Here is a 112,878-nt window from a genome sequence, read left to right on the forward strand (position 1 = left end):
CTGGCGCAGGCATTCGGCACGCTGGACAGAGTGCGCCGCGCGCCCGAACCGCTGCTGGCCTGCCTGCCCGACATCGGCAGTGTGGTGGCGCAGTCTGTGGCCGGTTTTTTTGCCCAAAGCGCGCAGCAGGAGATGATAGACGGCCTGCTCGCCGCCGGTGTGGTGCCGCAGGAGCAGCCCGTTACCCTGCCGCTTGCCCGCTATGCCGAACCCGCCAAATGGCTGGCCCGCCTGCCGGATTTCAAAATCAGCGAAAAGCGCGCGGCCGCCTTGTGGGAATTGGCCGGACAGAGCATCGCCGGATTGTTGGCAGATAACGCGCTGGCGGCCGAATGGCAGCAGTGGCGCAGCCTGCCGCACAACCGCCGCCTGCTGCTGGATATAGAGGCCTTTTTACGGGAAATGCCGTCTGAAAACGCCGCCCTGCCCGAAAATACCGGCATGTGTGCCGCTGCGGGCAAAACCTTTGTGCTGACCGGCACGCTGCCCACGCTCAAACGCGATGAAGCGCAGGCCATGATTGAAGCGGCGGGCGGCAGGGTGTCCGGCAGCGTATCGAAAAAAACCGACTATGTCGTGGCGGGCGAAGCGGCGGGGAGCAAGCTGGAAAAAGCGCAGGCTTTGGGCGTGGCCGTGCTGGACGAGGCGCAGCTGAAAATACTGCTGGCAGAGGCCGTCTGAAAAGACCGTTTCCCCGAGTAAACACAATTGAGAATATTTTTCTTTTTATCCCCCAGGCGGATACAATACAGGATTTCCAAAGGAGCCGTCCGATATGATCAAACCGATTCAAAAAGCCGTTTTTCCCGTTGCCGGTATGGGTACGCGCTTTCTGCCCGCCACCAAAGCCAGCCCGAAAGAGATGCTGCCGGTGGTCGATAAACCGCTGATTCAGTATGCTGTAGAGGAAGCTGTGGCCGCGGGCTGCACCGAAATGGTGTTCGTTACCGGGCGCAACAAGCGCAGCATCGAAGACCATTTCGACAAAGCCTACGAGCTGGAAACCGAGCTGGAACAGCGCAATAAAGAGAAATTATTGGCGCATGTGCGCGATATTCTGCCTGCGGGCATTACCTGCCTGTATATCCGCCAGGCCGAAGCCTTGGGCTTGGGTCATGCCGTTTTGTGCGCCCGTGCCGCCGTGGGCGACAATCCGTTTGCCGTCATTCTGGCCGACGATTTAATCGATGCCCCGCAGGGCGCGCTCAAACAGATGGTGGATATTTACCACCAAACGGGCAACAGCATTTTGGGCGTGGAAACCGTCGATCCGTCGCAAACCGGCTCCTACGGCATCGTGGAAGTCGAAAACCTGAAAAGCTACCGGCGCATCATCAATATTGTCGAGAAACCCAAGCCCGAAGAAGCCCCGTCGAATCTGGCCGTAGTCGGCCGCTATATTCTCACGCCGCGCATTTTCGACCTGCTGAAAGACCTGCCGCGCGGTGCGGGCAACGAAATCCAGCTGACCGACGGCATCGCCCGCCTGCTCGACCACGAATTTGTACTGGCACACGCCTTCGACGGCACACGCTACGACTGCGGCAGCAAACTGGGCTATCTCGAAGCCACCGTGGCCTACGGCCTGAAACACCCCGAAACCGGCGCGGCTTTCCGCGAACTGTTGCAGCAATATATCCGCTGAACCGCTTTGGGCTGAAAAACATTCCGGCATTTCGGCCCGTCATATATCAGGCCGTCTGAAAACACCGCGCAGGCCGTTTTCAGACGGCCTTTTTTGCCGCAGGCAGGTTTACAGCGCGGCGGAAATTTGGTAATAAATCGGTAACTTACCCGTCATAAAATCAACCGCAGGTCAATTGAAGCAGGAAAGAGAGGCAAAAAATGAACCATATTTACCGAACCGTATTCAACCGGGCAACGCAAACTTGGACGGCTGTGGCCGAATACGCCCGCGCGGGCGGCAAGGGCGGCATCGCCCCCCCCCCCCGGCTGAAACTGACGGCTCTGCTGCTGATGCTGGCCGGTTCGGGCAGTGTGTTTGCCGATGAGACGGTACCGCCTGATGCGGCGGTGGTGCATACCGTAGACAGCGTTCAAATCAAGCACACCGATCCTGCCAAAAGCATCACTTTATCGGCAGACGGCCTGGATAATGCCGATAACCGCATCAGACGGCTTGCCGCAGGCGAGCAGGCAACCGATGCCGTCAACCTCGCCCAGCTCCAAGCGGTAGAAGCCAAAGCCGACCGTACCGGTTATGTCCATGTCAATACCGGCGATGCCAATCAGGCAGAGGGCAACGAACAGACCAACGAAGGCACCATCGATGCCAAAGGCGGCGCACGCGCATTGGGCGCAGTCGCGGCCGGAAGCGGCGAAGGCCTACGGCAAATACGGTATTTCTATCGGCGAGGCAAGCGTGGTGGCGACAGGGGCAGAGGAAGTGCTGCTGCTGCGGCAGATCTGGCAAACACGCCATTGCCATCGGCTATAAGGCCAATGCGTATAACGTATCCAACTCGTCGCCCGACCTGCCCAATGCCGCAGCGGGTATTGCCATCGGTGCGAATGCGGTTGCCTCGCAAAATGCCGTACATATCGGCAATGTAACCAATACACGGGCAATCCAGCTCAGGAAATGGCAGTACAACAACCGGCGCGGTTCGACCACTGTCGGAGCCGAATCGATAATGGTGCTGTATCTGGCAAGTATTTCGGCAGCGGCAGCAAAATTACCGCCGGAGAAGCCGAAGTGGGCAGTTTCGAGATCTTCGGCAGAAGAATTCCCGGTGTGCGTACGCAGGGAACGGCCAGCACGGTGGTCGGCGCATACAATACGGTGATTGCTAACAATAAGGATAAAGAGTGGGACGGCGTGGCCAACCATATTTCCGGTGCGGCCAATAAAATTACCGACAGTAACGGCGCGCTGATTGTCGGATCGGGCAACCAGATCAACAATGCCTATCGGGACGAGCAGTTTACGATGGGAGATGCTTCGGCCATCGTGGCGGGTAATCTTGATGTTTTGCGCGGCAAAGAACTGGGCTCGGTCGGCATTATCGGCGGCGGCAATCTGGCCGAAAACGTTATCCGCTCCCAAGTCATCGGTGTGGGCAATACGCTGAGAGGCAGCGATGCGGCCGGCCGCATCGAGCGCAACGCGGTAACCGGCTATAAAAATACCGTTACCGATGTGAACAATACCTTTACCGCAGGCAGTGAAAATACGGTCAACAACACCAATGACCTCGTTTTAATGGGCAACGACAATAAGCTCAATCAGATTACCGGCGCGCAGATTCTGGGCAGCAATACCGCCGTTTCAGACGGCCTGAGCAATATCACGGCCATCGGTAAAGCCGCAGCAGTCAGCCAGAGCAACAGCATCGCCCTCGGTGCGGGTTCAACCGCAACCCGTGAGGCCACAGCCGTCAGCCAAGCTACGGTAAACGGCATTACTTATGGCGGTTTTGCCGGACAGGGCAAGGCGGAGTCGGGCGTGCTGGCCGTCGGTAAAGCGGGCGGCGAGCGGCAGATTATCCATGTGGCCGCCGGCGAAATTTCCAAAACGTCCACCGATGCCGTCAACGGCAGCCAGCTGTATCTGGTGGCGGAAAAACTGGCGGCAGAAATCAAAAAAGGAGCGGGCGGCAGCGGAGGCGGTGCGGCCAGTGTGGTGGCACCGGGTTCGGGCATAGCCGTCAGCTCCGACACGCAAAACGGGACCACAACCTACACTGTATCGGCCAAAACCGACGGCACGACTGTCAAAGTTGATGACAAGGGCAATATTGCAGCTGTTACCGGCGAATTGACTGCCAATTCAGACGGCAAAGTCAACACACCTGTCGCTCCGAATGCCTTGGCAACGGCCGGCGATGTGGCGAAAGCCATCAACAACTCAGGTTGGAACTTGGCAGCGGACGGCAAAGACGGCAAAGAGCTGATTAACCCGTCCGACACCGTAACCTTTAAGGCAGGCGACAACCTGACTGTCAGCCGTACAGGCAGCGAAATCACTTATGCCACCAAGCGTGATGTGAACTTCGACAGCGTAACTTTCGGCAACAACGGCCCGAAAATCAGCAACGACGGCGGTCATATTAAAGTGGGCAGTACTAATGGTCAGCCGGTTAAGATTACCAATGTCCAAGCCGGTACGGCAGACAACGATGCGGTCAATGTCAGCCAGCTGAAAGCGGCTGTTGCGGCAGCCAAAACCGGAGTCAAAGCAGGTAAGAACGTAACCGTCCGAGAAGAGAACGGTGTTTACACCATCAATGCTTGGGATACCACTGCGACAGGTTCCGAAGCGGTTACTGTTACACCTACCATCAATAATGAAGAGAAAACTCGTTCTTATGCAATTGATTTGTCTTCTACAACCAAAGCAGATATCAAAAAAGGCGTGGATGCCAAAGATAAGGTGGATAACCAAGGCATCACATTTGTCGGCGACAGTGGCGGCAATGTAACCCGAAAATTGGGCGAAACCGTCAATGTCAAAGGTAATGCCGCAGATGCCGCCGGCCTGACCGACGGCAATATCGGCGTGGTAGCCAACGGTACCGATACCCTGACCGTGAAACTGAATAAAGATGTGAACCTGACCGATTCAGGATCGTTGGCCGTGGGCGGCAGCAAGCTGACCAATAACCGCTTGACCGTAGGCGGCAACCATCCTGTCAGCATAGACGGCGATAAAGGCACCATCGGCGGTTTGACCAATAAAACCTTTGATCCGAACAATTTCACATCAGGCCAGGCCGCGACCGAAGACCAGTTGAAAGCAGTTTACGATGCGGCCAGCCGGGCAGGCGGAGGCGGTTGGCATATTCAAGCCAACGGTGATGCTGCCGATTTTGTCGCACCGGGCAGTACCGTGCAGTTTTTGGACGGTAAAAACATCGCCATTACCCGTAACGGCAGCCATATTACGGTGGCCACCAAAGACGATGTTTCATTCAACAGTGTTACCGCCAAAAATATCCATGCGGATACGGGCAAAATCGGTTCGGTTACCCTCAATGCAGACGGCATTACTGTCGGCGGCGGTGCCAACCCCGTGAGTTTGACGGGAAGCGGTCTGAACAACGGCGGCAACCGCATCACCAATGTGGCGGCGGGTGTGGCGGATACCGATGCGGTGAATGTCGGCCAGCTCAGACAGCTGGGCGGCGATATAAACCGTGTGGCGAAGAAAGCCTATGCCGGGGTGGCCGGGGCGATGGCGCAAAGTGCCATTCCCCAGGTTACCCGTGCGGGAGCGAACGGTGTGGGCATCGGCGGCGGTTATTACGGCGGCCGCTCTGCGGTGGCTGTCGGTATGTCGTCGATGAGCGACAGCGGCAATTGGATTGTCAAAGGTACGGTATCGGCCAACAGCAGCGGCCGTATCGGTGCCAGCACGGGTGCGCTGTATCAGTGGTAAGCCGTTGCCGGTCAGGCAGAAGCAGGGCGGTTGCCCTGCTTTTATTGTTCTGGGCATGGCTGACGATACGGCAGCATCGGCGGCAAAAAAAGTCCGCGCCGAAGTACTGTCGGCCGAAATGTCCGGTTATTTGGCCGACCTGCGTCCCGCCACCCAAGGCCGTGCCGCTTTTAAAAAATATGCCGATGCACGTTGCCGCATATCGGCGGTTTGGGTTAGTGCACAGTCATATTCAGACGGCTTGCGGAGGCGGGGTTTACAAATCTGATATTTTCTTAATATAATGATAACAATTATCATTTTTTAAGAAAAGTAAATGATCCGTATGGTGAAATTGATTGCATTCGCGCTGATGGCCGTTTTACCGTTTTGCGACCGTTTGTCTGCTGCGCCGCTGCCGCAGGGCAGGGCAGCCCGTCTGCCCGAAGTGGTGGTTTACGGCCGGCCGACGGTTGCGCTCTCTTCGGTCAGAACCGTCGGGAAGGGCGAAATCGGACGGCTGGCGGGGGAGAACGGCAATGTGTCCGATTATCTGCGCGGCCACCCGAATATCCGTTACGAAGAAAGCGACCGCGACGGTTTCAGGCAGGGCGAAATCCGGCCCGAGGCTGTCTTAATCAACGGCGCGCCGTCGGATCAGACGGCCTATCTGGTCGATAATGTCAATGTGAACAATGATTTGACTGTTGATGGCGAGCTGTTTGACGGTTCGGTTCAGGTGGTGCCGGGCATCAGCCACCGGCAGGGCTATTTTTTTGATGCCAATCTGCTGTCGGGCGTGGCGGTGCACGATAAAAATATTTCCGCCGCTTTGGGCGGTTTCGGCGGCGGTGCGGTGGTGGCGAAAACCAAACGTTACGGCGGGCGCGACCGGTGGGATATGCGCTACCGCACTACGCGTTCGGCATGGACGGAATTTTATGCCGACAGTACGGCGGCATCTCTGCTGAAACGTGCCGTACCGGTGGGCAGTGAGGCGGTGTTCCAGCCCGAGTTCCGCAAACAGACATTCGGCATCGGTGTGGAAAAGCGTTTGGGCGAGAACATCGGTTTGGCGGCGGGTTTCAGCCGTCGGACGTCGGATATTGCGCAGCACCGCATCACGGGCAGCAACGGCCGGTCGGATAGGCAGAAACACACCCGCCGGTCGGACAATGCGCTGGTCAATCTCGATTGGGCGGCAGCAGATCGCCACAGGATAGAGCTCGGCCTGCGTTATTCGGATTACCGTGAGGGTAAATTTTACGCCGGGAATCTCAATAACAATCTGACCGATTCGCAGACGGCCTACGGTGCCACGCTGGCTTCGATCTATACTTCTGATTCGGGTGTCCTGACTCATACGCTGGCTTACGATGTGTTCCGCAACGGGCGGCGGTCGAATGCGGCAACGGCGGAAATCGTCAATGTGCTGAATGAAGATGACGATTCGGTTTGGGATTATGAAAAAGGCGGCTACGGCAACAGCCGTCTGAAACAGAAGAATATCCACTACTCTTTCGACTACGCGCCCAATCCGTTCCGCACCGGTGTGTGGGAACATGCCGTTTCGCTGGGCGGGCTGTACCAGCACACGGATTACGCTTTCCGGCGCGATCAAGATGTCTATTCCCTGTACCGCAGCGAATATCTCGACGGTTCGCCGACTTTTGAAATGCCGAAACAGCTTTTTGCCCGACAGGGCAGTGTCAAGACGCATTACGGAAATGCCGCGCTGTATCTGGAAGACTTGATCCGTGCCGGAAAATGGGAGTGGCGGCCGGGATTGCGTCTGGAACGCGATGATTATCTGAAAAACACCAATATCGCCCCCCGCTTTACCGTGCGTTACAGCCCGTTTGAGCAGACCCGTCTGACATTCGGCCGGAACCGTTATTACGGCCGATCGTTTTCGGCTCTGAAACTTTCGGACGAAATCCTCAAATTAAACGGCAGTCCCGACGAACGTTACGGGGGATTGGGCCGTCTGAACAGCCCGTATACCGATGAGACGACTTTCGGCGTGGCACAGGCCGTCGGCGGCTGGCGTGTCGCGGCAAATTATATCCGCCGCCAAAACCGGCAGAGTATCGGTCTGGTCAAAGAGCAGGTCGGCGAGAAACCGAACGGAGATCCGCTGCTGCGTCAATATTATCGGAACCGGCCGTCATACGGCAGCCGGATTTATACGCTGGAAATCAGGCGGGCCGAACCTTGGCGGTGGGGCATGGCGGAGTGGAGCGCCGGCTTGGCCTTGGATTGGCTGGATATGCAGAACATACGCGCCGCCGATGCGGATACGCCGGTTTATTTGGACGGAAAATTGACAACAAAAGGCCGCATGGCGGCCAAAGCCAACAGCGGCAGGGAAAACTGGACGGCGCGTTTGGCTCTGGACATGGCACTTCCCGCCTACGGTCTGACGTGGACAAACCGGCTGTATGCCAAAGCACCGGTCAGACAGTATGAAAAACGGCCTGACGGCATCAACCGGTTGGACGCTTATGACAGCTATGATTACGGACGGCATATGCAGTGGGACAGCAGCCTGCGCTGGCAGCCGGCCTTATCCGGCGGCCACCGGCCGTACATCAAACTGGACTTGGTCAATGTGCTGAACCGCAAGCGTCAAATCCGTACCTACCGTGCCGTTGCGGGCGAATACGGTATTTATACCCCGGGCAGACAGTTCTGGCTCGAATTGGGCTACGCATTTTAATGCAGGCGGGAGGCCGTCTGAAAACCGCATGGCGGCCGTATCATGCAGCCGCCGTGTTTGGCAGGCGGCATTCCGGTGGTAAAAAAAGCAAAACCCTCTTGCAGTCAAGAGGGTTAATCCGTATGGTGGTGCCCAGGAGAAGACTCGAACTTCCACACCCGTGAGGATACTAGCACCTGAAGCTAGCGCGTCTACCAATTCCGCCACCTGGGCTTTGCGTTAATCTCTGCTTTGCGGTACAGTGTCAGCCGTTGCAGAAGTCGGGTATTATATATCTTAACGAATGAATGTCAATTATTAAAATGCAAAAAAAATCTAAATCATTAAGTTTGCGCGAAAAAGACCCTTTTTTGGCGCGTGAGCGTACCCGTTACGAAACGCCGCTGCCCAGCCGCGAATGGGTTATCGAGCTGTTGGAGCGTGAGGGCGTGCCGGTGGCCGTGTCCGATTTGGCGGAGAAACTGTCCATCGGCAGCGGGGAGTACGAATTTTTCGAACGCCGTCTGAAAGCGATGGCGCGCGACGGACAGATTCTGATTAACCGCCGAGGAGCGGTGTGTGCGGCCGATAAGCTGGAATTGGTCAAATGCCGTGTGGAGGCGCATAAAGACGGCTTCGGTTTTGCCGTGCCGGTAAACAAACAGCCCAAGCAGGGCGATTTTGTACTGTACGAGCGGCAGATGCGCGGCCTGATGCACGGCGATATTGTTACTGTCCGCCCTGCGGGAACCGACCGGCGCGGCCGCCGCGAAGGGCAGGTGTTGGACGTGATCGAACGGGCGCAGACCGATGTGGTCGGCCGTTTCTATGTCGAACGCGGTGTGGCGATTCTGTTGCCGGAAGACAAGCGGCTCACGCAGGCGGTTTTACTCGAACCCGAATCGGTGGCTGCATTCAAGCCGAAAAGCGGGCAGGTGGTTTCGGCACAGATTGAAAGTTACCCGCAGGGGCATCAGCCTGCGGTGGCCAAATTGACCGATGTGTTGGGCGATTATGCCGACAGCGGCATGGAAATCGAAATTGCTGTGCGCAAACACCGTCTGCCGCACGAATTCAGCCCGCCCGCACAAAAAGCGGCGGCGAAAATCCCCGATAAAGTGCGTGCTGCCGACCGCAAGGGGCGCGAGGATTTGCGCGGTTTGCCGCTGGTTACCATCGACGGCGAAACCGCGCGCGATTTTGATGATGCGGTGTATGCCGAAAAAGTGGGGCGTAATTTCCGTCTGGTGGTGGCGATTGCCGATGTCAGCCATTATGTGCGTCCGGGCGAGCCTTTGGATGTGGACGCTTACGAACGCGCCACCAGCGTCTATTTCCCGCGCCGCGTGATTCCGATGCTGCCGGAAAATCTGTCCAACGGCATCTGTTCGCTCAATCCCGATGTCGAACGCCTGTGCATGGTGTGCGATATGACGGTAACTTATGCGGGCAATATCAAGGAATACCGCTTTTATCCCGCCGTGATGCGCTCGCACGCGCGCCTGACCTACAACCAAGTCTGGCAATGGCTCTCCGAAGGCGGCGATTATCCGCATAAAACCCAACTTGAAACGCTCTACCGCCTGTATCAGATTTTGCAGAAAAAACGGACGCAGCGCGGTGCCATGGCATTTGAAAGTACGGAAACCCAAATGCTGTTCGACGATCAGGGCAAAATCGAGCGGATTGTGCCGGTGGTGCGCAATGATGCGCATAAACTGATTGAAGAATGTATGCTGGCGGCCAATGTTTGTGCGGCGGATTTCCTGCTCAAACATAAGCACCCCGCGCTGTTCCGCAACCACATGGGGCCGAACGAAGAAAAACTGGCCACCCTGCGCCAACAGCTCGGCCTGCTGGGTTTGAGCTTGGGCGGCGGCGACAAGCCCGCGCCGAAAGATTACGCGCTTTTGGCCGAACAGGTGGCCGGGCGCAGTGACCGCGCTCTGATTCAGACCATGCTGCTGCGTTCGATGCAGCAGGCCGTGTATGAAAAAGACAATCAGGGGCATTTCGGTTTGGCGTACGGACACTACGCCCATTTTACGTCGCCGATCCGCCGTTATCCCGATTTGATGGTACACCGCGCCATCAAGGCAGTCTTAAACGGTACTGTATACGATCCGCAGCACGGTTGGGCGGAAAGCGGCGTACACGCTTCGTCTGCCGAGCGGCGTGCCGATGAAGCTTCGCGCGATGTGGAAAACTGGCTGAAAACCTACTATATGCAGGACAAAGTCGGCGAGATTTTTGAAGGAACGGTATCGGGCATGGCCAATTTCGGCCTGTTTGTCACGCTCGACAATATCCATATTGAAGGTTTGGTACACATCAGCGGGCTGGGCGAGGACTATTTCAACTACCGTCCCGATACACTGACCATCGAGGGCGAGCGCAGCGGCGTGCGCTTTGCGATGGGCGATAAGGTGGTGGTTCAAGTGGCGCGTGCCGATTTGGATACCAGTAAAATCGATTTGGCACTCGTTACCGGCGGGCAGAAAGGGCGGAAAAACCGCCACGCCGCCAATCAGGGCAGCCCGGGCGGCCGCCGCAGGCCTGCGGCCGCAAGTGCCGTACGGCAGGAAAAAACGGCCGCTGCGGAAACGTTGCCGCCGGTGCAGGTGCCGGCCGCTGTTCAGACGGCCAAAACCAAGGGTAAACAGAAGGCCAAAGACGGCCGCAAATCGTTGAAAATGGTAAACGGCAAAATCATGCTGGTGGCCAAAGACAGCGGAAAAAACGAATCGGACAAGCCTGCCAAGGCGAAGAAAAACAAAGACAAGAAGGCGCGCAAGCGCAAGAAGTAAGCCGCCTGTCCCCGCAACGGAAACGGTGCGGGGATTTTTTTGCCGATATGGATATGGTGTTTTCTGCTGTTTTAACGCGTCTTACTGTGCCGCGCGGCCGCCGTCAGGCCGTCTGAAAACCGCCTACCACAGCAGCGGCTGGCTGCCGGCAGGCGACAGATGGCCGACCCCCAGACCGATCAGGCGGTAGCCGCTGTCGGGCTGCGGCGGGAAACGGCGGCCGAGCAGGTGTGCCGATTGCAGCAGGGCGGCGGCATCGGGCAGGACGGCGGAATAGGTCTGCGAGCGGGTCAGAATCCGAAAGTCGGCGGTTTTCAGTTTCAGGGTAACACTGCGGGCGGCGGTTTGCCGCTTCTGCATCTGCTGCCACAAATCGGCTGCCAAACCGGGCAGGTGGCGCACAATACCGGCCAGCGGCAGATCCTGAGGCAGTGTGATTTCGGTGGAAATCTGTAAGCGTTCGCGTTCGGGCGTTACGGGGCGGTTGTCGGTGCCGCGTGCCAGATCGTAGAGACGGTAGCCCCATTTGCCGAACAGGTTGGCCAATTCGCCACGGCTGTAACGGCGCAAGTCGGCAGCGGTGTGCAGGCCGAGCGCGTGCATTTTTTTCAGCGTTACCCTGCCGACACCGGGGATTTTTTCCAGAGGCAGGGTGTGCAGGAAGGCTTCGATTTTGTGCGGTGCCAGCACGAATTGACCGTCGGGTTTGTGCCAGTCGGAGGCGATTTTGGCGAGAAATTTGTTCGGCGCGACACCGGCTGATGCGGTGAGGCCGGTTTCGGCCAGAATGTCTTGGCGGATCAGGCGGGCAATCTCGCCGGCGTAAGGGAGGTTGCGGTGGTTGCGGGTAACGTCCAGATAGGCTTCGTCCAGCGAGAGCGGTTCAATCAGATCGGTGTGGCGGCGGAAGATGGTGTGGATATGGGCGGAGACTTCGCGGTAGCGGGCGAAGTCGGGCGGAATATAGACTGCCTGCGGGCAGAGGCGTTTGGCGGCAGCGACGGACATGGCAGAACGCAGGCCGAAACGGCGCGCTTCGTAGGAGGCCGCGCAGATAACCGAGCGCGCACCTTCCCAGGCCACCACCACCGGCAGACCTTTGAGCTGCGGCCGGTCGCGCAGTTCTACCGAAGCGTAGAAAGCGTCCATATCGATGTGGATGATTTTGCGCGTGTGCATAGGCCGTCTGAAAAGCGTAACGGACGGATTGTAACATCAGGCACGCCGCCCATCAGGGGCGGTAGAGGCTGCATTGGCGGTCGGTACCGTTTTCGTTGCCGAAAAAAGCGGTCGTTTCATCGCAGGAGCTGGTGCTGCTTTCGCATACGGTGGCGGTTAAATCCTGATTCAGCAGCAGGACGCGCCCTTCTGCGGCCGGATTTTTGGCGACGGCTTTGAGGGTGAAACGGTCGGCCAGCGCGCCGCGCGGGTTGCCTTGCAGGCGGAAGCAGAAATCGGCATTCTCGCCGACGGGCAAAACCGGCCATGTGGTCGAACCGGCTTTGTAGCTCAAATGTTGCAGATAGTGTTCGTTGAGAAAGCGGGCATTGTCCAACAGCACGCCGTGGGCGGCATTCAGGCGCGCATCGCGGGCGTAGCCGCCGTAGGCCGACCAAGCTGCGGCGGCAAACAGGGCGGCCAGCAGCAGGGCAACCATCATCTGCGGCAGGGTGAAACCGGCGGATTTTTCGGGAACGGACATGGCGGCAGACCGGAAATATGATTTCCGCATATTAAAATAAATTCTGCTTTGTGTTCGAATTTATTTGATTCGGCAAAGTAATGGTAAACTGTTTGGCAGACGGCTGCGCTTTGTGTAGCCTTGCAGGCCGTCTGAAAACAGGGCTGCCGGTCAGTTTTCAGACGGCCTTTGCCCGTAATTTTGTGATGCAGTGAACAAGACGATGAAAAAAACAGCAAAATGGCTGCTGGCGGCAGCGGCTTTGGCGGCGGCCTGTGCCGCCGCATGGTATTTTACCCGCGACGACAACCGTGTCAGCTATCTGACCGAAACCGTCAAGCGCACCGACATCAGCCAAACCGTTTCGGCCACGGGCGAACTGACTTCCTCACACTGGGTCGATGTGGGTGCACAGGCTTCCGGCCAGATTAAGCGGCTGTATGTCAAAATCGGCCAGCAGATCAAACGCGGCGACCTGATTGCCGAAATCGATTCGACCACCCAGCTCAATACCCTCAACACCCAAAAAGCCAAACTGGCCACCCATCAGGCGCAGTTGGTTTCGGCGCGGATTGCGCTGTCCAGTGCGGAGAAAAAACTGCGCCGCGAAGAAGCATTGTGGCGGGAAGACGCGACTTCGCGCGCCGAGCTGGAAAGTGCGCAGGACGCGCTGGCTGCCGCCCGTGCATCGGTGGCCGAACTGCAGTCTTCAATCCGTCAGACCAAAATCGCCATCAATACCGCCGAGAGCGATTTGGGCTACACGCGCATTACCGCACCGATGGACGGCACAGTGGTGGCGATTCCGGTGGAAGAAGGGCAGACCGTCAATGCCAACCAAACCGCGCCGACCATTATCCAACTGGCCGATTTGAGCCGTATGCTCAACAGAATGCAGATTGCCGAGGGCGACATTACCAAAGTCGCACCCGGCCAGAAAGTGCGCTTTACCATTCTATCCGAACCCGATACGCCGTTTGAAACCGAACTCGACAGCATAGACCCGGGGCTGACGACGATGTCGCAGGGCAGTTACAGCACCAAAACCGATACCACCGACAGCGCGATATATTATTATGCGCGTGCCTATGTGCCCAATCCCGAGGGCAGGTTCGCCATCGGCATGACGACGCAGAATACCGTAGAAATCAAAAGTGCCAAAGGCGTGCTGGCGGTGCCGACGGTAACGGTCAAGCGGCGCGAAGGCAAAACCTATGTGCGCGTACTGGACGGGCGGGACAAAGCGGTGGAAAAAGAAATTACCACCGGCCTGCGCGACAGCATGAATACCGAAGTCAAGAGCGGTTTGAGTGAAGGCGAGCGCGTGGTGGTTTCGGAAACCGGTGCCGACGAGCGCGACGCACTGCCGCAGGGTGTGATGGGGCCGCCGCCGCGCAGATAAACGGCCTGACGGCCGCCTATTGACCGCTTTGTCCGTACACGCTTTTTCAGACGGCCTGCCTGTGCCGGAGGCCGTCTGAAAACGGGAAAATCCATGAGTCTGATCGAATGCCGTAACCTCAACCGCTATTTCGGCGAAGGCGAAAACCGCGTCCATGTGCTGAAAGATGTGAGCCTGACCATCGAAAAAGGCGAGTTCGTGGCCATTATCGGCCAATCCGGTTCGGGGAAGTCCACCCTGATGAATATTCTGGGCTGTCTGGATACGCCCACTTCCGGTTCCTACCGCATCAACGGTGTCGAAACCCGCGACATGCCGCCCGACGATCTGGCCGCGCTGCGCAGCCGCCGCTTCGGCTTTATTTTCCAGCGTTACAACCTGCTGGGCGCATTGAGCGCACGCGACAATGTCGCCCTGCCTGCGGTATATGCGGGCATGGGACGGCAGGCGCGCGGGGAGCGGGCGGACAAACTGCTGGCCGATTTGGGCTTGGCGGGCAAGGAAAACAACCGGCCGTCCGAACTGTCCGGCGGCCAGCAGCAGCGCGTATCGATTGCGCGCGCGCTGATGAACGGCGGCGAAATCATACTGGCCGACGAACCGACCGGTGCGCTGGATACCGCCAGCGGCCGCAATGTGATGGACATCATTCACCGGCTGCACGGGCAGGGGCACACGGTCATCATGGTTACGCATGATCCGGGCATCGCCGCCCATGCGCAGCGCGTCATCGAAATCCGCGACGGCTGCATCGTTTCGGATACGCGCCAAGCAGAGCGCAGCCCGGTTCGGGATTTGCCCGAAACGGCGGTACGGCCGGTGCGGCTGTTGGATTTCAACCAGTCGGCCGAAGCATTCAAAATGTCGGTACAGGCGGTGGCGGCGCACAAAATGCGTTCGCTGCTCACCATGCTCGGCATCATTATCGGCATCGCGTCGGTGGTGTCCGTCGTGGCTTTGGGGCGGGGGTCGCAGGAAAAAATTCTGGAAGACATCAATGCGATGGGCACCAACACCATCAGCATTTTCCCCGGCAAAGGTTTCGGCGACCGCCACCGAAACCGCATTAAAACGCTGACGATTGCCGATGCCGGCGCGCTGGCCGGGCAGAATTATGTGGACAGTGTGACGCCGCAAACGTCCACAAGCGGCACGCTGACCTACCGCAATACGGTGCTGACTGCCCAGCTTTACGGTGTGGGCGAACAGTATTTCGATGTGCGCGGCTTCAAACTGGCCTCAGGCCGTCTGTTTGACGATGAAGATGTCCGTACAGACGGCCAAGTGGCGGTTATAGACCACCATACCCGCAACAAGCTGTTCGGCAGCAGCGATCCTCTGGGCAAGGTTATTTTGTTCAAAAAACGGCCGCTGACCGTCATCGGTGTGCTGGAAGAAGACCGCAACGCTTTCGGCGGATCGGATACGCTGCAACTGTTCGCGCCGTATACCGCTGTGATGCACCAAATCACCGGCGAGCGTTATACCAGCTCGATTATTGTCAAAGTGAAGGACGGTGCCGATTCGCAGGCGGCGGAAAAAGGGCTGACCGAACTGTTGGCCGCACGCCACGGCACGCAGGATTTCTTTATGCGCAACAGCGACAGCATCAAGCAGACGGTGGAAAGCACGACCGGCACGATGACGCTGCTGATTTCGTCGATTGCCCTGATTTCGCTGGTGGTCGGCGGCATCGGCGTGATGAACATCATGCTGGTGTCGGTAACCGAGCGTACCAGGGAAATCGGTGTGCGTATGGCCATCGGCGCGCGGCGGGGCAATCTGTTGCAGCAGTTTCTGATCGAGGCCGTCTTAATCTGCCTGATCGGCGGCGTGGCAGGCGTTTTGCTGTCGCTCGGTATCGGTGCGGTGTTCAATACGTTTATTACCGACTTCCCGATGCGTTTTTCCGTCTGGTCGATTGCCGGTGCGGTTTTGTGTTCCAGCGCCATCGGCGTGTTGTTCGGCTTTATGCCCGCCAACCGTGCTTCGCGTCTCAATCCGGTCGATGCATTGGCGCGCGACTGAGTCGGGGCCGTCTGAAAACAGGAAAAAATATGTCTGACCGAATTCCTTTTGTGTACCGCGTATTGTCTTTGACGGCTGCCGGCTTGCTGGCGGGCTGTGCCGCCACGGTTTCTCCTCAGCCCGAATGGCGTGCCGAAACCCATCCGCGTCTGACAGGTGTGCAGGCGGCCGCAGAACAGTACGACATCAACGGCCAATGGTGGCAGATTTACCGCGACCCGCAGTTGGACCAACTGTTGGCGCGGGCATTGGCGGACAATATCGATTTGCGCCAGGCGGCCGTTTCGGTAAACCGCGCGCTTTACCAGGCCAATATTTTGGGGGCGAAACTGGTGCCTGCATTCAACGGTTCGGCCGGTGTGTCTGTTTCGCGCAACCTCGACAGCGGCAGCAGCAGCCGGACGTTCAGCAGCCAGCTCGGTTTGAGTTATGAACTGGATTTGTGGCGGAAACTGAGTGCGCAGGCCGATGCGCAGGTGTGGGCATACCGGGCCGGACAGGAAGATTTGGCCAATGTACGGCTGACGCTGATGAATAATGTCAGTGATGCCTATTTCCATCTGGGCTACCTGAATGCGCGCATCGCGCTGGCAGAACAGTCTTTGGCGCATTACCGCGAAATCGGCCGCATCGCGCAGGCACAATACCGCCACGGTAAGGTTTCGTCGGCCGACCCCGCACAGGCCGCCCGTTCGGAACTGGCGGCGCAAAATCAGATTCTGAGCCTGCAGAGCAGCCGCAACGCGGTGGTACAGACTTTGCGCAACCTGCTGAATCTGCCGCCCGATGAACCGCTGCCGCTGGACGAAGCGGCCGTGCGTCTGCCGGAAAGCATACCCGAAGTGGATTTGGACGTACCTCTCAGCGTATTGGCCAACCGCCCCGATGTGCGCGCGGCGGAATACCGTTTGCAGGCGGCATTGAGCAATCAGGAAGCACAATACCGCAGCTGGTTTCCGACGATTACCGTGGGTGCGGGGCTGAGTGCTTCCGCCAACAGTGCGGGTGCTGTATTCGATGTACCGTTTCTGGGCGGCAGTGTGCAGGTCAATCTGCCGTTTCTGGCATGGAATACGCTCAAATGGCAGGATAAAACGGCCGAAGCCGAATTTGAATCGGCACGGCTGAGCTTCGAGCAGACACTGACCGCCGCGTTGAACGAAGTGGACGGCTATTACCGCCAATACCGCATCAACCGAGCCAACGAAACCAATCTGCGCCAAGCCCTCGTATTGGCACAGAAAAACAGCCGCTATTACGAAGCGCGCTACCGTTACGGCAAAAATTCCCTGTCTGATTGGCTGGGCGCGCGCAACGGCGAAGAAGACAGCGCGCAGAACCTGTTGTCGGCACGCTACGAGCGTTTGAAGTATGCCAATATGGTGTACAAAGCCATGGCGGGACGCTATACGCCGAAATAAAGTACCGCCGAAAGCCCAGGCCGTCTGAAAACCGCAAAACCACGCGGCATGTTCAGACGGCCTTATTTGCAGCGGGGCGCGGTTTGCGTAGTATCTCTGTCGGATTCTTGAATCCGACAGAGATACAGAGATAAATTATGCCGGATTGAGGTGTGGGTTGTCGGATATGAATATCCGACCTACAAAAATTCAAAAAGCGTAGGTCGGATTCTTGAATCCGACGCAGGCGGCCGGTCGATATGTGCCGAATATTGAATGTCGGATACGAGTATCCGACCTACGGTGAAGTCTGACAAAAACGGTTTATGCGGAAATAGAACGATTCGTAGGTCGGATTCTTGAATCTGACACGACAGAGATAAATACGTGCCGGATTGAGATATGGGATTGTCGGATACCGGTATCCGCCCTACCGGCTGGCGAAGCGCGGTTCGCGTTTGATTAAACAGAGTATCAGGGGCAGGTTGCCCAAGGCGGTGAGCAGGTAGAGCAGCAGAATGCTGTCGGACACCCACAGCAGCAGTGCGCTGGCCATGGCGGCCGCCACCATAAACAGGCCGTTGACGATGTTGTTGGCCGCTACGGCATGGGCGCGGAAGGCATCGCTGCTGGCGGTTTGCAGCCAAGTGTAGAGCGGCACGGAGAAAAAACCGCCGAAAAAGCCGATGCCCGCAATGCAGAGCATCACCGGATAGGCAAACCCCTGTGCGAGAAAACCGCCCAAGCCGACGGTGTCGGTAAAATGCAGATCGCGCGTCAGCCACACCAGCCACACGCCGAATACCGTCAGGCCGAGTGCGCCGAGGCTGACCAGCGGCAGTTTGACCGTATGGCGGCTGAACCGGCTGCACGAAACCGAGCCGGCCGCAATGCCGACGGAAAACAAAGCCAGCATCAGGTTGAAAACGTGTTCGTTGCCGCCTAAATGGATTTGGGTGAACGTGGGCAGTTGGGTGGTATACACCGCGCCGACCAGCCAAAACCACGAAATGCCGATGATTGCGCTGCCCAGTTCGCGTTGGGCAAAGGTATCGCGCAGCAGGCGGCGGGTGGAACGCACGATATCGGCTTCAATCGGCTGATGCGGGTTTTTCGGCGCAACAGACGGCATCAGCAGGCTGGCGGCCGCGCCGAGCACCGCTACCAGTACCACCAGCGAGCCTACCAGCCATACCGGTGCGCCCGCCATGAGCGTACCCAAAATCTGGCCGGACAAAATAGCAAGAAAGGTTCCCGATTCAATCAGGCTGTTGCCCATCATCAATTCGTTCGGGCGCAAATAATCGGGCAGCACGGCATATTTGAGCGGGCCGAACAGGGTGGATTGCGTGCCCATGCAGAACAGCATGGCCAGCAGTATGAAGGAAGACTGTACGGCAAAGCCGTAGGCCGCTATCAGCATAATCGCGATTTCGAGCATTTTGACCGCTTTGGCGGTTTTCGCTTTGTCAAAACGGGTGCTGATTTGGCCGGAAACCGCAGAAAACAGGAAATAGGGCAGGATAAACAGCAGCGCGCCCAGATTGAGCATTTGGCCGGGCGGCAGAATACTGTCCGCACCCAAGCCGTGATAGCTGATCATGACGAACAGGGCGGTTTTAAACAGATTGTCGTTGAATGCGCCGAGAAACTGGGTGGCAAACAGTGGCGCGAAACGGCGGCTTGTGGCAAAAGCGAGATCAGGAAAGCGCATCGCGGTCTTTCGTTTGCGGCGGCGTTTCGGCGGTAAAAGTGTTGTCGTCGTCCATCAGAATGCGGTGGGCGGGGCCTTCCAAATCGTCGAACTGGCCGTTTTTGCCCGACCACCAGAAGAAATAAATAATCACGGCCGCCAGCACAATGCTGATGGGAATCAGGATAAACAGGCTTTCCATGTCAAAGGCTTCCTGCAAGATCGTTCAGGGTAAAGGTGTGCCCGCCGACCGTCAGCCATTCTTGACGGATGCGGCCGATGGTGTTTCCGCCGTCCGAGAGCACGGTTTCGCCGTTTTCCACCTGCCAGTAGAGCGGCGTTTCCAGCCCTTGATAAGGAGCCAGCGGTGCGGCTTCGGGTGTGTTTTCGAGTTTGAAAGCCAGACGGCCGGATTGCGGCAGGCGGCCGCTTTCGTCGTCGGGCAGCATAATCAGAAAACCCAGATGGCTGCCGTTTTGGCTGTGCAGGCTGAAATAGTGCATGGCGGTTTTGCGAAATATAGAAGTATCGATGCCGGCCATGCTAACAGGTTTGGCCGGTGGCGCAAAGTGTGCCGATCAAATGCCGAGGACGGCGGGTGTCATCGCGGCTTTGAGCTTGGCGTGCAGGCCGTCCGGCGTGTGTTTGACGTTGAACCACCACACGCCGCTTTTTTTCACCGGCCACGATTCGGCCGGAGTGCCGCCGTTCAGCAGACAGGCACACAAAGCGCCGATCCACGGCTGGTGGCCGACGATGACGACGGTGGATTTTTCTGCCGCAGCAGCCAGCAGCAGCATGATATTTTCGGGGTCGGCATCGGGGTTGAGCAGCGGGGAAACCGCATATTCGGGGTTCAGATAGGCGGCGGTCTGCTGGCTGCGCGCCGCTTCGGAAACCCAGATTTCCGCGCTGTCGGGCAGCAGCGGGCGCAGCCAGCGGGCGGTATGTTCGGCCTGGCGGTGGCCGTGGGCGGTCAGCAGGCGGGCGAGGTCGGGTCCGTCGCGGTATTCGGCTTGGGCATGCCGCCAGAGAATCAGGTTCATAAACTACCTTTGTAAAATGTCAAAATGGCCGGTGAGGCCGTCTGAAAAATGGAAATCAAGAAAACGGAAATCAAGGCCACAGCCACGCCCACACTCTGCGCCCTTCGCTTTGCAAAAGCAGCAGTGTGCGGCAGGCGGCGGGGGTACTCATGGCTTCGAGGCCGACGCCTTGGGCGGCCAGTGCGGCCATAGTTTGCGGGTTGGGAAAAAGCTGGCGGCTGCCTGTGCCGAGCAGGATAATTTCGGGTCTGCCGTATCGGGCGAAATAGGGGGCGAACGAGTCGGCAGAGCATTGCAGCGGCGAATCTTCGGCCAGCGCGAAACAGTCGGTTCCGATCAAGCCGACGGGGTGGGTATATTCGCGGCCGCCGATATTCAGACGGCCTTCGCCGCCGTATTCGGCCGACAGCACGCCTTCGGGGCGGGTTTCTGCAAAATCCATATGGGTTTCTTTCGCTCTGCCGTAAATCCAGGTGCAAAATCAGGCCAATTCGGGTAGGATTGTGCCTTTTGGTTAGCAGTTTAACCAATCCGCAACGGCTTAACAAGGAGGCACGATGAAGCCTGTCAATATCGGTATTTTGGGTTTGGGCACAGTAGGCGGCGGCACGGTGGAGGTGTTGCGGCGCAATGCGGCGGAGATCAGCCGCCGCTTGGGGCGCGATGTGAAGGTGGCGGCCGTATCCACCCGCGATGCGCAAAAGGCGCGCGCGCTGTGCGGTGCGGATACGCTGATTACCGATGACCCGTTCGAGGTGGTGCGCCATGAGGGTATCGATATTGTGGCCGAGCTGTTCGGCGGTACGGAAATCGCCAAAGATTTGGTTCTGGAAGCGATTGAAAACGGCAAGCATGTGGTTACGGCCAATAAAAAACTGTTGGCCGAATACGGCAATGAGATTTTTGCCCGCGCCGAAGCCAAAAATGTGATGGTGCAGTTTGAGGCGGCCGTGGCGGGCGGGATTCCGATTATCAAAGCCCTGCGCGAGGGCTTGGCCGCCAACAATATCCGTTCGATTGCCGGCATCATCAACGGCACGAGCAATTTTATTTTGAGCGAAATGCGGGAAAAAGGCAGCGCGTTTGTCGATGTGCTGAAAGAGGCGCAGGCTTTGGGGTATGCCGAAGCGGATCCGACTTTCGATATCGAAGGCCACGATGCGGGGCATAAAATCACCATCATGAGCGCGCTGGCTTTCGGTACGCCGGTCAATTTTTCTGCCTGCTATCTGGAAGGCATCAGCAGGCTGGACAGCCGCGATATCAAGTATGCCGAAGAGTTGGGCTACCGCATCAAGCTGTTGGGCATCACGCGCAAAACCGAAAAAGGCATCGAGTTGCGCGTCCACCCGACGCTGGTGCCCGAATGCCGTCTGATTGCCAATGTCAACGGTGTGATGAACGCTGTGCGGGTGCAGGCCGATATGGTGGGCGAAACCCTGTATTACGGCCCCGGTGCGGGCGCGCTGCCCACGGCCAGCGCGGTGGTGGCCGATATTGTCGACATCTGCCGCCTGATGGACGCCGGTGTGCAAAACCGTGTGCCGTATCTGGCCTTCCACCCGCAGGGCGTGCAGCCGCTCACGATGCTGCCGATGGACGAGATTACCAGCAGCTATTATCTGCGCGTGCAGGCCGAGGACAAACCGGGCGTGCTGGGCAATATCGCTTCCCTGCTGGCCAAGCAGGAAATTTCGATCGAGGCACTGATTCAGAAAGGTGTGATTGACGGCAGTAAGGCCGAAATCGTGATTCTGACCCACAGCACGGTGGAAAAACAGATGAAGGCGGCGATTGCCGAAGTGGAGGCATTGGCCAGTGTGAGCGAACCGGTGGTGATGATCCGCATGGAGGCACTGAATGGCTGATATGCAGAAAAGCGGGGAGCATCAGGCGGCTGCAAAGCGCAGTAAAGCCAAAATCCGCACTGTCCGCATCTGGCTGTGGGTGATTGCGCTGATGTTTGCCGGTTTCTTCTTTTTGTCGCAATGCGCCATGGACAAGCCCAAGGCCAAGGCCGCAGTGGTGGATTCGTGTATCAAAAATGTGCCGCTGTCCGGGAAATGGCAGCAGGAAAGTGCGCGTTTGGGCATCGGCGAACAACAGCAGAGCCGTGCTGTGGCCGATTACTGCGTGTGTATGTGGGATAAACCGTTGGACAGGCTGACCGACGGGCAGATTAAATCCCTGGGCAGCCTGAATCCGCAACAGCAGCTGGATTTGCTCGGCGGTGCGGCGGCTTTTGAAGCGCGCGACCGGCAGTGTATGGCGCAATTGGGCGGGAAGTAGCCGGAAACCGCTGTTTGTTGGATGAGGCCGTCTGAAAACGCGGGTATGCCGTTTTCAGACGGCCTTTTCTGTGGCAGTTTAGTATGCTGCCATGGCTGTCGGCGGTATCGGTTTTCCTGCCCATCTGCCCGGGCCTGGTGCGCGGTATGGCGGTTGCCGCTTGGGTGCCGGATTGAGAATCCGCTCCGGCACTGCGGCCGTCTGAAAATGCAGATGGCGGTTTTCAGACGGCCTTTTGAGGCGTTTGTCCGGCTGATGTGCTTCGGTTATCAGTAAAATTGTCTTTCTGTTTCGGGAAAGACTAGGTTGGTTGGATGATTGAATCCGATTTGAATTCTGAGAGCATGTGGCGGTTGATTCCGTATTTTTCGGATACGGGTATCCGGTTTACGTTCAAAAGCAGGCCGGATTTTTCAATCGGACATCGGCGGATACTGTGGTCAAGGTTTGACGCCCGAATCCGACGGTATCCCGAAAGAAATATAACGGATTTCAGACGGCCTTTTGATGTGCGGGGCTTATATTCAGCGTTTCTGGTTGGCGATGCCCATCAGAAGCGCGAGAATGACCATAATCGACAGGGTGGCTGTACCGCCGTAGCTGACCAGGGGCAGCGGTACGCCGACAACGGGCAGAATGCCGCTGACCATGCCCATATTGACGAAGACGTAGCAGAAAAAAGTCATGGTCAGTGCGCCGGCCAGCGTGCGGCTGTAAAGCGTGGATGCCTGTGCGGCGATGTAGAGGCCGCGGCCGAGAATGACCAGATAAATCGCCAGCAGCAGGATATTGCCGATCAGGCCGAACTCTTCGCCGTAAACGGCGAAAATAAAGTCGGTGGTGGCTTCGGGGATATAGTCCAGATGGGTTTGCGTACCGTTGAGCCAGCCTTTGCCCCAGATGCCGCCCGAGCCGATGGCAATCATGGATTGGATAATGTGGTAGCCCGCGCCGAGCGGGTCTTTGGACGGATCGAGCAGGGTCAGCACGCGGGTTTTCTGGTAGTCGTGCATGCCGTAGTTCCAAATCAGCGGCAGCGCGGCGAGAAAAGCAGCAGCGGCGGCGAAAATCGCTTTCCACGGCAGACCGGCGAAAAAGACGACGAACAGGCCGGAAGCCATAATCAGCGTAGCCGTGCCCAAATCGGGCTGTTTCAGAATCAGTGCGCCGGGAATCAGAATCAGTATGATGGCGCCGAGATAGTGATACCAGCGCAGGTTCAGTTCGTATTTCTGGAAATACCACGCAATCATCATCGGCAGGGCGATTTTCATGATTTCGGAAGGTTGCAGACGGATAATACCCAAGTTGAGCCAGCGTTGCGAACCGTTTACCGTGATGCCCACCAGTTCGACCAATACCAGTAAAACCACGCCGAGCAGATAAACGGGCGGGGCGAAGTTGGCCAGAATCTGCGGACGCACATTGGCGATGATCCACAGCAGGATAAAGCCCAGTACGGTATGCAGGGTTTTGTTTTCCAATTGGCCGACCTGCTGGCCGTCTGCGGAGTAGAGCAGGAACAGGCTCATGATGTAGATGGTGAGCATGGCGTAGAACAGCCATGCGTCCATGCTGTCCCAAACGAAATGCTTGATTTTGCGCAGCAGGGGATAGTCGTTCATCGGGTACTTTCGGAAGCGGCGTTTTCGGCGGCGGCACGGTAGGCGCGGGCAAACGGCGGCTCGGCCGTATTTTTGGCCGTCTGATTTTCCAGCAGCGGGTTGGCGGTGCTGTAACGCACCGGTGCGGCGGGGATATTGCGGTTTTCGCCGCCGGCCAGTTTCAAAAGATAATAGTCGCTCAGATGACGTGCCAGCGGTGCGGCATTGGCTCCCCAGCCGCCGTTTTCCAGAATCACGGCCACGGCAATTTTCGGCTTTTCTACCGGTGCGAATGAGATAAACCAGGCATGGTCGCGGTATTGTTCGGCCAGCGCGGCGGCGTTGTAGGTTTTGCCTTGGGCAATCTGTACCACTTGGGCGGTGCCGGTTTTGCCGCCCATGCCGTATTGCAGGCCGGCGCCGATACGGTAGGCGGTACCGCCCGGCCGCAGAACTTTGACCATCGACTGTTTGATGTATTCGAAATTGCTGCGGCTGTACGGCAGGGTGCGTACGGGTTTGGGGTCAATCAGGGTAATCAGGCGGCTGTTGTGATCCAGCAGTTCTTTGACCAGATGGGGGCGGTAAACCACGCCGTCGTTGGCCAAAGTGGCGGTGGCATGCGCCATCTGCAAAGGCGTGTAGGCATTGTAGCCCTGCCCGATACTGACCGGTACCATTTCGGCCGCATTCCAGCGGCGGCGTGCGGGCGGCAGACGGGCAAACCGTTTTTCCTTCCATTCGGGCGAGGGCAGTACGCCCCGGTATTCGTTGGGCAGGTCGATGCCGGTCTGTTCGCCCAGACCGAAACCGGCCAGATAGGGACGCAGGCGGTTGATGCCGCTTTCATAGCCCAGACGGTAGAAAAACGTATCGGAAGAAACCTGAATGGCTTTGCTCAAATTGGCCGAACCGTGGCCGCTGCGCACCGAATCGCGGAACAGGTGGCGGGTGCCGGGAATGCTCCATGCGCCGGGTGCCGGGTAAACCGTGTTCTGGCCGATGACTCCGCTTTCGAGCAGGGCCATGCCGATAAACGGTTTGAATGTCGAACCGGGCGGGTAGAGGCCTTGGGTAACGCGGTTGATTAACGGGCGCTGCCAGTCTTCGTTGAGGTTTTTCCAACTTTCGCTGTCGATGCCGTCGATAAACAGGTTCGGATTGAAAGACGGATTGGAAATAAAGGCCAGAACGCCGCCGCTTTGCGGATCGATGGCAACTATGGCTCCCCGCTTGCCCGCCATCAGGCGGGCTGCTTCCTGTTGCAGGCGGATATCCATGGCCAGGCGCAGGGTTTGGCCGGTTTTGGCCGGTACGGTTTTCAGGACGCGCACGATGTTGCCGCCGGCATCTTTCTCCACCTCCTGATAGCCGGGCAGGCCGTGCAGTTGGCGTTCGTAGTAATTTTCCAGCCCCGATTTGCCGATGTGGGTGCTGCCCCGGTAAAGCGCGGTCAGCCCCTCCTCGCGCAGTTTTTCCTGATCGCGGTCGCTGATGCGGCCGATGTAGCCGAGAAAATGGGCGGTCAGTTCGCCGTAGGGGTATTCGCGGAACGTACGCGCATTGATTTCCACTCCGGGAAAGCGGTAGAGTTGGGCAGCCAGGCGGGAGGCTTCGTCGGAGGTGAGTTTGAGTTTGAGCGGTACGGTTTCGTGGGCACGGGAATTGGCGCGGAAGCGTTTGAAATTGCGCATATCGGTTTCGCCGATATCGACATAGGATTTGAGCCGGTTGACGGTATCGTCGATTTTGCCTTCAATCCGGCTGGGGACGATTTCCAGCGAATAGGCCGGATAGTTGTGCGCCAGCACCACGCCGTTTATGTCCAATATTTCGCCGCGTATCGGTGCGGTGGGAATCAGGGTGATGCGGTTGGTGGCGGCTTTGGCGGTAAATTCTTCGTGTTTGTAAACTTGCAGAAACGCGAAACGTGCCAGCAATGCGGCGAATAGCAGGAAAATCAGCGCAAACGCCGCAATCAGGCGCAGGCGGAAATCCTGACGGCTGCGGGCTTGGTCGCCCGCCGCGTGGCGGTGTTGGCGCAGTGTTTTCATCGGCGTTGGGAAATCAGGTTGAGGATGAGCAGCATGATTTTGTTGAGCAGCGGCCACAGCAGCGCGCCGGTCAAGGCACCGGTGAAATTCAGCCAACCGCCCAGCCGGTGGCTGTCAAACAGGCGCACCAGCATTAAGACGGCCTGACTGCCCGCCAGAGCCGCCAGTACCGATACGGCCTGAAAGTCATAGCTGTGCAGGCGGATTTGCCGCTGATACTGCTGGGTAACAAAAATCATGGCCATATAGGCCAGCGCGTGCATACCCAAGGGAGCGGCCGTACCCGCATCAATCAGCAGGCCGCAGACAAATGCGGTACCGATACCGATGGTGCGCGGACGGTTGATGGCCCAATAGAGCAGGACCAGTGCGGTCAAGTCGGGCAGCCAGAAAAACAGGTCCTGCGGCAGCGGTATGAAATCCAGCAGCATGGCAAAGGCGAGACTGCCGATTATCAGGCTTTTGGGAATCCGGCCGTAAAAGTCTTCAAAATCAGTCATGGGGTTGCGGCTTCGGGAGCGGGCGGGCCGGTATCGGGCGTTTGGGTTTGCGGGAGAACCAGCAGATATTTGCTGCTGCGGATTCGGGCGGCGGGCGAAACGGCGGCTTGATAGTACGGTGTACCGGAAGCGCGCTGTGCCTGTTGGACGCGGGCAACGGGAATGCCTGCGGGATAAACCGAATCCAAACCCGAAGTAACCAGGAAATCCGAAGGCAGCAGTTCGGCATCGGTAGGGAAATAGGGCAGGCTCAGGCGGTTGCCGCTGCCGTAAACCAGCGTACGCACGCCGGTGCGTGCCACCATTACGGGAATGACGGTCTGCCCGTTGGTCAGCAGGGTAACTTCGGCGCTGAACGGCTGGACGCGCGTTACTTGGCCGTACAGCCCGCTCTGGTCAATGACAGCATCGCCGTTGCGTACGCCGTTGCGGCCGCCCCGGTTGATGATGACTTTGTCCGAAAGCGGATCGCGGCCGTTGGAAATGATTTCGGCGGCGGTACCGGCCTGAATGCCTTGGTTCTGCAAACCCTGCAACATCCGCAATTCGGCCAGTTCTCGGGCCTGGTGTGCCGACTGGCCTGCGGCGGTGCGCAATTGGATATTCTCGTTTTTCAGACGGCCGTTTTCCGCCAAAAGTTCACTTTTTTCCTGCCAGAATCCGGCTGCGGAATCATACAGGCGCACCGGCTGGTTGGCGAGCCACTGCACCGGTTGCAGGGCGGTGGCGACATGGCCTTTGAGCAGGCGCACGGCATCGTAACGGGTATCGAGCATCATCAGTGCCGCACTGACCAGCGACAGTATGATGAATTTGCTGGCCGGGCGGATGCGCTGGTGGGTGAAACTCAGTTCTTCGGGCATGGCATCGGCGCAGGATTACGGGTTTTGTACAAATACGGAATTGAGTTTGCCGATCATATCCAAGGCTTTGCCCGAACCGCGTGCCACGCAGGTGAGCGGATCTTCGGCAATCATCACCGGCAGGCCGGTTTCTTCGGCCAGCAGGCGGTCCAGTCCTTTGAGCAGCGCGCCGCCGCCGGTCAGCACCAGTCCGCGTTCGGCGATGTCTGCGCCCAGTTCGGGCGGGGTTTGTTCCAGTGCGTTTTTCACGGCTTGGACGATTTGGTTTAAAGGTTCGGTCAGGGCTTCCAAAACTTCGTTGGAGCTGATGGTGAACGAGCGCGGAATGCCTTCGGCCAGATTGCGGCCTTTGACTTCGATTTCTTTGACTTCCAACCCGGGGAAGGCCGAGCCGATGGCGGTTTTGATGGTTTCGGCTGTCGCTTCGCCGATCAGCATACCGTAGTTGCGGCGGACATAATTGATGATGCTCTCATCAAACGCATCGCCGCCGACGCGGATGGAGTGGGAATAAACCAAGCCGGAGAGTGAAATCACACCCACTTCGGTGGTACCGCCGCCGATGTCGACCACCATAGATCCGGTGGCATCTTCAATCGGCAGGTCGGCACCAATCGCCGCAGCCATCGGCTCTTCAATCAGATTGACGCTGGACGCGCCTGCTGCCAGCGCGGAATCGCGTATCGCTTTGCGTTCCACCTGTGTCGAGCCGCAGGGTACACAGATGACGATGCGCGGATTGGCGGCAAAACGGCTGTTGGTTACCTTTTTGATAAACTGTTTGAGCATTTTTTCGGTAACGTTGAAGTCGGCAATCACGCCGTCCTTCATCGGGCGGATGGCCTGAATGCTGCCCGGGGTTTTGCCCAGCATTTTTTTGGCTTCGGTGCCCACTGCCAATATGGTGGCTTTGCCGTGTGCCGCATCGTTCTGAATGGCGACGACGGACGGCTCGTCGAGCACGATGCCTTTGCTTTTCGAGTAAATCAGGGTGTTGGCGGTGCCCAAGTCGATGGCCAAATCATTGGAGAAGTAGCGGGTAAGAAAGCGAAACATGAATATTCCTACGATTGATGGAGTCTAACGGGGCGGGCAGAGCGTTTTGCGTCCCACCCGTCCGAATGCCCGAAGCCGCGTTTTCAGACGGCCTTGGGACGGGATACGGCAGAAAAAACGCCATGCCGGAGCATGGGTTTTCGGTTATAATCCGGCGATTAAACGAATAACGTGCAATGATACCCTAAATTGGGGTGCTTGCTAATCCATTTTTAAGGATTTTTTATGGCCTTAACCTTAACCGATGTGGCGAAAGTCGCCCGCCTTTCCCGCCTGAGTTTGAACGGGGCGGAACAGGAAAAGATGTTGGACGAGTTGAACAGCGTATTCGCGCTGGTGGAAAAAATGCAGACGGTGGATACCGACGGCGTCGAGCCGATGGCGCACCCGCACGAAGCCGCCCTGCGCCTGCGCGAAGATCAAGTTACCGAAACCGACCGCACCGCCGAATATCAAGCCGTTGCCCCCGAAGTGCGCAACCGCCTGTATATCGTGCCGCAAGTCATCGAAGAATAATTCCGCCCATAAATATTGCCCGAAACCGATTTTCAGACGGCCCCAATCCGCACAAGGCCGTCTGAAACCATGCAGGAAAACCGATATGACCGCATACACCTTAAAACAGGCCGGCGAGATGCTGCGCAGCAAACAGATTTCCGCCGTCGAGCTGGCGCAGGAATATCTGAACGCCATTGATGCCAAGAATCCCGCCATCAACGCCTACATCACGCTGGACCAAGACAAAACGCTGGCCGAAGCCGAAGCCGCCGATGCGCGTATTGCGGCGGGTCAGGCCACGCTGCTCACCGGCGTACCCATTGCCTATAAAGACATTTTCTGCCACACCGGCTGGCGTACCGCCTGTTCGTCCAAAATGCTCGACAATTTTGTCTCACCCTATACCGCCACCGTGGTGCAAAACCTGCTCGACGAAGGCATGGTTACGCTCGGCCGCGCCAATATGGACGAATTTGCCATGGGCTCCACCAACGAAACTTCGTTTTACGGCGCGACTAAAAACCCGTGGAACATCGAACACGTGCCCGGCGGCTCCTCGGGCGGTTCCGCCGCCGTAGTGGCCGCACGGCTCGCACCCGCCGCGCTCGGTTCCGACACCGGCGGCTCCATCCGCCAGCCCGCTTCGCATTGCGGCATCACCGGCATCAAACCCACTTACGGCACCGTATCCCGCTTCGGCATGGTGGCTTATGCGTCCAGCTTCGACCAGGCCGGCCCGATGGCGCAAACCGCCGAAGACTGTGCCATTCTGCTCAACGCCATGGCCGGTTTCGACGAACGCGACTCCACCAGTCTGGAACGCGAAAAAGAAGACTACACCCGCGAACTGAACACCCCGCTCAAAGGCCTGAAAATCGGTCTGCCCAAAGAATACTTCGGCAGCGGCAACAGCACCGACGTTCAGGCAGCCTTGCAGGCAGCCGTCGACCTGCTCAAAGCCCAAGGCGCGGAAATGGTGGACGTGAGCCTGCCGCAAACCGAACTGTCCATTCCCGCCTATTATGTACTCGCCTCCGCCGAAGCCAGCACCAACCTTTCCCGCTACGACGGCGTGCGCTACGGCCACCGCGCCGCCCAATTCGGCGACCTCGAAGAAATGTACGGCAACACCCGCGCCGAAGGCTTCGGCAGCGAAGTCAAACGCCGCATCATGATCGGCACCTATGTACTGAGCCACGGCTATTACGATGCCTATTACCTCAAAGCGCAAAAACTGCGCCGCCTCGTGGCAAACGATTTTCAGACGGCCTTTGCACAGTGCGACATCATCCTCGCCCCCACCGCCCCTACCACCGCGCCGAAACTGGATACGCTCAACCATGATCCGGTGCAGGCCTATTTGAGCGACATCTACACCATCGCCGTCAACCTCGCCGGCCTGCCCGCCCTGACCCTGCCCGCCGGTTTCGGTTCAGACGGCCTGCCCGTCGGCGTGCAGCTGATCGGCAACCATTTCAGCGAAGCCAAAATTTTGGGCGCGGCGCATCAGATGCAGCTAAACAGCGATTGGCATACCCAATCGCCGGTGTGATAACGTTAAAGCTGCCTGAAACCCGATAAAGGCCGCCTGAAAGGTTTCCGGCGGCTTGAAACCGCATATGGACAAATTAAATCCCGAGCAGCGCAGAAGATGTATGCAGGCCAATAAAAGCAAGGGTACGAAACCCGAACTTTTATTGGCAAAAGCCATGTGGCAGCTCGGTTTGCGCTATCGGAAAAACAGCAAAACCGTATTCGGCAAGCCCGATTTCAGTTTTAAAAAATACAAAGTTGCCGTTTTTGTCGACGGCGAGTTCTGGCACGGAAAAGATTGGGCAATACGCAAAGCCGACATCAAAAGCAACAGAGAATTCTGGATTGCCAAAATAGAGCGGAATATACAGCGTGATGCGGAAGTTACAGGCCGTCTGAAAGCCGAAGGGTGGACAATTTTCCGCTTTTGGGGAAAAGAAGTTGCGAAAAATCCGCAGATATTTGCCGGAAAGATACAGGAAGCAGTTTATGGGAAGTTATCGGACAGAGTGAAAAAATGGACTAAAAAGTCAGGCAGGTTTGAAATCGGCCGATTTGAACGACTTTCTTATAAACAAGAAACTTTTGAAACAGTTTGATAAGATTTTTTAGGCAGCTAAAATATGTTTAAAATGCGCTTGCAGGCTTTCTGTGTCGGCATCGGGTAAAGAAGCACGAGATTACGATTTTATCTTTAACAGGTTAGTTATTGAAAATGCTGAATATATGAAAAAAATCGAGAAGTTGTTGTGAAAGACTTTCTAGCTAACTGAAACTTTGGAAAGCTGAATTTGGAATTAAAAAATGGAGAAAAAAAGAAACTGGACACGAGAAGAAACCCTGATTGCCCTATATCTTTATTACACAATTCCATTTCAAAAAGTCAGCAAGGGGAATAAAACTATTCAAAGTTATGCGGCACTGATTAACAGAACGCCTTCTGCGCTGGGAATGAAAATTGGCAATTTAGGACGTTTTGACCCGACATTGAAAGCACAAAATATTTCGGGACTCAGCAATGGCAGTAAAATGGACGAAATGGTTTGGAGGGAGTTTGAAGGACAGTGGGAAAAATTAGATAAGGAGTTCCAGTCTGCTCTGGCTGAATTTGACGCAAAAAGAAATTTTGATACGGCTGTCTGTGAAAAAATTGATTTTAAAATAAAAAATACAGAACGTTTGGCAATGATATCTGTCCGTGCCAACCAAAATTTTTTTCGCGCCAGCGTGCTGGCTGCTTATAACAATCAATGCTGTATTACAGGCATAGATTTACCTGAATTATTGGTTGCCAGCCATATAAAGCCATGGAAATCTGATGAAGCCAACCGTTTAAATCCTAAGAACGGTTTATGCTTAAATGCCTTACATGATAAAGCATTTGATAGAGGACTACTTACATTGGAAAACGATTTCAGGCTGATATTCTCCCCTAAATTACATCAGGTAAATTCAGACGGCTTTGAGAAAATGTTTAAGCCTTATGAGGGGAAGTCAATAAGGCTGCCTGAAAGGTTAGAACCCGATTTGTCTTTTATCGAATATCATCGTACCCATATTTTTGTTTCCAGGTAAGGCTATATGTCTATTTCGTTTGAACGCTTAAAACAGGTAAACGGAAAAACCGTTCCAATTCTATACAGCCATAACCAGTTTGAAGACTATCTTTTCCTGAACACAAAGTTTGATACACCTAGTTCATCAAAACACGGTTTCGGTGATATTTATCAAGACGGCGGCAAATTTTTCCTCAAACTGAATTTGCAGATCAGGTTTAGTTGAAAATTCAGAGTAAGAGAAGCTGTCTGCAATTTTTCAGACCCCGGCTTGAAAGAGCAACCTCATGCAGGAACGTGAAAAGGCTTTGGAGCAGCAGCGACAAATGCAGATACTGTTTAAAGCGATGATGGACGACAAAAACGCATGGGGTATTTGATCTCGGCGTGGAAACGGCGATTTGATAAAATATCCAAATCAAGAAATCAAAGTAATTGAATAGACCAAATCGTAATCTGGCCGTTTGTATTTCGGACAAACGGTTCAGGCAAATCCGCTTTTTTCAGTCTGCAAAAGGAGTTTTTGCAATTAATTAATCAGACTGTTTTACTTTAAAGAAGCATCCTATAACCCGAGAAACCGCAACCGAATCGGAAATCCGCATCCAATTGAGCACTAAACCCAAAATTTTCAGCGGTGCATCAACCGCTTTCGGTGCCGAGCCGAATGTTTGTGCGGGTGCGGTAGATACGTATTGCCGGTGATGAGCTGCAAGGGGTAAAAGGGCGGTTAAATTGGGTTTGGTGCCAAATGCAGTGGAGCGCGATTGGCATACAGAAACTCCCGCCTAAAAACGTTTTCAGGCAGCCTGAAAGCATTTTCTAACTGATGTGCCGAGTCAAAAAGCCATGAAAAAAATCTACCTGATCCGCCATGCGCAGAGTGCTGCCAATGCCGGCAAAGACAGCGATACCGTGAGCCGCGCCAATGCCGATATTCCCATTACCGGATTGGGACGGGAACAGGCGGTGCAGTTGTCGGCCTGGTTGATTGAACACGTTGACAATGTGCAGGAAATTTTTGTTTCGCCTTATTTGCGTACCCGGCAAACCGCCGAACCTTATGTGCAGGCCATGCACATGCAGCCTACTGTGCTGCCTGATTTGCACGAATTCAATTACCTGTCTTTTGCCCATATCTGCGGCAAAACGTTTCAGGATGTGAAAATGCAGTCGGAACGCTATTGGGCACGAAATGATGTGGATTTCAGAGATGGCGCAGATTGCGACAGTTTTGCGTCATTTTTCAATCAAATCGGCCATATCCGCCGCTGTTTTGCCGCAAAGGGCGACGGCGTGTATGTGGTGTTCGGGCATGGTTTTTGGATTGGCGTATTGCTGTGGCAGTTGCTCGGGCGGTATTCAGGCAGCCTGGATATGCAGAAATTCCGCGAATTTGAATTATTGGTGCGCCCGAAAAATACCGATGTGTATCTGTGGCAAATAGATGATAAAACGGAAAGCATCGCTAAGGTCCGCAATACGGACGATAATCGGGAAACCGCATTTCAGGCAGCCTGAAAGTAGATAAGTAAATGTTGTACAAGCCTTTTTTAAAATGGGCCGGCGGCAAGTCCAAACTTGTGCCGTTTATTGAATACCATCTGCCCAAGCAGCCCCGAAAACGCCTGATCGAGCCGTTCGCGGGTTCTGCTGCCGTGTCGATGGCTTTGGATTTTGAAGCCTATCTGTTGAACGATACCAATCCGGACCTGATTGGCTTGTTCCGTATGATTAAGGAAGAAAAGCAGCAGTTTATTGATTATGCACGTTCGTTTTTTACCGCAGAAAATAATCAGGAAAGCCGCTTTTACGAATTGCGGGAAAGATTTAATTCCTCCCGGGAATTAAGTGAACGCTGCGCTTTATTTGTTTATTTAAACCGGCATGCGTTTAACGGTTTGTGTAGATATAACGGCAAAGGTGCTTTCAATGTGCCTTTCGGGCGGTATAAAACACCTTATTTTCCTGAAATGGAAATGTCGGCATTTACTGAAAAAGCCCATCGTATCGAATTGCTGTGCGGCGATTTTCAGACGGCCTTGGATGTGGCCAATGATGACGATATGGTGTATTGCGACCCGCCTTATGTGCCGTTGAGTGAAACGGCTTCGTTTACGGCGTATGCAAAAGGCGGTTTTGATTTAGACGACCAAAGCCGTTTGGCACTAGCGGCGAAGCAGGCTTCCGAACAGTCGCAAGGTGTGTTGATTTCTAACCACGATACGGCATTTACCCGACAAATTTATAAAGATGCGCGTTTAGAAACGGTTGCTGTTCAAAGAAATATCGCGGCGAAAGGCAGCAGCAGGCAAAAAGTAGGCGAATTATTGGCGATATATGGCGAGTGAATTTAACCGGTTAAAAGAAGAGGCAGCTCTTTACTATGCCGGACTAAAAAAATATGTTTCAGACGGTCTTGTCATTTATAACGAGAATGCTTTGACCGTCATGCGCCGTATTCTGGATAAATATCCAAACGGCTGTTTTGACATGATTTTCGCAGACCCGCCTTATTTTTTATCCAATGATGGTTTTACCTGCCAAAACGGGCAAATGGTTTCGGTAAATAAAGGCCAATGGGATAAATCGCAAGGGTTATCTGCTGATGCAGAGTTTTATGAAGAATGGTTACGCTTGTGTTATGCATTATTGAAACCGAACGGTACAATTTGGGTTTGTGGGACGCATCATAATATTTACTTGACAGGCTACCTGATGCAAATCATCGGTTACCATATTTTGAACAACATTACATGGGAAAAGCCCAATCCTCCGCCAAATTTATCTTGTCGTTTTTTTACGCATTCCACAGAAACACTGCTATGGGCAAAGAAAAACAAAAAAGCCAAACATACTTTTCATTATGATGTGATGAAAGCGCAAAATGGCGATAAACAGATGAAATGTGTCTGGCAAATGACACCGCCAAGTAAAGCGGAAAAAGCATTCGGTAGGCATCCCACGCAAAAACCGTTAGCTTTGGTTGAGCGGTGTATTCAGTCGGCTTCTAATATTGGCGATCTGATTTTTGACCCGTTTATGGGGAGCGGAACGACGGGTATAGCGGCTTTAAAAAATGAACGGAATTTTTGTGGGTGCGAGCGGGAGGCGGATTATTTTGAATTGGCAAAGCAAAGATTAACGGCAGAATAATCTGCCGTTAATATGATTAAACGATTTTATGAACTACCCAAGTGCCAGCCTGAATAGCCTTCATAAATTCCTTTTTGAAATAAAAGGCATGATTTTTATTGGAAACGTAGCGGTTATAGGTGGTTGAAAAAATTGGATTATAAGTGCCGTCTGAACGTTTGGAATCTTTGGAGCGGATTTGAATGAATTCCCCATTTGATGTATGGATGAACCCATCGTCTAATTTCCGTATATGTTGATTTAGCAGTTTACGAATGGTTAGGAAATCGTTTTCGAGTTGCTGATAAACCATAGGGTTATGATCCAAACAAATGTGGTACGCGGAGTGGATAAACCAATTATCAGGATTATCACCAACTTTGCAGATAGGTACATACAGCATATTGCGGATTTTTTGGTAAATCCAGCTGTTTTTAAAGGCCAGATCGTCATTGATTAATTCATCAAATGAGCTGGATATTTGAGAGATAAACATTGTTTCCAAAGGTTTGCCTGAAATATCCGATTTATTGGTTTTTAGTTCGCCATCTGAAAAATCGGTAAGGGAAGAAGTATTTTTCAATCCGATAAGTTTTTCCAGAAACTGACCTACGCCACCTTTGTTGATTTTCATATCAAAAGGTAAATATTCGGGAAAGTGATTTTGATATTCTGTTTTTAAGTCAACCAGCGGACGGCCTTGATTTTCTTGTAAAAATGGATAAGCATCAATTAGCTTCATGATTTTCTTTGTCCGGGAAATTAACAAGTTGGGATAAGGGAATATGCAGGGCTTTGGCCAAACGGATGAGATTGAGCAATGCAGGATTTCTTTCTCCCCGCTCAATCATGCCGATATATGTTCTATGCATACCTGCACGTTCAGCCAGCTCTTCTTGACTTAAGTTTTTGCTTAAACGAAGGGTTTTGACATGAGTGCCAAATAGTTTTAAATCATCTGTTTTCATATTGGATATTTTGATTGTTTAGAAAGTCATTTCTACATACAATAAGTATCAATTTAAGAAGGTGGTTTATTTCAGATTCACCATTATCATTATTTGGAGGAAAACTCCCTATGACCTGGGAAACCATAATCGGACTGGAAATCCACGTCCAATTGAATACCAAATCGAAAATTTTCAGCGGCGCGTCTACCGCTTTCGGTGCCGAGCCGAATGCTCATGCCAGTGTGGTGGAATGTGCGCTGCCGGGCGTGCTGCCGGTGATGAACCGCGAAGTGGTGGAAAAAGCGATTAAATTGGGTTTGGCGCTGAATGCGCAAATCAACCGCAAAAACGTGTTCGACCGCAAAAACTATTTTTATCCCGACCTGCCGAAGGGGTATCAGATCAGCCAGTTGGCCCTGCCGATTATCGAGCACGGCAGGCTGGACATTGTGGTGGGCGGCGAGGTGAAAACCATCAACGTTACCCGTGCACATATGGAAGAGGATGCGGGCAAGTCGGTGCACGAGGGTTTGGACGGTGCGACGGGTATCGACCTGAACCGAGCGGGTACGCCGCTGTTGGAGGTGGTGTCCGAGCCGGAACTGCGTTCTGCCGCCGAAGCGGTGGCTTATGCCAAAGCCCTGCACGGTTTGGTAACCTGGCTGGACATTTGCGACGGCAATATGGCCGAAGGATCGTTCCGCATTGATGCCAATGTGTCGGTGCGGCCGAAAGGGCAGGCCGGGTTCGGTACGCGGCGTGAAATTAAAAATCTGAATTCGTTCCGCTTTTTGGAGCAGGCAATCAACTACGAAGCAGAAAGCCAGATTGAAATTCTGGAAGACGGCGGCAAGGTGCAGCAGGCGACCATGCTGTTTGATCCCGAAAAGGGCGAAACGCGCGTGATGCGCCTGAAAGAAGATGCGCACGACTACCGCTATTTCCCCGACCCCGACCTGCTGCCGGTGATGATTTCAGACGGCCAGCTGCAAAAAGCCAAAGACGGAATGCCCGAATTGCCGTCTGAAATGGCGCAGCGTTTTGTGGCGGAATACGGTGTGAGCGAATACGATGCCCGCCTGCTGACCGCCGGCCGTGTTCAGGCTGCCTATTTTGAAACTGCCGCCCAAGCCTGCGGACAGGGCAAATTGGCGGCAAACTGGATGAACGGCGAGTTGGCCGCTATGCTGAACAAAGAAGGGTTGAGTTTGGCCGAGAGCCCGATTGATGCATTGCGGTTGGCCGCTTTGGTCGGCAAAATCGCCGACGGCACATTGAGCAGCAAGCTGGCGAAAAAAGCCTTTGAAGCCATGTGGGCGGAACCGGAAGCGGGCATCGCCGAAATTATCGAAAAATACGGCCTGCAACAGATGACCGACACCGGCGCGATTGAAGCCATGGTAGACGAAGTCCTGGCGGCCAATGCCAAGGCCGTCGAGCAGTTCAAGGCGGGCAACGACAAAGCCCTGAACGCGATTGTCGGCCAAGTGATGAAGGCTTCCAAAGGCAAAGCCAATCCGGCGCAAGTGCAGGATTTGATTAAGGCCAAAATCGGCTGATGCCGGAGGCCGTCTGAAAATGGGGAAAGGTGGTTGTGCGCGTTTTCAGACGGCCTGAGGGTATCGGCGGGATTGGCGGAGAAAGGGGGTAAAGATGAAAACGATGATAGCGGTGTTGGCGGTGTTGGTGCTGACGGCATGCGGTTTCCATTTGAAAGGCAGCGGCCCGGCGGCGTACCGGCTGCCGTATCTAAATTGGTCTGTCGATGGCGGCCCGTTGCAGCAGGAGCTGGAAAGCGCGCTGCGCCGTGCCGGCGGTGAGCCGGCGGCTGACGGCAGGGCGCAGGCTTCGCTGGCAGTGTCGCGGTTTGCCGTTCGGAAAAATGTGTACACCGTTACGCGTGCCGCGCTGATTAACGAATATCTGCTCGAATTGGAGGCGCAGGTTCAGGTTTACCGCAACGGCGAGCCGCTCGGCGAACCGTTTGATGTCAAGGTGCGCCGTCAGATGGATTATGCCGACGGCGAGGCTTTGGGCAGGCAGGAGGAAGAGGCGCAAATCCGGCAGGAAATGCGCCAAGATGCAGCCGAGCAGATTGTCCGCCGTCTGACTTTTGTGGAACAGCGGTAATGGCCGTTTTGCCGATTGAGCAGCTGGCAGCGCAGACGGCGCGGGGTTTGCAGCCGCTGTATGTGATTCACGGCGAAGAGGATCTGCTGCGGGTGGAGGCTTTGGACAGCCTGCGTGCTGCCGCCCGTGCACAGGGCTATGCCAACCGCGAAAGCCATTCGCCCGAAAAACAGGAAGACTGGCAGGCACTGCTGGCTTCGGCGGGCAGCATCGGGCTGTTTGCCGATTTGAAATTGCTGGAAATCCATATTCCCAACGGCAAACCCGGCAAGGCGGGCGGCGAAGCCTTGCAGACTTTGGCGGAAAACCTGCCGCCCGATACCGTGGTGCTGGTGCTGCTGCCGAAATTGGACGGAACGCAGCTGAAAAGCAAATGGTTTTCGGCATTGGCACAGGCCGGACTGACGGTGGAGGCGCGCGCGGTCGGCACGGCCGCTCTGCCGCAATGGATAGCGGCACGGCTGAAACAGCATGATTTGTCGATTGAGGCGGAAGCCTTGGCCTTGTTTGCCGAGCGGGTAGAAGGCAATCTGTTGGCGGCCAAACAGGAAATCGACAAGCTCGCGCTGCTGTACCCGCCGGGCTATTGCGTGCAGACGGCCGATGCAGAGCAGGCAGTGGCCAATGTGGCGCGTTTTGACGTGTTCCAGCTGGCCGGGGCATGGATGGGCGGCGATGCGGCGCGCACGCTGCGGCTTTTGGACGGCTTGGAAGCGGAAGGCGAAGAACCGGTACTGCTGTTGTGGGCGGTGGCCGAAGATGTGCGTACGCTGATCCGTTTGGCGGCCGCGCTCAAACAGGGGCAGAGTGTGCAGTCGGTGCGCAATACGCTGCGGTTGTGGGGCGACAAGCAGACGCTGGCACCGCAGGCTTTGCGCCGTTTGACGGTAGCGCGCCTGATGGCGGCTTTGCAGGAATGCGCCCGCATCGACCGCATCATCAAAGGCGCGGAAAACGGCGAAGCCTGGCCGGAATTTCGCAGTCTGGTGGGCGGTTTGGCCGTCTGAAAGGCCTGTTTTCAGACGGCGTGGCTGGGCGGTATTCTGTTCAAAGAGAATGAATCGGTTTACAATCCGCTGCTTATCTGCCCGGCAGCGGGCAGTTCGGATTTTTGAAAAAGGAAAGTTATGTTGCGCACCATGCTGGGCGGCAAAATCCACCGTGCGGTGGTTACCGGAGCCGATCTGAATTACGTCGGCAGCATTACCGTCGATTCGGATTTATTGGATGCGGCGGGGATTCTGCCGAATGAAAAAGTGGCGGTTGTGAACAACAACAACGGCCAGCGTTTTGAAACCTACACCATCGCCGGTGCGCGCGGCAGCGGCGTGGTGTGTCTGAACGGCGCGGCGGCGCGTCTGGTGCAGCCGGGCGATATTGTGATTATCATGTCGTATCTGCAATTGGACAAAGCAGAAGCAGCGGCTTACCGGCCGAAGGTGGTGCTGGTCGATGAAGCCAACCGTATCCGCGATATTGTGCACGACGAGCCGCCGAATACCGTTTTGTAACTTCATAAGAAAAGAAAGAAACAGCGTTTATGGAACCCAAAATGTTTGTCAAACCCGCGATCCGCATCGGCATCTTGGCCGCAGTGGTGATCGGTATCCTGATTTTGTTCGGTGTTACCTGGTGGGTGGCACTGCTGAGCGTACTATTGGCGGTTGCCGCAGTCGGTCTGACAGCCTGGTGGTGGATCAAGCGGCAGCGGCGGCAGTTTCTGGAACGGATTAAGGCGTTCAATATCACCCCCGAGAGCGGCAAAATCCACCCTGCCGATTTGCGCCGTATGTACAACAGGGGCGGGCAGGCACGGAAAGATGCGGTGAATATCTACTGCATGGCGAACAATAATTGTCCAGAAGCCGAGGCGCACAAAGCATTTAAAGAAATGTCGGTGTACAACCGCGCAGGCCAGATGAAAGCCATGCACGAAATGCAGGCCGCGCAGCGGAAAGGCAAGGGCAAAGGGCGCGGCGGCATCCGCGGTTGATGTCCGTTCAAAACCGAAAGCCCGTCATAATATTAAGGCCGTCTGAAAACGCACTGATGCCGTTTTCAGACGGCTTTTTGGTAGGTCGGATTCTGGAATCCGACTTGTGTGGCGCGGTGGATGTCGGATTTGGAAATCCGACCTGCATAAGGTGGCAGCCGCTATCCAATGTGATGTCAGTAACAGTGATTAAGGTTTTATGCAGTTTTTTTGGCATCAGATGTGGAGCAAGGGTAGCGGTAGGCGGATTCTTGAATCCGACGAATTTGAATCCGGCGTGTATAGCGGAGGATTGGCGGATTTAAAAATCCGGCCTACATCAGGTGGAAGCTGCTATCCAAGATGATGACAGTAGTATCACGCATCAGATGTGGGGCGACGGTAGGTTGGATTCTCGAATCCGACGCGCCTGAATCCGATATGTGTGGTAGAAATTATCGGATTTGAACATCCGACCGACAAAAGGAAAAAATTGCAACAGGCCGTCTGAAAACGGCTTTTGTGTTTTCAGACGGCCTGCGGATTCGGTTGGTCGGTTTAAAACCGGCAGTTTCCATGTGATGTACGCAATTGCGTTCTGCCCAAATCTGTCAGATCTGCTTCGGTGGCGCGGTCTTGGAAATTCACTTCAAAGTTGTCGGGTGCGTAGTCGGGTGGGGATTTGCCGTCGACAAATGCCGCCCATTGGCCGTCCAGATAGGCTTCGTTTTTGGCACAACGCGGCGCGCAGCCGATGTACATCACATTGCTGTCATACGGGCTGTTGTGTTCTGCTTCTACGGAATGCACCACATCGCAATGCCAGAAAACGCAGTCGCCGGCTTCCATATCGGGAATCGGACATTCCGCGTCCAGCAGCAGTTGGTGCCATTGCGGGTAAATACCTAATGTGCGCATCGGTTGTGCGCCGCATAAGTCGTCGTCCGCCACATCGTCCTGCAAGGCGCGCAGCAGGATATAGCTCATGGCATCGGCAATCGGCACCAGTTTGAGCGTGCCGCCGTTTTTGCGTTGCGGCGAGAGCGAAGTCCAGCCTTGGAAGGTGCGGAAAACCGAGGCGTTGGCAGGCGAGGGGATTTCGCGCACTTCGGTGCGGCCGTCGCCGTCAAACGGGTTGTAGTCGCGCCAATTGCCGTTGAAAATATGGCGGTACACATAGCGGAAATTGTCGTCCAGCCAGCGTTCGATGGTGCCGCTGTCCACGTGCGGCGAGAGTCCCAGCGGTTTGGATTTCGGCGGGCGGCGGCGCACGCGGTCGGCATAGGAAACGATATTGTTCGGATCAAAATGCTGTTTGCCGCCCGATTCCGTCTGCCACAGACCGTTGAGAAAACACTGCACGGCTTTCATGCGTTCATCCTGCCGCGCTTCGACTTGCGGCTTGCTCCAATATACGCCGTAAATCTGCGGCTTGCCTTGCGCCAGTGTGCCGAAATAATGGTCTTCGGCCGCGTGTTTGAGGGCTTCTTCAAAATTGTTGCCGTCCAGATAGGCGCCGATGTCGCGGTTCCACTGCTCCGCCCGTTCGCGGTCGAATACGCCGTGTACCACCAAGCAGCCGCGGCGGCGGATGCGGGCAATCTGTTCGGCGGTAACCGTGCCGTTTACAATATCGTCGGCATGAAGCTGCGGGACGGGATGCTTTCCTGCTGCCAGCTCGGCGCGGATTTCGGCAACTTGGGTACCGATGTGGTCGGCCACTTCGTCGAAAACGCGTTTGTAGTCGGGCAGCTTGGCTTTGATTTGTTGTTTGACCGCTTGAATCGCGGCAGCGGTGTTTTCGGGTAGGGGCATATGTGCCATGGATTGCTCCTTTGTTGTTGTGATGGCGGCGCAGGCCGCTTGGAAGCATGATTATGGCAAAAGTATGACGGCCGCCAAGAGGCCGTCTGAAAAAATAGTCAAAGTTTGATAATGTCAAACCGTATGCTTTTAGGCCGCAGTGTGGTGCAGCAGCAGTTGTTGGGTATGCTGCGCCCATTCGATGAGTTTCGCCGAGGGCAGGCGTTCGGCGGCACCGGCAACCGAAATACCGGCCACGGTCTGCCCGCCCACCCGCAGGGGGACGGCGAAAGCGTGCCAGCCCGCTTCGGCTTCAGCCAAATCCAGCGCGTAGCCGCATTCGGCAATTCGGGCCAATTCGGTTTTCAGACGGCCGGACAGTCTGTCTGCCAACAGCAGGCTGCGCGCCGTTTCGGGAATGGTGGCGAGAAAAACTTTGCCCATCGCCGAAGTGGTCAGCCCTTCGCGGCGGCCGCGCGGACTGGGGCGGCCGTGGCGGGTATCGTGTCCCAAAACGTCCAGATAACGGTATTCGCGTGTGCCGCAGGGTGCGGCCAGATAAACGTTTTCGCCGCAGGTGCGGTGCAGGGTTTCCATCAGCGGGCGGAAACGCCGTCGCAGATGTTCGTCGGCATCGGACAGCGGCAGCGTCAAATCGCGCAGGCGCAGGCCCAAGGTATAGGACTTGCCGTCGCGGCCGATATAGCCCAGCGCGGCCAAGGTATTGAGCAGGCCGTGCAGCGTGGCTTTGTTCAGACCGGTTCGGGCGGCCAAATCATTCAGACGGATATGTCCGCCGGCCAGTGCAATCTGTTCCAGAATATACATGGCACGCTCTACCGACTGGATACGGCGGGTTTCATTAATCATGGCGGTGTGTCGGGTTCGGTATCGGCAAAACGCCCCCGGCAGAGCGCACGGGGGCGGAGGCGAAAATGATTCGGATTAAGCGTCTGCTTTTTTCAGGATTTCAAACAGCTGGTCTTTCAGAGCCAGTTTTTGAACTTTCAGCTTCTCGATTTCGTCATGAGCCGAAACGCTGGTTACCGGATTGTTTTCCAGGCCGGTGATTTTGTCGTCCAAATCGTTGTGTTCGTCAAACAGGCGGGCGAAATGCTTGTCTTCCTGTTTGAGTTTGCTGATCAGGTCACGGTATTCGGGAAACATAACGGACTCCTTTGGTTGGAAAGTGGAAAGAAACAGGCCGCAGCCTGTCTGCCGGACACAGCCATTATAGCAAAGTGCGCCGGTTTGCCATACGGGGCATGGGCGGAGTCTGAATAATTTATGAATGAAATTGTTGGGCGCTGTCGGCTTTTTCATGTGGCGGCCGTCGGGATTTCGGTTACAATAGCCGCAAATCCACGCCCCGGCTGCCGCCGGGTTTGTCCGACCCTCAGCATAGGAAGCGAATCCATGTTTTCAAAAAGCGTTACCATCGAAAAATACGATCCCGAATTGGCCGCAGCGATGGCCGATGAAGTTGCGCGCCAGCAAGACCATATCGAGCTGATTGCCTCTGAAAACTATGTCAGCTGCGCCGTGATGGAAGCGCAGGGCAGCCAATTGACCAACAAATACGCCGAAGGTTATCCGGGCAAACGCTATTACGGCGGCTGCGAATATGTCGATGTTGCCGAGCAGCTGGCCATCGACCGCGTGAAAAAACTGTTCGGTGCCGAATATGCCAATGTCCAGCCGCATTCGGGCAGTCAGGCCAACCAAGCCGTTTACGCTGCGGTCTTGAAACCGGGCGACACCATTTTGGGCATGAGCCTCGCCCACGGCGGCCATCTGACCCACGGTGCGAGCGTGAATATTTCCGGCAAACTTTACAACGCGGTTACCTACGGTTTGGACGAAAACGAAGTTCTGGATTATGCCGAAGTAGAACGCCTAGCTCTGGAACACAAGCCGAAAATGATTGTGGCGGGCGCATCGGCCTACGCGCTGCAAATCGACTGGGCGAAATTCCGCGAAATCGCCGATAAAGTGGGCGCATATCTGTTTGTCGATATGGCGCACTATGCCGGTCTGGTGGCCGGCGGCGAATATCCGAACCCTGTTCCTTTCGCCGACTTCGTTACCACCACTACGCACAAAACCCTGCGTGGCCCGCGCGGCGGTGTGATTCTGTGCCGCGACAATACGCACGAAAAAGCCCTCAATTCCGCCATTTTCCCCAGCCTGCAGGGCGGCCCGCTGATGCACGTGATTGCGGCCAAGGCCGTGGCATTCAAAGAAGCCTTGGAACCTGAGTTCAAACAATACGCCAAACAGGTGAAAATCAATGCGGCGGCGATGGCCGAAGAGTTGGTCAAACGCGGCCTGCGTATTATTTCCGGCCGTACGGAAAGCCATGTGTTCTTGGTGGATCTGCGTGCGAAAAACATTACCGGTAAAGCCGCCGAAGAAGCTTTGGGCAAAGCGCACATCACCATCAATAAAAACGCCATTCCGAACGACCCGGAAAAACCGTTTGTCACCTCCGGCATCCGAGTCGGCGCATCTGCCATTACCACGCGCGGTTTCAGCGAAGCCGATGCGCGCGAGCTGGCGAATCTGGTGGCCGACGTACTGGAAAATCCGCAGGACGAAGCCACGTTGAACCGTGTGGCCGCAGCGGCCAAAGCCCTGTGCGATAAAAATCCGGTTTACGGCGCATAAAGCCGCCTGCCGCCGTCAGGCCGTCTGAAAAAGGCTGGATATGCCGATTTTCAGACGGCCTCTTTTTCGTTTACAATAGTCGTTTTGTTTGATGCGGGCGTGCATGAAAACCGTAGAAAAAAGTGTGCTGGTGCTGCACAGTGCGGCGCAGATGTTCGATCTGGTGGACAGGGTGGAAGACTATCCGCAGTTTCTGCCGTGGTACGGCCGGACGGAAGTGCTGATGCGGACGGAAAACGAACTCAAAGCGCGGCTTTATATGGATTACCGCGGCGTGAAACAGTCTTTTGCCACGCACAACCGCAACACCCCCGGCGAAGCCATCAGCATGGATTTGCTCGAAGGACCGTTTAAAACCCTGAACGGCACATGGCGGTTTGTCGATTTGGGCGACGATATGTGCCAAGTGGTGTTCAAACTGCAATACGATTTTGCCAATCCGATGCTTGCGGCATTGATCAGTCCGGTATTCGGCCATCTGGCGGGCAAATTGGTTGATGCGTTTACCGCCGAGGCAGACCGACGTTATGGCCGCTGATATGCCGGAAATCGAAGTGGCTTACGGCACGGCAGCGCAGCAGTTTCTGCGGCGTTTTGCCGTAGAGCAGGGGACGACGGCACGCGAGGCGGTGCATTTGAGCGGCTTGGCGGCCGTCTGCCCCGCAGCGGATTTGGCCGCGCCCGTCGGCATTTTCGGCAAGGCGGTGGCCGACGATACGGTTTTGCGTGCAGGCGACCGGGTAGAGCTGTACCGCCCGCTGCAAATCGATCCCAAAGCAGCACGCCGTCTGCGCGCGGCAAAACGTGCAGAAGAAAAAACAGAAAGCAAGATATGACCATCCGCCTGATTGCCGGTTTGGGCAACCCCGGCCGTGAATACGAACATACCCGCCACAACGCGGGCTTTTGGTTTGCAGACGAATTGGCCTGGCAATGGAAAGCCGTTTGGAAAGAAGAAAAAAAATATGCCGGACAGGTGGCGCGTGTGGCGCATGAAAACGGCGAAGTGTGGCTGCTCAAACCCGATACCTTTATGAACCTTTCGGGTAAGGCTGTGGGCGCACTGGCGCAGTTTTACAAAATCAGGCCGGAAGAGATTCTGGTGGTGCACGACGAATTGGATATTCCCTGCGGCCGCATCCGTTTCAAACGCGGCGGCGGCAACGGCGGACATAACGGCCTGAAAGACATTCAGGCCAAGCTCGGCACGGCGGATTTTTACCGTCTGCGTTTGGGCATCGGCCACCCCGGCGACCGCAATCTGGTCAGTGCCTATGTGCTGAACAAACCCTCTGCCGAGGACAGGCAGAAAATCGATGAGGCGGTAGGTAAATCGCTCAAAGGCCTGCCGCTGGTGATGGCGGGCGATTTCGAGGCCGCCACGCGTTTTTTGCACAGTCATGCTTGAACGTATGTCGTGAAATATTTCGGTTTTTTCTGCTGATGAATATGCTGCCCACATTTGCCGATTTATTGGGCAACAGGCTCCCTGATACACTTTCGGCCGGAGCCTGCCGGACGGGACACAGCCGCCTTTGCCGCAGATGCTTGACCAAGGCGGGAGAATATGATGCAGGCGGCGGACGGCCGCACGGTCAGATTACAGGGGGCGGACATTGTGGAAGGAGACCGGCAGCCTCCCGGCCTGCCGCTTTGGCAATGGCGTATCCAAACCGCAGACAAACATCTGCGCAACAACATATGGGCGCAGTCAGGCCGTCTGAATACCGCAGGTACGCTGTTTTCAGACGGCCGCAATCCGGCCGCGCCATCAGGAAACGGATAGATGAAACTGACTTTACTGTTTCGCGAATATTGCAGCCTGTGCCACAGAATGCGCGAGATGCTGCAACCTTTTCAGACGGCTTACGGCTTTGATCTGGACATCATCGACATCGACGATTTTCCCGATTTGGAGCGGCAATATAACGAAAAAGTCCCGGTGCTGCTGCACGGTGCGCACGAAATCTGCCATTGGCACTTGGACGAAGCCGCCCTGCTGGCTTATCTGGGGCAGGCGGGCGGTACGGCCGGACGCGGGACATAGCTGCACTTCGGGGAACACGGAATGGTGTTCCGATTCAGTTTACGGCACGGCGGAAGGCCGTCTGAAACGGGCAAAAACACCGGTTTTCAGACGGCATGAAGCCGACTAGGTTTGTTATTTCGGAAATCCAATATGGCAGGTAACACATTCGGACAAATTTTCACAGTCAGCACCTTCGGCGAAAGCCACGGCCCGGCTTTGGGCTGTATCATCGACGGCTGTCCGCCCGGTCTGGCTCTGGACGCGCAGGATATTCAGGCCGATTTGGACCGGCGCAAACCCGGTACCAGCCGCCATGTCACCCAGCGGCGCGAAGCCGACGAAGTGGAAATTTTGTCGGGCGTATTTGAAGGGCAGACCACGGGTACGCCCATCGCGCTCCTGATCCGCAATACCGACCAGCGCAGCAAAGACTACGGCAACATCGCGCGCCAATTCCGTCCCGGCCATGCCGACTACACCTATTGGCACAAATACGGTATCCGCGACTACCGCGGCGGCGGCCGCTCTTCCGCCCGCGAAACCGCCGCGCGCGTGGCGGCCGGTGCGGTGGCGAAAAAATGGCTGCGCGAAACGTTCGGCACCGAAATCGTGTGTTGGGTAACACAAGTGGGCGAAGTTGAAATTGCTTTTGAAAACGAAAACTTTATCGGCCAAAACCCGTTTTTCGCCGCCAATCAGAGCCAAATCGCCCAACTGGAAAACTATATGGACAGCGTGCGCAAATCGCTGGATTCGGTGGGCGCGAAACTGCACATCGAAGCGCGCCGTGTGCCGGTGGGCTTGGGCGAACCGGTGTTCGACCGTCTCGATGCCGATATCGCCCACGCCCTGATGAGCATCAATGCGGTCAAAGGCGTGGAAATCGGCGACGGTTTCGATGTGGCCGCGCAGCGCGGCAGCCATCACGGCGACGAAATGACGCCGCAGGGTTTCAAATCCAATCATGCAGGCGGCATTTTGGGCGGTATTTCCACCGGCCAGACGATTACCGCCAATTTTGCCGTCAAGCCCACCAGCAGCATCGCCACTGCCCGCGACAGTATCGACATCGACGGCCGCCCTGTCGAAATCGCCACACACGGCCGCCACGACCCCTGCGTCGGACTGCGTGCCGCGCCGATTGCCGAAGCCATGCTGGCACTGGTGCTGATGGATCATGCCTTGCGCCACCGCGCCCAGAATGCCGCCGTGCGCGTGGCTACCCCCGATATTGCACGCGGGAAGAAATGATTTACCTCGGCGGGGGCTTTCCGCTAAAATGTCCCCCGTTTTGCCGTATTGATTGACAGGATAAACACCATGAACCATGAAACCGCTTTGGGTGCCGCGCTGAAATCGGCCGTGCAGACCATGAGCAAGAAAAAGCAGACCGAAATGATTGCCGACCACATCTACGGCAAATACGATGTGTTCAAACGCTTCAAGCCTTTGGCTTTGGGCATCGATCAGGATTTGACGGCCGCGCTGCCGCAATACGACCCAGCATTGATTGCCCGCGTGCTGGCCAACCACTGCCGCCGTCCGCGCTATCTGAAAGCCGTTGCGCGCGGCGGCAAGCGTTTTGATTTGAACAACCGCTTCAAAGGCGAAGTCAGCCCCGAAGAGCAGGCGGTAGCCGCCCAGCATCCGTCCGTACAGGAAGCTCTGGCGCGTCAGGCGGCCAAGCAGGCAGAGGCTGCCGAAGCCGTACCGTCTGCGGCCGAACCGGTTGAGACCGTGGCAGAAGCCGTTGCACAGGAAACCGTACAGCAGGAAGCCGCAGCCGAATAATCGGAGCAGCCGGTCAAAGCCGAACTGTTTCAAAGGCCGTCTGAAAACGCTCGCGGTAAGCTGCGTTTTCAGACGGCCTTTTTGCACCATATGGCTGTGTCGGGCGGCATTGTCCAATGCTTGCCGCCGCTGCCGTGTGAAACGGCTTTGGCGTATCAGCGGTAGCGCGACAAGCCCAAATCGCCCGTTTCGATTTCGGGGACGGTATCGGAAACCAAGTCGGCGGCGAGTTTGCCCGAACCGGCGGACATCGTCCAGCCCAGCGTACCGTGGCCGGTGTTGAGTATCAGATTGTCCCAGCCGCAGCGGCCGATTAAGGGCGTGCTGTCGGGCGTCATCGGGCGCAGGCCGCTCCAAAAAGACGATTCGGCGGTGCGCCCGCCGCCGGGGAAAAGGTCGTTCAAAACCCGCTCCAGCGTGGCACGGCGTGCGGGATTCAGACTCAGTGCGTAGCCCGACAATTCGGCCATGCCGCCCACGCGGATACGCCGGTCGAAGCGGGTGATGGCGACTTTGTAGGTTTCGTCCAATACGGTGGACTGCGGGGCGGAGGATTCTTGATCCAGCGGCACAGTAATCGAATAGCCTTTCACGGGATACACCGGCAGGTCGATGTCCAGTTGGGCGAGGGCGGGGCGGCTGAAACTGCCCAGCGCGCAGACGAAACGGTCGGCCTCAAAACGTTTGCCGCCCGCATAAACCGCCGTGATGCGGCGGGCTTCGCTGTCGAAAGATTCGATAGCGTGGTTGAAGAAAAAGCGTACGCCGTCGCGGGCGCATAAATCGGCCAGACGTTTGGCGAACAGGGCGCAGTCGCCGGTGGCATCGTTGGGCAGGTGGAGCGCGCCGGCCAGTTTGTTTACGCTGGCGGCCAGTCCCGGTTCGTATTGCAGGCATTCGGCGGCGGACAGTTCGCTGAACGGCACACCGTAGGCCGCCAAGACCGCCATGTCTTTTTTCGCCGCAGCCACTTCTTTGTCGGTGCGGAACACTTGCAGCGTACCGGCCTGACGGCCTTCAAAGGCAATGCCCGTATCGGCGGCCAATTGCCGGAACACGCTGCGGCTGTATTCGGAAATGCGCACCATGCGCGCTTTGTTTTCTTTATAGCGTGCTTCGGTGCAGTTGGTGAGCATCTGCCGCAGCCAGCGTATCTGGAACGCGCTGCCGTCGGGACGCAGAATCAGCGGCGAATGCGGCCGCGTCAGCCATTTGGCCGCTTTGAGCGGAATGCCGGGCGCCGCCCACGGCGTGGTATAGCCGTAGGAAAGCTGGCCGGCATTGGCAAAACTGGTTTCTTCCGCCGCCGCTGCGGCACGGTCGATAACGCTGACTTCGTGCCCGGCACGGCGCAGAAAATAAGCAGTGCATACGCCGATGATACCGGCACCCAAAACGACAACATTCATCATCATCTCCCCATGCCGCCGCAGCGGCCAGAAACAGAAAAACGGTTTGGTCTCGGACAGCCGCATCGGGCGCGGAGGAAGCGGTATCCGTTTTCCCGTCCGCCGCCCGATGCGGCCGTGCCATTTTAGCAAAGCGGCAGGCGGACGGCAGCATCTGCCGAAAATAAAGCAGGCCGGTTTTCAGACGGCCGATGCCTTGAAAGGCCGTCTGAAAACCCGCATAATCGGCTTTTCCGTCCCCTACGAAAAGGTTTCCCCATGGCTTCACAACTGGCCAATGCCATCCGTTTTCTTTCCGCCGATGCCGTACAGAAAGCCAATTCCGGCCACCCCGGTGCCCCGATGGGCATGGCCGACATGGCCGAAGTGCTGTGGCGCGACTTTCTCCGGCACAATCCGGCCAACCCCAAATTCTACAACCGCGACCGCTTTGTGCTGTCCAACGGCCATGCCTCGATGCTGATTTACAGCCTGTTGCATCTCACCGGTTACGATGTTTCCATCGACGACTTGAAAAACTTCCGCCAATTCCACAGCAAAACGCCCGGCCACCCCGAATACGGCTACACCGACGGCGTGGAAACCACCACCGGCCCGCTGGGGCAGGGCATTGCCAATGCCGTGGGCATGGCTTTGGCGGAAAAAATACTGGCCGAAGAATTCAATGCCGGCGGCCTGAATATTGTCGATCACTACACTTATGTGTTTCTCGGCGACGGCTGCCTGATGGAGGGGATTTCGCACGAAGCCGCTTCTTTGGCGGGTACGCTGGGTTTGGGCAAACTGGTGGTGCTGTACGACGACAACAATATTTCCATCGACGGCAAGGTGGACGGCTGGTTTACCGAAAACATTCCGCAGCGTTTCGCAAGCTACGGCTGGCATGTCGTCCCCGATGTGGACGGCCACGACCGCGAAGCCGTGCGCGCAGCCATCGAAGCGGCGCGCGCCGAAACCGGCAAACCCTCGCTGATCTGCTGCAAAACCTTAATCGGCAAAGGTGCGGCCAATAAAGAAGGCAGCCACAAAACCCACGGCGCGCCGTTGGGTGCGGACGAAATCGAAGCCACGCGCCGTCATCTGGGCTGGCCGTATGCCGCGTTTGAAATTCCGCAGGAAATTTACGGGCAATGGAACGCCGTGGCTGCGGGTGAAAAACTGGAAGCCGAATGGAACGCGCTGTTTGAGCAATACCGTGCCAAATTCCCTGAAAAAGCGGCCGAATTCGTCCGCCGCATGGAAAACCGACTGCCGGAAAACTTTGATGCCCATATTCAGACGGCCTTGAAGGCGGTGTGCGAAAAAGGCGAAACCATCGCCACACGCAAAGCCAGCCAGAACAGCATCGAAGTGCTGGCACAGGTGCTGCCCGAGCTGGTGGGCGGTTCGGCCGACCTGACCCCGTCGAACCTGACCGACTGGTCGGGCAGCACGGCGGTCAGCACACGGCAGGGCGGCAATTATGTGCATTACGGCGTACGCGAATTCGGCATGGCCGCCATCATGAACGGCATGACGCTGCACGGCGGCGTGAAGCCTTTCGGCGCAACCTTCCTGATGTTCAGCGAATACGCCCGCAACGCGCTGCGCATGGCGGCTTTGATGAAAATCAATCCCGTATTTGTGTTTACCCACGATTCCATCGGTTTGGGCGAAGACGGCCCCACCCATCAGCCCGTCGAGCAGACGGCCACCCTGCGCCTGATTCCGAATATGAACGTGTGGCGGCCGTGCGATACCGCCGAGAGTCTGGTAGCGTGGGCCGAAGCGGCCAAAACGGCTGATACGCCGTCCTGCCTGATTTTCAGCCGCCAAAACCTGCCGTTTGTCGAACGCAGCGAAGCGCAGTTGGCCGACATCAAGCGCGGCGGCTATGTGTTGTCGGAAGCAGAAAACGCCCGTGCGGTCATCATCGCCACCGGTTCGGAAGTCGAATTGGCTTTGGCGGCACAAAAACGCTTGGCCGACGAGGGCGTGGCGGTCAATGTGGTGTCCATGCCGTCGACCAATGTGTTCGACCGCCAAGATGCGGCCTACCGCAACCGCGTTTTGCCGAAAGAGCTGCCGCGTGTGGCGGTAGAAGCGGGCGTGCGCGACGGTTGGTATAAGTATGTCGGTTTGGACGGTGCGGTGGTCGGCCTCGACCGCTTCGGCGAATCGGCACCGGCGGAAGAGTTGTTCGCCCATTTCGGCTTTACGGCCGAAAATGTGGCCGAAACGGTGAAAAACGTGCTTGCCTGATTTTAGGGATAAAAAGCCGTACTGTATCAGGCCGTCTGAAAACGGGTTGCCCGTGCAACGCTGTTTTCAGACGGCCTTTTGGCGCGGGCAGAACTTAGGGCAGCAGCGGAGCGTGCCGCAGGCCGCTGTCTTCGGCCAGGCCGAACATGATGTTCATATTCTGTACCGCCTGTCCGGCCGCGCCTTTGACCAGATTATCCTGTACGCTCAGCAGAATCCATACATCGCTCTGCGGTGCCTGTGTGATGCTGATGCGGCAGAGATTGGCACCGCGCACGCTGCGCGTTTCGGGTGTGCTGCCGGCGGGCATTACATCGACAAAACGGCTGCCGCGGTAGAAATCTTCGAGCAGCTGCTGCGGTGTGCAGCCGGGTTTGAGGTGAAGATAAGTGGTGGCGTGCATACCGCGTATCATCGGCGTGAGATGCGGTACGAAAACCAAGCCTTCGGCCACGCCGCGTTGCAGACTGTCGATGGTTTGGCGGATTTCGGGCAGGTGACGGTGTCCGCCGATACCGTAGGCTTTGAAGTTGTCGCCCGCTTCGCACAGCAGCGTGCCGACGGCGGCTTTGCGTCCCGCGCCGGACACGCCCGATTTGCAGTCGGCAATCAGCGGCCGGTTTTCCTGCAACGCGCCTGCTTTGAGCAGCGGCAGCAGCGCAAGCGAAACGCAGGTGGGGTAACAGCCGGGGTTGGCGACCAGCTGGGCGGCGGCGATTTCGCTGCGGCGGTATTCGCTCAAACCGTACACCGCTTTCTGCACCCATTCGGGGGCGGTATGTTTCATGCCGTACCACTGTTCCCATTCGGCCACATCTTTCAGACGGAAGTCGGCCGACAAATCGACGACGCGCACACCGGCCGCAAGCAGGGCGGGTGCTTCCTGCATGGCGACGCCGTTGGGTGTGGCGAAAAAGACGACATCGCATCCGGCCAGCGCGGCATGGTCGGGCGTTTGGAAATGCAGGTCGTAAACGCCGCGCAGACTGGGGAAATAGTCGGCAATATGGATACCGGCTTCGCTGCGGCTGGTGACGGCAGCCACTTCGACATCGGGGTGGCAGGCGAGCAGGCGCAGCAGTTCGACACCGGTGTAGCCGGTGGCGCCGACAATACCGGCGCGGACGGGGCGGGTTTTCATGGCGGGGCAGTCCGTGGCAAAAAACGGCAGTGTACGCCCAAATGGCCGCCGCCGCCAAGCATCAGGCCGTCTGAAAACGGCTGCCTGCTTTTCAGACGGCCTCAAACGGTACGGTTGTGGCATAATGGCCGTTTTGGGAGAGAGCTATGAGCGATACGCAAAACCGCATTACCGCCGCCGACAAGGCGCAGATTCTGGCCGAGGCACTGCCGTATATCCGCCGCTTTTCCGGCAGCACGTTTGTGATTAAATACGGCGGCAATGCCATGACCGAGCCGCATCTGAAAGAGGGTTTTGCCAAAGATGTTACGTTGCTGAAACTGGTGGGCATCCATCCGGTGATTGTGCACGGTGGCGGCCCGCAGATTAACCGGATGCTGGAAAAAGTGGGCAAAGAGGGCGTGTTCGTGCAGGGCATGCGGGTAACGGACGAAGAAACCATGGGTATCGTGGAAATGGTGCTCGGCGGCAGCGTGAACAAAGAAATCGTCTCGCTGCTGAATCTGCACGGCGCGAAAGCGGTGGGCATCACCGGCCGCGACAATCATTTTATCCGTGCCAAAAAGCTGTTTATCAATACGCCCGAACGTAACGGCGTGGACATCGGCCAAGTCGGCGTGATTGAGGGCATGGATATTTCGCTGATTAAGGGTATGGTGGAAGGCGGCTATATCCCCGTTGTCGCACCGATCGGTGTCGGACGTCAGGGCGAGGCGTTCAACATCAATGCCGATTTGGTGGCGGGCAGGCTGGCCGAAGAGTTGCAGGCGGAAAAGCTGATTATGATGACCAACATCAGCGGTGTGATGGACAAAGAGGGCAGACTGCTGACCAATCTCACGCCTGCCGATATCGACGCGCTGGTGGCCGACGGCACGCTGTACGGCGGTATGCTGCCGAAAATCAGTTCGGCCGTAGAGGCGGCGGCCAACGGCGTGAAGGCCGTGCATATTCTCGACGGCCGCGAATTAAACGCGCTGCTCCTGGAAATCTTTACCGATAAAGGTGTCGGCTCGATGATTTTGCCGGGTTGAGGAGGCCGTCTGAAAACTTGCCCGCGTAGGTCGGATACTTGGTATCCGACATTTTTATTTACGGCTCGTCCGCGTGTTGGACAGTAGGATTTTGCGGTTTGTCGGATTCGGGAATCCGACCTACGGTTGGAAATCTTTTGTCGGACGGGCGCGGGTTTTCGATTGAGGCTGTCTGAAAACTAAGGTGGGCCGGGACATTTTTACATTTCGTTCGCGTGTCGGCAGTGTGCTTTGGCAGTTTGTCGGATTCAAGAATCCGACCTACGGCTGGAAATCCTTTGCCGGGCAGGTGCGGATTTCCTATTGAGGCCGTCTGAAAACCAAGGTAGGTCGGATACTTGTATCCGACATTTTTTCTTGGCCGCATACAAAAGCCCTGTTTTCCGGTTGGGAAAACAGGGCTTTCAGACGGCCTGAATCAGTGTTCCAAATCGCCGGTCAGGCGCACTTTTCCGCTGTTGTCGTGCGGCATGATCAGGTTCATCAGCAGCGCGGCGGTACCGCCCATGCAGATGGGGTTTTGGAACAGCTCTTTGAGCGGCAGCAGGGCGAACACTTCGGGTTTGAAGCTCACGCCCAAGCCCAAACCGATAGAGGTGGCGGCAATCACGGCTTCGCGGCGGTTGATGCCGTTGGTCATGATGATGCGCACGCCGGCCACGGCAATCAGGCCGAACATCAGCACCATCGTGCCGCCGATAACGGGGCTGGGAATGGTGGTAAACGCGCGGCCGATCACGGGAAACAGCCCCAGCAACACCAAAATGGCGGCAATATATTTGCCCACATGGCGCGAGGCCACGCCGGTCATCTGAATCACGCCGTTGTTTTGCGCGAACGTGGTTAAAGGCAGCGAACCCAGTGCGGTGGCAATCACCGATACCAAGCCGTCGGCAAATACGCCGCCGCGCAGGCGTTTTTGGAAACCGTCGCCCTCGTAATCCTCGCCCGACACCATCGCCGTAGCCGTCAGGTCGCCCACCGCTTCAAAAATGCTCAACAGATATACCAGACCGGCGACCAAAAACGGAATCAATTGGAAATCGAAACCGTATTTGAACGGCACGGGCACGGTAATCAGGGGCAAATCGTTTAATACGGAAAAATCCACCATGCCCAAAAACAGCGCGACAACATAGCCCGCAATCATGCCCACGGCGATGCCGCTCATGCGCAAAAGCGGGTTTTTCAGGCTGTTGAAAAACAGCACGACGGCCAGCACAAACGCCGCCAGCGCGATATTCTGCCATGCGCCGAAAGTGTCGTTGCCCATGGCCGCATAGCCGCCGCCGAATTCGGTAATCGCCACGCTGATTAAGCTCAGGCCGATCATCATCACGACCACGCCGCTGACGGTGGGCGTAATCACTTTTTTCAAATACGGCAAAAGCCAGGCGGAACCCGCTACCAGAAACGCGCCGACAAACGCCACGCCGAGCAGGGCGGAAAGCATGGCGTGTTCGTCCAAGCCCTGTTCCTTCATGCCCAAGCCCAGCGAAATCATCACGCCGACAAACGAAAAATTGACCGACTGAATCGACAGCATACCCGAACCGACCGGCCCGAAGCGGTTCACTTGCAGATAAGTGCCGATGCCGGAAGCAACCATCGCCATCGACACCAGATAAGCCGTCATTTCCGGCGGCAGGTTCAGCGCGCCGCCGACAATCAGCGCGGGCGTAATCATCGGCACGAAAATGGCCAAAAGATGGGTAACGGCACTCAAAAGGGCGTTGGCAAACGGCGGTTTGTCTTCCAAACGGTAAACCAGATCGGGAGATTGGCGGTGCGGTGCAGACATGATGCGGGCTTTCTGTGAAAAAAGCGCGGATTGTAGCGCGTTTCCCGTTTGTTTGCATGATTGAACGCAAAGGCCGTCTGAAAACCCGTGTTCCGGTTTTCAGACGGCCTTGATGACGGCGGATCAGCGTTTTTGCAGAACCACCGAACCGATGGAATAGCCCGCGCCGAAGCTGGACAAAACGCCGGTGTCGCCCGCAGCCAGGCCGCCGCTGTGCAGATGCAGTGCAATCACGGAACCGGCCGAGCTGGTGTTGGCGTAGCGGTCGAGAATAATCGGCGCCTCATCGGGGCGGGCATCGCGGCCGAGAATGCGGCGGGCGATTAATTCGTTCATGGCGGTGTTGGCCTGATGCAGCCAGAAGCGTTTCACGCTTTCGGGCGCGATGCTTTCGGCCGCCAGATGTGCGGCAATGTGTTCGCCCACGGCAGGGCAGACTTCTTTGAACACTTTGCGTCCGTTCTGGACAAACAGTTTGTCGGCGGCCAGCGGGTCGTTGCCCGCTTCGCAGCGGTTGAGAAAGCCCGCATTGTTGCGGATATTGTTGGAAAACTCGGTGTAGAGTCTGCAGCTTCGGATACGGAAGCCCAAGCCGGGTTCGGCCAGCTCCTCTCGCTCGATGATGATGGCGGCGGCCGCGTCGCCGAAGATGAAATGGCTGTCGCGGTCGCGGAAGTTCAGGTGTGCCGAACAGATTTCGGCATTGACAATCAGCGCGCGGGCGGCAGAACCGGCGGCAACGGCATGGGCGGCGTTCTGAATGGCGAATGTGGCCGAAGAGCAGGCCACATTCATATCGTAGGCGAACCCTTTCGCACCGAGGGCGGCCTGAATTTCCACCGCCATGGCCGGATAGGCGCGCTGCATATTGGAATTGGCGACAATCACCAAGTCGATGTCGCTGCCGGACAAACCGGCGCGGGCTAAGGCATCTTCTGCCGCTTTAACCCCGATTTCGGCTTGCAGCGACAGCTCGTCATTGCTGCGCGGGGCAAAAACGGGGTGCATGACATCGGGGTTGAGAATGCCGTCTTTATCAATCACATAGCGGCTTTTGATGCCGGAGGCTTTTTCGATAAACGCGCTGCTCGATTCGGCCAGCGGCTCGCGTGTTCCGGCGGCGATTTCGGCTTGGTGTGCTTCGTTGTGGCGGGAAACATAGGTATTGAATGCGGCCACCAGTTCATCGTTGCTGATGCTGTGGGGCGGGGTGTAGAGACCGGTGGCGCTGAGCACCACATCAAATTGCGGCATGGCGGCTCCTTTGGAATGGGAAACGATAGGGCGGCAGAATAACGCTTTTGGATACCGTCGTCAAAAAAATGTCATGAAACGGCAGAGCCGTCAGGTTTCAGACGGCCTGTGAGGGAAAAAGGCGGATACCCGCATCGGGCATAAGCGGTTATTGGGCGGGAAACCCGATCGGCAGCCATGCCGTGATGCCGTCTGAAACGGGGAATGTAGGTCGGATACTTGTATCCGACCATAGCCGGGTTGTTGGGGGGGCTTGAATCCGATATGCGGGTTGGCAGCAAAAAGGGACAGAATCAGACTGTCGGTTTGCGCCCGAAGTAGATCAATCCTACCGCCCCCAGTACCACCATCGGCAGGCTCAGCCATTGTCCCATCGACAGGCCGAGCGTGAGCAGGCCGAGGTAGTCGTCGGGCTGGCGGAAGTATTCGGCGATAAAGCGGAAGACGCCGTAGCCCGCCAGAAACAGGGCGGAAATTTGGCCGGTAGGACGCGGTTTGCGGGCAAACAGCCATACCAGCACAAACAGCAGCAGGCCTTCCAAGGCAAATTGATACAGCTGGGACGGGTGGCGCGGCAGGCTGCCGTATTGCGCCAGCCATGCGGCGGCCTGCGGATTGGCGGCGGCCAGCGCGGCATCAGCCTGTTGCGCCTGAGGGAAACCCATCGCCCAGAATTTGGCCGGGTCGGTCAGCCGTCCCCACAGTTCGCCGTTGATAAAGTTGCCCAGACGGCCGCAGGCCAGACCGAGCGGCACCAGCGGGGCGATAAAGTCGCTCACCTGTAAAAAGCGCAGGCCGTGTTTGCGTGCAAACAGCCACGCGGCGGCCAATACGCCCAAAAAGCCGCCGTGGAACGACATGCCGCCCTCCCAGACTTTGACGATGTCCAGCGGGTTGGCCAGATAGTAGGCGGGCTGGTAGAACAGGACAAAGCCCAGACGGCCGCCGAGAATCACGCCCAAAATGCCCCATGTGAGAAAATCGTCGAGCATTTCCCGGGTGAAAACGCTGTTGCCGCGCGCAATCAGACGGCGGCCGAGCAGGATAAAGAGGGCGAAGCCCGCCAGATAGCTTAACGCATACCAGCGTATGGCCAAGGGGCCGAGCGAAAGGGCGACGGGGTCGAATTGCGGGTGGATCAGCATGGTGTTTCCTCGATTAGGTTCGTTCCAGCGCGGCGAGCAGTTTGTCGTGGATACCGTTAAAACCGCCGTTGCTCATGATCAGAATATGGTCGCCGGGCTGTGCGGCGGCGGCAATCCGTGCGGTAAAGGCATCGAAATCGCGGTCTGTGCAGGTTTTCTCCCCCAGCGGGGCGAGTGCGGCCGCCGTATCCCAATCCACGCCGCCGCTGTAACAGAATACCAGATCGGCCGCGCGCAGACTGTCGGGCAGGGCGGCTTTGACCGCGCCGAGTTTCATCGTGTTGGAACGCGGCTCGAAAACGGCCAGAATGCGCGCGCTGCCGATTTTCTGGCGCAAACCGCCCAGCGTGGCGGCTATGGCGGTGGGGTGGTGGGCGAAATCGTCGTAGACCGTGATGTTTCTGACGCAGCCTTTGATTTCCATGCGCCGTTTCACGTTTTTAAACGCGCCCAAGGCTTCGCAGGCCGTCTGAACGGCGACACCGGCATGGCGGGCGGCGGCAATGACGGCCAGTGCGTTCAGGCGGTTGTGCGCACCCGTCAAATCCCAGGCAATGCGGCCGACGGTTTCGCCGTCCAGCAGCACATCGAACGAACCGTCGTGATCTACGCCGCCGACCTGCCAGCGCGCTTCGCTGCCGAAAGTTTCTACCGGTGTCCAACAGCCTTTGGCCAGTGTGTCGGCGAGGGCGGCTTCCGTGCCGTTGGCGACGATGAGGCCGTCTGAAGGCACGGTGCGCACGAGGTGGTGGAACTGGGTTTGAATGGCGGCCAAATCGGCGAAAATATCGGCATGGTCGAATTCGAGATTGTTCAGAATTGCGGTGCGCGGGCGGTAATGGACGAATTTGGAGCGTTTGTCGAAAAACGCCGTATCGTATTCGTCGGCCTCGATGACAAAAAACGGCGACTGTGAATGCGCGTCTTGGCGCGGTGTCTGCGGCAGGCGGGCGGAAACGCTGAAATTCTGCGGTACGCCGCCGATCAGAAAACCCGGTGCCAAACCGGCGTATTCCAGCACCCAGGCCAGCATCGAAGCGGTGGTGGTTTTGCCGTGCGTACCGGCCACGCCCAGCACCCAGCGGCCCTGCAACACATTTTCCGCCAGCCATTGCGGGCCGGAAACATAGGGCAGACCCCGGTTCATCACCGCCTCAACCACTTCCATGCCGCGTTTGGCCACATTTCCGATGACGTAAACATCGGCGGGAAACTGTGCCAACTGCCCGGCATCGAAACCTTCGTATACGTCTATGCCCAAAGTCTCGAGCTGGGTACTCATCGGCGGGTACATTTTGGCATCGCAGCCGGTTACGCGGAATCCGGCTTCCCGGGCGATGGCGGCCAGGCCGCCCATAAAAGTGCCGCCGATGCCGATGATGTGGATGTGTTTCATCTTGGTTAGGAGGGGTGCAAAAAGCGGTTATTATAGACAATTCGCTGTCTGCGCGATATACGGACGGAAAAAAGGCCGTCTGAAAACGCGTGCTGCGGTTTTCACACGGCCTCTGTGTCGGGCGCGGATTACATGCGCTCGATCATGGCTTTGCCGAAGGCGGAGCAGGAGATTTCGTCGGCACCGTCCATCAGGCGGGCAAAGTCGTAGGTTACCTGTTTGTCGCCGATGGCTTTTTCCATGGAGGAAATCACCAGATCGGCGGCTTCAACCCAGCCCAGATGGCGCAGCATCATTTCGGCCGACAGAATCAGCGAACCGGGGTTCACTTTGTCTTGGCCGGCGTATTTCGGCGCAGTGCCGTGGGTGGCTTCGAAAACGGCGTATCGGTCGGAAATGTTGGCACCCGGTGCGATGCCGATGCCGCCGACCTGTGCGGCCAGTGCGTCGGAGATGTAGTCGCCGTTGAGGTTCAGGGTGGCAATTACGCTGTATTCGGCCGGACGCAGCAGGATTTGTTGCAGGAAGGCATCGGCGATGACGTCTTTGACGATGATTTCTTTGCCGGTTTTCGGGTTTTTGAATGCGCACCACGGGCCGCCGTCAATCGGCTCGGCACCGAATTCTTTTTGTGCCAGCTCGTAGCCCCAGTCGCGGAAGCCGCCCTCGGTAAACTTCATGATGTTGCCTTTGTGTACCAAGGTAACGCTGGGCTTGTCGTTGTCGATGGCGTATTGGATGGCGGCGCGCACCAAGCGGGTAGTGCCTTCTTTGGAAACGGGTTTGATGCCGATGCTGGACGATTCGGGGAAGCGGATTTTTTTCACGCCCATTTCGTTTTGCAGGAAATCGATCACCTTCTTGGCATCCGCGCTCTCGCCGTGCCATTCGATGCCGGCGTAGATGTCTTCGGTGTTTTCGCGGAAGATGACCATATCGGTTTTGCTCGGGTCTTTCAGCGGCGAGGGAACGCCGTTGAAGTAGCGCACAGGGCGTACGCACTGGTAGAGGTCGAGTTCTTGGCGCAGTGCCACGTTGAGCGAGCGGATGCCGCCGCCGACGGGGGTGGTCATCGGGCCTTTGATGGAGACAGAGTATTCTTTGAGCGCTTCCAGCGTCTCTTCCGGCAGCCAGACGTTGTCGCCGTAGATGCGGGTGGCTTTCTCGCCGGCGTACACTTCCATCCAAACGATTTTTTTCTCGCCGCCGTAGGCTTTGGCCACGGCCGCATCGATAACGTCGATCATGACGGGCGTGATGTCCACGCCGATGCCGTCGCCTTCGATGAACGGGATAATCGGATTGTTGGGCACCGCTTGGCCGGGAATGATTTTTTGGCCTTCGGCCGGTACTTGGATATGACTCATGAGTGTCTCCTTGACGGTTGGTCGTTTTTTTGTGGTGCAGACGGCAGATGCCGTAAAAGCGTTTCGCATTATGCGCGATTTTGAGTCAATACGCCAGAGGCGGCAGGCGGAAGGCCGTCTGAAAAACCGTCGGGCGTACAGGCTGCGGAGGGTTTATTCAGACGGCCTCCCGGAACGGGATCCGGCCTCGGGCAGCCAGTTGCCCAGTTCGGCGCGCACTATATCCGTGAGCGCGGCGATCCAGTCGGCACGGTCGTTCAGGCAGGGGATATAGTGAAACTGCGTGCCGCCTGCGGCATGGAACTGTTCGCGCCCGGCCAGTGCGATTTCTTCTGCCGTTTCCAGGCAGTCGGCCACAAAGGCCGGGCAGACGACATCGAGTTTTTCCACGCCTCGGGCGGGCAGCGCGGCCAGCAGGGTTTGCGTGCTCGGGCCTACCCACTTGGCGCGGCCGAACTGGCTTTGGAACGCGACCAGGTAATCGTTTTCGTGCAGACCTAGGGCGGCGGCCAAGAGCGCGGCGGTACGGCGGCATTCGTCAGGATAGGGGTCGCCTTGGCGGTATTGCGCTTCGGGAATGCCGTGGAAACTCATCAGCAGTTTTTGGCCGCGGCCGTTGGCCTGCCAGTAATCGCTGATTAAGCGGCGCAGCGATTCGATGTAGCCCGCATGGCCGGCAAAACCGCGCATCGTGCGTACGGCCATCATATTGCGCTGTTTTTGCAGCTCGGCGAACACTTTGTCCAAGGCGGCCGCACTGCTGGAAGCGGCATATTGCGGATACAGCGGCAGTACCATCAGGCGGGTAACGCCTTGTTTTTTCAGATCGGCCAGCACATCGCAAACGGCGGGCGTGCCGTAGGTCATGGCGTGGCGTACGGTGATTCCGGGCAGGTTGCGGGCGAGGGCGGCGGCGATTTTTTCGGTATAGACCGCCAGCGGCGAGCCGGACGGGAGCCAGATTTTGCGGTAGCCGTGCGCACTCTGTCTGGCACGGAAGGGCAGAATCAGACCGCGCAGCAGCGGCTGCCACAACAGGCGGGGCAGTTCGACCACGCGCGGGTCGGAGAGAAAGTCTTTCAGATAGGGGCGTACGGCTCGGGCAGCGGGTGCGGCGGGTGTGCCCAGATTCATCAGCAAAACGGCGGTGCGGTTTTGCGCATCGTAGGCGACGGGCGGTTCGGGGCGGAAATTCGGCATAACAGATTCCTGAAATTTAACGGGCAACGTTGCCTGTGTGATCCGATTCGGCGGCTTCCGGCGGCGGAAGAAAACTGCTGCTGTCGCGATACGGCGTGGCTTCGATTTCCGCTTCGGCTTCCGAAGCGGAAGGCGTACCGTTTGCGGCAGTCGGGACGGACGGCGAGCAGGCGGACAATGCGGCAGATAACAACACTATCAGACGGCCTGTTGTCTGCTGCTTGGTCAAACCGAATCCTTTTGCGCCAGAATTTTGCGGCCGCCGCCCACATCGGCAGCGGAAACCACACCGGCCTGTTCCAAGGCTTCCATCAGGTTGGCGGCGCGGTTGTAGCCGATGCGCAGATGGCGTTGCAGCGAGGAAATCGACGTTTTCCGGCTTTCTGTGACGAATGCGGCGGCCTGATCGAACAATTCGTCGGAATGGGCATTCGGATTGACGGCATTGACGGTTTCGGCCGCTGCTTCGCCGGTGAGCAGTCCGTCGATATAGTGCGCCGGTGCCTGCCGTTTGAGGTGTGCTACTACTTCCTGCACTTCATGGTCGGCGACAAAGGCACCTTGCAGCCGGATCGGTTCGGCGTTGCCCGGTTGCAGAAACAGCAGATCACCGTATTTGAGCAGGTCTTCCGCACCCATCTGGTCCAAAATGGTGCGGCTGTCGATTTTGCTTTGCACGGTAAAGGCCATGCGGGTGGGGATATTCGCTTTAATCAGGCCGGTAATCACATCCACGCTGGGGCGTTGGGTGGCGATAATCAGGTGGATGCCGGCGGCACGCGCTTTTTGCGCCAGCCGGGCGATTTGTGTTTCCACCGATTTGCGGTCGGTCATCATCAAATCGGCCAATTCGTCGATGACCACGACAATCTTCGGCAGGGTGTCCAGCGGTTCGGGGTCGTCTGGGTTGAGGCTGAACGGGTTCATCAGCGGTTTGCCTTCCGCTTTGGCCTGCCGCACTTTTTCGTTGTAGCCGTCCAGATTGCGTACTCCGGTATGAGACAGCAGGCGGTAGCGTTTTTCCATTTCGGCCACACACCAGTTGAGTGCCTGACCGGCCTGAGACATATCGGTTACCACGGGGCAGAGCAGATGCGGAATGCCGTCGTAAATGCTCAATTCGAGCATTTTCGGGTCAATCATAATCAGGCGGACTTCCTCGGGCGTGGTTTTGAAGAGTATCGACATAATCATGCCGTTGACGCCCACCGATTTTCCCGATCCGGTCATACCGGCTACCAGAAGGTGCGGCATTTTGGCCAAATCGCCGACAACGGGCAGGCCGGAAATGTCTTTACCCAAGGCCACAGTCAGCTTGGCGTCTGCTCCGGTAAAGACGGGGGAGGCGAGGATTTCGCGCAGGGTCACTTCCTGACGGCGTTCGTTGGGCAGCTCGATGCCCATGGTCGATTTTCCGGTGATGGTTTCGATGACGCGCACCGACTGCACGCTCATCGCGCGTGCCAAATCTTTGGCCAGGGCGACAATCTGGGCACCTTTCACGCCTTGGGCCGGTTCGATTTCGAAGCGGGTAATCACGGGGCCGGAAGTGGCGCAGACAACTTGTGCTTCGATATTGAATTCGGCCAGCTTGGCTTCGATTTTTTCCGCCGTCTGTTGGAGTTTTTCCGGGTCGGGCGGCGGCACTTCGCCTTTGGGCAGGGCGAGCAGACCCAGCGCGGGCAGGACGTATTCGCCTTGGGCGGGCGGCGGTGCGGCCTGACCCTGTTCGTCGAACAAGGCCGTCTGAACGGGGGCAGGCGGGGCAACATTGAGCGCGACGGTTTTACGGTTGGTGCGCGTGCCTTCAATGCTCTGCACCGGCTCGGCGGCAATGTTTTTCGCTTCGCGCACCATGCGGCGGGTGGTTTTATTGTCGGCGGCCTCGGCCGTTCGGCGGCGGGCGGAGCGGTTCAGACGGCCGACGGCGCGGCCGGTGCCGCGGCCGAGTTTTCCGGCCAAATCCAGCAGGGAAACCTGCGCAATCAGCGAGAGCGAAAGCAGAACGGCGGCCGACAGTATCAGCAGGCTGCCGCTGCCGCCCAGCAGGCGGATCAGTTCGCTGCCCGGCAGGCTGCCCATCAGCCCGCCCGCACCTGCCGGCAATTTGTCTGCCAAACGCCCGCCGAAGAGGGCAAATTCCAGAATCGGGCTGAAAGCGAGCAGCAACAGCAGGCCGCAGGCCGCCATGGGGCCGCTGTACGGTTTTTCCCCGTCGCTTTGCAGCAGGCGGAAACTTTTGATGAGGAAAACGGCGGCGGCCGCCACCATCCACCATGCCGAAAAGCCCCAAAGGTAATACAGCACATCGGAAAAATACGCACCGAACAGGCCGCCCAGATTCATGACTTCGGCTGTGGCGGGTACGCTGCGCGACCAGGCCGGATCGTTCATGCGGAAACTGAACAGGGAAGCGGCGGCGTAGAGTGTGAGCATCAGGCCGGACAGCCAGAAGGTGTCGTGAATCAGGTTGGCCAGATGCTCGGAACGTTTGCGGGCGGCCGGGTCGGGCAGGTTGCGCGCGGGCTTGGCGGCAGGTTTGGCCGCTCGGGCGGCTTTGGATTTGCGGTTGTCGGGTTTGCTGGCCATAAAAACAATCGGAACAGGCCGTCTGAAACGGCGGATAAGTGTGTTTTCAGACGGCATTGAATCGGAAAAAGGCGCGCGGGATACGGAGCGGCCGAATGGTCGATTATACAGGATTAGACGGCGGCTGTGGGCGGTGGAGCAGGTCGCACGGCGGGCCGTTCGGCACAAAGCCGGTGGGGGCTTCGGCCAGCAGGCGGCGCAGGGCGGGCGGATCGCCGCGTTTGCAGGCCGCATCGATGTCTTCAAGCAGGCGGGCAAGCTGCGGCCACGGCAGCATGGTTTCATCTGCGGTCAGAATGCGCGGGTGGCCGGTAGGTTCGGCCGCATCGCCGATGAGCAGCTCTTCATAGAGTTTTTCGCCGGGACGCAGGCCGCTGATGCGGATTTCGATGTCGCCGTCGGGGCAGGTTTCGTCTTTGACGCGCAGGCCGCTGAGCCGGATCATCTGTTTGGCTAAATCCATGATTTTGACCGATGCGCCCATATCGAGTACGAAGACGTCGCCGCCTTTGGCCATCGCGCCGGCCTGAATCACCAGCTGTGCCGCTTCGGGAATTGTCATGAAATAGCGTGTGATGTCGGGGTGGGTCAGGGTAACGGGGCCGCCGGCGGCAATCTGCTGCTCGAATGCGGGGACGACGGAACCGGAAGAACCCAATACATTGCCGAAGCGCACCATGGAAAAACAGGTCGGCTGCTGTGCTTCGGCCGCCATCGCCTGTAAGACCAGTTCGGCCATGCGCTTGCTCGCGCCCATAACGTTGGTGGGGCGGACGGCTTTGTCGGTGGAAATCAGGACAAAGCGCGCAACGCCCGCCGCCTGTGCGGCCTGTGCGCAAAAGAGCGTGCCGAACAGATTGTTGCGTACGCCCTCGACGGTGTTCATTTCCACCATCGGCACATGTTTGTAGGCGGCGGCGTGGTAAACCGTATCCACGCGGAAGGTGCGCATCAGGTCGAGCAGGCGGCCGCGCTGCTGTACCGAGCCGAGAAAGGGCAGGATTTCGGTTTGGCCGCCGTGTTCCGTCTGATGGCGGCGCAGTTCCTGATCGATGGTGTAGAGTGCAAATTCCGACAGTTCAAAAAGCAGCAGCCGTGCCGGACGGCGCGCGATAATCTGGCGGCACAGTTCCGCACCGATGGAGCCGCCAGCGCCGGTAACCATCACGGTTTTGCCGCTGATGTCCTGCCGCATCAGGTTTTCCTGCGGGGCAACGGGTGCGCGGCCGAGCAGGTCTTCGGGGGCGATTTTTTTCAGGGCGGCAATATCGGCGCGCCCTTCCATCAAATCGAGCATACCGGGAATCGACAGCACTTCGCAGCTGTGGGGCGCGAGTTTTTCGAGAATTTCCCTGCGCGTGGCACCGTCGGCGCTGGGAATCGCCAGCAGGATTTTTCTGATTTGGAAACGTGCAATCAGACGGCCGACTGCCTCGGGCGGGTAAACCGCCACATCGTGCACCGTGGTCCCCCACAGTTGGGCGTTGTCATCAACAAAGGCGGCGGCACGGTATTCGTTGAGCTGGTTGACCGCTTCGAGCAGTTGGCGGCCGGACTGTCCCGCACCGTAGATAATCACGGGTGTGCCGCTGTTGCGCATATCGGCCAGCAGCAGGCGTACGGCGATGCGCGATGCGCTCACGGATACGGTCATCAAGAGAAAAAACACCACCGGCAAGGCCAGGCGCAACTGTTCTTCAAAAAACAGGATACTGAAAAAGAAAAACAGCATCGATGCCGCGCTGCCGCACAGTACGGCGGCAAACAGGCGCGGGCCGGCGTAGCGGATCACGGCGCGGTATAGGCCGGTACGCACGAAAACGGCGATGGTCGGCAGCGCGGTGGCGGCCAGGGCTTTCCAGTTGGCGGGGTCGAACCATTCGTTCTGATAGTCGGCTTTGAGGCTGACGGTGAACCAGAAGGCGGTAAAAATCAGCACCCCGTCCAAGCAGACGAAAATCAGCTTTTTCAGCGGGCGGGGCAGGCGGAGAAGAAAATCAGGGGTCATGGTCGGTGTCGGTTATCAAGGCCGTCTGAAAACGGAAAAAAATCAGGCGCGCGGCCGCTGCGACCGTGCGGCGCGGTTTTCAGACGGCCTGTGCGCGGGCAAGAACAGTGCGGATATGGGCGCAGCAGCGCAGCATATCGTCGCGGCCGATGCCGGGGTGTACCAGAAACATTAGTGCGGTTTCGCCCAGTTTGCGGGCGGCGGGTAGGGGTGCGGGTGGCCGCCACGGCGTGCCGTCGAAGGCTTTTTCCCAATACACTTCCGAGCAGCTGCCCTGATAGCAGGGCGTGCCCAGTGCGTTCAGTTCCGCGATGATGCGGTCGCGGTTCCAGCCGGCAGCCAGTTTTTCCGGGCGCACAAAAGCGTAAAACTTATATTGCGCATGGCGGATATATTCGGGCACGGTTTGCAGGCGCACGGCCTCGAACGGGGCGAGTGCGTCGGCCAGCAGGCGGGCGTTGCTGCGCCGCTCCTGCGACCAGGCTTCCAGCTTGCGCAGTTGGACGCGGCCGATGGCGGCCTGCATCTCGGTCATCCGTCCGTTGGTGCCGAAACTTTCGTGCAGCCAGCGGAAGCCGGGCGGATGTTCGCGGCGGTAAACGGCATCGTGGCTTTTGCCGTGGTCTTTGTATGCCCAGATTTTTCGCCACCAGTTTTCGTTTGCTGTCGTAATCATGCCGCCTTCGCCGCCGGTGGTGAGGATTTTGTCCTGACAGAACGACCATGCGCCGATGTGGCCGATGTTGCCCACGCTGCGGCCTTTATAGCGTGCGCCGTGGGCCTGGGCGCAGTCTTCGATAACGTAAAAGCCGTGCTGTTCGGACAAGGCCATAATCTCATCCATTTCGGCAGCCATACCGCCCAGATGCACCACAATCACGGCTTTGGTGCGCGGGGTCAGCACGGCGGCGATGCTTTGTGCCGTGAGGTTCTGGCTGTTTTTGTCCACATCGGCAAACACGGGTGCGGCACCGGCCATGACCACGGACGAAACGGAAGCGAGAAAAGTGCGCGGGGGCACGATGACTTCGTCGCCCGCGCCCACGTCCAGCGCGTGCAGCGCGGCATCCAGCGCGAATGTGCCGTTGGCCAGAGCCACCGCATAAGGGCTGCCGCAATAATCGGCAAATTCCCGTTCAAACAGACGGCCTTCTTCGCCCGTCCAATAATTTACGCGGTTGGACAGCAGCACGCGCGAAACGGCTTCGGTTTCGTCGCGGCCGAAATTCGGCCACGGGGCCAGCGGGGTGTTCAGCATCAGGGGGTTCTCCGTATGATTTCGGCCGGTACGCCCACGGCGGTGCAGCCGTCGGGAATATCGCGGATGACGGCGGCCGATGCGCCGATGATGCAGCCTGTGCCGATGCGGCTGCCTTGGCGCGTGGTGCTGCCGATGCCCAGCCACGAAAAACGGCCGACGGCCGTATTGCCTGCGAGGTGTGCGCCGGGACTGATGTGGACGAAGTCGCCGATGCGGCAGTCGTGATCGACGGTGGCGGCGGTATTGACGATGCAGCCGCGCCCGAGAACGACTCCGGCGCAGACAATGCTGCCCGCCAGCAATACCGTTCCCCGCGCCTGCGACAGGTCGGCAAAACGGCTGACTTGGGCGGACGGGTGGCGGATCAGGGGCAGGCTGAAACCGGCCGCTTCGGCCTGCGCGGTCAGACGGGCGCGGGCGCGGTTGTCGCCTACGGCCACGGCGGCGGCGTATTCCTGCGGCACGATGCGGCTGCCGAGCAGGGCGGTGGTGCCGACGATGTTGAAGCCCAGCAGTTTGGCGGGTGCGTCCGGCGCGTCGTCGAGCAGGACAATATCCTGCCAGCCGGCGGCCAGCGCGGCATCGAGTACGGCTTTGGCGTGGCCGCCGCTGCCGATGATGGCGAGTTTCATTCGGTTTCCCTGCCGGTAAACGGCGGCATGGTGGCGTTGCCTTCGGCACTGATGCCGTCGCGCCGCCACACGGTTTTGACTGTCAGGAGGAGGATTTTGAGATCCAGCCGGTAGGAAAAATGGTCAATATACCATACGTCCAGCCGGAATTTCTGCGGCCAGGAGAGTGCGTTGCGGCCGTTAACCTGCGCCCAGCCCGTGATGCCTGGGCGCATCAGGTGGCGGCGTGCCTGTTCGGGCGAATAGAGCGGCAGGTATTCGGGCAGCAGCGGGCGCGGGCCGACCAGACTCATATCGCCTTTGAGCACGTTCCACAGTTCGGGCAGCTCGTCGAGACTGCTGGCGCGCAGGCGGCGGCCGAAGGGGGTAAGCCGTTCGGCATCGGACAGCGGGCGGCCGTCTGCATAGGTTTCATCGCGCATGGTGCGGAACTTGTACAGGGTGAACAGGCGGCCGTGCAGGCCGGGGCGCAGTTGGCGGAACAGCACCGGCGCGCCGAGGCGGCGGCGTATCTGCCAGGCGAGCACGGCAAAGAGCGGCGCGAGCAGCACCAGCGCGGTAGCGGAAACGGCAATATCGGTCAGGCGTTTGAAAAAATGGTGCATGGCGTATCCGTCAGGCCGTCTGAAAACGTGCGGCGGTGTTTTCAGACGGCCTTTGAAAAAGTTTATCCGGCAGGCGGTTCGGTTTTTGTGCCTTGGCGCACAATCCATTCGGCCAGCGGCGGATAGGACAGGCGGCGGTCGAACAGGCGGTGCAGGGCGTGTTGTGCGCCGCTCTCGGGCGCAGGGGTTTCACACAGACGGCCGATGGCGGCGGCGCAGGCTTCGGCATCGCCCGAAGGGTAGTGCGCGGTCGGCAGCAGGGCAAGGACGTTGCGCACTTCGTCGCCCGTTTGGCTGTTGAGCACGGGCTTGCCCAGCAGCAGATAGTCGGATAGTTTATTGGTGATGCTCTGCATGGCGTGGCCGTGAATCGGATTGACCGCAATGTCGCAGCCCTTGGCCAAGGTGATGGCGGCATCATAGGGCAGCATACCGTGAAACACAATGCGGCTGCCGGCAAAGCGGTGGCGCAGCGCGGTTTCCTGCGGGCCGCCGCCGATAATGTGCAGTTCGATGTCCGCACCGCCCTCTGCCGCCATCTGCACGGCGCGGCAGACGGTGGCCAAATCGTAGCTGTGGCTGAGTGTGCCCAGATAAAACAGGCGTGTGCGCGGAGTGTCGAAGCGGTGCGGGGCAATCTGTGCGATGCGCCCGCCATCGGCACCGATATACGCCGTTATCGCGGGTACATCGGGATTGGCGGCGCGCGCCCGTGCCAGATAAGTGTGCGAAACGGCGGCCAGCGCATCGGCGGCACGGTAGGCCGCATCGGCGCGGCGGGCAAAGGGCAGCAGGCGCGGCGGCAGTTTTTTGATGAAGGGGGCAACGGCGGAAAACGATTCCGGCCATACGTCCTGCACATCGATAATCAGTTTGTAGCCCACGCGCGCTTTATGCCGTCCCAATAGCAGGTTGGTTGCCATCAGCGGATAGGCGGAATACACCACATCGACCTCTCCCGCCTGCCAGCGGCCGACTTCGCGCGCCAGTTCGCGGACAAAGCGGCGGTGGCTGAACACGCGCGCCAAGGATACATTGCGCCGGTAGCCCGTTTCGTCCAACAGTTCGATATTCAGACGGCCTACCCGGCCGCCGCTGCCGCTGCGGAAGGTTTTGTCGTGGTGGCGGAAGCGGCTGGTAATCAGCGTAACCTCATGTTCTTGGCTTAAATATTCTGCCAGATAGAGAAAACGGTTGAAATAAGCCTCGCCCGGCAGCGAGCAAAACGGGGCGACAATGACCATATTCATGCGCGGCTGCCCAAACGGTAGGCCGCCATCGTGGCTTCGTACACTGCATCGTCGCTGCATAAATCCCGTACCCGCGCATTCAGCGCGCGGCCGAAGCGGGCGCGTAAATCGGCATCGCACACCAGCCCGGCCAGCGCGGCGGCGAAGGCATCGTCATCATGCGGCGTCAGGCAGCGGCCGGTGATGCCGTCTTCCACCATTTCGGCGATACCGGCGGCATCGTAGGTGGCCACGGCCGTCTGAAAAACGCCCGCTTCCAAAATATTGTTGCCCACCCCCGCGCCTTCGTCGCCGGTACAGGACAAGGTGTTGAGCAGAATATCGGTGTCGGCGAAAAAGCGGTTCAAATCGCGTACCGCGCCGAGAAAAACGACTTTGTCCGCCACGCCCAGACGGCCGGCCAGACGGCGCAGGGCGGCTTCTTCGCTGCCCGTGCCCGCAATTTGCAGCCGCACGTTCAAACCTTGGCGCACCAGTCGGGCAAACAGTTCGATGCTGCGGTCCACCGCACGCATTTTATCCAGCCGCGACAGGGTGGCGAGCATCACGAAACCGCTCGGGGTTTTCGGCAAAACCGGTTCGGACAGGGGCGGCAGAGCGTTGTAGGTAAAGGCGGTGCGCGCAGAGGGGAAGCCGTGGCGGATTAATTTGTGCTGTTCGTGGCGGCAGTTGCCGACGGCGTAAACGCCCAAGTGTTTGAACAGGGGGACGATTTTCGGGTAAGTATCGGCGTTCAGGCCGCGCGCATGGTAAAACACGCGGCTGTGCGGCGAGACGAGACGTGCCGCCAGCACGCAGCCGGGTACCACGCGCGCCATCTGGCAGTGCACAATATCCGGCCGTTCGCGGCGGAATATTTTTGCCACAGCCGCAATGCCGCGCAGATAGGCGGTTTTGCCGCCGTAAAAATCGGCAGGATACCAACGGATGCCCGCCGTTTCGGCTTCGGCGCGCAACGGGCCGTCCGAAGCGGCCAGAAGCACATCGTGCCCGCGCTGCACCAGCAGGCGGCCGAGGCGTAGGGTGGCCGTTTCCGTGCCGCCCAAGCCGCCGAGTGAAGTAATCAGGGCGATTTTCATCGTGGTTTTCCGCAAACGCCGTCAAAAACCCGCCATTATACGCGGGTCGGCAGACAAACGGCAGGGGGTGACCGACCGTTTTGGCGGGGGCTTTTCGGCTGAGGCAGGGGAAATGTAGGCCGGATACTCTGTATCCGAAGCGGTGGGATTTTGCCAAATTTTTAAAAATCCCACCTTGTAATATATTATTTCAACACACAATTTGCGATCAATTTATCAAATTGGCGGACATCAATCCCTTTTTAATAATTCAATTTTAATGTGTCCTGCTCTTGTCCATAATTCAACCTCAGCAGTAAAATCTAAAAAACCGCCTGCATTTTCAGTTGACCACATATTGATGTTGGTATAAGGCAAAGAATAAATTTCTACTTTTTTGCCGCGTAATCCTTGCACATCACGCACAATCAAACGGCGATCAGTAAAAATAGCACTATCTCGCACAGTTTTATACGCTTTAACTGCAATTTCACCGTCGACTAATAAATCCATTACATCTTCCGGGATAGCAATTTCTTCGTGAAATACCCAAGTCAGCATCGGTTTTCATTCTAAGATCATTTTATTTTCCTTATATTTAATGAAATATATTTAGTGAAATATAAAAGGCAGAGCATTACTCTCTCTGCCTGATTATTTTCATAAAATGCTTTTTTCGCTCATTGTTCCGACACGGATTGGTAGGATAAGGCGTGTCGGACGATCTACGGTGGGCGGGGGAATGGCAGTACGGCAGGCGGGGCAGCGGGGATTCGGAATCATGCCGGTACCGCAGTTGCTCCGTCAATTTTTGTGCCGTAACGGATTCGGGCGGGTTTCAGGCCGTCTGAAATGCTGTCAGACAGTATCAATCAAATATCCACTTCGGCCTTGTCGCCCTCGGCTTCCATCCAGGCGCGGCGGCTGGCGGCTTCGCCTTTGCCCATCAGCTTCACGAAAATGCCGTGGGTTTCTTCAAGCGCACCGTCGGGAATCCGCACTTGCAGCAGGCGGCGGGTGTCGGGGTGCATGGTGGTGTCTTTGAGCTGGTCGGGATTCATCTCGCCCAAGCCTTTGAAACGGCTGATGGAATATTTGTTTTCAGACAGGCCTTCGTTGTGCAGGCGGTCTAAAATGCCGTCCAACTCGCCTTGGTCGAGTGCGTAGAGTTTGCGCGCGGGTTTGCTTTTGCCCTGCGCATTCACGTCCACGCGGAACAGCGGCGGCTGCGCCACATAAATATGGCCGTCTGAAACCAGTTTGGGGAAATGGCGGTAGAACAGGGTGAGCAGCAGTACTTGGATATGCGAACCGTCGACGTCGGCATCGGACAAAATGGCGATTTTGCCGTAGCGCAGGCCGCTTAAATCGGGGCTGTCGTTCACGCCGTGGGGATCGACGCCGATGGCGACGGAAATATCGTGGATTTCGGTGTTGCCGAACAATTGGTCGGGGTGCACTTCAAAACTGTTCAACACTTTGCCGCGCAGGGGCAGAATGGCTTGGGTGGCTTTGTCGCGCGCCAGTTTGGCCGAACCGCCGGCCGAGTCGCCCTCTACTAAAAACAACTCGTTTTCGCGGATGTCTTCGCTTTCGCAGTCGGTGAGTTTGCCGGGTAAAACGGCTACGCCGCTGCCTTTTTTCTTTTCGATCTTCTTCACCGAACGCATCCGCGCCTGTGCCTGTTTGATGGCCAGTTCGGCGATTTTTTTGCCCGCTTCGATATTGTGGTTGAGCCACAATTCGATTGGGTCGCCCGACACGGCGGCCACCAGTTTGAGCGCGTCGCGGTTGGTGAGTTTGTCTTTGGTTTGGCCTTGGAACTGCGGGTCGAGCACGCGGGCGGACAATACGAAGGCCACGCGCGTGAATACGTCGTCGCTTTGGATTTTCACGCCGCGCGGCAAAAGGTTGTGGTGGTTGATGAAGTTGCTGACCGCGCCGAACACGGCCTGTTTCAGCCCCGCTTCGTGGGTGCCGCCCAGCGGGGTGGGAATCAGGTTGACATAGCTCTCGCTGCTGCACGCGCCGTCTTCCAGCCAGGTGAGTGCAAACGCCGCGCCTTCTCCGGCGGCGAAATCGCCTTCGTGGCCGTCTGAAATATAGTTTTCCGAAGCAAACACCGGCACGGCTTCCTGCGCTTCGCTGATTAAATCCTGCAGATAGCTTTTCAGGCCGTTCGGATAATGCCAGGTTTGTGTTTGCGGCGCGTCTTGGCCTTTTACGGGACGGGTGAGTGACACGGTAACGCCCGGCAGCAGCACGGCTTTGGCGCGCAGCAGGCGTTCCAGTTCGGCAATGCTGTAATTCGGGCTTTCGAAATATTTGCCGTCCGGCCACACGCGCACTTCGGTGCCGGAATCTTTCACCGCGCATTTGCCGGTTTCGCTCAAAGGTTCGGCCACATCGCCGCCCGCAAACGCGATGCGGTGGATTCTGCCTTCGCGTTTGACCGTTACTTCCAAACGGGTGGAAAGCGCGTTGGTTACCGATACGCCCACACCGTGCAGGCCGCCTGAAAAGGCATACGCGCTGCCGCCGTCTTTTTTGTTGAATTTTCCGCCCGCGTGTAAGCGGGTAAACACCAGTTCCACCACCGGTACGTTTTCCTGCGGGTGCAGGCCTACCGGAATGCCGCGGCCGTTGTCGCGCACCGACAGCGAACCGTCGGCGTGGATTTCCACGTCAATCCGCGTAGCAAAGCCGCCGAGTGCTTCGTCGGCGGCATTGTCGATGACTTCCTGACAGATGTGGGTGGGGCTGTCGGTGCGGGTATACATGCCCGGCCGCTCTTTGACCGGCTCCAAGCCTTTGAGGACGGTGATGCTGGATTCGCTGTATCGGGGTGTGGTCATGGTAAAAGGCAAGGCCGTCTGAAAACGGCCTATGATAGCAGAAATCGGCGGCCGGTGCGGCGGCGGCGGGTTTGAACAGTGCCGAAACTGCGTTTTCCGTCAATCAGGGTAAAAATACGGCGGCTGGCAATAAAATGCCGTTCGATAATGAAAACCGGCCTCTTTCAACCTGTTTCGAGCGGTGCGCTGGTTTTTATAGGAAAGGCAAATGAGCCGTTGCCATTCGGGAATGGTATGGCTGCTGAACGCACGCTGCCGGTTTTGTGATTGGCTGCAATAGTTGACGGCTTCGCGCATCATGTACGACAACATAATGGCGGTATGGATACAGCCGGTCAGTGTCACAAGGTCTCGGTGGTAGGCGATGCGCCGGCTGAAATACCGACGCAATAGCGGCGAAGATTGGTTTTTCAGTTCGTGGATATTCAGACCGGTACCGGCATTTTCCCAACCGTTTTGACGTGCGACGGCGCGGGCCAACTCGTCCAAATTGACTTTATAGGCCAAACTGCCGCCCATCCGATTCCGGTTGGTTTCGATCAGGTTCAGTGTATACAGCCTGTTTTTGCATGTTCCCTGTTCGCGTTTGGTCAGGCCGGTTTCGGCTTCCCATTCGGCGGCAGTTTTATAGATCCAACCGCCGTTTTCCGCCGTATGCGTGCCGACGCGTGTCCAGTAAATCAGTTGGGACAACATCACGGCCGTTTTCAGGGAGCCGGTCAGGTCTACCAGAGAGCGGTAAACGGCAATAGTCCGCCCGCCCTGTAATGCCTGCCAGCACTTGGCCAGTCCGGCATTGAAGGATTGTGGTTCGGGCAGGTTCAGGGATTCGCCCATAAGCGGATTACCATACGGTTTTGTTGAGATAGGCAGAACTCAATTCGGCCAAGCGTTTCAGGCTGTAACGGCAGTGCCGGGTGGCCGGACTCCCATACCGGCCGGATTCCGCCAAGCCGAATGACTGCAGGGCAAGCAGGGCACTGTCCTGTTCGCGGCGGCTCAAGTGGCTGTGTTCGAATACCTCTTGTGTCGGCATAGGAACCCACTCGGAAAAATCTCCCCATTCGGATAATGCTTGATGCCGGCATTTCGATTGCAGCAAGGCAAGCCATAAAATAGCCGTAAAAGGGAGACCGAGATAACTCAATACTTTGATGTGCAGGCGGTTTAAGGTAATAGGCGGAGCAGTTACCGCAGAAACCGACAAATCACTGTGTTCCGTTATCAGCTTTTCCAGCAGCGAATCGTTTAACGTGAACAGGGAACCGGTAGGGAATACGGTTCTCCGGTTCAGCAGTAACTGACGCTGCATTAAATCTTCACGGACGGAACGCCATTGTTTGGCCGACAGTCCCAAATCCTCCCAAATAATGTGATCGTTCAACGGCTGCCATTCTCCGGGCAGGCATTTTTGTGAAAAATAGCTGACGAAATAGCCCAATTTGACGCTTTTGAGGGCTTCTGCATATTGTTTGACATAGCTGACGGGTTCGTCCCATAAAGCAGTCAAAGCAGCCAGTTCGTGTTGGGGTGTCTGTCCGCTCCATAAAGTCGGGGCACATATTTCCCGTATGGGGAAATCGTGAACGGCGGCCATGGTATTCATGGGCGGCTTCCTTTCAGTTGTTCGTTGACTATGGTATAGAGCTGGCCGAGTTCGAAATCCGGATAATGTTGCAGCAGAATTTTGTAACGCTCCAAGTCATTATCGGCGGCAATGTTCTGCCAGTCGGTGCCGATGGCGAGACGGATACCGAAATCAGGCATACGTTTGCGGCCTTTGCCGACCGGCATGGACAGGGCCAGGCGCAGGCGTTTGATGTCTTCGATGTCAATCAGGCTGCACAGCGACAAAATCTGCTGGTTGCTGGCTTGATGGCGTATCAGCCATTCCGTATCGGCCAGTTGTGTGCGGTAGCGTTTTTCCTGATACTGCAGGGACGATACCGAGCTTTGGAGGCCGTTGAGATCGATGGTGATATGGACGCAGCCTGCGCAGTGTGCGGAAAGCTCTGCCAGCTGCTCGGGAGAAAGCTGCCTGATCGACTCAAATACCCGGCTAAATTTCCCCAGTACCAAGGCATTATAGGAAGCCTCTTCCGGAGAGTTGGGGGCGCAGGCCAAATTCGATAAGGCAAGCTGCACGGTTGCAGCTTCCAACCGGAACAGGCGGTACATCGGGGTCAGCGGTTTGTCCGGCAGCTTAAGCATGATGCGCTTTCTCCTGTGCGAGTTGTTTGATCAGGCGGACAGTCTGCAAAATATGGTCAATGATTTGGGCGAATTCGCTGTAACGGGTATCGGTCTGCCATGCCAGTACCCGGCTGACGAGATTCGATTTGTCGCCGATGCCGATATTGCTGTATTCATCCATTTTGTCGGGATCCTGATAGGCAATCTGTAATTTGGATGATGCCGGCAGGCTTAAAATCGGATTGGCCGCACCGCTTCCCGGGTCATACAGCCATTCTTCCTGGCCGCTCAATTTGGCCAGATAGGTAAAGACATTGCCGGCTTCCGGGTGCAGTGCATCGACGACAAAATAGACGTTTTCCGGTTTGCGGATATTTTCAAATGCCGGATACTCGACATAGAAGCCGTAGCTGAAACCTTGGTGGGACCGGAAGCAGTCTGACAGCTGCACCATACCCAGTCAGCGTTTGACCAGCTTGTGCAGGCGTTTTTGAAGTTCTTGGAGACTGCTGCCGCAGTTGTCTTCAACTTGCGGCTTCAAAGGCGGTTCGACCGCCAATGAAGCCGTTCCTGCCGGACGTTCCGGCATGTCCGAATCTGCATCGTGCAGATGCGCAGATTCAGGCTGCTCTGCGGTTTCAGCCTGCCTGCCGTGCATGGCCGGACGTTTTTCAGACGGCCTTTTTTAAGCCTGAAATCTGTTTTTCATAAAATCCACCGTGACGGCTGTGGCCGAATACGCCCGCGCGGGCGGCAAGGGCGGCATCGCCCCCCCGCAAAGCTGAAACTGACGGCTCTGCTGCTGATGCTGGCCGGTTCGGGCAGTGTGTTTGCCGATGAGACAGTACCGCCTGATGCGGCGGTGGTGCATACCGTAGACAGCGTTCAAATCAAGCACACCGATCCTGCCAAAAGCATCACTTTATCGGCAGACGGCCTGGATAATGCCGATAACCGCATCAGACGGCTTGCCGCAGGCGAGCAGGCAACCGATGCCGTCAACCTCGCCCAGCTCCAAGCGGTAGAAGCCAAAGCCGACCGTACCGGTTATGTCCATGTCAATACCGGCGATGTCAATCAGGCAGAGGGCAACGAACAGACCAACGAAGGCACCATCGATGCCAAAGGCGGCGCACGCGCATTGGGTGCAGTCGCGGCCGGAAAAGCGGCGAAGGCCTACGGCAAATACGGTATTTCTATCGGTGAGGAAGCGCGGGCCGGCGACAGGGGCAGAGGAAGTGCTGCTGCTGCGGCAGATCTGGGCAAACATGCTATTGCCATCGGCTATAAGGCCAATGCGTATAACGTATCCAACTCGTCGCCTGACCTGCCCAATGCCGCAGCGGGTATTGCCATCGGTGCCAATGCGGTTGCCTCGCAAAATGCCGTACATATCGGCAATGTAACCAATACACGGGCAATCCAGTCGGAAGGAAAATGGCAGTACAACAACCGGCGCGGTTCGACCACTGTCGGAGCCGAATCGTATAACGGTGCCGTATTGGGCAGCATTTTCGGCAGCGGCAGCAAAATTACCGCCGGAGAAGCCGAAGTGGGCAGTTTCGAGATCTTCGGCAGAAGAATTCCCGGTGTGCGTACGCAGGGAACGGCCAGCACGGTGGTCGGCGCATACAATACGGTGATTGCTAACAATAAGGATAAAGAGTGGGACGGCGTGGCCAACCATATTTCCGGTGCGGCCAATAAAATTACCGACAGTAACGGCGCGCTGATTGTCGGATCGGGCAACCAGATCAACAATGCCTATCGGGACGAGCAGTTTACGATGGGAGATGCTTCGGCCATCGTGGCAGGTAATCTTGATGTTTTGCGCGATAAAGAACTGGGTTCGGTCGGCATTATCGGCGGCGGCAATCTGGCCGAAAACGTTATCCGCTCCCAAGTCATCGGTGTGGGCAATACGCTCAAAGGCAGTTAGAGTAGATCGGATTCTTGAATCCGACATGACGTTTATGGATATTTAAAAGATGTGTATCAGCGTTTTTCCGGCCGTCTGTTTTGGAAGAAATCCTGCAATTGGCGGCGGCAGGCTTCGGCTTCGATGCCGCCGAAGACGGCGGTATGGCGGTTCAGACGGCCTTCGGCAAACAGATTGATGACGCTGCCGGCCGCGCCGGTTCTCGGTTCGGCCGCACCGTATATCACACGGCGCACCCGGGCCTGAATCAGTGCGCTGCTGCACATGGCGCACGGTTCGAGCGTGATGTACACGTCGCAGCCGTCGAGACGGTAGTTGCCCAGTGCGGCACCGGCGGCGGCAAGGGCGCGGATTTCGGCATGGGCGCTGATGTCGCGGCGGGTAATGGATTGATTGTGTGCGGCGGCGATGATGCGGCCGTTTTGCACCACAACGGCACCCACCGGAATTTCGCCTGCTGTTGCGGCGGCTGCGGCCTGTTCGAGCGCGTGGCGCATATGGCGGGCGGCTTCGGCATCACCGGGCGGCAGGGCAACCGGCGGGTGGCGGCGGACTTCGTCCAGCAGCCGCTGTTTGTCGGCTTGGGTCAGGCTGTCGGCGGTGATGCCGTCTGTTTCGGCGGCCAGCTGCCAGAGAATGCTGCGGGTAAAGGTGCAGCCTGAGGCTTTGAGCAGTAAAAAAGTATGCACCGCACCGGCCGCCTGCAAATCTTGGCGGCTGCGGATGCCGATGCGGTGCAGGGCAGCCAGCGTGGAGGGGGCGAAAGTGGTTTGGAAGGGCATGGGCGGCGCGGGGAAAAAGGCTTATTATAGCGGTGTTGCCGAGCCTTCGGCGGCTGTTTGTCATGAAAATTCTGTTGAGGGAAAGGAAAAACGATGTTTCCGGCTTTGATGATTACCCGCGATCCCGATTACCGTGCCGCATGGACGCAGCTGGCGGAAAGTGATTTGCCCGAGGGGGAGGTGGACGTGCGTGTCCGCTATTCGTCGCTCAACTATAAAGATGCGCTGGCACTGACCGGAAAAGGGCCGGTGGTGCGTACGTTTCCGCTGGTGGCGGGCATTGATTTTGCAGGAGAGGTGCTGGCCGACAGCAGCGGCCGTTTTGCACCCGGCGATGAAGTGATTTTGAACGGCTGGGGTGCGGGCGAGCGTTATTGGGGCGGTTTGGCTGCACGCGCGCGGGTGCCTGCCGCATGGCTGGTGAAGAAGCCCGGAGGTCTGAATCTGCGCGATACAATGGCATTGGGTACGGCCGGTTATACCGCCGCACTGGCTGTCGGTGCATTGCAGCGCAACGGTGTGCGGCCGCAGGATGGAGAGATTGTGGTGAGCGGTGCCAACGGCGGCGTGGGCGGTTTTGCACTGGCGCTGTTGGCGGCCTTGGGTTATCGGAGCGTTGCACTGACCCGCCGCACGCAGGAAACCGATTATCTGTGCCGGGTATTGGGTGCGGCGGATGTGATGGACGCAGCCGAATATGCGCAGGCGGGCAAGCCTTTGTCCGGCGAGCGTTGGGCGGGCGGTATCGACAGTTTGGGCAGCCATACGCTGGCCAATATCTGCGCGGCCACCCGTTACGGCGGTACGGTGGCTGCCTGCGGATTGGCGCAGGGCATGGATTTTCCCGCGACCGTTGCGCCGTTTATCCTGCGCGGTGTGCAGCTGGCCGGTATCGACAGCGTGATGCGGCCGCTGCAGGTGCGCGAGCAGGCGTGGCAGATGCTGGCACAATGCTTGGGCGGATCGCCCGTGCTGGGCCAAGCGGCACGCACGATTGCGCCGGATGAAGTATTGCCTGCCGCCGAAGCGATGATGGCGGGGCGTTTGCAGGGGCGTGTGGTGGTGGATATGGGGTGATATTCTTGACCGCAGCATTCAAGGCCGTCTGAAAACAGCTGGAAGCGTTTTCAGACGGCCTTTTGAGTTTGATGTCTTTGAGGGTTTAAAGGCGGTGGAGGGATTTCAAAATCTGACACATTACATTGATGACGTTTTCATTTGCGATATGCCGTGAATATCCAGCCTGCGTTTTTCTATGTAGGTCGGATTCTTGAATCCGACGTTGAATCGCATCGGCATGGGTTTGGGGCGGATACGAATATCCGGCCCACGGCCTATTTGCGGCGGCATGGCGGCGGATATAGGGTACGCGTCATGAAAGGCCGTCTGAAAGTAGGTCGGATATTGATATCCGGCATATTGACTTTCAGACGGCCTTTTGCTGTGCGTCAAAAGATTAAACGGTTTAATCCGTTTTTTCTTTTTCTGCTTTGGCAGACCAGTAGGAAGCAAGCAGCGATCCGGAAATATTGTGCCAGACGCTGAAAACGGCGCCGGGAACGGCGGCCAGCGGTGTGAAATACGCGGCGGCCAAGGCCGCGCCCAAGCCGGAATTCTGCATACCGACTTCGATAGCCAGCGTTTTTTGTGCGTCATAGGTCAGTTTGAACAGTTTGGCGGTCAGAAAGCCGATCAGGCAGCCGATGAGGTTGTGCAGCACCACCACGCCGAAAATCATCAGGCCGCTTTCGGCGATTCTGCCTTTGCTCGCACCCACCACCGCGCCGATAATCAGTACGATGGCTGTTACGGAAACCAAAGGCAGGATGTTTTCGGCGGCTTCGGTCTGTCTGCGGAAAAAGGTATGCGCGGCCACACCGAGCAGAATCGGCAGCAAAACCATTTTGACAATCGACCAAAACATGGCCGAAGCCGGAATATCCAGCCATTGATTGGCCAGCAGGTAGAAAACGGCCGGTGTGAGCACGGGCGCGAGCAGGGTGGAGACGGAGGTAACGGCCACCGACAAGGCCACATTGCCGCGTGCCAGATAGGTGATGACATTGGAGGCCGTGCCGCCCGGGCAGGAGCCGACGAGAATCACACCGACGGCGATTTCGGGCGGCAGGCGGAACAGGACGGCCAGAGCATAGGCGGTCAGCGGCATAATCACAAATTGGGCGGCCACGCCGATGATGACGGCTTTGGGCCGGCGGCTGATGATGTTAAAGTCGGCGGGCGAAAGCGTCAGTCCCATGCCGAACATAATCACGCCCAGCAGCCAAGGGATATGGGGCAAAACCCATTGGAAAGCGGCAGGTGCGAGATAGGCAGTCAGGGCAAAGATGAAAGCCCACAGGGCAAAGGTGTTGCCGATAAAGCGGCTCAATCGGGCGATGGCGTTCATGGTGGTCGGCCTGTGCAGGTTTTCAGAGAAAAAGAAAGTTCAGCCGCGTTTCTGCCGCCACATCATATAGTCGCGCAGCGGCGGGACGGGCGGGTTGAGGCAGTGTTCGCAAACGCCGGTGGTGTCTTCGTCGTCGAAATCTTCGGTGTGCAGTGCGTCCGGATCAAAGCGCACCTGCTGTAAAACGGCTTGCGCCAAGGCCTGCGCCTGTACGGCATCGAAAGAGAAAGCGGCCAAGATTTCATCGAGCAGCGCGTTTTCGGCATCACTCAATTTCGGCCGCTGTCCCGCAATCAATTCGGCATAGGCGGGGTCGGATATTTTTTGTTCGGTCAGGGACATGGCGGTTCGGGTTGATGGAAAAAACGGCATCTTAACAGTTTGCTGCTGCCGGTACACTTGAATTTTCTTCAACGGAAGAAAAGCCGCCGCAAGCGGTGATGCGGTGGTGGAACGGGAAGCGGCGGTTGATGCCTGTACGGACGGGAAAAAGAGACGGAAACCGTCTCTTTTTTGAGATGAAGCATTTGTTACCCGAACCGGCAGGGAACGTTTTCAGACGGCCTCAGCCGTTTTTCTGCTTTTCCAGTGCGGCTTTGATAAATGCGCTGAACAGCGGGTGGCCGTTGCGCGGGGTGGAGGTGAATTCGGGGTGGAACTGGCAGGCGAAGAACCACGGGTGCACTTCGGCGGGCAGTTCGACGGTTTCCACCAGACGCTCCTGTCCGGCAGACACGCCGCCGATAACCAGACCGGCCTGTTCGAGTTGTGGCAGGTAATGGTTATTGACTTCGTAGCGGTGGCGGTGGCGTTCGCGGATTTCGGTGCTGCCGTAGATGGCGGCTGCCAGCGAACCGGCTTTCAGTTCGACTGCCTGTGCACCCAAGCGCATGGTACCGCCCAAGTCTGCACCGGCATCGCGTTTTTCCACGCTGCCGTCTGCCGTCTGCCATTCGTCGATCAGGCCGACGACGGGGTGCGGGGTTTTCAGGTCGAACTCGGTGGAATTGGCTTCGTTGAGACCGGCTTTGTCGCGTGCGTATTCAATCAGCGCAATCTGCATACCCAGACAAATGCCCAGATAGGGGACTTTGTTTTCGCGCGCATAGCGCACGGCCGCGATTTTGCCTTCCACGCCGCGCACGCCGAAACCGCCCGGCACCAACACCGCGTCCATACCGGCCAACACAGAGACATCGCCGCCGTTTTTTTCAATCGCTTCGCTGTCGATATAGGTAATATCGACCTGGGTGTCGTTGCGGATACCGGCGTGGCGCAGGGCTTCGGTAAGCGATTTGTAGGATTCGGTCAGATCGACATATTTGCCGACCATACCGATTTTGACCGTATATTTCGGGTTTTTAACCGCATAAACGATTTTTTTCCATTCGGTCAGATCTGCCTGGCGCACATTGAGTTGGAGCTGTTCGGTGATGATGGTGTCGATGCCCTGGTGATGCAGCATTTCGGGGATTTCGTAAATGCTTTCGGCATCGTAGCTGCCGACCACGGCGCGCTCTTCCACATTGCAGAAGAGGGCGATTTTTCGCCGTTCGTCTTCCGGCATCGGACGGTCCATGCGGCAGATCAGAATATCGGGCTGAATACCGATGCTGCGCATTTCTTTGACGGAATGCTGGGTGGGTTTGGTTTTGATTTCGCCGGCCGCAGCAATGTAGGGTACATAGCTCAAATGGGCAAACAGGGTGTTGCTGCGTCCCAGCTGGCTGCGCATCTGGCGTATGGCTTCGAGAAACGGCAGCGATTCGATGTCGCCCACAGTGCCGCCGATTTCGACAATCGCTACATCGGATCCTGCCGCGCCCTCGTGGATACGGCGTTTGATTTCGTCGGTGATGTGGGGGATAACCTGAACCGTGCCGCCCAGATAGTCGCCGCGCCGCTCTTTGGCAATCACATTTTCATAGACCTGCCCCGCGCTGAAACTGTTGCGGCGGCTCAGTGTGGCATTGATAAAGCGTTCGTAGTGGCCCAAGTCCAGATCGGTTTCCGCGCCGTCGTCGGTCACAAACACTTCGCCGTGCTGGAACGGACTCATGGTACCCGGGTCAACGTTGATATAGGGGTCGAGTTTGAGCATGGTCACGTTCAGGCCGCGCGATTCCAGAATGGCGGCAATGGAAGCGGCGGCGATGCCTTTACCCAGAGAAGACACAACGCCGCCGGTTACGAAAATGAATTTGGTCATGATGTTCGGCTCATCAGTTGGAATCGCTAATTTTAGCCAAAGCACGGGGTTTCTGCAACTGTACGGCAGGGGCGGAAAGGCCGTCTGAAAACGGAAAACGGGGGGATTGTGAAACCGGCGGTATCTGTTTTCAGACGGCCCGATTCGGAAAGGAAGGGGTCAGCGGACGCAGTTTTCCAGCCAGATTTTCTTCTGGTGGCTGTTGAGCATTTGGAAAAATTGGTGTTGGAGACCCAATTCGATTAAATCGAACTGGATATTGTTGCTGTAACGTTCGGCCAGATAGCGGCGGACGAGACTTTCTTCAAATTCGGGGCTGTTGAGAATGCGCATCAGATTGTTGCGGCGGGATTGGGTGTTGCGCGCGTTTTGGCGGGTGGCATTGTCGACTGCAACCCGGTATTCGCTGCGGATTTTGCGCAATTCGTTCTGCTGGCTCCGGCTGAGTTTGAGCTGGCGGAAATCGCAGTTGGGCGAGATGCCGAGCGGTTCGGCTGCCTGTGCCGGTTTGGGCCAGCCTGCCAGCGCGCCGAATGACAAGGCCGCAGCCAGAAAGATTCGGTAAGAAGAGAGTAAGAAATGCACGCGCGACCCCTAAACGGATTCCCTGCAAATTTTCGGATATTAAATTGAACTTCTGCCAAGCGCAGTATTTTATCTGTAAACCTTTGTAAAGCAAAATGGCGCAGTGTGCGGCAGCGGGCGGGTTTGTGGTAGATTGCGGCGGAGTGTTCCGTGAGCCCGGGAGGCCGTATGAATCTTTACCGTATTGCGCCGAGTATTTTGGCTGCCGATTGTGCCCGTTTGGGGGAGGAGGTGTCCGCCGTGGCGGCGGCAGGTGCCGATTTGATTCATTTTGATGTGATGGACAACCATTATGTGCCGAATTTGACTTTCGGGCCGATGGTGTGCGCCGCCATCAAGCCCTATGCCGCCGTGCCTGTGGACGTACATCTGATGGTGGAGCCGGTGGACGATTTGATTGTGTCGTTTGCCAAAGCCGGTGCCGACATCATCACCTTCCACCCCGAAGCCAGCCGCCATATCGACCGCAGTTTGGCCTTAATCCGCGATCAGGGCTGTCAGGCGGGGCTGGTGCTCAACCCAGCCACGCCGCCGGAAATCATCGGCCATGTGCTCGACCGTTTGGATATGGTGCTGCTGATGTCGGTCAATCCCGGATTCGGCGGCCAGCGTTTTATCCCGCATACTTTGGAAAAAATCCGTCAAACCCGTGCGCTGCTCGACCGGTATCAGGCGCAGAACGGGCGGCGCATCGCTTTGGAAGTGGACGGCGGCATCAATGCGGACAATATTGCCGATGTGGCGGCGGCCGGTGCCGATACGTTTGTGGCCGGATCGGCGGTTTTCGGCGCGGACGATTATGCGCAGGCCATCGGCGGGATGCGCCGCCGTTTGGCCGAAGTGCCGCGGGCCGGTTGAGAAACGGGTTTTGCTTTGCATAGAACACATGCCGGAAATCATTCCGGCATTTTTGTTTTTCTGCTTGGGGTTCAGTTGGTTTGACTGCCGGTACGGAGGCCGTCTGAAAATAGTCGGTTAAGGGCGGGTTTGTGGCTGTTTCAGACGGCCTTTTATGCAGGGGATAACAGCAGAGGGGTTTTTAGCAGCATTTGTTTTGAGGATAGTCGGGTGTTGTCGGATATAAATATCCGACCTACGGTTTGCAGTGGTTCGGATTCTCGGATTGTAGTAGGTCGGATTCTCGAATCCGACAACCGGCTGTTTCGGGTTTATCCGTTTTCTTCGTCGCCGTAATATTTCACACCGATTTTAATCGGCGGACGGCCTTGCGATTTGCGGTGGTGGTTGGTGTCGCGCAGGGAGTAGGCGCAGCCGCAGTATTCCTGTTGGTAGAAATGTTCGCGTTTGCTGATTTCGATCATGCGCGCGCTGCCGCCGCCTTTGCGCCAGTTGAAGTCCCAATACACCACATCGTCGTACGGGGCGGCGGCGCGGTGGCCGCAGTCGTTGATCTGGTTCATGTTTTTCCAGCGCGAGATGCCCAGCGAGCTGGTGAGCACGGGAAAGCCGTGTTCGTGGGCATAGAGGGCGGCGCGCTCGAAGCGCATGTCGAAACACATGGTGCAGCGGCGGCCGCGTTCGGGGTCCATTTCCATGCCTTTGGCGCGTTCGAACCAGTTATCGACATCGTAGTCGGCATCGATAAAGGGAATGCCGTGTTTTTCGGCAAAGGCGATGTTTTCGTTTTTGCGGATTTCGTATTCTTTTTTCGGGTGGATATTGGGGTTGTAAAAGAAGATGGTGTAGTCGATGCCGGAGGCGAGCATGGCTTCCATCACTTCGCCCGAGCAGGGGGCGCAGCAGGAGTGCAGCAGCACTTTTTTGTGGCCGTTCGGCGGAGTGAGGATGGGGCGGTCGATGGGGGTAACTTCGGCTGTGTGCGGTGTTTCGGGTTTCATGGTTCGGTTTTATGGTGTTGTTTTGCTATGGGAAACGGCAAAGGCCGTCTGAAAGCGGCGATTGTAGCAGAATGCGCCTTGCGGCTCATCTGTTTGTTGCGGCTTCGTCGTCCAGCTGTTTGAGCCATGCCAGTTTTTCGCCGATTTTGATTTCCAGTCCGCGTGGTACGGGGCGGTAAAAGTCGGGTTCGGGCAGGCCGTCGGGCATATAGGTTTCGCCTGCTGCGTAGGCGTGCGGTTCGTTGTGGGCGTAGCGGTATTCGCGGCCGTAGCCCAGCTCTTTCATCATTTTGGTGGGGGCGTTGCGCAGGTGGACGGGGACTTCGTCGCTGCCGTGTTGTCTGACAAAATCGCGCATTTGGTTGTAGGCGTTGTAGCCCGCGTTGGATTTGGCGGCGGCGGCCAGATAGAGTACGGCCTGTGCCAGCGCGAGTTCGCCTTCGGGCGAGCCGAGCCGCTCGAAGGTTTGTGCGGCTTCGTTGGCAATGGTGAGTGCGCGCGGGTCGGCCAGGCCGATGTCTTCCCACGCCATGCGCACGATGCGGCGGGCGAGATAGCGCGGGTCGGCCCCGCCGTCGAGCATGCGGCAGAACCAGTACAGTGCGGCATTTGGGTGTGAACCGCGTACGGATTTGTGCAGGGCGGAAATCTGGTTGTAGAAACTTTCGCCGCCCTTGTCGAAACGGCGGATCTGGCTGCCGAGGCTGTCGGCCAAAAAGGCGGCATCGAGTTCGGCAATGCCGCGCGTGGCGGCGGCGCGCAGCAACTGTTCCAACAGATTCAGCAGACGGCGCGCATCGCCGTCGGCCGTCTGAATCAGCAGTCCGCGTGCTTCGCTGTCGATGCCGAAACCTTGATATTCGGGCAGCGCCAGAGCTTTATCCGTCAGTGCCTGCAAATCCGGTTCGGTTAAGGCCTGCAACACATAAACCTGCGCGCGGCTGAGCAGGGCGGGATTGACTTCGAACGACGGGTTTTCGGTGGTGGCGCCGATAAAGGTCAGCAGGCCGCTTTCCACGTGCGGCAGAAATGCGTCCTGTTGGGCTTTGTTGAAGCGGTGGACTTCGTCGACAAACAGAATGGTCGCGCGCCCCTGCTGTAAGGCGGTTTCGGCTTTGGCAATGGCTTCGCGGATTTCTTTTACGCCCGAAAACACGGCCGATACGGGCAGAAACTGGGTGTGGAAACTCTGCGCCAAGATACGTGCCAAGGTGGTTTTGCCCACGCCCGGCGGCCCCCACAGCAGCATGGAATGCGGCTTGCCGCTTTCCACCGCCGTGCGCAGCGGTTTGCCTGCACTGATTAAGTGCCGCTGGCCGATAACGTCGTCAAGCGATTGCGGGCGCAGGCGTTCGGCCAGCGGGGCATCGGGTTGGCGGGCAAATAAGTCGTTCATGAAGCGGCCGTCTGAAAAAAGAGCAATTATAACGCAGCGGGACGGCAGTTTGCGGTACAATAACGGCGCTTTGTCCGGCCGCTGTCTGCGGTGCGGGTTATTTTTTGATGAGAGAAGATGCAAATGAAAAAAGTATGGTTCGGAGCCGCTGCGGCGGTGGCGTTATTGGCCGGTTGCGCGGGCGGCGGTCTGGATACGGGCAGCGCGGCGGGCATGGGTTCTTCGCTGGTAAAAATGGCGGTGGACAATCAGTGCCGCACTGAATTGAACAGCCGCAACGAATGGCGTTTGATTGCTTTGGCGATGACGGCGGAAAAACAGCAGGAGTGGGAAAACAAAATCTGCGGCTGTGCCAGCGAAGAAGTGCCCAACCAACTGACGGCACAGGAAGTGGTTCAGGCAGTCAATCCGGCGACCCGTTCGCAGGTGATTGCCGGTGTAACGGCCAAAACCGTTACTGCCTGTGTGAAGCGTCTATACAAATAAACGGTACACCGTTTTCAGACGGCATCGGTGCGTCGGGGCCGTCTGAAAATGTCCGATTGATTCTTGGAAATTTGCGGTTTGACCTATGAACTACATCAGCACCCGCGGCCAAACGCCGCCTCTGCCGTTCAGCGAAGTCTTATTGATGGGTCTGGCACCCGACGGCGGCCTGATGCTGCCCGAAAGCTATCCGCGCATTGATGCGGCCACACTCTACGCATGGCGCGAATTGTCTTATCCCGATCTGGCGTTTGAGATCATGCGCCTGTTTGCCACCGATATTCCCGCCGACGATTTGCGCGCCATCATCCGGCGCACTTACACGGCCGAAGCGTTCGGCAGCGATGCGGTTACTCCCGTGCGTACGTTGTCAGACGGCCTGAAAATCCAAGCCTTGTCCAACGGCCCCACGCTGGCGTTTAAAGATATTGCCATGCAGTTTTTGGGCAATGCGTTTGAATATGTGCTGGCCAAAGCGGGGCGGCAGCTCAATATCATCGGGGCTACCAGCGGCGACACCGGTTCTGCAGCCGAATACGCCTTGCGCGGCAAGCAGGGTGTGAATGTGTTTATGCTCTCGCCCGAAGGGAAAATGAGTGCGTTCCAGCGTGCGCAGATGTTCAGCCTGCAAGATGAAAATATCCACAATATTGCCGTTCGCGGTATGTTTGACGACTGTCAGGACATTGTCAAAGCGGTGCAGAACGATGCCGGATTTAAGGCACGCTACCATATCGGTACGGTCAATTCCATCAATTTCGGCCGCGTGCTGGCGCAAATTGTCTACTACTTCGCCGGTTATTTTCAGGCGACAACAAGCAACGAGCAGAAAGTCAGTTTCTGTGTGCCTTCGGGCAACTTCGGCAATGTTTGTGCCGGCCATATTGCGCGTCAGATGGGCTTGCCGGTCCACCGCCTGATTGTGGCCACCAATGAAAATGATGTGCTTGATCAGTTTTTCGGCAGCGGCGAATACCGTCCGCGCGGCGGGGCGGAAACTTATGTTACGTCCAGCCCGTCTATGGATATTTCCAAAGCCTCGAATTTCGAGCGTTTCGTATTTGATTTGTTGGATCGGGACGGAGATAAAGTGCGCGGCCTGTGGCAGCAGGTAGACAGCGGCGAAGGTTTCGATTTGGGCGGTATGATGGACAAAATCCGCGACCAATACGGCTTTGTTTCCGGCAAATCCACCCATGCCGACCGTTTGGCGGTGATCCGCGCAGTATATGAGACCGAGGGCGAACTGATTGACCCGCACACCGCCGACGGCGTGAAAGTGGCGCGGCAGTTGCGCGAAGCGGGCGAAACGGTAATTTGCCTGGAAACCGCATTGGCGGCCAAGTTTGTCGGGACGATACATGAAGCGGTGGGTGAAGTGGCCGTACCGCGCCCCGCCAAGCTGGAAGGTTTGGAAGATTTGCCGCAACGGGTGCAGGTTGTGCCGAACGATGCCGCAGCGGTAAAAGCAATCATCCGAGCCGCCTTGGCCTGAACTGCCGACAGATAAAAGATATTGTGAAATTTTGTTGAACGCCTTTGATTTCGTAATACGTAATATAGGCCGTCTGAATATAGGCCGTCTGAAAATGCATTTCCGTTTTCAGACGGCCTCTGTTTATCGGAAGCAGCGTCGGACACAAGTCGATCGTTTCGGTATTGGCACATGCGAATCAACCCTGCCTGAGATACAACGGGGTTATGCGCGGTCGATGGGATAAGGCAGGATAACGGTTGTGAAACGGTGCAGGTTGAGTCAAAGCGTGTGTCTGCCATGATGAAAAGACAGGCAAGCCGTTTCCGTATTTGCTTTGGAAAATGCCGTCTGAATATACGCAGCCGGTATTCAGACAGCCGAAGTACGCTATTTATCGGTATCGCGGACAGCCGATGGAAAACGGTACAGGAGCCGCATGATGGCTCTGTCGGCCGCCTGAGTCATTTCAGACGGCCTTTGTCCGGCAGTGGTAGAATTTTCGGTTTCTATTCCTTTGATTTTTCTGATAAATGGTAAAAAATGCGTGTAAAGGCATGGTAAGGATTGACGGATTTGGGTAAAATCGCCGGGTTTATTTCCTGTCAGGCTTTCGGCCAAACGGGTTTGAGTATGGCTTGATGCGCGCGGCAGAGCTGCGGCAGCAGGGATTTATCGGGTGCGGCGGACCGGGTGCGGCGGCCGTGTAGTCTAATCTGACAGCAAGTGCAATGACATGATTAAAATTAAAAAAGGTTTGGATCTGCCGATTGCAGGGCGGCCGGAGCAGGTCATTTATCCGGGAGCGCGCGTTTCCGAAGTGGCGGTGCTCGGCGAAGAATATGTGGGTATGCGTCCTTCCATGAAGGTTCAGGAGGGCGACAGGGTACTCAAAGGACAGGTGCTTTTTGAGGACAAGAAAAACCCCGGCGTAGTGTTTACCGCACCGGCTGCGGGCGTGGTGCGTGCCATCAACCGCGGTGAAAAGCGTGTATTGCAGTCGGTGGTAATTGCGGTGGACGAAGCGGGCGGCGAGGTCGAATTCGAGCGTTATGACGATGCCGCCATTGCTGGGTTGGACAGCGAAGCGGTACGCCGCAACCTGTTGCAGTCGGGCTTGTGGACGGCACTGCGCACCCGCCCGTTCAGCAAAGTGCCTGCCGCCGACAGCCTGCCTGCCGCCGTTTTTGTCAATGCGATGGATACCAATCCGCTGGCGGCCGACCCGGTGGTGGTTATCCGCGAGCGTGCCGACGATTTTGCGCGCGGCGTGGCGGTGCTGGCCCGTTTGGGTGTGCCGCTGCATGTGTGCAAAGCCGCCGGTGCCGACATTGCCCTGCCGCAGACGGCCGGCGTGTCGGTACACGAATTCGGCGGTGTTCACCCTGCCGGTTTGGTGGGAACGCATATCCACTTTATCGAACCCGTCAGTCTGACGAAAACCGTTTGGCACATCAATTATCAGGACGTGATGGCTGTCGGCCGCCTGTTTGCTGCCGGCAGTCTGGATACGTCGCGTGTGGTGTCGTTGGCCGGCCCGCAGGTGGAAAAACCGCAATTGGAACGCAGCCTGATCGGTGCCAAAGTGTCGGACATTACCGCAGGCCGTCTGAAAAACGGCGAAAACCGCGTGATTTCCGGTTCGGTATTGAGCGGCGCAACTGCACAGCCCGGCAGTCCTCATGACTATCTCGGCCGTTATCATCTGCAAGTGTCGGTCATCGAAGAGGGACGGGCGAAAGAATTTCTGGGCTGGTTTGTCCCTTCCGCCGCCAAATTCACGATTACCCGCACCACACTCGGCCATTTCGCGGGCAAACTTTTCCCGTTCACTTCCGCGCTTAACGGAGGCCACCGCGCCATGGTTCCGATCGGCAACTACGAGCGCGTGATGCCGCTGGATATTCTGCCCACGCTGCTGCTGCGCGATTTGATTTCGGGCGATACCGACAGTGCGCAGGCTTTGGGTTGTCTGGAGTTGGACGAAGAAGATTTGGCTCTGTGCAGTTTTGTGTGTCCGGGCAAATACGAATACGGTTCGCTGCTGCGCCGTGCACTGGATACGATTGAGAAAGAAGGTTGAGTATGGGACTGAAACAGTTTTTCGAGAAAATCGAGCCCCAATTCATGCCCGGCGGCAAACACGAGAAATGGTATCCGCTGTATGAGGCGGTGGCCACCGTGTTTTACACGCAGGGCGAGGTAACGCGCAAAGCCGCACACGTGCGCGATGCCATCGATTCCAAGCGGATGATGATTCTGGTGTGGCTGGCATTGTTCCCCGCCATGTTTTACGGCATGTATAACGCAGGCGGGCAGGCAATTGCCGCCGTCAATCATCTCGGCCTGCTGGAACAGAATATCGCCGCCGACTGGCATTATGCGTTGGCTCATTGGCTGGGCATCGATTTGAGTATCGGTGCGGGTGTACTGAGCAAAATGTCGCTCGGTGCTATTTTCTTTCTGCCGATTTATGCGGTGGTGTTTGTGGTGGGCGGCTTTTGGGAAGTGCTGTTTGCACTTGTGCGCAAACACGAAGTCAATGAAGGCTTTTTCGTTACCTCTATTCTGTTTGCGTTGATTGTGCCGCCGACCCTGCCGTTGTGGCAGGCCGCCTTGGGCATCACATTCGGTGTAGTTGTGGCCAAGGAAGTGTTCGGCGGTACCGGCAAAAACTTTATGAACCCCGCGCTGGCCGGGCGCGCTTTCCTGTTTTTCGCCTATCCGGCCAATATTTCCGGCGATGCGGTGTGGACGGCGGTAGACGGCTTTTCCGGTGCGACCGCGCTCTCGCAATGGGCGGGCGGCGGTGCGGCCGGTCTGAAAAATACGCTGACCGGCGAGCCGGTTCAGTGGCTGGACGCTTTTTTGGGCAATATGCCCGGATCCGTCGGCGAAGTTTCCACACTGATGCTGATTTTGGGCGGCCTGTTTATCGTGTTTGCCCGTATCGCTTCCTGGCGCATCATCGGCGGTGTCTTTTTCGGCATGGTAGCCGCTTCGCTGCTGTTTAACCTGATCGGTTCGGATACCAATCCGATGTTTGCTATGCCGTGGTACTGGCATCTGGTATTGGGCGGCTTTGCCATTGGTATGATTTTTATGGCTACCGACCCCGTATCAGCTTCGTTTACCAATACCGGAAAATGGTGGTACGGCGCATTTATCGGCGTGATGTGCGTTTTGATCCGCGTGGTCAATCCGGCTTATCCCGAAGGCATGATGCTGGCGATTCTGCTGGCCAATGTGTTTGCACCGATTTTCGACAATCTGGTGGTGCGTGCCAATATCAAACGTAGGAGAATCCGTCATGGCTAAGTTCGACAAAGACAGTTTCGGCGGTACCTTGGCCGTTGTCGTGGCCGTCAGCCTGTTGTGCTCTGTTGTGGTGGCGGGTGCGGCGGTAGGACTGAAACCGACGCAGAACGAGAAAAAACTGTTGGACAAACAGAAAAACATCTTGGCGGCGGCCGGCCTGTTTTCAGACGGCATCAATGTGCCGGAAATCTATAACGCCCGCATCGAGCCGCGCATTGTCGATTTGGCCAGTGGTGAATATGTTGAGGGCGTAGAAAATTTTGATGCCCGTGCCGCAGCCAAAGACCCGCAGCAGAGTATCCGCATCGATCCGGAAAACGATAAAGCCGGTATTCAGACCCGAGCCAAATATGCAGAAGTTTATTTGGTGAAAGACAGCAGCGGCAAAACCGAACAAATCGTCCTGCCGATGCACGGCAGCGGTCTGTGGTCGATTATGTACGGCTTTGTGGCGGTCAAACCCGACGGCAATACCCTCAACGGCCTGACGTATTACGAGCAGGGCGAAACGGCGGGTTTGGGCGGCGAAATCGCCAATCCGCTGTGGCAGCAGAAGTTTGTCGGCAAGAAGCTGTACAACGAACAGGGTGAGGTAGCCATCCGTGTTGCCAAAGGTGCATCGGCCAATGCCGAACACGGTGTGGACGGTTTGTCCGGTGCGACCATGACGACCAAAGGCGTACAGGGTTCGTTCGACTACTGGTTCAGTCAAAACGGCTTCGGGCCGTATCTGGCGAAAGTGAAAGCAGGAGAAATCTGATGGCTGACAAAAAACAATTGAAGGAATTGCTGTTCTCACCGATTGTCCGCAACAATCCGATTGCGCTGCAAATTTTGGGTGTATGTTCCGCATTGGCCGTTACCACTAAACTGGAAACCGCTGTGGTGATGGCGATTTCCGTCAGTCTGGTTACGGCATTTTCCAGTTTCTTTATCTCACTGATCCGCAACTATATCCCCAACAGTATCCGCATTATCGTGCAGATGGCGATTATTGCTTCGCTGGTTACGCTGGTGGATCAGGTGTTGCAGGCTTATGCCTATGAGCTGTCGAAACAGCTGTCGGTATTCGTCGGCCTGATTATTACCAACTGTATCGTCATGGGGCGTGCCGAAGCATTTGCCATGAAAGAGCCGCCGTTGCCCAGTTTTGTAGACGGTCTGGGTAACGGTTTGGGCTACGGTGCGATTCTGGTTATCGTCGCCACCGTCCGCGAGTTGGTGGGTTCGGGCAAGCTGTTCGGCTTTACGGTTCTGCAAACCGTTCAGGACGGCGGCTGGTATCAGGCAAACGGTCTGTTCCTGCTGGCACCCAGCGCTTTTTTCATCATCGGCTTTATCATTTGGGGTTTGCGCACCTGGAAACCCGAACAGGCGGAGAAATAAAGCATGGAACATTATTTGAGCATTTTTATCAAATCGATTTTTATTGAAAATATGGCCTTATCCTTTTTCTTGGGTATGTGTACGTTTTTGGCCGTATCCAAGAAAATCGGTACCGCTTTCGGTTTGGGTATTGCCGTAACTGTCGTATTGGCGATTTCCGTTCCGGCCAACCAATTGGTGTATTCGCTGATTCTGAAAGACGGTGCGCTGGTGCCGGGCGTGGATCTGACATTCCTGCGCTTTATCACGTTTATCGGTGTGATTGCCGCGATTGTGCAGATTCTGGAAATGATTCTGGATAAATATTTTCCCGCACTTTACAACGCTTTGGGGATTTTCCTGCCTCTGATTACCGTAAACTGTGCCATTTTCGGCGGCGTGTCGTTTATGGTGCAGCGCGATTACGGTTTTGCCGAGTCTATTGTTTACGGTACCGGTGCCGGTTTGGGCTGGATGCTGGCGATTGTGGCTTTGGCGGGCATTACCGAAAAACTGAAATATGCCGATGTGCCGAAAGGCTTGCGCGGTTTGGGCATTACCTTTATCAGCGCGGGACTGATGGCTTTGGGCTTTATGTCCTTTTCGGGTATTCAGTTGTAAGGAGGACAACAGATGGAAATTATTTTAGGCATTGTGATGTTTACCTTGGTGCTGGCGGCATTGGCACTGATGATTCTGTTTGCCAAATCCAAACTGGTCAATTCAGGCGACATCACCATCAATATCAACGATGATGCGGAAAAAGCCATTCAGTTGCCCGCCGGCGGCAAGTTGCTCGGGGCGTTGGCGAGCAAAGGTATTTTTGTTTCTTCCGCCTGCGGCGGCGGCGGTTCCTGCGGCCAGTGCAAAGTCGTTGTCAAAAGCGGCGGCGGCGATATTCTGCCCACCGAACTTTCGCATATCAGCAAACGGGAGGCCAAAGAAGGCTGCCGCCTGTCTTGCCAGGTAAATGTCAAAGGCGATATGGATATCGAGCTGCCGGAAGAAGTGTTCGGTGTGAAGAAGTGGGAATGCACTGTGATTTCCAATGACAATAAAGCCACATTTATTAAAGAACTGAAACTGGCGATTCCCGAGGGTGAGGAAGTGCCGTTCCGTGCCGGCGGCTATATCCAAATCGAAGCCGAACCGCACACCGTGGCCTATAAAGACTTCGATATTCCCAAGGAGTACCACGAAGATTGGGATAAATTCAACCTGTGGCGTTATGTTTCCAAAGTGGACGAGCCTATTGTGCGCGCTTATTCGATGGCTTCGTATCCCGAAGAAAAAGGCATCATTATGCTCAACGTGCGGATTGCTACGCCGCCGCCGAATAATCCCGATGTTGCTCCGGGTCAGATGTCGTCTTACATCTGGTCGCTCAAACCGGGCGATAAAGTTACCATTTCCGGCCCGTTCGGTGAATTTTTCGCCAAAGATACCGATGCCGAAATGGTCTTTATCGGCGGCGGTGCCGGTATGGCGCCGATGCGGTCGCACATTTTTGACCAGCTCAAACGGTTGAAGTCGAAACGGAAAATCAGTTTCTGGTATGGTGCGCGCTCGAAACGCGAAATGTTCTATGTGGAAGATTTCGATACTCTGGCCGCAGAAAACGACAATTTCGAATGGCATGTGGCCTTGTCTGACCCACAGCCGGGTGATGATTGGGACGGCTACACCGGCTTTATCCACAATGTGATTTACGAGAACTATCTCAAAAACCACGAAGCGCCGGAAGACTGCGAATTTTATATGTGCGGCCCGCCGATTATGAATGCGTCGGTCATCAAAATGCTGAAAGATTTGGGTGTGGAAGACGAAAATATCCTGCTCGACGATTTTGGCGGCTGATGCTGCAAACCGAAACCGCCTGCGGTCTGTCCGCAGGCGGTTTTTTATATGGCGGCATTTTCTGTTTGGCCGAATGTCATTTGCTGCCTGAGCCGTGATGAAAACCGCTCAACAAAATGCAGCATCAAATGGCGGTCGTCTTCGTGCAAATCGTTCATCATTTTATGCAGATGGTGGCTTTGGTCGAAACTTCTGGGGCTGTTTTCGGCGATGAGGTCGGCGGCGGTGCAACCGAAAATCTCTGCCAGCTCCATCAGCCGCATGACATTGGGCATGATGATGCCGCGTTCCATGCGAGAGACGGCTTCGTTGCCGATTTGTAGGATTTCGGCGACCTGCTCTTGGGTCAGTCCGCTGTTTTGGCGGTATTTGGCGATGGTTTTGCCGATGCGTTTGTTGATTTCGGCGGCGTGGGGAAGCTTGATGGGCATACTTTTTCCTGTGTTTCAACTTAATTTGTTTAATTATCAACTTTTTAAGCAGTATTGTAAGGGCTTAAAAGGTTGTGATTTACGCTTTTTTGGTTGAATTGACAGCTGATCCAAAAGGTTGAGCGATTTACACAGAGCAGTAATTGATGGTTTGATGGCGTGGTTTGGGCAAGCATTGTTTTGTCTATTGGCTGCCTAGCAAAAGTGGTTATTGGGCGGTGTGTGGATTTTTGCTGTTTGCGGTGGGTTGTCGCTTAAAATGATGATTTGGACAGAGCAATAAAAAATGGTTATCAAATGGCTGGTGCTGGCGGCGGCGTGCTGGTTTTCAGACGGCATAATCAACCAAAAAAGTTGATTATTCATGCTATAATGATGAACGAACAGCGTGTTGCGGTGTTTAATATGGCAAAATGAGGATTTTTTATGAAAACGCCAGATATTATTACTAACCCATTGACCAATAAAGGGACAGCTTTTAGTTTAGATGAGCGTGCCAAACATGGTTTGATTGGACGGCTGCCTGCGGCGGTGGAGACACTGGACGAGCAGGCAAAGCGTGCGTATCGGCAGTTTGCCTCTTATGATAAAGATATTGAAAAATACATCTTTTTAGACCAGCTGCACAACCGCAACGAAGTGCTTTATTATAAACTTTTGATTGATAATCTTGCCGAGATGCTGCCTGTGGTGTATGACCCGACAGTGGGCGAGGCGATTAAAAAATGGTCGCGTGATTATCGCCGCAGCCGTGCGGTGTATTTGGACATCAATCACCCCGAGCATATTCGTGCCGCCTTTGAGGGATTGGGGCTTGGTAGTCAAGATATTGATTTGATTGTAGTTTCTGATGCCGAAGAGATTTTGGGCATTGGTGATTGGGGTGTAAACGGCACAGATATTTCGGTGGGCAAACTTGCTGTTTATACAGCAGCGGCAGGTATTCACCCAGAACGGGTGATTGCGGTGAACCTTGATGTCGGCACTGATAATGAAGCTCTGCTTAACGACCCTGCTTATCTTGGCAACCGTCATGCCCGTGTGCGTGGCGAGCGTTATGATGCGTTTATCAAGGCGTATTTGCAGACGGCATCCGAGCTGTTTCCGAATGCTTTGCTGCATTTTGAGGATTTCGGCTCGTCAAATGCACGGCGGATTTTGGTGGAAAACCGTGAGCAATACCGCATTTTTAACGACGATATGCAGGGAACGGGGGCGATTGTGATGGCGGCGGTCATCTCGGGGCTGAAAGTTACCCAGCAGAGCTTTGCCGAGCAGCGGCTCGTGGTCTATGGGGCGGGTACGGCAGGCACAGGCATGGCAGATCAAATCAGTGCGGCGATGCAGCGGTGCGGATTAAGCCGTGAAGAAGCCAAGCGGCGTGTGTGGCTGATTGACATCAACGGCTTGGTGGTGGACGATATGACCAATTTGCCTGACTATCAGCAAGAATACGCTCGCTGTGCCGATGAGGTGGCAACTTGGCAGCGTGATGGCGGCAAGATTGGGCTGCTGGAAGTGATTAAGCAAGTCAAGCCGACCATCTTAATCGGTACTTCAACCGACCATGGTGCGTTTACCGAGGAGGTGGTCAAGCAGCTGTGTGCAGGGGTGGAGCGTCCGATTTTATTGCCACTGTCCAACCCGACCGAACGCATCGAGGTCATGCCTTGTGATGCGGTACGCTGGTCGGACGGCAAGGCACTGATTGCCACAGGGATTCCTGTACCGCCTGTATCTTATCAAGGCGTGGACTATGTTATCGGTCAGGGCAACAACGCCTTGCTGTATCCTGGTCTTGGCTTGGGTGTGATTGTCTCTGGGGCTGCCCATGTTACCGATGCCATGCTGCTGGCTGCTGCCGAGGCAGTGGCAGGTCAGGTCAATCCTCAGGATTTGGGAGCATCACTGCTGCCGCCTGTGGACAATCTGCGAGCCTCATCGGCAACTGTTGCCGTCGCTGTCGCCAAGCAGGCGGTGCAGGACGGTGTTGCCACCAAGCAGTCCGACAACTGGGTGCAAACCGTACAAGATGCCATGTGGCAGGCAGTGTACGCCTGATAAAAATGCCGTCTGAAAACGCATGGGCGTGGTCAGACGGCATTTTTGCGGGGTTTCAGTGTTCAATATATTTTAGAAAAAGCCCAGTTTATCCGGCGAATAGCTCACCAGCAGGCATTTGGTCTGCTGATAATGTTCGAGCATCATTTTGTGCGTTTCGCGGCCGATGCCGGATTTTTTATAGCCGCCGAATGCGGCGTGCGCCGGGTAGAGGTGGTAGCAGTTTGTCCACACGCGGCCGGCCTGAATGCCTCGGCCGATGCGGTAGCAGGTGTTCATGTTGCGGCTCCACACGGCGGCACCGAGACCGAACTGGGTATCGTTGGCGATGGCCAGTGCCTCTTCGGCGGTTTTGAAGGTGGTAACGGCGACAACGGGGCCGAAGATTTCCTCTTGGAAGATGCGCATATCGTTGCTGCCTTTGAAAATGGTCGGTTCGATGTAGTAGCCGCCCGCCATTTCGCCCGCTTCTTTCCGCGCACTGCCACCCGCCAGCACTTGTGCACCTTCTTCTTTACCCAGTTTCAGGTAGCCGGTGATTTTTTCAAACTGTTCCTCGCTGGCCTGTGCGCCGACCATGGTCTCGGTATCCAAGGGGTCGCCGACTTTGATGGCTTTGACGCGTGCTACGGCTTTTTCGATGAATTTTTCGTAAATCGATTCCTGTACCAGCACGCGCGACGGACAGGTGCAGACTTCGCCTTGATTGAGTGCGAACATGGCAAAGCCTTCCAGACATTTGTCCAAAAACGCATCGTCTTCGTCCATCACGTCTTCAAAGAAAATGCTCGGGCTTTTGCCGCCCAGCTCCAGCGTAACCGGAATAATATTTTCGCTGGCATAGCCCATAATCAGACGGCCTGTGCCGGTTTCGCCGGTGAACGCCACTTTGGCGATGCGCGGGTTTTGCGCCAGCGGTTTGCCGCATTCGAGACCGAAGCCGTTGATGACGTTGAGTACGCCCGGCGGCAGCAGGTCGCCGATGATGTCCAAGAGATACATGATGGAAACGGGGGTCTGCTCGGCCGGTTTGAGCACGATGCAGTTGCCTGCCGCCAGCGCGGGGGCGATTTTCCATGCCGCCATCAAAATCGGGAAGTTCCACGGGATAATCTGGCCGACCACGCCCAACGGCTCGTGGAAATGATAGGCCACCGTGTCATTGTCCAGCTCGGAAATACCGCCTTCCTGCGCACGGATGACACCGGCGAAATAGCGGAAATGGTCCACCGCCAGCGGAATATCGGCCGCCAGCGTTTCGCGTACCGGTTTGCCGTTTTCCCATGTTTCGGCGACGGCGATTTTTTCCAGATTCTCTTCGATGCGGTCGGCAATTTTCAATAAAATGCCGCTGCGCTCCGTGACACTGGTTTTGCCCCATGCTTCTTTGGCCGCGTGGGCGGCATCGAGGGCTTTTTCCACATCGGCTTCTTTGGAACGCGCCACTTGGGCAAAGGCTTTGCCGGTAATGGGGCTGATGTCGTCGAAGTATTCTCCGCCGACGGGCGGTGTCCATTGACCGTTGATGTAGTTGTCGTAGCGGGCTTTGAATTGGACGATGCTGTCGGGGGTGTTGGGGGCGGCGTATTTCATTGCGATTCCTTTCATATGCGGTGATGGAAAACGGCATTTGCGGAAATGGTGCGGCGGCTGCCGCAAACCGTTTCCGATATTAGGAATCATGCTCTAAATTGTAAAATCAAAAAATCTGATGGCGGCGATTTGCCGGATAAAAGATGAGGGGGCCGATGCTGCCGGTTTCCTTTTCAGACGGCCTGTTTATTGTGCCAGTAGCCAGTCTGCCGCATCGGCCAGCCGCTGAGGTACATGGTCGAAGTGTCCGCCGCTGTTGAGTGCGAAGTGGGTTGTGACGCCCGACTGTTGCCAGTGCTGCCGTGTGGCGGAAATGGCGGTTTCGACGGCGGCCGTACGCGGATTTTTGGTGTTTTTTTCTTGGCTGCCTACGGAAAAATAGGCGTATTCGGGCAGCCGTTGTGCGGGGGTGGCGGTGGCGAAGGCCGCCCAGTTGTCGAACCACAATGACGGTGAAACGGCGGCGATGCGCTCGAACAGCGGTTGTCGGTAAGCGGAGTAGGCTGCGAGCAGGCCGGCCAGCGAATAGCCCAAAATGCCGCGCCAGGCAGGGCGAAGGCCGAAGGCGTTTTCGGCGGCGGGCAGAATATCGGCCGCCAGCTGTTCGAGGAACACATCGGCGCCGCCGCCGAAATCGGCTGCTTTTTTGAATACGCGCGGTGCAGGCCACGGCGTGAATGTGTGTTCCCAGTTATTTTCTTCTATTGTTATCAGAACGGCGCGCGGAACAATCAGGGCGGCCAATTCGTCGGCCTGATCGCGGTTGTCGGGAAAGGTCAGCAGCAGCGGCAGGTTATGGGGTTGTTCGGGCAGATAGAGGCTGACGGTTCGGTCGGCGATATGCAGTCTATGTGTCATGATAGATACAGTCGGAGTGGTTGGCGGCAGGCCGTCTGAAAGATACAGTTTGCCGGGTGGTTTGGGTATTCAGCCGCATCGTCCGGCGGGGTTTCAGACGGCCTGTCGGGCGGCCATAATGTGAAGTATGGGGCGGAGTTCAATGTTGTCAGGCCGTCTGAATTCCATGCCGTTTTCAGGTATCGGCTTTGCGGGCAGCGGCGGCACGTGAGGCCAGCCACAGTGCGGCAGCGGCCCCCAAGACATCGGCGGCGGCATCGCCCCATTCGGCACGGCGGGTTTGGGTAAACCAAAACTGTGCGGCTTCGCTGGCGGCGGCCAGTATCAGGGCGGCAGCCAAGAGCAAAAGGTAGGGCGGACGGCGGTTTTCGTGGAGAAAGGCGCGGGCGGCGAGCCAGAACTGGGCGAAAAACAGTGCCGCGTGCATGACTTTGTCGAAATGGGGAAACGGCGGCAGGCTGCGGCCGTTGCTTTCCTGCAGCAGCGAGTAGAGCAGCGCTGCCAGCCAGATGAGGGCGAAGAGGGTGAAGCGGTTGCGCGGCATCACGGATTTTCCGCCAGCCAGTCGGCACACATATCCGCCAGCCTGATGAAGCGGCCGCCGCGTGCGGTTAAGACGGCCTGCCATGCGCGCACTTGGGCGGCATCGGGGGCTTCGTCGAGGCTGCATTCGTTGAGCATAAAATCCAGCGTTTCCTCAACAATGCCGACGGTTTCGCAGCGTATCAGTTCGGTCAGTTCGGACATGGGTTTTGGTTTCGGCCGGTGCGGCAGGGTGGGCTAGGCCGTCTGAAAAGAGGGTGGTCGGGGAAACGTACCCGGCCTGCGGATGGGCTATGCGGCAGGCCGGTTGCGGTATCAGTCAAACTGCAAGACGGCGGAAGTGTAAACGTTCTGCACGTCGTCCAAATCTTCCAGCGCGTCTAACAGTTTCTGCATTTTGACGGCATCTTCGCCGCTCAGGACGGTTTCGTTTTGCGCGCGCATGGTGACATCGCCGTCTTGCGATGTGAAGCCTGCCGCTTCCAGCGCGGCTTTGATGCCCGCCCAGTCGGCCGGGGCGGTAATCACTTCGATAATGCCCTCGTCATCGACGATCACATCTTCCGCACCCGCTTCCAATGCGGCTTCCATCAGCGCGTCTTCATCGGTATCGGTGTAAACCAGATAACCCTGATGCTCGAAGTTGAACGCGACACAGCCGTCGGTGCCGAGGTTGCCGCCGTTTTTGTTGAACGCATGGCGCACATCAGCCACGGTGCGGGTTTTGTTGTCGGTCATACAGTCCACCATCAGAGCCGCGCCGCCGATGCCGTAGCCTTCGTAGCGCAGTTCGACATAATCCACACCTTCCAGATTGCCCGTACCTTTGTCGATGGCACGCTGCACATTGTCTTTGGGCATGTTCGCGTCCCAAGCCTTATCCATGGCCAGACGCAGGCGCGGGTTGGCCGCAGGATCGCCGCCGCCGAGTTTGGCCGCAACGGTGATTTCTTTGATGAGTTTGGTGAAGATTTTGCCGCGCTGTGCATCAACGCGTGCTTTTTTGTGCTGGATATTCGCCCATTTGCTGTGGCCTGCCATGCGGTGTCCTTTGATTAACGGCTGAATGAAAAACGGGCTATTTTAGCATAAGTGGCTGAGGGGTTTCAAAATGTGTCGGGCGGTTGGCGCAGTGTTGATGCCGTCTGAAAACGGCATAGGGTCGGGATATTTGAGATGCCCGTCGGAGTGCATCGGGAGAAACCGGAAAAAGCGGCAGGGAGATGCAGGCTGTCCCGTTTTGCGGCGGGTCGGTAGGTTGGGTACCCTGAATCCGAACGGTAGTTTCGACCTGCGGCAAGTGTTTCCTGCCGCTGATTAAAGATAGTGCGAAGTTTTGTTCATTCCTTCGAGCCTGCAGTATATTTGTTGATAAGGCCGTCTGAAAACGGCCGTTGCCGTAAACGGCAACGCGTGTTTTCAGACGGCCTGTTTGCGCAGAACCAAGTGTTGGTCAGAAACCGATTTTCAGGCTGCCGTAGAACGCGCGGCCGTGTTGGTTGTAGCTGCGCGCGCCGTTGCCGGTACGGTAGAGTTTTTTGTCGGCGATGTTGCTCACGCCCAAGACGGCTTCGGATTTTTTGGTAAAGCGGTAGCCGACATTCGCACTCCACAGGCCGTAGCTGGCGACTTCGTCGGTGTTCAGGCCGCTGCGGTTTTCAGTGCGGTTGGTGGCGACGGTGCGCGGTTTTTGGCGGCCGTAGTGGGTGAAGGTGAGGTTGGCGAACCATTTTTCGCTCGGCGTCCAGGCGAGGGTGCTGTTGACGGTGTGTTTGGGCACCAGCGACAGTGGGTTGCCTTGGTAGTCCTCGGATTTCTGCATGTAGGTAAAGTTGTTGCGCCATTTGAGCGTGTCGTGCAGCGGAACGACCAGATTACCTTCGAAACCGGCGATGGTGGCTTTGGGGGTGTTGCTCCATTGGTAGAGGTGGTTGCCGATGTTGCTGGTGGCTACCAGAATGTCGCCGATGACGATTTTGTTGCGGTAGGCGTTGTGGAAGTAGGTGGCGGAGGCCTGCCAGCCGTTGCGGTTGAATTCGACACCCAGTTCTTTGTTCAGGCTGGTTTCCGCTTTCAGGCTGCTGTTGCCCTGATAGTAGCAGCGGACGGTGGCGGCAGCATTGATGGGACAGCCGTTGCCCCGGGTGTAAAGGATAAACTCGGGGTTGCTCTGATACAGGTTGGGCGCTTTGTAGGCACGGGCGATGCCGCCTTTGACCGTCCAGCTGCTGCCGATTTTTTGGGCGAAGTTCAGGCTGGGGCTCCAATTGCTGCCGCTGTTGCTGTTGTTGTCGAAGCGCAGGGCGGGAGTCAGGGTGGTGCCGCTGTCCAGTTTGATGTTGTTTTCGGCATAAACCGCCCAGTTGCGCTGCGAGGCTTTGCTGCCGCGTGTGGCGGAAATGCCTTGGAAAACGTCGGTACGGCGCTGGTCGGTAAAGCCTTGGCTGTTGGAGGCGGCATCGTCCAGTTTGCTGGCGGTAAATTCTGCGCCGACGGTCAGGACGTTGGGTACGCCCCAGGTAAACGGGATATTGGCTTCGCTGCTCACGCGCAGGTTGCCGAGTTTGCTGTCGGTGTAGCTGTCGCTGGAATAGCTGCCTTCGGGGCCGCCGGCGAGATATTCGGGAAGGCGGCTGTTTTTGGTGCGCTCATAGCTGACGGCGGTTTTGGTATCGCCCCATTCCCATGCGCCGTCGTGCGTGAGAGCGAAAGTGGAGCGGTAGAGACGGGCGGTTTCCGCGCCGGATTGCGCCAGACGGTTGATAAGTGCCGCGCTCAGCGGGTGAGTATTGCTGTTTTGTGTATCGCCGTTGTAGATATTGCCTTGGCGGCTGAACGTGCTGTCGAGGGTCAAGTCCTGTTCGGGGCTGATGCGCCAGTTCAGACGGCCTGAAATGTCGCGGTTGCGCACGCCTTCCACGCCGGCGGCATTGGGCGTGCCGGCAGAGGCGTTGATGCCGACGGCATCGGCGTCGGTTTTATTGGCGCTGCCGTACACGCGGAAGGAGAGTTTGTCTCGGACAATCGGGCCGCTGACATAGAAGCCTGCGCGGCTGGTGGCACTCTCTTGGCTGTCCTGCGGGCGGTTGGTGTAGTAATTGACCGAGCCTTCCAGCTCGTTGGTGATGCGTTTGGTTACGATATTGACCACGCCGCCCATCGCGCCGGAGCCGTAGCGGGCGGCAGCGGGGCCGCGTAAAACCGTAATCGATTCGATGGCTTCGGGCGGCACCCAGTTGGAATCGCCGCGCGTGTTGCGTTCGCCGCGCATACTGATGCGTTCGGCATTGCGCGAGGTGGCGGGTTTGCCGTCAATCAGAATCAGGGTGTTTTCCGGCCCCATGCCGCGGATGTCGATCTGGCGTTTGTTGCCGCGCTGGCCGGTGGCGGTGTTGCCGGTGAGATTGACGCCGGGCATGGTGCGCACCAGTTCGGAAATATCGTTGGCAACAGGGGCTTTGGCAATGTCGTCGGCCGAAATTTTCGATACACCCAGCTGCTGCTGGACCTGGCGTTCGGCAGTAACGTAAACGGTATCGAGCTCGGCACTTTGCGGCGCGGTGTCGGCCAGGGCGAAAGCGGAGGCCAGTGCCAGCGGCAGGGCGGCGGGTATGAATTTCGGGTATGCAGTCATGTTCCGTATCCTTGTCCTTAGTGATGAAAGAAAACTTAAATTGTAGTAATAATGATAATGTTTATTAATTTTAAAACAATTTATGTCCGGATTCAAAGGAAAATACGGTTTTTGTTAACGGAATGTGAAAAATAGTGTGGTTTTTACCACAATGCGCGTGCCGGTGCGGCGGAACGGGCAGGGGCGGATGTTGTGCGCCCGAACAGACGCAGGCAAAGGGATACGGCGCGGCCGGTGCGGAAAGACGGTGCGGATTTCTGTTCAGTTTGATGTGTATCCGCAGTATGCGGCTTCAAGCTGTCGTGAAGTTTGGTTCAGTTTGTTTCATGCTGAAATATCAGGCCGTCTGAAAACGGGTTTTCAGACGGCCTTTGCCGGTTTCGGGTTACAGCAGGACTTTTTCGATGCCGCCGTTATTGGCGCGGGCGACAAAATCGTTCTGCCAGTTGCCGCCCAAAACGGTTTTGGCGATTTCGACCACGATGTAATCTGCTTTGACGTTGTTGTCGTCGCTGTAACGGCTCAAACCTTGCAGGCAGGCGGGGCAGGAAGTCAGCAGTTTGACCTCGCTGCCGTCCTGCGGCAGCTGTTTGAGGTTTTTCTCGATTTCTTCCTGTTTGCGGAATTTCACCTGTGTGGCGATATCGGGGCGTTTGACAGCGAACATGCCGCTTTCGCCGCAGCAGCGGTCGCTCAGCACCACGTCTTTGCCCAACAGCTGTGAGGCCATTTGGGTGGGGTTCATGGTTTTGATCGGGCTGTGGCAGGGATCGTGATAGAGGTATTGCGTGCCCTGAATACCGTCGAGTTTCACGCCTTTTTCCAGCAGGAATTCGTGAATGTCGATGATGCGGCAGCCGGGGAAAATATCCTCGAAACGGTAGCCTGCCAGACTGTCGTAACAGGTGCCGCAGCTGACGACGACGGTTTTGATGTCCAAATAGTTGAGCGTATTGGCCATACGGTGAAACAGGACGCGGTTTTCGGTAACGATTTTATCCGCTTTGTCTTTGTCGCCGCCCGCATCTTGCGGGTAACCGCAGCACAGGTAGCCCGGTGGGAGAACGGTCTGTACGCCCACATGGTACAGCATGGCCTGTGTGGCCAGTCCGACTTGGCTGAACAGGCGTTCGGAACCGCAGCCGGGGAAATAGAATACGGCCTCGGCATCTTCCGGTACGTCGGGTTTGCGGATAATCGGCACGGTTTTACTGTCTTCGATGTTCAGCAGCGCGCGGGCGGTTTTAATCGGTACGTTGCGCGGCAGCGGGCGGTTGATGAAGTGGATAACCTGTTCTTTGACCGGTGCGCGGCCGGTGGTGGCTTTGGGTGCGGCTTTCTGTTTTTCGCTGCCGAGAGCGGCTTTTCTGCCCCACCGGTAGGCGAGGTTCTGCAATTTGAAACCGGCCTGTACCACGCCTTTGCGCAGGATATTGATGGTGCGCGGGTCTTTGGCGTTGAGCATGGCCATGCCGGCGGCTACGGCGGGATTGAACTTGCGCTTGCCCGATTCGCGCAGATAGTTGCGTATGGCGACGGTTACATCGCCGAAGTCGATTTTGACCGGGCAGGGCTTGACGCAGCGGTGGCAGACGGTGCAGTGGTCGCCGACATCGTTCAGCTCGTCGAAATGTTTGACGGAAACGCCGCGCCGTGTCTGTTCTTCGTATAAAAACGCTTCGGTTAAGAGGCCGACGCCGAGAATTTTATTGCGCGGGCTGTAAAGCAGGTTGGCACGCGGTACGTGGGTGCTGCACACCGGTTTGCATTTGCCGCAGCGCAGGCAGTCTTTGACCGAATCGGCGATTTTGCCCAAGGAAGATTGTTCCATAATCAGCGATTCGAAGCCCAACAGCTCGAAAGAAGGCGTGTAGGCGCGGCGCAGGTCGGCACCTTTCATCAGTTTGCCCCGGTTGAAACGGCCTTGCGGATCGACTTTGGCTTTGTAGTTCCAGAACGGCTGCATTTCCTCGTCGGTCATAAATTCGAGTTTGGTGATGCCGATGCCGTGTTCGCCCGAAATCACGCCGTTGAGGCCGCGGGCAATATCCATGATGCGCGCCACCGCTTTGTGGGCGGTTTGCAGCATTTCGTAGTCGTCTGAATTGACGGGGATATTGGTGTGGACATTGCCGTCGCCCGCGTGCATGTGCAGAGCCACAAACACGCGCCCGCGCACTACACGGCTGTGGATTTTGTCCAGTGCCTGCATAATCTGTTCGTCGGCGCGGCCGCTGAAAATTTCGGCCAGAGGTTTCATCACGTCGGCTTTGACCGATACGCGCAGGCGGAAGTCGCGGAAGGCGGTAAAACAGCTTTCATCGTCGCGCGCTTCGGGTGCGGCATGGGCGGCGCTGCCGTAGTGCTGCTTATATGCCGCCAGCGGCGTATCGAGATGGTCCAGCAGCCACTGCCAGCGTGCCTGAACGGCGCAAACGTGTGCCAGCGCAGTTTCGGCGCGGGTGCCCAAGAGTTCATGGCCGGGCAGGTCGCTGCCCAATTTGTCCACAGGCAGGTTGCCTTGCAGGTATTGGATTAAGGCTTCGCACAGGGCGAGTTTGTTTTTAATCGACAGTTCGATATTGATGCGCTCGATGCCGTCTGAATATTCGCCCAAACGCTCTAAAGGAATGACCACGTCTTCGTTGATTTTAAAGGCGTTGGTGTGTTTGGCGATGGCGGCGGTGCGGCTGCGGTCGAGCCAGAAGGTTTTGCGCGCTTCGGGGCTGACGGCGATAAAGCCTTCGCCGTCGCGCGCCTGCGCCAGTTTGACGATATGGTCGGCAGCGGCGATGACAGCCGCCTCGTCGTCGGAAACGATATCGGCAAGCAGCACCATCTTCGGCCGTCCTTTGCCCGCCGCTTTGGTGGCATAGCCTACGGCGCGCACATAACGCCAGTCCAAATGTTCCAGACCCGCCAGTCTGACGCTGTGGTGGCCGAGCAGAAAGTCGCGGATTTCGACGATGGAAGGCGTGGCGTTGGCCACGGTACCGAAAAACTCCAAACAGATGGTACGGATGTGTTTGGGCATGGTGTGCAGCACAAACGCGCAGCTGGTGATGATGCCGTCGGTACCTTCTTTCTGCACGCCGGGCAGGCCGCTTAAGAATTTGTCGGTAACGTCTTTGCCCAAGCCCACTTTGCGAAATTTGTGGCCGGGGATTTCCAGACGCTCGGTTTTGACGGTATCCCGGCCGTCTGAAGTGAGGGTGTGTACATCGAATATGGCGGTTTCTTCATCGTGGATTTTGCCGAAATTGTGCCGTACACGTTCGATTTTCAGCCATTCGCCCTGCGGATTGACCATTTTCCAGTAAGCCAGATTGTCCAGCGCAGTGCCCCACAGCACGGCTTTTTTGCCGCCCGCATTCATCGCCACATTGCCGCCCACGCAGGAAGCATCGGCAGAAGTGGGGTCGACGGCGAAGACGAGTTTGGCCGCCGTGGCCGTTTCTTCCACGCGGCGGGTAACCACGCCTGCGCCGCAATGGATAATCGGGTGCGTGCCGTCCAAGCCGGGCAGGGTAACGTATTGCACGCCGTTGTGGCGGTCGAGTTTTTCGGTATTGATGACCGCGCTCATCGCGTCCAGCGGCACCGCGCCGCCGGTGTAGCCGGTGCCGCCGCCGCGCGGGATAATGGTTAAATCCAATTCAATCAAGGCGCGCACCAGCGGGGCGATTTCTTCTTCGGTATCGGGATTGATGACGACAAAGGGATATTCCACCCGCCAGTCGGTTGCGTCGGTAACATGGCTGACACGGGCGAGGCCGTCGAACATGATATTGTGTTTTTTGGTGATTTTGCTCAGGCGGGCAAGGATTTGCGCGCGTTTCTGCCGTGTGTGGGGGAAGTCGGCATCGAAGCGGGTCACGGCCGCTTCTGCGGCGGCCAACAGTGCGGCCACCTGTTCGTTGTTGTCGCGGCGTTTCTGGATTTCGTTCAGGCGGTGGCGCATTTCGCGCACCAGAGCTTCGCGCCGGTCATCGTGTTCGAGCAGGTCGTCTACCAGATAAGGGTTGCGCACCACTGCCCAAATGTCGCCCAAGACTTCAAACAGCATACGTGCCGAGCGGCCGGTTTTTCGTTGGCCGCGCAGGGCTTCCAGCGTGTCCCATGCGGATTCGCCCAGCAGGCGGATAACGATTTCGCGGTCGGAATAGGAGGTGTAGTTGTAGGGAATTTCCCGAATGCGTGCGTTCTGGCTCATGGTGTGGTCAGTTCCGTTGTGAGGGTGGCGGCGTTTTTGTGTTGTATTCTTACATTGGCCGTCTGAAAAAAGCAGGGCGTTGATTATAGCCGATTTTCTGTCCGGTGTTATCGAACGGTAAACATTTTTCGGGATTGGGGTAAGGTGCTTGGCGCAAGGAAAAAAAGCCGTTATAATGCCCAGCTTCTTTGGCGGGTCTCCTTACATGGTGATCCGGAACAACGGGTCAGGGGCGGAAGCCAGCAGCCCACTCCGGAAAGTCAGTGCTGAGGGTCAGGCTCGCCGCCCATTATCGAACCATGCCGACGGTGTTTGCTGCCGGCATGGTTTTTTATTGGCCGTTGTGGTGGGGCTGAAATGCGGCCGCCGTGCCGTCAGGCCGTCTGAATTCCAGGTTTCAGACGGCCTCTGTGCCCAGGCGGGTTTCAGTTGCGGATAAGGTGCGGTTGAAGAAAGCAATATAGTCCCGGACTGCGGTTTCGAAAAAAATGCCCGAATAGATGCCGAAATGGCCGCAGGGATAGGTTTTGACCGTTGCCTGCGGAGATTGTGCGGCGCAGCGCAGGGCGGCAGCGGCAGGTGTCAGCGTGTCTTGTGTGCAGATGGCGTAGAAAATGGGTGTCGGGATATTTCGGGCAAACCGGTCGGGCGAATATTTGAGAAATTCCAGCAGGGTCCGGGCCGGGGTTTCGTTGATCAAGGGGATATTTTCCGGCAGCAGGCGCAGAAATTCGTCCAAATCGGGTACGGCCATGACGGCCGCGCTGCCCGGCGGCCCGCCCAGTTTGATCATGACGGGCGGGCGTTTGGTCAGGCAGGCCAGCAGGTCGGCAAACAGAAAGGGCAGGGTTTTCAGCAGGGTTGCCGGCGGGACGTTTCTGATGGTGGCGAAGTTGTCGGTATAGGGGCATTGTGCAACGGTGGCGAGAATGTCGCGGCGGCGGGCGGACAGGGTAATGACATGGCCGCCGCTGAATGATGTGCCGAACAGCAGAATACGGCTGCTGTCTATGCGCTTATCGTGTTTGACAAAGTCGATGGCGTTGTTCCAGTCGGCCAACTGCTCTTGCACATGGATGCGCTGCCGCTGCCGTCCGCCGCTGGCACCGAAATTGCGGTAATCGAAAACAAAACAGGCATAGCCAGCGGCGGCAAAGCGTTCGGCGTAAGCGTCCAGGCGCATTTCCCGAACGCCGCCCAGCCCGTGTGCCATGACGATAACGGGTGCTTCGGCACCGGTTGCGGGCTGATACAGCCAGGCACTGCACGGTGTGCCGTCTGAATCGAAGAGGCATTCTTCACGTTTGAACACGGTGGTCTCGCTTTGAGTCGGGATAAGGGTTGGGGGGCATGGCAGGCAGTTTTCAGACGGCCTCCGGTATGCCAGATGCCGGAGCGGGCGAGCAGACTGTCAGGCCGTCGTAGGCGGGGGCGATGCCGGGCGGGCAGCGGTCGAGCAGGTCGAAATAGTCGAGGCTGTGGGTCATGTGGATCAGATAGGTTTGGCGCGCGCCGATTTGCGCGGCATAGGCACAGGCTTGGCCGAAGCTCAAATGGCTGGGATAGGGGCGGTCGCCCAGACAGTCGATAAAGAGATAATCCAAGCCTTGCAAGGCGGTAATCTGTCCGGGTGCGAGATGGTTCAGGTCGGTCAGCCAGGCGATGTTGCCGATGCGGTAGGCGGTGCTCTGCCAGCGGCCGTGCGGTACTTGGAAATGGGTGAGCGGTGCACCGTTGATGTCGGGCAAATCGGCCAGACTGCCCGCGTGCAGAATGGGGCGGTTCCATTGGGCGGTGGGCGGCAGGAAAACATAGCCGAAGCGTTCGCGGATATTGTCGAGGGTAAAGCCGCTGCCGTAAATCGGAATCGCACTTTGCTGTTTGTAGCAGAAGGCGCGCAAATCGTCGATGCCGTTGAGGTGGTCGGCGTGGGGGTGGGTATAGAGTACGCCGTCGATGCGCGGCAGTTGTTCGCGCAAGGCCTGTGTGCGGAAGTCGGGCGTGGTGTCGATTAGCCAGCCCTGTCCGCCGATGTCGAGCCATGCGCTGCAACGGCTGCGGCTGTTTTGCGGCCGAGGGTCGGTGCAGACGGCGCAATCACAGCCGGCCACGGGCGTGCCGGAAGAGCTGCCGCAGCCTAACACGGTCAAACGGATGGGGGGCATGGCGTATCCTTGCCGGTGGAAAGATGGTGCCGATTATAGACCAAGTATCCGCAGGGTAAAGCCGTCTGCTTCACAAAAGCCGCGTTTTTCGCTTACACTGCGCGCTTCTGAAACGAAGGGCGGGACAGTGTGATGCAGGAAATCGAACAATATGTACGCGCGCGGGCGCAGGCGGCGAAAGCGGCTTTTTATGCGCTGGCAGAGACTTCAACCGAGCAGAAAAACCGCGCACTGCTGCGGCTGGAAGCGTTGTTGGCCGAGTATGAACACGATATTTTGGCTGCCAATGCCGAAGATATGCGGCTGGCACGGGAAAAAGGTTTGGACGCGGCCATGCTTGACCGTTTGGCCGTCAGCGGAAAAATCGTTGCCGCGATGCGCGAGGGTTTGTGCCAAGTGGCGGCACTGCCTGATCCGGTGGGCGAGATGGACGGTTTCCGCACCCGTCCCAACGGCCTGAGTATCGGCAAAATGCGGGTGCCTTTGGGCGTGATCGGCATGATTTACGAGGCGCGGCCGAATGTTACGGTGGATGCGGCCGCGTTGTGCCTGAAATCGGGCAATGCCTGCGTTTTGCGCGGCGGCAGCGAGGCGGTACGCAGCAATACGGCGATTGCCCGACTGATTACGCGCGCGCTGGTTGAGGGCGGTCTGCCGCAGGACGCGGTGGTGTTTATCGAACAGACTGACCGTGCCGGTGTG

The 112,878-nt window shown here is 57.0% G+C and carries 105 protein-coding genes, 1 tRNA gene and 1 other RNA gene (2 of these 107 cut by a window edge); 48 read left to right on the forward strand and 59 right to left on the reverse strand.

Features of this window, described 5'->3' with window-relative positions; all coding sequences use genetic code 11:
• From ligA to ORY85_RS01450, 5 genes are all read left to right on the forward strand, one after another.
• Positions 1–681, forward strand: the 3' end of a protein-coding gene (gene ligA, locus ORY85_RS01425; protein WP_274572643.1) for an NAD-dependent DNA ligase LigA. Its footprint begins 1,779 nt before the window's first position; the window shows 681 of its 2,460 coding nt (coding positions 1,780–2,460); its start codon lies beyond the left edge, outside the window; the stop codon is at positions 679–681.
• 97 nt (positions 682–778) lie between these two features.
• Positions 779–1,645, forward strand: a complete 867-nt coding sequence (gene galU / locus ORY85_RS01430) for a UTP--glucose-1-phosphate uridylyltransferase GalU (protein WP_274572648.1) — start codon at positions 779–781, stop codon at positions 1,643–1,645.
• Positions 1,646–1,845: 200 nt separating this feature from the next.
• Entirely contained in the window at positions 1,846–2,574 is a 729-nt protein-coding gene (locus ORY85_RS01435; RefSeq protein WP_338578190.1) for an ESPR-type extended signal peptide-containing protein, read from the forward strand.
• Between the two features lie 28 nt (positions 2,575–2,602).
• The gene (locus tag ORY85_RS01440) at positions 2,603–5,398 is read left to right on the forward strand and encodes a YadA-like family protein (RefSeq protein WP_338578192.1); all 2,796 of its coding nucleotides are present in this window, start codon (positions 2,603–2,605) and stop codon (positions 5,396–5,398) included.
• A gap of 325 nt (positions 5,399–5,723) precedes the next feature.
• Positions 5,724–8,096: a TonB-dependent receptor gene (locus ORY85_RS01450; protein ID WP_338578194.1), complete on the forward strand. Its 2,373-nt coding sequence runs from the start codon at positions 5,724–5,726 to the stop codon at positions 8,094–8,096.
• A gap of 126 nt (positions 8,097–8,222) precedes the next feature.
• Here ORY85_RS01450 and ORY85_RS01455 read toward each other — a convergent pair.
• Positions 8,223–8,309 (reverse strand) — tRNA-Leu (locus tag ORY85_RS01455).
• Positions 8,310–8,383: 74 nt separating this feature from the next.
• Between ORY85_RS01455 and rnr the strand changes: the two genes are divergently transcribed.
• Positions 8,384–10,882 (forward strand): ribonuclease R, encoded by a 2,499-nt coding sequence (rnr, locus tag ORY85_RS01460; protein WP_274572393.1) that lies wholly within the window; start codon positions 8,384–8,386, stop codon positions 10,880–10,882.
• Positions 10,883–11,005: 123 nt separating this feature from the next.
• On the opposite strand, the gene dinB is transcribed toward rnr, so the two are convergent.
• Both dinB and ORY85_RS01470 read right to left on the reverse strand, forming a co-directional pair.
• On the reverse strand, positions 11,006–12,061 hold the full coding sequence (dinB, locus tag ORY85_RS01465; protein ID WP_274572394.1) for a DNA polymerase IV: 1,056 nt from the start codon (positions 12,059–12,061) through the stop codon (positions 11,006–11,008).
• Between the two features lie 52 nt (positions 12,062–12,113).
• Positions 12,114–12,584, reverse strand: a complete 471-nt coding sequence (locus tag ORY85_RS01470) for a type IV pilin protein (RefSeq protein ID WP_274572395.1) — start codon at positions 12,582–12,584, stop codon at positions 12,114–12,116.
• Between the two features lie 202 nt (positions 12,585–12,786).
• On the opposite strand from ORY85_RS01470, the gene ORY85_RS01475 reads away from it, so the two are divergent.
• The 3 genes from ORY85_RS01475 (at position 12,787) to ORY85_RS01485 (ending at position 17,414) form a co-directional block, all read left to right on the forward strand.
• Positions 12,787–13,965, forward strand: a complete 1,179-nt coding sequence (locus ORY85_RS01475; RefSeq protein ID WP_274572396.1) for an efflux RND transporter periplasmic adaptor subunit — start codon at positions 12,787–12,789, stop codon at positions 13,963–13,965.
• A 93-nt stretch (positions 13,966–14,058) separates the two neighbouring features.
• Positions 14,059–15,993, forward strand: coding sequence for a MacB family efflux pump subunit (locus ORY85_RS01480; protein WP_274572397.1), 1,935 nt, complete (start codon positions 14,059–14,061; stop codon positions 15,991–15,993).
• 29 nt (positions 15,994–16,022) lie between these two features.
• Positions 16,023–17,414: a TolC family protein gene (locus tag ORY85_RS01485; RefSeq protein WP_274572398.1), complete on the forward strand. Its 1,392-nt coding sequence runs from the start codon at positions 16,023–16,025 to the stop codon at positions 17,412–17,414.
• Between the two features lie 409 nt (positions 17,415–17,823).
• On the opposite strand, the gene ORY85_RS01490 is transcribed toward ORY85_RS01485, so the two are convergent.
• From ORY85_RS01490 to ORY85_RS01510, 5 genes are all read right to left on the reverse strand, one after another.
• A complete protein-coding gene (locus tag ORY85_RS01490) occupies positions 17,824–19,107 on the reverse strand; it encodes an MFS transporter (RefSeq protein WP_274572399.1) in 1,284 nt (427 codons plus the stop codon).
• Complete coding sequence (gene ccoS / locus ORY85_RS01495) at positions 19,094–19,288, reverse strand: cbb3-type cytochrome oxidase assembly protein CcoS (RefSeq protein ID WP_274572400.1); 195 nt, start codon at positions 19,286–19,288, stop codon at positions 19,094–19,096. The genes ORY85_RS01490 and ccoS overlap by 14 nt, the downstream gene beginning before the upstream one ends.
• Position 19,289: 1 nt before the next feature.
• The gene (locus ORY85_RS01500) at positions 19,290–19,589 is read right to left on the reverse strand and encodes an HLGFF motif protein (RefSeq protein ID WP_274572401.1); all 300 of its coding nucleotides are present in this window, start codon (positions 19,587–19,589) and stop codon (positions 19,290–19,292) included.
• Positions 19,590–19,664: 75 nt separating this feature from the next.
• Complete coding sequence (locus ORY85_RS01505) at positions 19,665–20,132, reverse strand: histidine phosphatase family protein (protein WP_274572402.1); 468 nt, start codon at positions 20,130–20,132, stop codon at positions 19,665–19,667.
• Between the two features lie 70 nt (positions 20,133–20,202).
• Positions 20,203–20,574 carry an Mth938-like domain-containing protein gene (locus ORY85_RS01510; RefSeq protein WP_274572403.1) on the reverse strand — a complete coding sequence of 124 codons (372 nt, stop codon included), beginning with the start codon at positions 20,572–20,574 and terminating at the stop codon, positions 20,203–20,205.
• A 115-nt stretch (positions 20,575–20,689) separates the two neighbouring features.
• On the opposite strand from ORY85_RS01510, the gene ORY85_RS01515 reads away from it, so the two are divergent.
• Positions 20,690–22,000, forward strand: coding sequence for a homoserine dehydrogenase (locus tag ORY85_RS01515; RefSeq protein ID WP_274572404.1), 1,311 nt, complete (start codon positions 20,690–20,692; stop codon positions 21,998–22,000).
• Positions 21,993–22,421: a hypothetical protein gene (locus tag ORY85_RS01520; protein WP_274572405.1), complete on the forward strand. Its 429-nt coding sequence runs from the start codon at positions 21,993–21,995 to the stop codon at positions 22,419–22,421. Before ORY85_RS01515 ends, ORY85_RS01520 begins: the two co-directional genes overlap by 8 nt.
• A gap of 524 nt (positions 22,422–22,945) precedes the next feature.
• Here the strand turns inward: ORY85_RS01520 and rodA are convergent.
• Genes rodA through ORY85_RS01545 form a run of 5 tightly spaced genes read right to left on the reverse strand, consistent with a single transcriptional unit; the run spans position 22,946 to position 28,498 of the window.
• Positions 22,946–24,046: a rod shape-determining protein RodA gene (rodA, locus tag ORY85_RS01525; RefSeq protein WP_274572406.1), complete on the reverse strand. Its 1,101-nt coding sequence runs from the start codon at positions 24,044–24,046 to the stop codon at positions 22,946–22,948.
• Entirely contained in the window at positions 24,043–26,079 is a 2,037-nt protein-coding gene (gene mrdA, locus ORY85_RS01530) for a penicillin-binding protein 2 (protein ID WP_274572407.1), read from the reverse strand. Before mrdA ends, rodA begins: the two co-directional genes overlap by 4 nt.
• Positions 26,076–26,579, reverse strand: a complete 504-nt coding sequence (gene mreD, locus ORY85_RS01535) for a rod shape-determining protein MreD (protein ID WP_274572408.1) — start codon at positions 26,577–26,579, stop codon at positions 26,076–26,078. The genes mrdA and mreD overlap by 4 nt, the downstream gene beginning before the upstream one ends.
• Positions 26,576–27,442, reverse strand: a complete 867-nt coding sequence (gene mreC, locus ORY85_RS01540) for a rod shape-determining protein MreC (RefSeq protein ID WP_274572409.1) — start codon at positions 27,440–27,442, stop codon at positions 26,576–26,578. The genes mreD and mreC overlap by 4 nt, the downstream gene beginning before the upstream one ends.
• 15 nt (positions 27,443–27,457) lie before the next feature.
• Complete coding sequence (locus ORY85_RS01545) at positions 27,458–28,498, reverse strand: rod shape-determining protein (RefSeq protein WP_274572410.1); 1,041 nt, start codon at positions 28,496–28,498, stop codon at positions 27,458–27,460.
• 225 nt (positions 28,499–28,723) lie between these two features.
• Between ORY85_RS01545 and gatC the strand changes: the two genes are divergently transcribed.
• The 8 genes from gatC (at position 28,724) to ORY85_RS01585 (ending at position 35,241) form a co-directional block, all read left to right on the forward strand.
• Positions 28,724–29,014 (forward strand): Asp-tRNA(Asn)/Glu-tRNA(Gln) amidotransferase subunit GatC, encoded by a 291-nt coding sequence (gene gatC, locus ORY85_RS01550; RefSeq protein ID WP_274572411.1) that lies wholly within the window; start codon positions 28,724–28,726, stop codon positions 29,012–29,014.
• Positions 29,015–29,099: 85 nt separating this feature from the next.
• Positions 29,100–30,548 (forward strand): Asp-tRNA(Asn)/Glu-tRNA(Gln) amidotransferase subunit GatA, encoded by a 1,449-nt coding sequence (gene gatA / locus ORY85_RS01555; protein WP_274572412.1) that lies wholly within the window; start codon positions 29,100–29,102, stop codon positions 30,546–30,548.
• Between the two features lie 67 nt (positions 30,549–30,615).
• Positions 30,616–31,128, forward strand: coding sequence for a very short patch repair endonuclease (locus ORY85_RS01560; protein ID WP_274572413.1), 513 nt, complete (start codon positions 30,616–30,618; stop codon positions 31,126–31,128).
• 205 nt (positions 31,129–31,333) lie between these two features.
• Positions 31,334–32,104, forward strand: a complete 771-nt coding sequence (locus tag ORY85_RS01565) for an HNH endonuclease (RefSeq protein ID WP_274572414.1) — start codon at positions 31,334–31,336, stop codon at positions 32,102–32,104.
• Between the two features lie 6 nt (positions 32,105–32,110).
• Positions 32,111–32,311 carry an HpaII family restriction endonuclease gene (locus ORY85_RS01570; protein ID WP_274572415.1) on the forward strand — a complete coding sequence of 67 codons (201 nt, stop codon included), beginning with the start codon at positions 32,111–32,113 and terminating at the stop codon, positions 32,309–32,311.
• Between the two features lie 623 nt (positions 32,312–32,934).
• Positions 32,935–33,606, forward strand: coding sequence for a histidine phosphatase family protein (locus ORY85_RS01575; RefSeq protein ID WP_274572416.1), 672 nt, complete (start codon positions 32,935–32,937; stop codon positions 33,604–33,606).
• Positions 33,607–33,620: 14 nt separating this feature from the next.
• Complete coding sequence (locus tag ORY85_RS01580; RefSeq protein ID WP_274572417.1) at positions 33,621–34,436, forward strand: Dam family site-specific DNA-(adenine-N6)-methyltransferase; 816 nt, start codon at positions 33,621–33,623, stop codon at positions 34,434–34,436.
• The gene (locus ORY85_RS01585) at positions 34,426–35,241 is read left to right on the forward strand and encodes a site-specific DNA-methyltransferase (protein ID WP_274572418.1); all 816 of its coding nucleotides are present in this window, start codon (positions 34,426–34,428) and stop codon (positions 35,239–35,241) included. Before ORY85_RS01580 ends, ORY85_RS01585 begins: the two co-directional genes overlap by 11 nt.
• A 16-nt stretch (positions 35,242–35,257) precedes the next feature.
• Here ORY85_RS01585 and ORY85_RS01590 read toward each other — a convergent pair whose 3' ends face one another.
• Together ORY85_RS01590 and ORY85_RS01595 are read right to left on the reverse strand one after the other, a co-directional pair.
• Entirely contained in the window at positions 35,258–35,962 is a 705-nt protein-coding gene (locus ORY85_RS01590; RefSeq protein ID WP_274572419.1) for a MutH/Sau3AI family endonuclease, read from the reverse strand.
• On the reverse strand, positions 35,949–36,188 hold the full coding sequence (locus ORY85_RS01595; RefSeq protein ID WP_274572420.1) for a helix-turn-helix domain-containing protein: 240 nt from the start codon (positions 36,186–36,188) through the stop codon (positions 35,949–35,951). The genes ORY85_RS01590 and ORY85_RS01595 overlap by 14 nt, the downstream gene beginning before the upstream one ends.
• A gap of 110 nt (positions 36,189–36,298) precedes the next feature.
• Between ORY85_RS01595 and gatB the strand changes: the two genes are divergently transcribed.
• The 5 genes from gatB (at position 36,299) to ORY85_RS01620 (ending at position 40,293) form a co-directional block, all read left to right on the forward strand.
• Positions 36,299–37,729 (forward strand): Asp-tRNA(Asn)/Glu-tRNA(Gln) amidotransferase subunit GatB, encoded by a 1,431-nt coding sequence (gatB, locus tag ORY85_RS01600; protein WP_274572421.1) that lies wholly within the window; start codon positions 36,299–36,301, stop codon positions 37,727–37,729.
• A 94-nt stretch (positions 37,730–37,823) separates the two neighbouring features.
• Complete coding sequence (gene lptE / locus ORY85_RS01605) at positions 37,824–38,300, forward strand: LPS assembly lipoprotein LptE (protein ID WP_274572422.1); 477 nt, start codon at positions 37,824–37,826, stop codon at positions 38,298–38,300.
• Positions 38,300–39,307, forward strand: a complete 1,008-nt coding sequence (gene holA, locus ORY85_RS01610) for a DNA polymerase III subunit delta (protein WP_274572423.1) — start codon at positions 38,300–38,302, stop codon at positions 39,305–39,307. The genes lptE and holA overlap by 1 nt, the downstream gene beginning before the upstream one ends.
• 120 nt (positions 39,308–39,427) lie before the next feature.
• Entirely contained in the window at positions 39,428–39,811 is a 384-nt protein-coding gene (panD, locus tag ORY85_RS01615) for an aspartate 1-decarboxylase (RefSeq protein ID WP_274572424.1), read from the forward strand.
• 29 nt (positions 39,812–39,840) lie between these two features.
• Positions 39,841–40,293: an NfeD family protein gene (locus ORY85_RS01620; protein ID WP_274572425.1), complete on the forward strand. Its 453-nt coding sequence runs from the start codon at positions 39,841–39,843 to the stop codon at positions 40,291–40,293.
• Positions 40,294–40,830: 537 nt separating this feature from the next.
• On the opposite strand, the gene ORY85_RS01625 is transcribed toward ORY85_RS01620, so the two are convergent.
• The 3 genes from ORY85_RS01625 to ORY85_RS01635 form a co-directional block, all read right to left on the reverse strand.
• Positions 40,831–42,096: a DUF1479 domain-containing protein gene (locus ORY85_RS01625; protein WP_274572426.1), complete on the reverse strand. Its 1,266-nt coding sequence runs from the start codon at positions 42,094–42,096 to the stop codon at positions 40,831–40,833.
• A 129-nt stretch (positions 42,097–42,225) separates the two neighbouring features.
• Complete coding sequence (locus ORY85_RS01630; RefSeq protein WP_274572427.1) at positions 42,226–42,945, reverse strand: IclR family transcriptional regulator; 720 nt, start codon at positions 42,943–42,945, stop codon at positions 42,226–42,228.
• 75 nt (positions 42,946–43,020) lie between these two features.
• Positions 43,021–43,242, reverse strand: coding sequence for a YdcH family protein (locus tag ORY85_RS01635; RefSeq protein WP_274572428.1), 222 nt, complete (start codon positions 43,240–43,242; stop codon positions 43,021–43,023).
• Positions 43,243–43,491: 249 nt separating this feature from the next.
• Here ORY85_RS01635 and glyA point away from each other — a divergent pair, with 249 nt between their 5' ends.
• From glyA to ORY85_RS01675, 8 genes are all read left to right on the forward strand, one after another.
• Positions 43,492–44,742: a serine hydroxymethyltransferase gene (glyA, locus tag ORY85_RS01640; RefSeq protein WP_274572429.1), complete on the forward strand. Its 1,251-nt coding sequence runs from the start codon at positions 43,492–43,494 to the stop codon at positions 44,740–44,742.
• A gap of 103 nt (positions 44,743–44,845) precedes the next feature.
• Positions 44,846–45,280, forward strand: coding sequence for a type II toxin-antitoxin system RatA family toxin (locus ORY85_RS01645; protein ID WP_274572430.1), 435 nt, complete (start codon positions 44,846–44,848; stop codon positions 45,278–45,280).
• 1 nt (position 45,281) lies between these two features.
• On the forward strand, positions 45,282–45,578 hold the full coding sequence (locus ORY85_RS01650) for an RnfH family protein (RefSeq protein ID WP_274572431.1): 297 nt from the start codon (positions 45,282–45,284) through the stop codon (positions 45,576–45,578).
• Positions 45,575–46,150: an aminoacyl-tRNA hydrolase gene (gene pth / locus ORY85_RS01655; RefSeq protein ID WP_274572432.1), complete on the forward strand. Its 576-nt coding sequence runs from the start codon at positions 45,575–45,577 to the stop codon at positions 46,148–46,150. Before ORY85_RS01650 ends, pth begins: the two co-directional genes overlap by 4 nt.
• 159 nt (positions 46,151–46,309) lie before the next feature.
• Positions 46,310–46,528, forward strand: coding sequence for a hypothetical protein (locus tag ORY85_RS01660; RefSeq protein WP_274572433.1), 219 nt, complete (start codon positions 46,310–46,312; stop codon positions 46,526–46,528).
• Entirely contained in the window at positions 46,529–46,789 is a 261-nt protein-coding gene (locus ORY85_RS01665) for a glutaredoxin family protein (protein WP_274572434.1), read from the forward strand. It begins immediately after the preceding gene.
• Between the two features lie 132 nt (positions 46,790–46,921).
• The gene (aroC, locus tag ORY85_RS01670; protein ID WP_274572435.1) at positions 46,922–48,022 is read left to right on the forward strand and encodes a chorismate synthase; all 1,101 of its coding nucleotides are present in this window, start codon (positions 46,922–46,924) and stop codon (positions 48,020–48,022) included.
• A gap of 69 nt (positions 48,023–48,091) precedes the next feature.
• Positions 48,092–48,562, forward strand: a complete 471-nt coding sequence (locus ORY85_RS01675) for a ProQ/FINO family protein (RefSeq protein WP_274572436.1) — start codon at positions 48,092–48,094, stop codon at positions 48,560–48,562.
• A gap of 155 nt (positions 48,563–48,717) precedes the next feature.
• Here the strand turns inward: ORY85_RS01675 and ORY85_RS01680 are convergent, their stop codons facing one another.
• Positions 48,718–49,971: a D-amino acid dehydrogenase gene (locus tag ORY85_RS01680; protein ID WP_274572462.1), complete on the reverse strand. Its 1,254-nt coding sequence runs from the start codon at positions 49,969–49,971 to the stop codon at positions 48,718–48,720.
• Between the two features lie 258 nt (positions 49,972–50,229).
• Here ORY85_RS01680 and tkt point away from each other — a divergent pair, with 258 nt between their 5' ends.
• Complete coding sequence (gene tkt / locus ORY85_RS01685; RefSeq protein ID WP_274572437.1) at positions 50,230–52,212, forward strand: transketolase; 1,983 nt, start codon at positions 50,230–50,232, stop codon at positions 52,210–52,212.
• A gap of 94 nt (positions 52,213–52,306) precedes the next feature.
• Here the strand turns inward: tkt and argC are convergent, their stop codons facing one another.
• Positions 52,307–53,353 carry an N-acetyl-gamma-glutamyl-phosphate reductase gene (gene argC / locus ORY85_RS01690; protein WP_274572438.1) on the reverse strand — a complete coding sequence of 349 codons (1,047 nt, stop codon included), beginning with the start codon at positions 53,351–53,353 and terminating at the stop codon, positions 52,307–52,309.
• Positions 53,354–53,499: 146 nt separating this feature from the next.
• Between argC and argB the strand changes: the two genes are divergently transcribed.
• On the forward strand, positions 53,500–54,387 hold the full coding sequence (gene argB, locus ORY85_RS01695; RefSeq protein ID WP_274572439.1) for an acetylglutamate kinase: 888 nt from the start codon (positions 53,500–53,502) through the stop codon (positions 54,385–54,387).
• Positions 54,388–54,805: 418 nt separating this feature from the next.
• Here the strand turns inward: argB and ORY85_RS01700 are convergent, their stop codons facing one another.
• From ORY85_RS01700 to ORY85_RS01800, 21 genes are all read right to left on the reverse strand, one after another.
• Complete coding sequence (locus tag ORY85_RS01700; protein ID WP_274572440.1) at positions 54,806–56,188, reverse strand: nucleobase:cation symporter-2 family protein; 1,383 nt, start codon at positions 56,186–56,188, stop codon at positions 54,806–54,808.
• A gap of 123 nt (positions 56,189–56,311) precedes the next feature.
• Positions 56,312–57,442, reverse strand: a complete 1,131-nt coding sequence (locus tag ORY85_RS01705) for a beta-ketoacyl-ACP synthase III (RefSeq protein ID WP_274572441.1) — start codon at positions 57,440–57,442, stop codon at positions 56,312–56,314.
• A gap of 293 nt (positions 57,443–57,735) precedes the next feature.
• Positions 57,736–58,587 carry a prolipoprotein diacylglyceryl transferase gene (gene lgt / locus ORY85_RS01710; protein WP_274572442.1) on the reverse strand — a complete coding sequence of 284 codons (852 nt, stop codon included), beginning with the start codon at positions 58,585–58,587 and terminating at the stop codon, positions 57,736–57,738.
• Positions 58,588–58,600: 13 nt separating this feature from the next.
• Positions 58,601–59,983 (reverse strand): UDP-N-acetylmuramate:L-alanyl-gamma-D-glutamyl-meso-diaminopimelate ligase, encoded by a 1,383-nt coding sequence (gene mpl / locus ORY85_RS01715; protein ID WP_274572443.1) that lies wholly within the window; start codon positions 59,981–59,983, stop codon positions 58,601–58,603.
• A 128-nt stretch (positions 59,984–60,111) separates the two neighbouring features.
• The gene (gene icd, locus ORY85_RS01720) at positions 60,112–61,350 is read right to left on the reverse strand and encodes an NADP-dependent isocitrate dehydrogenase (RefSeq protein WP_274572444.1); all 1,239 of its coding nucleotides are present in this window, start codon (positions 61,348–61,350) and stop codon (positions 60,112–60,114) included.
• Between the two features lie 153 nt (positions 61,351–61,503).
• The gene (gene hemH / locus ORY85_RS01725) at positions 61,504–62,550 is read right to left on the reverse strand and encodes a ferrochelatase (protein WP_274572445.1); all 1,047 of its coding nucleotides are present in this window, start codon (positions 62,548–62,550) and stop codon (positions 61,504–61,506) included.
• 16 nt (positions 62,551–62,566) lie between these two features.
• Entirely contained in the window at positions 62,567–62,779 is a 213-nt protein-coding gene (locus tag ORY85_RS01730; protein WP_274572446.1) for a hypothetical protein, read from the reverse strand.
• Positions 62,776–65,139 carry a DNA translocase FtsK gene (locus tag ORY85_RS01735; protein ID WP_274572447.1) on the reverse strand — a complete coding sequence of 788 codons (2,364 nt, stop codon included), beginning with the start codon at positions 65,137–65,139 and terminating at the stop codon, positions 62,776–62,778. The genes ORY85_RS01730 and ORY85_RS01735 overlap by 4 nt, the downstream gene beginning before the upstream one ends.
• Positions 65,140–65,242: 103 nt before the next feature.
• Positions 65,243–67,147 (reverse strand): nucleoside-diphosphate sugar epimerase/dehydratase, encoded by a 1,905-nt coding sequence (locus ORY85_RS01740; RefSeq protein WP_274572448.1) that lies wholly within the window; start codon positions 67,145–67,147, stop codon positions 65,243–65,245.
• Positions 67,148–67,226: 79 nt separating this feature from the next.
• Positions 67,227–68,405 carry a DegT/DnrJ/EryC1/StrS aminotransferase family protein gene (locus tag ORY85_RS01745; RefSeq protein WP_274572449.1) on the reverse strand — a complete coding sequence of 393 codons (1,179 nt, stop codon included), beginning with the start codon at positions 68,403–68,405 and terminating at the stop codon, positions 67,227–67,229.
• Positions 68,405–69,040 carry an acetyltransferase gene (locus ORY85_RS01750; RefSeq protein WP_274572450.1) on the reverse strand — a complete coding sequence of 212 codons (636 nt, stop codon included), beginning with the start codon at positions 69,038–69,040 and terminating at the stop codon, positions 68,405–68,407. Before ORY85_RS01750 ends, ORY85_RS01745 begins: the two co-directional genes overlap by 1 nt.
• A complete protein-coding gene (locus tag ORY85_RS01755) occupies positions 69,037–69,645 on the reverse strand; it encodes a sugar transferase (protein ID WP_274572451.1) in 609 nt (202 codons plus the stop codon). The genes ORY85_RS01750 and ORY85_RS01755 overlap by 4 nt, the downstream gene beginning before the upstream one ends.
• Before the next feature lie 62 nt (positions 69,646–69,707).
• On the reverse strand, positions 69,708–70,895 hold the full coding sequence (locus ORY85_RS01760; RefSeq protein ID WP_274572452.1) for a glycosyltransferase: 1,188 nt from the start codon (positions 70,893–70,895) through the stop codon (positions 69,708–69,710).
• On the reverse strand, positions 70,892–71,974 hold the full coding sequence (locus ORY85_RS01765) for a glycosyltransferase (protein WP_274572453.1): 1,083 nt from the start codon (positions 71,972–71,974) through the stop codon (positions 70,892–70,894). Before ORY85_RS01765 ends, ORY85_RS01760 begins: the two co-directional genes overlap by 4 nt.
• Positions 71,975–72,205: 231 nt before the next feature.
• Positions 72,206–72,514 (reverse strand): PH domain-containing protein, encoded by a 309-nt coding sequence (locus ORY85_RS01770; RefSeq protein ID WP_274572454.1) that lies wholly within the window; start codon positions 72,512–72,514, stop codon positions 72,206–72,208.
• A 311-nt stretch (positions 72,515–72,825) separates the two neighbouring features.
• Positions 72,826–74,808, reverse strand: a complete 1,983-nt coding sequence (locus ORY85_RS01775; RefSeq protein ID WP_274572455.1) for a DNA topoisomerase IV subunit B — start codon at positions 74,806–74,808, stop codon at positions 72,826–72,828.
• Between the two features lie 99 nt (positions 74,809–74,907).
• Positions 74,908–75,645: a hypothetical protein gene (locus ORY85_RS01780; RefSeq protein WP_274572456.1), complete on the reverse strand. Its 738-nt coding sequence runs from the start codon at positions 75,643–75,645 to the stop codon at positions 74,908–74,910.
• Positions 75,646–75,652: 7 nt separating this feature from the next.
• Positions 75,653–76,414: a hypothetical protein gene (locus ORY85_RS01785; protein WP_274572457.1), complete on the reverse strand. Its 762-nt coding sequence runs from the start codon at positions 76,412–76,414 to the stop codon at positions 75,653–75,655.
• The gene (locus ORY85_RS01790) at positions 76,411–77,019 is read right to left on the reverse strand and encodes a hypothetical protein (protein WP_274572458.1); all 609 of its coding nucleotides are present in this window, start codon (positions 77,017–77,019) and stop codon (positions 76,411–76,413) included. The genes ORY85_RS01785 and ORY85_RS01790 overlap by 4 nt, the downstream gene beginning before the upstream one ends.
• Positions 77,012–77,455: a hypothetical protein gene (locus ORY85_RS01795; RefSeq protein ID WP_274572459.1), complete on the reverse strand. Its 444-nt coding sequence runs from the start codon at positions 77,453–77,455 to the stop codon at positions 77,012–77,014. Before ORY85_RS01795 ends, ORY85_RS01790 begins: the two co-directional genes overlap by 8 nt.
• A gap of 6 nt (positions 77,456–77,461) precedes the next feature.
• The gene (locus tag ORY85_RS01800) at positions 77,462–77,590 is read right to left on the reverse strand and encodes a hypothetical protein (RefSeq protein WP_274572460.1); all 129 of its coding nucleotides are present in this window, start codon (positions 77,588–77,590) and stop codon (positions 77,462–77,464) included.
• A gap of 216 nt (positions 77,591–77,806) precedes the next feature.
• Between ORY85_RS01800 and ORY85_RS01805 the strand changes: the two genes are divergently transcribed.
• A complete protein-coding gene (locus ORY85_RS01805) occupies positions 77,807–78,940 on the forward strand; it encodes a hypothetical protein (RefSeq protein WP_338578216.1) in 1,134 nt (377 codons plus the stop codon).
• 56 nt (positions 78,941–78,996) lie between these two features.
• Here the strand turns inward: ORY85_RS01805 and tadA are convergent, their stop codons facing one another.
• The gene (gene tadA / locus ORY85_RS01810; RefSeq protein WP_274572384.1) at positions 78,997–79,722 is read right to left on the reverse strand and encodes a tRNA adenosine(34) deaminase TadA; all 726 of its coding nucleotides are present in this window, start codon (positions 79,720–79,722) and stop codon (positions 78,997–78,999) included.
• A gap of 93 nt (positions 79,723–79,815) precedes the next feature.
• Here tadA and ORY85_RS01815 point away from each other — a divergent pair, with 93 nt between their 5' ends.
• Entirely contained in the window at positions 79,816–80,799 is a 984-nt protein-coding gene (locus ORY85_RS01815; RefSeq protein ID WP_274572383.1) for an MDR family oxidoreductase, read from the forward strand.
• A 388-nt stretch (positions 80,800–81,187) separates the two neighbouring features.
• Here ORY85_RS01815 and ORY85_RS01820 read toward each other — a convergent pair whose 3' ends face one another.
• The 4 genes from ORY85_RS01820 to ORY85_RS01835 form a co-directional block, all read right to left on the reverse strand.
• Entirely contained in the window at positions 81,188–82,129 is a 942-nt protein-coding gene (locus ORY85_RS01820) for a bile acid:sodium symporter family protein (RefSeq protein WP_274572382.1), read from the reverse strand.
• 39 nt (positions 82,130–82,168) lie between these two features.
• Positions 82,169–82,471 carry a hypothetical protein gene (locus tag ORY85_RS01825; RefSeq protein WP_338578217.1) on the reverse strand — a complete coding sequence of 101 codons (303 nt, stop codon included), beginning with the start codon at positions 82,469–82,471 and terminating at the stop codon, positions 82,169–82,171.
• 223 nt (positions 82,472–82,694) lie between these two features.
• Positions 82,695–84,338 (reverse strand): CTP synthase, encoded by a 1,644-nt coding sequence (locus ORY85_RS01830; RefSeq protein WP_274572381.1) that lies wholly within the window; start codon positions 84,336–84,338, stop codon positions 82,695–82,697.
• Between the two features lie 159 nt (positions 84,339–84,497).
• Complete coding sequence (locus ORY85_RS01835) at positions 84,498–84,923, reverse strand: Spy/CpxP family protein refolding chaperone (RefSeq protein WP_274572380.1); 426 nt, start codon at positions 84,921–84,923, stop codon at positions 84,498–84,500.
• 168 nt (positions 84,924–85,091) lie between these two features.
• Between ORY85_RS01835 and rpe the strand changes: the two genes are divergently transcribed.
• On the forward strand, positions 85,092–85,781 hold the full coding sequence (gene rpe / locus ORY85_RS01840; protein WP_274572379.1) for a ribulose-phosphate 3-epimerase: 690 nt from the start codon (positions 85,092–85,094) through the stop codon (positions 85,779–85,781).
• Between the two features lie 311 nt (positions 85,782–86,092).
• Here rpe and ORY85_RS01845 read toward each other — a convergent pair whose 3' ends face one another.
• Both ORY85_RS01845 and ORY85_RS01850 read right to left on the reverse strand, forming a co-directional pair.
• Entirely contained in the window at positions 86,093–86,782 is a 690-nt protein-coding gene (locus ORY85_RS01845) for an epoxyqueuosine reductase QueH (protein WP_274572378.1), read from the reverse strand.
• An 85-nt stretch (positions 86,783–86,867) separates the two neighbouring features.
• Positions 86,868–88,178 (reverse strand): replication-associated recombination protein A, encoded by a 1,311-nt coding sequence (locus tag ORY85_RS01850; protein WP_274572377.1) that lies wholly within the window; start codon positions 88,176–88,178, stop codon positions 86,868–86,870.
• A gap of 117 nt (positions 88,179–88,295) precedes the next feature.
• Between ORY85_RS01850 and ORY85_RS01855 the strand changes: the two genes are divergently transcribed.
• The 8 genes from ORY85_RS01855 (at position 88,296) to nqrF (ending at position 96,678) form a co-directional block, all read left to right on the forward strand.
• Entirely contained in the window at positions 88,296–88,664 is a 369-nt protein-coding gene (locus tag ORY85_RS01855) for a hypothetical protein (protein WP_405030334.1), read from the forward strand.
• 85 nt (positions 88,665–88,749) lie between these two features.
• Entirely contained in the window at positions 88,750–90,159 is a 1,410-nt protein-coding gene (gene thrC / locus ORY85_RS01860; RefSeq protein WP_274572375.1) for a threonine synthase, read from the forward strand.
• A gap of 715 nt (positions 90,160–90,874) precedes the next feature.
• The gene (locus ORY85_RS01865) at positions 90,875–92,221 is read left to right on the forward strand and encodes a Na(+)-translocating NADH-quinone reductase subunit A (protein WP_274572374.1); all 1,347 of its coding nucleotides are present in this window, start codon (positions 90,875–90,877) and stop codon (positions 92,219–92,221) included.
• A gap of 2 nt (positions 92,222–92,223) precedes the next feature.
• Positions 92,224–93,456 carry an NADH:ubiquinone reductase (Na(+)-transporting) subunit B gene (locus ORY85_RS01870; RefSeq protein WP_274572373.1) on the forward strand — a complete coding sequence of 411 codons (1,233 nt, stop codon included), beginning with the start codon at positions 92,224–92,226 and terminating at the stop codon, positions 93,454–93,456.
• Positions 93,449–94,216 carry a Na(+)-translocating NADH-quinone reductase subunit C gene (locus tag ORY85_RS01875; protein ID WP_274572372.1) on the forward strand — a complete coding sequence of 256 codons (768 nt, stop codon included), beginning with the start codon at positions 93,449–93,451 and terminating at the stop codon, positions 94,214–94,216. The genes ORY85_RS01870 and ORY85_RS01875 overlap by 8 nt, the downstream gene beginning before the upstream one ends.
• Positions 94,216–94,842 carry an NADH:ubiquinone reductase (Na(+)-transporting) subunit D gene (locus ORY85_RS01880; protein WP_274572371.1) on the forward strand — a complete coding sequence of 209 codons (627 nt, stop codon included), beginning with the start codon at positions 94,216–94,218 and terminating at the stop codon, positions 94,840–94,842. The genes ORY85_RS01875 and ORY85_RS01880 overlap by 1 nt, the downstream gene beginning before the upstream one ends.
• Before the next feature lie 3 nt (positions 94,843–94,845).
• Positions 94,846–95,442, forward strand: coding sequence for an NADH:ubiquinone reductase (Na(+)-transporting) subunit E (gene nqrE / locus ORY85_RS01885; protein ID WP_274572369.1), 597 nt, complete (start codon positions 94,846–94,848; stop codon positions 95,440–95,442).
• A 12-nt stretch (positions 95,443–95,454) separates the two neighbouring features.
• Positions 95,455–96,678, forward strand: a complete 1,224-nt coding sequence (nqrF, locus tag ORY85_RS01890; RefSeq protein ID WP_274572368.1) for an NADH:ubiquinone reductase (Na(+)-transporting) subunit F — start codon at positions 95,455–95,457, stop codon at positions 96,676–96,678.
• Between the two features lie 44 nt (positions 96,679–96,722).
• Here nqrF and ORY85_RS01895 read toward each other — a convergent pair whose 3' ends face one another.
• Positions 96,723–97,109: a helix-turn-helix transcriptional regulator gene (locus ORY85_RS01895; RefSeq protein WP_338578224.1), complete on the reverse strand. Its 387-nt coding sequence runs from the start codon at positions 97,107–97,109 to the stop codon at positions 96,723–96,725.
• A 195-nt stretch (positions 97,110–97,304) separates the two neighbouring features.
• Positions 97,305–97,475: a hypothetical protein gene (locus tag ORY85_RS01900; RefSeq protein WP_338578226.1), complete on the reverse strand. Its 171-nt coding sequence runs from the start codon at positions 97,473–97,475 to the stop codon at positions 97,305–97,307.
• 60 nt (positions 97,476–97,535) lie between these two features.
• Between ORY85_RS01900 and ORY85_RS01905 the strand changes: the two genes are divergently transcribed.
• Positions 97,536–99,170: an NAD-dependent malic enzyme gene (locus tag ORY85_RS01905; protein ID WP_274572367.1), complete on the forward strand. Its 1,635-nt coding sequence runs from the start codon at positions 97,536–97,538 to the stop codon at positions 99,168–99,170.
• Between the two features lie 72 nt (positions 99,171–99,242).
• On the opposite strand, the gene ORY85_RS01910 is transcribed toward ORY85_RS01905, so the two are convergent.
• The 7 genes from ORY85_RS01910 to ORY85_RS01940 form a co-directional block, all read right to left on the reverse strand.
• Positions 99,243–100,763: an aldehyde dehydrogenase family protein gene (locus tag ORY85_RS01910; protein ID WP_274572366.1), complete on the reverse strand. Its 1,521-nt coding sequence runs from the start codon at positions 100,761–100,763 to the stop codon at positions 99,243–99,245.
• A gap of 186 nt (positions 100,764–100,949) precedes the next feature.
• The gene (locus ORY85_RS01915) at positions 100,950–101,621 is read right to left on the reverse strand and encodes an alpha/beta hydrolase (protein ID WP_274572365.1); all 672 of its coding nucleotides are present in this window, start codon (positions 101,619–101,621) and stop codon (positions 100,950–100,952) included.
• Between the two features lie 175 nt (positions 101,622–101,796).
• Positions 101,797–102,165, reverse strand: coding sequence for a VanZ family protein (locus ORY85_RS01920; RefSeq protein WP_274572389.1), 369 nt, complete (start codon positions 102,163–102,165; stop codon positions 101,797–101,799).
• Positions 102,165–102,368, reverse strand: a complete 204-nt coding sequence (locus ORY85_RS01925; protein ID WP_274572364.1) for a dioxygenase — start codon at positions 102,366–102,368, stop codon at positions 102,165–102,167. The genes ORY85_RS01920 and ORY85_RS01925 overlap by 1 nt, the downstream gene beginning before the upstream one ends.
• 111 nt (positions 102,369–102,479) lie before the next feature.
• Positions 102,480–103,205, reverse strand: a complete 726-nt coding sequence (locus ORY85_RS01930) for a YebC/PmpR family DNA-binding transcriptional regulator (protein ID WP_274572363.1) — start codon at positions 103,203–103,205, stop codon at positions 102,480–102,482.
• Between the two features lie 412 nt (positions 103,206–103,617).
• Positions 103,618–105,798: a FepA family TonB-dependent siderophore receptor gene (locus ORY85_RS01935; protein ID WP_274572362.1), complete on the reverse strand. Its 2,181-nt coding sequence runs from the start codon at positions 105,796–105,798 to the stop codon at positions 103,618–103,620.
• A 385-nt stretch (positions 105,799–106,183) separates the two neighbouring features.
• Positions 106,184–110,011 (reverse strand): DUF3683 domain-containing protein, encoded by a 3,828-nt coding sequence (locus ORY85_RS01940; RefSeq protein ID WP_274572361.1) that lies wholly within the window; start codon positions 110,009–110,011, stop codon positions 106,184–106,186.
• A 190-nt stretch (positions 110,012–110,201) separates the two neighbouring features.
• Between ORY85_RS01940 and ffs the strand changes: the two genes are divergently transcribed.
• Positions 110,202–110,298: signal recognition particle sRNA small type (gene ffs, locus ORY85_RS01945), an RNA gene on the forward strand.
• Between the two features lie 110 nt (positions 110,299–110,408).
• Here the strand turns inward: ffs and ORY85_RS01950 are convergent.
• Together ORY85_RS01950 and ORY85_RS01955 are read right to left on the reverse strand one after the other, a co-directional pair.
• Positions 110,409–111,323, reverse strand: coding sequence for an alpha/beta hydrolase (locus tag ORY85_RS01950; RefSeq protein WP_274572360.1), 915 nt, complete (start codon positions 111,321–111,323; stop codon positions 110,409–110,411).
• A gap of 52 nt (positions 111,324–111,375) precedes the next feature.
• The gene (locus tag ORY85_RS01955) at positions 111,376–112,176 is read right to left on the reverse strand and encodes an MBL fold metallo-hydrolase (RefSeq protein WP_274572359.1); all 801 of its coding nucleotides are present in this window, start codon (positions 112,174–112,176) and stop codon (positions 111,376–111,378) included.
• A 132-nt stretch (positions 112,177–112,308) separates the two neighbouring features.
• On the opposite strand from ORY85_RS01955, the gene ORY85_RS01960 reads away from it, so the two are divergent.
• Positions 112,309–112,878: the 5' portion of a glutamate-5-semialdehyde dehydrogenase gene (locus ORY85_RS01960; RefSeq protein ID WP_274572358.1), read on the forward strand. The gene runs 690 nt beyond the window's last position; 570 of the gene's 1,260 nt are visible here — the first part of the coding sequence; it begins with the start codon at positions 112,309–112,311; its stop codon lies beyond the right edge, outside the window.

The sequence above is a fragment of the Neisseria leonii genome, assembly GCF_028776105.2.
Lineage (GTDB): Bacteria > Pseudomonadota > Gammaproteobacteria > Burkholderiales > Neisseriaceae > Neisseria > Neisseria leonii.

What these genes read in the sequence shown, in the direction of transcription:
- ORY85_RS01830 (WP_274572381.1), bottom strand. Translation starts at nt 84,338, where the DNA reads ATGACCAAATTCATTTTCGTAACCGGCGGCGTTGTGTCTTCTCTGGGT.
- ORY85_RS01625 (WP_274572426.1), bottom strand. Translation starts at nt 42,096, where the DNA reads ATGGCACATATGCCCCTACCCGAAAACACCGCTGCCGCGATTCAAGCG.
- ORY85_RS01735 (WP_274572447.1), bottom strand. Translation starts at nt 65,139, where the DNA reads ATGGCCAGCAAACCCGACAACCGCAAATCCAAAGCCGCCCGAGCGGCC.
- rnr (WP_274572393.1), top strand. Translation starts at nt 8,384, where the DNA reads ATGTCAATTATTAAAATGCAAAAAAAATCTAAATCATTAAGTTTGCGC.
- tkt (WP_274572437.1), top strand. Translation starts at nt 50,230, where the DNA reads ATGGCTTCACAACTGGCCAATGCCATCCGTTTTCTTTCCGCCGATGCC.
- ORY85_RS01880 (WP_274572371.1), top strand. Translation starts at nt 94,216, where the DNA reads ATGGCTGACAAAAAACAATTGAAGGAATTGCTGTTCTCACCGATTGTC.
- ORY85_RS01485 (WP_274572398.1), top strand. Translation starts at nt 16,023, where the DNA reads ATGTCTGACCGAATTCCTTTTGTGTACCGCGTATTGTCTTTGACGGCT.
- pth (WP_274572432.1), top strand. Translation starts at nt 45,575, where the DNA reads ATGACCATCCGCCTGATTGCCGGTTTGGGCAACCCCGGCCGTGAATAC.
- hemH (WP_274572445.1), bottom strand. Translation starts at nt 62,550, where the DNA reads ATGCCGAATTTCCGCCCCGAACCGCCCGTCGCCTACGATGCGCAAAAC.
- argB (WP_274572439.1), top strand. Translation starts at nt 53,500, where the DNA reads ATGAGCGATACGCAAAACCGCATTACCGCCGCCGACAAGGCGCAGATT.
- ORY85_RS01775 (WP_274572455.1), bottom strand. Translation starts at nt 74,808, where the DNA reads ATGACCACACCCCGATACAGCGAATCCAGCATCACCGTCCTCAAAGGC.
- ORY85_RS01940 (WP_274572361.1), bottom strand. Translation starts at nt 110,011, where the DNA reads ATGAGCCAGAACGCACGCATTCGGGAAATTCCCTACAACTACACCTCC.
- argC (WP_274572438.1), bottom strand. Translation starts at nt 53,353, where the DNA reads ATGAAAACCCGCCCCGTCCGCGCCGGTATTGTCGGCGCCACCGGCTAC.
- ORY85_RS01665 (WP_274572434.1), top strand. Translation starts at nt 46,529, where the DNA reads ATGAAACTGACTTTACTGTTTCGCGAATATTGCAGCCTGTGCCACAGA.
- ORY85_RS01510 (WP_274572403.1), bottom strand. Translation starts at nt 20,574, where the DNA reads ATGGATTTTGCAGAAACCCGCCCCGAAGGCGTGCTGTCGGCCGAATAC.
- ORY85_RS01500 (WP_274572401.1), bottom strand. Translation starts at nt 19,589, where the DNA reads ATGCACTATTTCAGCCTGCACAGCCAAAACGGCAGCCATCTGGGTTTT.
- ORY85_RS01435 (WP_338578190.1), top strand. Translation starts at nt 1,846, where the DNA reads ATGAACCATATTTACCGAACCGTATTCAACCGGGCAACGCAAACTTGG.
- ccoS (WP_274572400.1), bottom strand. Translation starts at nt 19,288, where the DNA reads ATGGAAAGCCTGTTTATCCTGATTCCCATCAGCATTGTGCTGGCGGCC.
- ORY85_RS01745 (WP_274572449.1), bottom strand. Translation starts at nt 68,405, where the DNA reads ATGCTGAACACCCCGCTGGCCCCGTGGCCGAATTTCGGCCGCGACGAA.
- ORY85_RS01470 (WP_274572395.1), bottom strand. Translation starts at nt 12,584, where the DNA reads ATGTCCGTTCCCGAAAAATCCGCCGGTTTCACCCTGCCGCAGATGATG.
- ORY85_RS01755 (WP_274572451.1), bottom strand. Translation starts at nt 69,645, where the DNA reads ATGCACCATTTTTTCAAACGCCTGACCGATATTGCCGTTTCCGCTACC.
- ORY85_RS01795 (WP_274572459.1), bottom strand. Translation starts at nt 77,455, where the DNA reads ATGGTGCAGCTGTCAGACTGCTTCCGGTCCCACCAAGGTTTCAGCTAC.
- ORY85_RS01780 (WP_274572456.1), bottom strand. Translation starts at nt 75,645, where the DNA reads ATGGGCGAATCCCTGAACCTGCCCGAACCACAATCCTTCAATGCCGGA.
- ORY85_RS01740 (WP_274572448.1), bottom strand. Translation starts at nt 67,147, where the DNA reads ATGACCCCTGATTTTCTTCTCCGCCTGCCCCGCCCGCTGAAAAAGCTG.
- ORY85_RS01930 (WP_274572363.1), bottom strand. Translation starts at nt 103,205, where the DNA reads ATGGCAGGCCACAGCAAATGGGCGAATATCCAGCACAAAAAAGCACGC.
- holA (WP_274572423.1), top strand. Translation starts at nt 38,300, where the DNA reads ATGGCCGTTTTGCCGATTGAGCAGCTGGCAGCGCAGACGGCGCGGGGT.
- dinB (WP_274572394.1), bottom strand. Translation starts at nt 12,061, where the DNA reads ATGCACACGCGCAAAATCATCCACATCGATATGGACGCTTTCTACGCT.
- ORY85_RS01785 (WP_274572457.1), bottom strand. Translation starts at nt 76,414, where the DNA reads ATGAATACCATGGCCGCCGTTCACGATTTCCCCATACGGGAAATATGT.
- nqrF (WP_274572368.1), top strand. Translation starts at nt 95,455, where the DNA reads ATGGAAATTATTTTAGGCATTGTGATGTTTACCTTGGTGCTGGCGGCA.
- ORY85_RS01585 (WP_274572418.1), top strand. Translation starts at nt 34,426, where the DNA reads ATGGCGAGTGAATTTAACCGGTTAAAAGAAGAGGCAGCTCTTTACTAT.
- ORY85_RS01770 (WP_274572454.1), bottom strand. Translation starts at nt 72,514, where the DNA reads ATGCTGACTTGGGTATTTCACGAAGAAATTGCTATCCCGGAAGATGTA.
- ORY85_RS01520 (WP_274572405.1), top strand. Translation starts at nt 21,993, where the DNA reads ATGGCTGATATGCAGAAAAGCGGGGAGCATCAGGCGGCTGCAAAGCGC.
- ORY85_RS01505 (WP_274572402.1), bottom strand. Translation starts at nt 20,132, where the DNA reads ATGAACCTGATTCTCTGGCGGCATGCCCAAGCCGAATACCGCGACGGA.
- rpe (WP_274572379.1), top strand. Translation starts at nt 85,092, where the DNA reads ATGAATCTTTACCGTATTGCGCCGAGTATTTTGGCTGCCGATTGTGCC.
- ORY85_RS01955 (WP_274572359.1), bottom strand. Translation starts at nt 112,176, where the DNA reads ATGCCCCCCATCCGTTTGACCGTGTTAGGCTGCGGCAGCTCTTCCGGC.
- ORY85_RS01850 (WP_274572377.1), bottom strand. Translation starts at nt 88,178, where the DNA reads ATGAACGACTTATTTGCCCGCCAACCCGATGCCCCGCTGGCCGAACGC.
- ORY85_RS01560 (WP_274572413.1), top strand. Translation starts at nt 30,616, where the DNA reads ATGGACAAATTAAATCCCGAGCAGCGCAGAAGATGTATGCAGGCCAAT.
- icd (WP_274572444.1), bottom strand. Translation starts at nt 61,350, where the DNA reads ATGAGTCATATCCAAGTACCGGCCGAAGGCCAAAAAATCATTCCCGGC.
- gatC (WP_274572411.1), top strand. Translation starts at nt 28,724, where the DNA reads ATGGCCTTAACCTTAACCGATGTGGCGAAAGTCGCCCGCCTTTCCCGC.
- ORY85_RS01910 (WP_274572366.1), bottom strand. Translation starts at nt 100,763, where the DNA reads ATGAAATACGCCGCCCCCAACACCCCCGACAGCATCGTCCAATTCAAA.
- ORY85_RS01870 (WP_274572373.1), top strand. Translation starts at nt 92,224, where the DNA reads ATGGGACTGAAACAGTTTTTCGAGAAAATCGAGCCCCAATTCATGCCC.
- ORY85_RS01705 (WP_274572441.1), bottom strand. Translation starts at nt 57,442, where the DNA reads ATGCCGCAATTTGATGTGGTGCTCAGCGCCACCGGTCTCTACACCCCG.
- ORY85_RS01805 (WP_338578216.1), top strand. Translation starts at nt 77,807, where the DNA reads ATGCTGGCCGGTTCGGGCAGTGTGTTTGCCGATGAGACAGTACCGCCT.
- tadA (WP_274572384.1), bottom strand. Translation starts at nt 79,722, where the DNA reads ATGCCCTTCCAAACCACTTTCGCCCCCTCCACGCTGGCTGCCCTGCAC.
- ORY85_RS01475 (WP_274572396.1), top strand. Translation starts at nt 12,787, where the DNA reads ATGAAAAAAACAGCAAAATGGCTGCTGGCGGCAGCGGCTTTGGCGGCG.
- ORY85_RS01935 (WP_274572362.1), bottom strand. Translation starts at nt 105,798, where the DNA reads ATGACTGCATACCCGAAATTCATACCCGCCGCCCTGCCGCTGGCACTG.
- aroC (WP_274572435.1), top strand. Translation starts at nt 46,922, where the DNA reads ATGGCAGGTAACACATTCGGACAAATTTTCACAGTCAGCACCTTCGGC.
- ORY85_RS01920 (WP_274572389.1), bottom strand. Translation starts at nt 102,165, where the DNA reads ATGCCGCGCAACCGCTTCACCCTCTTCGCCCTCATCTGGCTGGCAGCG.
- panD (WP_274572424.1), top strand. Translation starts at nt 39,428, where the DNA reads ATGTTGCGCACCATGCTGGGCGGCAAAATCCACCGTGCGGTGGTTACC.
- nqrE (WP_274572369.1), top strand. Translation starts at nt 94,846, where the DNA reads ATGGAACATTATTTGAGCATTTTTATCAAATCGATTTTTATTGAAAAT.
- ORY85_RS01580 (WP_274572417.1), top strand. Translation starts at nt 33,621, where the DNA reads ATGTTGTACAAGCCTTTTTTAAAATGGGCCGGCGGCAAGTCCAAACTT.
- ORY85_RS01700 (WP_274572440.1), bottom strand. Translation starts at nt 56,188, where the DNA reads ATGTCTGCACCGCACCGCCAATCTCCCGATCTGGTTTACCGTTTGGAA.
- ORY85_RS01915 (WP_274572365.1), bottom strand. Translation starts at nt 101,621, where the DNA reads ATGACACATAGACTGCATATCGCCGACCGAACCGTCAGCCTCTATCTG.
- mpl (WP_274572443.1), bottom strand. Translation starts at nt 59,983, where the DNA reads ATGAAACACATCCACATCATCGGCATCGGCGGCACTTTTATGGGCGGC.
- ORY85_RS01865 (WP_274572374.1), top strand. Translation starts at nt 90,875, where the DNA reads ATGATTAAAATTAAAAAAGGTTTGGATCTGCCGATTGCAGGGCGGCCG.
- ORY85_RS01790 (WP_274572458.1), bottom strand. Translation starts at nt 77,019, where the DNA reads ATGCTTAAGCTGCCGGACAAACCGCTGACCCCGATGTACCGCCTGTTC.
- ORY85_RS01450 (WP_338578194.1), top strand. Translation starts at nt 5,724, where the DNA reads ATGGTGAAATTGATTGCATTCGCGCTGATGGCCGTTTTACCGTTTTGC.
- ORY85_RS01765 (WP_274572453.1), bottom strand. Translation starts at nt 71,974, where the DNA reads ATGAAAATCGCCCTGATTACTTCACTCGGCGGCTTGGGCGGCACGGAA.
- ORY85_RS01815 (WP_274572383.1), top strand. Translation starts at nt 79,816, where the DNA reads ATGTTTCCGGCTTTGATGATTACCCGCGATCCCGATTACCGTGCCGCA.
- ORY85_RS01515 (WP_274572404.1), top strand. Translation starts at nt 20,690, where the DNA reads ATGAAGCCTGTCAATATCGGTATTTTGGGTTTGGGCACAGTAGGCGGC.
- ORY85_RS01545 (WP_274572410.1), bottom strand. Translation starts at nt 28,498, where the DNA reads ATGTTTCGCTTTCTTACCCGCTACTTCTCCAATGATTTGGCCATCGAC.
- lptE (WP_274572422.1), top strand. Translation starts at nt 37,824, where the DNA reads ATGAAAACGATGATAGCGGTGTTGGCGGTGTTGGTGCTGACGGCATGC.
- gatB (WP_274572421.1), top strand. Translation starts at nt 36,299, where the DNA reads ATGACCTGGGAAACCATAATCGGACTGGAAATCCACGTCCAATTGAAT.
- ORY85_RS01750 (WP_274572450.1), bottom strand. Translation starts at nt 69,040, where the DNA reads ATGAAACTCGCCATCATCGGCAGCGGCGGCCACGCCAAAGCCGTACTC.
- ORY85_RS01440 (WP_338578192.1), top strand. Translation starts at nt 2,603, where the DNA reads ATGGCAGTACAACAACCGGCGCGGTTCGACCACTGTCGGAGCCGAATC.
- ORY85_RS01635 (WP_274572428.1), bottom strand. Translation starts at nt 43,242, where the DNA reads ATGTTTCCCGAATACCGTGACCTGATCAGCAAACTCAAACAGGAAGAC.
- ORY85_RS01480 (WP_274572397.1), top strand. Translation starts at nt 14,059, where the DNA reads ATGAGTCTGATCGAATGCCGTAACCTCAACCGCTATTTCGGCGAAGGC.
- mreD (WP_274572408.1), bottom strand. Translation starts at nt 26,579, where the DNA reads ATGACTGATTTTGAAGACTTTTACGGCCGGATTCCCAAAAGCCTGATA.
- mrdA (WP_274572407.1), bottom strand. Translation starts at nt 26,079, where the DNA reads ATGAAAACACTGCGCCAACACCGCCACGCGGCGGGCGACCAAGCCCGC.
- ORY85_RS01575 (WP_274572416.1), top strand. Translation starts at nt 32,935, where the DNA reads ATGAAAAAAATCTACCTGATCCGCCATGCGCAGAGTGCTGCCAATGCC.
- gatA (WP_274572412.1), top strand. Translation starts at nt 29,100, where the DNA reads ATGACCGCATACACCTTAAAACAGGCCGGCGAGATGCTGCGCAGCAAA.
- ORY85_RS01925 (WP_274572364.1), bottom strand. Translation starts at nt 102,368, where the DNA reads ATGTCCGAACTGACCGAACTGATACGCTGCGAAACCGTCGGCATTGTT.
- ORY85_RS01595 (WP_274572420.1), bottom strand. Translation starts at nt 36,188, where the DNA reads ATGAAAACAGATGATTTAAAACTATTTGGCACTCATGTCAAAACCCTT.
- glyA (WP_274572429.1), top strand. Translation starts at nt 43,492, where the DNA reads ATGTTTTCAAAAAGCGTTACCATCGAAAAATACGATCCCGAATTGGCC.
- ORY85_RS01895 (WP_338578224.1), bottom strand. Translation starts at nt 97,109, where the DNA reads ATGCCCATCAAGCTTCCCCACGCCGCCGAAATCAACAAACGCATCGGC.
- ORY85_RS01820 (WP_274572382.1), bottom strand. Translation starts at nt 82,129, where the DNA reads ATGAACGCCATCGCCCGATTGAGCCGCTTTATCGGCAACACCTTTGCC.
- ORY85_RS01680 (WP_274572462.1), bottom strand. Translation starts at nt 49,971, where the DNA reads ATGAATGTTGTCGTTTTGGGTGCCGGTATCATCGGCGTATGCACTGCT.
- ORY85_RS01590 (WP_274572419.1), bottom strand. Translation starts at nt 35,962, where the DNA reads ATGAAGCTAATTGATGCTTATCCATTTTTACAAGAAAATCAAGGCCGT.
- ORY85_RS01675 (WP_274572436.1), top strand. Translation starts at nt 48,092, where the DNA reads ATGAACCATGAAACCGCTTTGGGTGCCGCGCTGAAATCGGCCGTGCAG.
- mreC (WP_274572409.1), bottom strand. Translation starts at nt 27,442, where the DNA reads ATGCCCGAAGAACTGAGTTTCACCCACCAGCGCATCCGCCCGGCCAGC.
- ORY85_RS01900 (WP_338578226.1), bottom strand. Translation starts at nt 97,475, where the DNA reads ATGAATAATCAACTTTTTTGGTTGATTATGCCGTCTGAAAACCAGCAC.
- ORY85_RS01565 (WP_274572414.1), top strand. Translation starts at nt 31,334, where the DNA reads ATGGAGAAAAAAAGAAACTGGACACGAGAAGAAACCCTGATTGCCCTA.
- ORY85_RS01800 (WP_274572460.1), bottom strand. Translation starts at nt 77,590, where the DNA reads ATGCCGGAACGTCCGGCAGGAACGGCTTCATTGGCGGTCGAACCGCCT.
- ORY85_RS01630 (WP_274572427.1), bottom strand. Translation starts at nt 42,945, where the DNA reads ATGATTAATGAAACCCGCCGTATCCAGTCGGTAGAGCGTGCCATGTAT.
- ORY85_RS01620 (WP_274572425.1), top strand. Translation starts at nt 39,841, where the DNA reads ATGGAACCCAAAATGTTTGTCAAACCCGCGATCCGCATCGGCATCTTG.
- ORY85_RS01905 (WP_274572367.1), top strand. Translation starts at nt 97,536, where the DNA reads ATGAAAACGCCAGATATTATTACTAACCCATTGACCAATAAAGGGACA.
- ORY85_RS01645 (WP_274572430.1), top strand. Translation starts at nt 44,846, where the DNA reads ATGAAAACCGTAGAAAAAAGTGTGCTGGTGCTGCACAGTGCGGCGCAG.
- ORY85_RS01825 (WP_338578217.1), bottom strand. Translation starts at nt 82,471, where the DNA reads ATGTCCCTGACCGAACAAAAAATATCCGACCCCGCCTATGCCGAATTG.
- ORY85_RS01650 (WP_274572431.1), top strand. Translation starts at nt 45,282, where the DNA reads ATGCCGGAAATCGAAGTGGCTTACGGCACGGCAGCGCAGCAGTTTCTG.
- rodA (WP_274572406.1), bottom strand. Translation starts at nt 24,046, where the DNA reads ATGAACGACTATCCCCTGCTGCGCAAAATCAAGCATTTCGTTTGGGAC.
- ORY85_RS01570 (WP_274572415.1), top strand. Translation starts at nt 32,111, where the DNA reads ATGTCTATTTCGTTTGAACGCTTAAAACAGGTAAACGGAAAAACCGTT.
- ORY85_RS01760 (WP_274572452.1), bottom strand. Translation starts at nt 70,895, where the DNA reads ATGAATATGGTCATTGTCGCCCCGTTTTGCTCGCTGCCGGGCGAGGCT.
- lgt (WP_274572442.1), bottom strand. Translation starts at nt 58,587, where the DNA reads ATGCTGATCCACCCGCAATTCGACCCCGTCGCCCTTTCGCTCGGCCCC.
- ORY85_RS01855 (WP_405030334.1), top strand. Translation starts at nt 88,296, where the DNA reads ATGCAAATGAAAAAAGTATGGTTCGGAGCCGCTGCGGCGGTGGCGTTA.
- ORY85_RS01660 (WP_274572433.1), top strand. Translation starts at nt 46,310, where the DNA reads ATGATGCAGGCGGCGGACGGCCGCACGGTCAGATTACAGGGGGCGGAC.
- thrC (WP_274572375.1), top strand. Translation starts at nt 88,750, where the DNA reads ATGAACTACATCAGCACCCGCGGCCAAACGCCGCCTCTGCCGTTCAGC.
- ORY85_RS01875 (WP_274572372.1), top strand. Translation starts at nt 93,449, where the DNA reads ATGGCTAAGTTCGACAAAGACAGTTTCGGCGGTACCTTGGCCGTTGTC.
- ORY85_RS01490 (WP_274572399.1), bottom strand. Translation starts at nt 19,107, where the DNA reads ATGCGCTTTCCTGATCTCGCTTTTGCCACAAGCCGCCGTTTCGCGCCA.
- ORY85_RS01845 (WP_274572378.1), bottom strand. Translation starts at nt 86,782, where the DNA reads ATGAAACCCGAAACACCGCACACAGCCGAAGTTACCCCCATCGACCGC.